This window comes from Mesorhizobium sp. B2-3-10, assembly GCF_006442275.1.
In the GTDB taxonomy this organism is placed as follows: domain Bacteria; phylum Pseudomonadota; class Alphaproteobacteria; order Rhizobiales; family Rhizobiaceae; genus Mesorhizobium; species Mesorhizobium australicum.
Window position 1 is genome coordinate 282,092 of record NZ_VFVT01000006.1, and the last position, 113,011, is coordinate 395,102.

108 protein-coding genes, 2 tRNA genes and 2 riboswitches (2 of these 112 cut by a window edge) are annotated in these 113,011 nt (G+C 63.9%); of the genes, 50 read left to right on the plus strand and 60 right to left on the minus strand.

Annotation, left to right across the window (positions count from 1 at the left end; genetic code table 11):
• The 3 genes from FJ943_RS19465 to FJ943_RS19475 all read left to right on the plus strand — a co-directional run.
• Positions 1-506 carry the final stretch of an ASKHA domain-containing protein gene (locus tag FJ943_RS19465; RefSeq protein WP_140661049.1) on the plus strand. It extends 1,624 nt beyond the left edge of the window, so 506 of the gene's 2,130 nt are visible here — the last part of the coding sequence; the start codon falls outside the window, past its left edge; its stop codon occupies positions 504-506.
• A gap of 177 nt (positions 507-683) precedes the next feature.
• Positions 684-869, plus strand: a complete 186-nt coding sequence (locus FJ943_RS30030) for a hypothetical protein (protein ID WP_015317418.1) — start codon at positions 684-686, stop codon at positions 867-869.
• A gap of 229 nt (positions 870-1,098) precedes the next feature.
• Positions 1,099-2,109, plus strand: a complete 1,011-nt coding sequence (locus FJ943_RS19475) for an alpha/beta hydrolase (RefSeq protein WP_015317417.1) — start codon at positions 1,099-1,101, stop codon at positions 2,107-2,109.
• Positions 2,110-2,130: 21 nt separating this feature from the next.
• Here FJ943_RS19475 and FJ943_RS19480 read toward each other — a convergent pair whose 3' ends face one another.
• Positions 2,131-3,030 (minus strand): LysR substrate-binding domain-containing protein, encoded by a 900-nt coding sequence (locus FJ943_RS19480; RefSeq protein ID WP_015317416.1) that lies wholly within the window; start codon positions 3,028-3,030, stop codon positions 2,131-2,133.
• 219 nt (positions 3,031-3,249) lie between these two features.
• Between FJ943_RS19480 and FJ943_RS19485 the strand changes: the two genes are divergently transcribed.
• The 3 genes from FJ943_RS19485 to FJ943_RS19500 all read left to right on the plus strand — a co-directional run bounded on the left by FJ943_RS19485 (position 3,250) and on the right by FJ943_RS19500 (position 5,364).
• Positions 3,250-3,435, plus strand: coding sequence for a hypothetical protein (locus tag FJ943_RS19485; RefSeq protein WP_140723913.1), 186 nt, complete (start codon positions 3,250-3,252; stop codon positions 3,433-3,435).
• A 452-nt stretch (positions 3,436-3,887) separates the two neighbouring features.
• Positions 3,888-4,022 (plus strand): hypothetical protein, encoded by a 135-nt coding sequence (locus tag FJ943_RS30175; RefSeq protein ID WP_013894968.1) that lies wholly within the window; start codon positions 3,888-3,890, stop codon positions 4,020-4,022.
• Positions 4,023-4,350: 328 nt separating this feature from the next.
• The gene (locus FJ943_RS19500; RefSeq protein ID WP_263484891.1) at positions 4,351-5,364 is read left to right on the plus strand and encodes a GlxA family transcriptional regulator; all 1,014 of its coding nucleotides are present in this window, start codon (positions 4,351-4,353) and stop codon (positions 5,362-5,364) included.
• A gap of 6 nt (positions 5,365-5,370) precedes the next feature.
• Here the strand turns inward: FJ943_RS19500 and FJ943_RS19505 are convergent, their stop codons facing one another.
• The 14 genes from FJ943_RS19505 to FJ943_RS19570 form a co-directional block, all read right to left on the minus strand.
• Positions 5,371-6,168: an ABC transporter ATP-binding protein gene (locus FJ943_RS19505; protein WP_140723916.1), complete on the minus strand. Its 798-nt coding sequence runs from the start codon at positions 6,166-6,168 to the stop codon at positions 5,371-5,373.
• Positions 6,165-6,938 (minus strand): ABC transporter permease, encoded by a 774-nt coding sequence (locus FJ943_RS19510; RefSeq protein ID WP_015317412.1) that lies wholly within the window; start codon positions 6,936-6,938, stop codon positions 6,165-6,167. Before FJ943_RS19510 ends, FJ943_RS19505 begins: the two co-directional genes overlap by 4 nt.
• Positions 6,939-7,006: 68 nt before the next feature.
• Complete coding sequence (locus tag FJ943_RS19515) at positions 7,007-7,957, minus strand: ABC transporter substrate-binding protein (protein ID WP_140723919.1); 951 nt, start codon at positions 7,955-7,957, stop codon at positions 7,007-7,009.
• A gap of 114 nt (positions 7,958-8,071) precedes the next feature.
• A complete protein-coding gene (locus tag FJ943_RS19520) occupies positions 8,072-8,920 on the minus strand; it encodes a DUF1194 domain-containing protein (RefSeq protein ID WP_140723922.1) in 849 nt (282 codons plus the stop codon).
• Between the two features lie 94 nt (positions 8,921-9,014).
• A complete protein-coding gene (locus FJ943_RS19525) occupies positions 9,015-11,576 on the minus strand; it encodes an FAD-dependent oxidoreductase (protein ID WP_140723925.1) in 2,562 nt (853 codons plus the stop codon).
• A gap of 152 nt (positions 11,577-11,728) precedes the next feature.
• Complete coding sequence (locus FJ943_RS19530; protein ID WP_015317408.1) at positions 11,729-12,487, minus strand: FkbM family methyltransferase; 759 nt, start codon at positions 12,485-12,487, stop codon at positions 11,729-11,731.
• Positions 12,484-13,713, minus strand: a complete 1,230-nt coding sequence (locus tag FJ943_RS19535) for a hypothetical protein (RefSeq protein WP_140723927.1) — start codon at positions 13,711-13,713, stop codon at positions 12,484-12,486. Before FJ943_RS19535 ends, FJ943_RS19530 begins: the two co-directional genes overlap by 4 nt.
• Positions 13,714-13,735: 22 nt before the next feature.
• On the minus strand, positions 13,736-15,199 hold the full coding sequence (locus FJ943_RS19540; RefSeq protein ID WP_181174591.1) for an aspartate aminotransferase family protein: 1,464 nt from the start codon (positions 15,197-15,199) through the stop codon (positions 13,736-13,738).
• 69 nt (positions 15,200-15,268) lie between these two features.
• Positions 15,269-16,276, minus strand: coding sequence for an NAD(P)-dependent oxidoreductase (locus tag FJ943_RS19545; RefSeq protein WP_140714820.1), 1,008 nt, complete (start codon positions 16,274-16,276; stop codon positions 15,269-15,271).
• A complete protein-coding gene (locus FJ943_RS19550; RefSeq protein ID WP_140723933.1) occupies positions 16,273-16,707 on the minus strand; it encodes an EamA family transporter in 435 nt (144 codons plus the stop codon). The genes FJ943_RS19545 and FJ943_RS19550 overlap by 4 nt, the downstream gene beginning before the upstream one ends.
• A 122-nt stretch (positions 16,708-16,829) precedes the next feature.
• A complete protein-coding gene (locus FJ943_RS19555) occupies positions 16,830-18,179 on the minus strand; it encodes an FAD-binding oxidoreductase (RefSeq protein ID WP_140723936.1) in 1,350 nt (449 codons plus the stop codon).
• A 2-nt stretch (positions 18,180-18,181) separates the two neighbouring features.
• Positions 18,182-19,615, minus strand: a complete 1,434-nt coding sequence (locus FJ943_RS19560; RefSeq protein WP_140723939.1) for a UbiA family prenyltransferase — start codon at positions 19,613-19,615, stop codon at positions 18,182-18,184.
• A gap of 223 nt (positions 19,616-19,838) precedes the next feature.
• Entirely contained in the window at positions 19,839-20,102 is a 264-nt protein-coding gene (locus FJ943_RS19565; RefSeq protein ID WP_015317401.1) for a hypothetical protein, read from the minus strand.
• Positions 20,103-20,248: 146 nt separating this feature from the next.
• Positions 20,249-22,738: a mechanosensitive ion channel family protein gene (locus FJ943_RS19570; RefSeq protein WP_140723941.1), complete on the minus strand. Its 2,490-nt coding sequence runs from the start codon at positions 22,736-22,738 to the stop codon at positions 20,249-20,251.
• Positions 22,739-22,934: 196 nt separating this feature from the next.
• Here FJ943_RS19570 and FJ943_RS19575 point away from each other — a divergent pair, with 196 nt between their 5' ends.
• From FJ943_RS19575 to FJ943_RS19595, 5 genes are all read left to right on the plus strand, one after another.
• Positions 22,935-24,194 carry a sarcosine oxidase subunit beta gene (locus FJ943_RS19575; RefSeq protein ID WP_140723944.1) on the plus strand — a complete coding sequence of 420 codons (1,260 nt, stop codon included), beginning with the start codon at positions 22,935-22,937 and terminating at the stop codon, positions 24,192-24,194.
• 24 nt (positions 24,195-24,218) lie between these two features.
• The gene (locus tag FJ943_RS19580) at positions 24,219-24,515 is read left to right on the plus strand and encodes a sarcosine oxidase subunit delta (protein WP_015317398.1); all 297 of its coding nucleotides are present in this window, start codon (positions 24,219-24,221) and stop codon (positions 24,513-24,515) included.
• Positions 24,512-27,505 (plus strand): sarcosine oxidase subunit alpha, encoded by a 2,994-nt coding sequence (locus tag FJ943_RS19585; RefSeq protein ID WP_140723947.1) that lies wholly within the window; start codon positions 24,512-24,514, stop codon positions 27,503-27,505. Before FJ943_RS19580 ends, FJ943_RS19585 begins: the two co-directional genes overlap by 4 nt.
• On the plus strand, positions 27,498-28,085 hold the full coding sequence (locus FJ943_RS19590) for a sarcosine oxidase subunit gamma (RefSeq protein WP_140615887.1): 588 nt from the start codon (positions 27,498-27,500) through the stop codon (positions 28,083-28,085). Before FJ943_RS19585 ends, FJ943_RS19590 begins: the two co-directional genes overlap by 8 nt.
• Before the next feature lie 160 nt (positions 28,086-28,245).
• Positions 28,246-29,688 (plus strand): MFS transporter, encoded by a 1,443-nt coding sequence (locus FJ943_RS19595; protein WP_140723950.1) that lies wholly within the window; start codon positions 28,246-28,248, stop codon positions 29,686-29,688.
• 22 nt (positions 29,689-29,710) lie between these two features.
• On the opposite strand, the gene FJ943_RS19600 is transcribed toward FJ943_RS19595, so the two are convergent.
• Positions 29,711-30,415 (minus strand): nitroreductase, encoded by a 705-nt coding sequence (locus FJ943_RS19600; protein ID WP_041163815.1) that lies wholly within the window; start codon positions 30,413-30,415, stop codon positions 29,711-29,713.
• A gap of 225 nt (positions 30,416-30,640) precedes the next feature.
• Here FJ943_RS19600 and FJ943_RS19605 point away from each other — a divergent pair, with 225 nt between their 5' ends.
• The 5 genes from FJ943_RS19605 (at position 30,641) to FJ943_RS19625 (ending at position 38,244) form a co-directional block, all read left to right on the plus strand.
• Entirely contained in the window at positions 30,641-31,183 is a 543-nt protein-coding gene (locus FJ943_RS19605; RefSeq protein ID WP_023769828.1) for an XRE family transcriptional regulator, read from the plus strand.
• Positions 31,184-31,252: 69 nt separating this feature from the next.
• Complete coding sequence (locus tag FJ943_RS19610; RefSeq protein WP_140723953.1) at positions 31,253-33,706, plus strand: FAD-dependent oxidoreductase; 2,454 nt, start codon at positions 31,253-31,255, stop codon at positions 33,704-33,706.
• A complete protein-coding gene (locus FJ943_RS19615; protein ID WP_140723956.1) occupies positions 33,703-34,608 on the plus strand; it encodes a homocysteine S-methyltransferase family protein in 906 nt (301 codons plus the stop codon). The genes FJ943_RS19610 and FJ943_RS19615 overlap by 4 nt, the downstream gene beginning before the upstream one ends.
• On the plus strand, positions 34,601-35,782 hold the full coding sequence (locus FJ943_RS19620; protein ID WP_015317390.1) for a pyridoxal phosphate-dependent aminotransferase: 1,182 nt from the start codon (positions 34,601-34,603) through the stop codon (positions 35,780-35,782). The genes FJ943_RS19615 and FJ943_RS19620 overlap by 8 nt, the downstream gene beginning before the upstream one ends.
• Complete coding sequence (locus FJ943_RS19625) at positions 35,779-38,244, plus strand: FAD-dependent oxidoreductase (RefSeq protein ID WP_140723958.1); 2,466 nt, start codon at positions 35,779-35,781, stop codon at positions 38,242-38,244. The genes FJ943_RS19620 and FJ943_RS19625 overlap by 4 nt, the downstream gene beginning before the upstream one ends.
• A gap of 47 nt (positions 38,245-38,291) precedes the next feature.
• Here FJ943_RS19625 and FJ943_RS19630 read toward each other — a convergent pair whose 3' ends face one another.
• The 7 genes from FJ943_RS19630 to FJ943_RS19660 are packed head-to-tail and all read right to left on the minus strand — an operon-like array spanning position 38,292 to position 44,843.
• A complete protein-coding gene (locus FJ943_RS19630) occupies positions 38,292-38,879 on the minus strand; it encodes an NAD(P)H-dependent oxidoreductase (protein ID WP_140723960.1) in 588 nt (195 codons plus the stop codon).
• Positions 38,879-39,460 (minus strand): NAD(P)H-dependent oxidoreductase, encoded by a 582-nt coding sequence (locus tag FJ943_RS19635; protein ID WP_140723963.1) that lies wholly within the window; start codon positions 39,458-39,460, stop codon positions 38,879-38,881. Before FJ943_RS19635 ends, FJ943_RS19630 begins: the two co-directional genes overlap by 1 nt.
• A complete protein-coding gene (locus tag FJ943_RS19640) occupies positions 39,460-40,863 on the minus strand; it encodes an FAD-binding oxidoreductase (protein ID WP_140724198.1) in 1,404 nt (467 codons plus the stop codon). Before FJ943_RS19640 ends, FJ943_RS19635 begins: the two co-directional genes overlap by 1 nt.
• On the minus strand, positions 40,863-42,164 hold the full coding sequence (locus FJ943_RS19645; protein ID WP_140723965.1) for a cytosine deaminase: 1,302 nt from the start codon (positions 42,162-42,164) through the stop codon (positions 40,863-40,865). The genes FJ943_RS19640 and FJ943_RS19645 overlap by 1 nt, the downstream gene beginning before the upstream one ends.
• A gap of 3 nt (positions 42,165-42,167) precedes the next feature.
• Positions 42,168-43,016: an ABC transporter permease gene (locus tag FJ943_RS19650; RefSeq protein ID WP_015317384.1), complete on the minus strand. Its 849-nt coding sequence runs from the start codon at positions 43,014-43,016 to the stop codon at positions 42,168-42,170.
• Positions 43,003-43,827: an ABC transporter ATP-binding protein gene (locus tag FJ943_RS19655; RefSeq protein ID WP_140723968.1), complete on the minus strand. Its 825-nt coding sequence runs from the start codon at positions 43,825-43,827 to the stop codon at positions 43,003-43,005. Before FJ943_RS19655 ends, FJ943_RS19650 begins: the two co-directional genes overlap by 14 nt.
• 11 nt (positions 43,828-43,838) lie before the next feature.
• Positions 43,839-44,843 (minus strand): ABC transporter substrate-binding protein, encoded by a 1,005-nt coding sequence (locus FJ943_RS19660; RefSeq protein WP_140723971.1) that lies wholly within the window; start codon positions 44,841-44,843, stop codon positions 43,839-43,841.
• A 267-nt stretch (positions 44,844-45,110) separates the two neighbouring features.
• Here FJ943_RS19660 and FJ943_RS19665 point away from each other — a divergent pair, with 267 nt between their 5' ends.
• Entirely contained in the window at positions 45,111-45,494 is a 384-nt protein-coding gene (locus FJ943_RS19665; protein ID WP_140615865.1) for a RidA family protein, read from the plus strand.
• A gap of 56 nt (positions 45,495-45,550) precedes the next feature.
• On the plus strand, positions 45,551-46,354 hold the full coding sequence (locus FJ943_RS19670; RefSeq protein WP_140661022.1) for a creatininase family protein: 804 nt from the start codon (positions 45,551-45,553) through the stop codon (positions 46,352-46,354).
• Here the strand turns inward: FJ943_RS19670 and FJ943_RS19675 are convergent, their stop codons facing one another.
• A complete protein-coding gene (locus tag FJ943_RS19675) occupies positions 46,355-46,864 on the minus strand; it encodes a tyrosine phosphatase family protein (protein ID WP_140723974.1) in 510 nt (169 codons plus the stop codon).
• On the minus strand, positions 46,861-47,907 hold the full coding sequence (cobD, locus tag FJ943_RS19680; RefSeq protein WP_140723977.1) for a threonine-phosphate decarboxylase CobD: 1,047 nt from the start codon (positions 47,905-47,907) through the stop codon (positions 46,861-46,863). Before cobD ends, FJ943_RS19675 begins: the two co-directional genes overlap by 4 nt.
• Between cobD and cbiB the strand changes: the two genes are divergently transcribed.
• Positions 47,906-48,880: an adenosylcobinamide-phosphate synthase CbiB gene (cbiB, locus tag FJ943_RS19685; protein ID WP_140723980.1), complete on the plus strand. Its 975-nt coding sequence runs from the start codon at positions 47,906-47,908 to the stop codon at positions 48,878-48,880. The genes cobD and cbiB overlap by 2 nt on opposite strands.
• Here cbiB and cobO read toward each other — a convergent pair.
• Genes cobO through FJ943_RS19705 form a run of 4 tightly spaced genes read right to left on the minus strand, consistent with a single transcriptional unit; the run spans position 48,877 to position 50,996 of the window.
• Positions 48,877-49,491 carry a cob(I)yrinic acid a,c-diamide adenosyltransferase gene (gene cobO, locus FJ943_RS19690; RefSeq protein ID WP_140723983.1) on the minus strand — a complete coding sequence of 205 codons (615 nt, stop codon included), beginning with the start codon at positions 49,489-49,491 and terminating at the stop codon, positions 48,877-48,879. The genes cbiB and cobO overlap by 4 nt on opposite strands.
• Position 49,492: 1 nt before the next feature.
• On the minus strand, positions 49,493-50,008 hold the full coding sequence (cobU, locus tag FJ943_RS19695) for a bifunctional adenosylcobinamide kinase/adenosylcobinamide-phosphate guanylyltransferase (protein ID WP_140723986.1): 516 nt from the start codon (positions 50,006-50,008) through the stop codon (positions 49,493-49,495).
• On the minus strand, positions 50,001-50,801 hold the full coding sequence (locus tag FJ943_RS19700) for a CbtA family protein (RefSeq protein WP_140723989.1): 801 nt from the start codon (positions 50,799-50,801) through the stop codon (positions 50,001-50,003). The genes cobU and FJ943_RS19700 overlap by 8 nt, the downstream gene beginning before the upstream one ends.
• A gap of 15 nt (positions 50,802-50,816) precedes the next feature.
• Entirely contained in the window at positions 50,817-50,996 is a 180-nt protein-coding gene (locus tag FJ943_RS19705; protein WP_015317373.1) for a CbtB domain-containing protein, read from the minus strand.
• A 35-nt stretch (positions 50,997-51,031) separates the two neighbouring features.
• A riboswitch (cobalamin riboswitch) is annotated at positions 51,032-51,231 on the minus strand.
• Between the two features lie 143 nt (positions 51,232-51,374).
• On the opposite strand from FJ943_RS19705, the gene FJ943_RS19710 reads away from it, so the two are divergent.
• Positions 51,375-52,550: an aromatic ring-hydroxylating dioxygenase subunit alpha gene (locus FJ943_RS19710; RefSeq protein ID WP_015317372.1), complete on the plus strand. Its 1,176-nt coding sequence runs from the start codon at positions 51,375-51,377 to the stop codon at positions 52,548-52,550.
• Positions 52,551-52,553: 3 nt separating this feature from the next.
• Here the strand turns inward: FJ943_RS19710 and FJ943_RS19715 are convergent, their stop codons facing one another.
• The gene (locus FJ943_RS19715; RefSeq protein WP_015317371.1) at positions 52,554-53,753 is read right to left on the minus strand and encodes an MFS transporter; all 1,200 of its coding nucleotides are present in this window, start codon (positions 53,751-53,753) and stop codon (positions 52,554-52,556) included.
• 236 nt (positions 53,754-53,989) lie between these two features.
• Here FJ943_RS19715 and FJ943_RS19720 point away from each other — a divergent pair, with 236 nt between their 5' ends.
• Together FJ943_RS19720 and FJ943_RS19725 are read left to right on the plus strand one after the other, a co-directional pair.
• Entirely contained in the window at positions 53,990-54,988 is a 999-nt protein-coding gene (locus FJ943_RS19720; protein ID WP_140723993.1) for a DUF1624 domain-containing protein, read from the plus strand.
• Positions 54,985-55,491: an isoprenylcysteine carboxylmethyltransferase family protein gene (locus tag FJ943_RS19725; RefSeq protein WP_140723996.1), complete on the plus strand. Its 507-nt coding sequence runs from the start codon at positions 54,985-54,987 to the stop codon at positions 55,489-55,491. Before FJ943_RS19720 ends, FJ943_RS19725 begins: the two co-directional genes overlap by 4 nt.
• A gap of 6 nt (positions 55,492-55,497) precedes the next feature.
• On the opposite strand, the gene FJ943_RS19730 is transcribed toward FJ943_RS19725, so the two are convergent.
• Complete coding sequence (locus FJ943_RS19730) at positions 55,498-55,884, minus strand: MerR family DNA-binding transcriptional regulator (protein WP_006203215.1); 387 nt, start codon at positions 55,882-55,884, stop codon at positions 55,498-55,500.
• A 139-nt stretch (positions 55,885-56,023) separates the two neighbouring features.
• Positions 56,024-57,442 carry a magnesium transporter gene (gene mgtE, locus FJ943_RS19735; protein ID WP_015317368.1) on the minus strand — a complete coding sequence of 473 codons (1,419 nt, stop codon included), beginning with the start codon at positions 57,440-57,442 and terminating at the stop codon, positions 56,024-56,026.
• 388 nt (positions 57,443-57,830) lie between these two features.
• Here mgtE and FJ943_RS19740 point away from each other — a divergent pair, with 388 nt between their 5' ends.
• From FJ943_RS19740 to lipB, 7 genes are all read left to right on the plus strand, one after another.
• On the plus strand, positions 57,831-58,499 hold the full coding sequence (locus FJ943_RS19740; RefSeq protein ID WP_140724201.1) for a response regulator transcription factor: 669 nt from the start codon (positions 57,831-57,833) through the stop codon (positions 58,497-58,499).
• A gap of 124 nt (positions 58,500-58,623) precedes the next feature.
• Positions 58,624-59,814: an aminotransferase class V-fold PLP-dependent enzyme gene (locus FJ943_RS19745; RefSeq protein ID WP_140723999.1), complete on the plus strand. Its 1,191-nt coding sequence runs from the start codon at positions 58,624-58,626 to the stop codon at positions 59,812-59,814.
• Positions 59,815-59,825: 11 nt separating this feature from the next.
• A complete protein-coding gene (locus tag FJ943_RS19750; protein WP_015317365.1) occupies positions 59,826-60,788 on the plus strand; it encodes a CoA ester lyase in 963 nt (320 codons plus the stop codon).
• 21 nt (positions 60,789-60,809) lie between these two features.
• Positions 60,810-61,994 (plus strand): malate--CoA ligase subunit beta, encoded by a 1,185-nt coding sequence (locus tag FJ943_RS19755; protein WP_140661011.1) that lies wholly within the window; start codon positions 60,810-60,812, stop codon positions 61,992-61,994.
• A gap of 14 nt (positions 61,995-62,008) precedes the next feature.
• Positions 62,009-62,908 carry a succinate--CoA ligase subunit alpha gene (gene sucD / locus FJ943_RS19760; RefSeq protein ID WP_140724002.1) on the plus strand — a complete coding sequence of 300 codons (900 nt, stop codon included), beginning with the start codon at positions 62,009-62,011 and terminating at the stop codon, positions 62,906-62,908.
• Positions 62,909-63,097: 189 nt separating this feature from the next.
• Positions 63,098-63,182 (plus strand) — tRNA-Leu (locus tag FJ943_RS19765).
• Positions 63,183-63,325: 143 nt separating this feature from the next.
• Positions 63,326-64,069, plus strand: a complete 744-nt coding sequence (gene lipB / locus FJ943_RS19770; protein WP_140724005.1) for a lipoyl(octanoyl) transferase LipB — start codon at positions 63,326-63,328, stop codon at positions 64,067-64,069.
• Positions 64,070-64,089: 20 nt separating this feature from the next.
• Here the strand turns inward: lipB and FJ943_RS19775 are convergent, their stop codons facing one another.
• The 6 genes from FJ943_RS19775 to mce all read right to left on the minus strand — a co-directional run bounded on the left by FJ943_RS19775 (position 64,090) and on the right by mce (position 70,618).
• Entirely contained in the window at positions 64,090-65,340 is a 1,251-nt protein-coding gene (locus FJ943_RS19775; protein WP_140724008.1) for a site-2 protease family protein, read from the minus strand.
• Positions 65,341-65,988: 648 nt separating this feature from the next.
• Entirely contained in the window at positions 65,989-66,717 is a 729-nt protein-coding gene (locus tag FJ943_RS19780) for an ABC transporter ATP-binding protein (protein ID WP_181166285.1), read from the minus strand.
• Positions 66,669-67,955, minus strand: a complete 1,287-nt coding sequence (locus FJ943_RS19785) for a lipoprotein-releasing ABC transporter permease subunit (RefSeq protein ID WP_140724011.1) — start codon at positions 67,953-67,955, stop codon at positions 66,669-66,671. Before FJ943_RS19785 ends, FJ943_RS19780 begins: the two co-directional genes overlap by 49 nt.
• A complete protein-coding gene (gene proS / locus FJ943_RS19790; protein WP_015317358.1) occupies positions 67,952-69,280 on the minus strand; it encodes a proline--tRNA ligase in 1,329 nt (442 codons plus the stop codon). Before proS ends, FJ943_RS19785 begins: the two co-directional genes overlap by 4 nt.
• 652 nt (positions 69,281-69,932) lie before the next feature.
• On the minus strand, positions 69,933-70,217 hold the full coding sequence (locus FJ943_RS19795) for a DUF1467 family protein (RefSeq protein ID WP_140724014.1): 285 nt from the start codon (positions 70,215-70,217) through the stop codon (positions 69,933-69,935).
• The gene (gene mce / locus FJ943_RS19800; RefSeq protein ID WP_015317355.1) at positions 70,214-70,618 is read right to left on the minus strand and encodes a methylmalonyl-CoA epimerase; all 405 of its coding nucleotides are present in this window, start codon (positions 70,616-70,618) and stop codon (positions 70,214-70,216) included. The genes FJ943_RS19795 and mce overlap by 4 nt, the downstream gene beginning before the upstream one ends.
• 126 nt (positions 70,619-70,744) lie before the next feature.
• Between mce and FJ943_RS19805 the strand changes: the two genes are divergently transcribed.
• Entirely contained in the window at positions 70,745-71,635 is an 891-nt protein-coding gene (locus FJ943_RS19805) for an MBL fold metallo-hydrolase (RefSeq protein ID WP_140724017.1), read from the plus strand.
• On the opposite strand, the gene FJ943_RS19810 is transcribed toward FJ943_RS19805, so the two are convergent.
• From FJ943_RS19810 to FJ943_RS19895, 18 genes are all read right to left on the minus strand, one after another.
• The gene (locus FJ943_RS19810; protein WP_140615832.1) at positions 71,625-73,295 is read right to left on the minus strand and encodes a ribonuclease J; all 1,671 of its coding nucleotides are present in this window, start codon (positions 73,293-73,295) and stop codon (positions 71,625-71,627) included. The two genes, FJ943_RS19805 and FJ943_RS19810, sit on opposite strands and share 11 nt — an antisense overlap.
• 90 nt (positions 73,296-73,385) lie before the next feature.
• The gene (locus FJ943_RS19815) at positions 73,386-74,207 is read right to left on the minus strand and encodes a biotin--[acetyl-CoA-carboxylase] ligase (RefSeq protein ID WP_140615830.1); all 822 of its coding nucleotides are present in this window, start codon (positions 74,205-74,207) and stop codon (positions 73,386-73,388) included.
• A gap of 4 nt (positions 74,208-74,211) precedes the next feature.
• Complete coding sequence (nuoN, locus tag FJ943_RS19820; RefSeq protein WP_015317351.1) at positions 74,212-75,648, minus strand: NADH-quinone oxidoreductase subunit NuoN; 1,437 nt, start codon at positions 75,646-75,648, stop codon at positions 74,212-74,214.
• Between the two features lie 19 nt (positions 75,649-75,667).
• A complete protein-coding gene (locus FJ943_RS19825) occupies positions 75,668-77,173 on the minus strand; it encodes an NADH-quinone oxidoreductase subunit M (protein ID WP_140615827.1) in 1,506 nt (501 codons plus the stop codon).
• Complete coding sequence (gene nuoL, locus FJ943_RS19830) at positions 77,173-79,146, minus strand: NADH-quinone oxidoreductase subunit L (RefSeq protein WP_140724020.1); 1,974 nt, start codon at positions 79,144-79,146, stop codon at positions 77,173-77,175. Before nuoL ends, FJ943_RS19825 begins: the two co-directional genes overlap by 1 nt.
• Positions 79,147-79,156: 10 nt before the next feature.
• Entirely contained in the window at positions 79,157-79,465 is a 309-nt protein-coding gene (nuoK, locus tag FJ943_RS19835) for an NADH-quinone oxidoreductase subunit NuoK (RefSeq protein ID WP_023798863.1), read from the minus strand.
• Position 79,466: 1 nt separating this feature from the next.
• The gene (locus FJ943_RS19840; protein WP_140724023.1) at positions 79,467-80,087 is read right to left on the minus strand and encodes an NADH-quinone oxidoreductase subunit J; all 621 of its coding nucleotides are present in this window, start codon (positions 80,085-80,087) and stop codon (positions 79,467-79,469) included.
• A 235-nt stretch (positions 80,088-80,322) separates the two neighbouring features.
• Positions 80,323-80,814, minus strand: coding sequence for an NADH-quinone oxidoreductase subunit NuoI (gene nuoI, locus FJ943_RS19845; protein ID WP_015317346.1), 492 nt, complete (start codon positions 80,812-80,814; stop codon positions 80,323-80,325).
• The gene (gene nuoH, locus FJ943_RS19850) at positions 80,814-81,857 is read right to left on the minus strand and encodes an NADH-quinone oxidoreductase subunit NuoH (RefSeq protein WP_015317345.1); all 1,044 of its coding nucleotides are present in this window, start codon (positions 81,855-81,857) and stop codon (positions 80,814-80,816) included. Before nuoH ends, nuoI begins: the two co-directional genes overlap by 1 nt.
• Before the next feature lie 2 nt (positions 81,858-81,859).
• Positions 81,860-83,941, minus strand: coding sequence for an NADH-quinone oxidoreductase subunit NuoG (gene nuoG / locus FJ943_RS19855; protein WP_140724026.1), 2,082 nt, complete (start codon positions 83,939-83,941; stop codon positions 81,860-81,862).
• A gap of 73 nt (positions 83,942-84,014) precedes the next feature.
• Positions 84,015-84,710, minus strand: coding sequence for an NADH-ubiquinone dehydrogenase (locus FJ943_RS19860; RefSeq protein WP_140615821.1), 696 nt, complete (start codon positions 84,708-84,710; stop codon positions 84,015-84,017).
• A 65-nt stretch (positions 84,711-84,775) separates the two neighbouring features.
• Complete coding sequence (gene nuoF, locus FJ943_RS19865) at positions 84,776-86,080, minus strand: NADH-quinone oxidoreductase subunit NuoF (RefSeq protein ID WP_140724029.1); 1,305 nt, start codon at positions 86,078-86,080, stop codon at positions 84,776-84,778.
• Positions 86,081-86,090: 10 nt separating this feature from the next.
• Positions 86,091-87,113 (minus strand): NADH-quinone oxidoreductase subunit NuoE, encoded by a 1,023-nt coding sequence (nuoE, locus tag FJ943_RS19870; RefSeq protein ID WP_140724032.1) that lies wholly within the window; start codon positions 87,111-87,113, stop codon positions 86,091-86,093.
• Positions 87,114-88,304: an NADH-quinone oxidoreductase subunit D gene (locus FJ943_RS19875; RefSeq protein ID WP_140724035.1), complete on the minus strand. Its 1,191-nt coding sequence runs from the start codon at positions 88,302-88,304 to the stop codon at positions 87,114-87,116.
• Between the two features lie 66 nt (positions 88,305-88,370).
• A complete protein-coding gene (locus FJ943_RS19880; RefSeq protein ID WP_140724037.1) occupies positions 88,371-88,748 on the minus strand; it encodes a four helix bundle protein in 378 nt (125 codons plus the stop codon).
• Positions 88,749-88,782: 34 nt separating this feature from the next.
• Positions 88,783-89,385 carry an NADH-quinone oxidoreductase subunit C gene (locus FJ943_RS19885; protein ID WP_015317339.1) on the minus strand — a complete coding sequence of 201 codons (603 nt, stop codon included), beginning with the start codon at positions 89,383-89,385 and terminating at the stop codon, positions 88,783-88,785.
• Between the two features lie 4 nt (positions 89,386-89,389).
• Positions 89,390-89,971, minus strand: coding sequence for an NADH-quinone oxidoreductase subunit B (locus FJ943_RS19890; protein ID WP_015317338.1), 582 nt, complete (start codon positions 89,969-89,971; stop codon positions 89,390-89,392).
• A complete protein-coding gene (locus tag FJ943_RS19895; RefSeq protein WP_010910112.1) occupies positions 89,962-90,327 on the minus strand; it encodes an NADH-quinone oxidoreductase subunit A in 366 nt (121 codons plus the stop codon). The genes FJ943_RS19890 and FJ943_RS19895 overlap by 10 nt, the downstream gene beginning before the upstream one ends.
• A gap of 335 nt (positions 90,328-90,662) precedes the next feature.
• On the opposite strand from FJ943_RS19895, the gene FJ943_RS19900 reads away from it, so the two are divergent.
• The 8 genes from FJ943_RS19900 (at position 90,663) to FJ943_RS19935 (ending at position 100,484) form a co-directional block, all read left to right on the plus strand.
• Entirely contained in the window at positions 90,663-91,862 is a 1,200-nt protein-coding gene (locus FJ943_RS19900) for a winged helix-turn-helix domain-containing protein (protein ID WP_140714745.1), read from the plus strand.
• Between the two features lie 29 nt (positions 91,863-91,891).
• Positions 91,892-92,099: riboswitch (cobalamin riboswitch) on the plus strand.
• A 37-nt stretch (positions 92,100-92,136) separates the two neighbouring features.
• Entirely contained in the window at positions 92,137-92,571 is a 435-nt protein-coding gene (locus tag FJ943_RS19905; RefSeq protein ID WP_140724204.1) for a DUF1636 family protein, read from the plus strand.
• Complete coding sequence (cobW, locus tag FJ943_RS19910; protein WP_140615809.1) at positions 92,568-93,605, plus strand: cobalamin biosynthesis protein CobW; 1,038 nt, start codon at positions 92,568-92,570, stop codon at positions 93,603-93,605. The genes FJ943_RS19905 and cobW overlap by 4 nt, the downstream gene beginning before the upstream one ends.
• 19 nt (positions 93,606-93,624) lie before the next feature.
• Positions 93,625-96,999 carry a cobaltochelatase subunit CobN gene (gene cobN, locus FJ943_RS19915; protein WP_140724040.1) on the plus strand — a complete coding sequence of 1,125 codons (3,375 nt, stop codon included), beginning with the start codon at positions 93,625-93,627 and terminating at the stop codon, positions 96,997-96,999.
• Positions 96,996-98,333, plus strand: a complete 1,338-nt coding sequence (gene cobG, locus FJ943_RS19920) for a precorrin-3B synthase (protein ID WP_140724043.1) — start codon at positions 96,996-96,998, stop codon at positions 98,331-98,333. The genes cobN and cobG overlap by 4 nt, the downstream gene beginning before the upstream one ends.
• Positions 98,334-98,335: 2 nt before the next feature.
• Complete coding sequence (locus FJ943_RS19925; protein WP_140615803.1) at positions 98,336-98,968, plus strand: precorrin-8X methylmutase; 633 nt, start codon at positions 98,336-98,338, stop codon at positions 98,966-98,968.
• On the plus strand, positions 98,965-99,723 hold the full coding sequence (locus FJ943_RS19930; RefSeq protein WP_140714737.1) for a precorrin-2 C(20)-methyltransferase: 759 nt from the start codon (positions 98,965-98,967) through the stop codon (positions 99,721-99,723). Before FJ943_RS19925 ends, FJ943_RS19930 begins: the two co-directional genes overlap by 4 nt.
• The gene (locus tag FJ943_RS19935) at positions 99,720-100,484 is read left to right on the plus strand and encodes a precorrin-3B C(17)-methyltransferase (RefSeq protein WP_140714735.1); all 765 of its coding nucleotides are present in this window, start codon (positions 99,720-99,722) and stop codon (positions 100,482-100,484) included. Before FJ943_RS19930 ends, FJ943_RS19935 begins: the two co-directional genes overlap by 4 nt.
• On the opposite strand, the gene FJ943_RS19940 is transcribed toward FJ943_RS19935, so the two are convergent.
• Positions 100,448-101,215 carry a cobalt-precorrin-6A reductase gene (locus FJ943_RS19940; RefSeq protein ID WP_140724046.1) on the minus strand — a complete coding sequence of 256 codons (768 nt, stop codon included), beginning with the start codon at positions 101,213-101,215 and terminating at the stop codon, positions 100,448-100,450. The two genes, FJ943_RS19935 and FJ943_RS19940, sit on opposite strands and share 37 nt — an antisense overlap.
• Before the next feature lies 1 nt (position 101,216).
• Between FJ943_RS19940 and cbiE the strand changes: the two genes are divergently transcribed.
• The 8 genes from cbiE (at position 101,217) to FJ943_RS19980 (ending at position 108,046) form a co-directional block, all read left to right on the plus strand.
• A complete protein-coding gene (cbiE, locus tag FJ943_RS19945) occupies positions 101,217-102,458 on the plus strand; it encodes a precorrin-6y C5,15-methyltransferase (decarboxylating) subunit CbiE (RefSeq protein WP_140724049.1) in 1,242 nt (413 codons plus the stop codon).
• A complete protein-coding gene (locus FJ943_RS19950; RefSeq protein WP_140724052.1) occupies positions 102,455-102,841 on the plus strand; it encodes a cobalamin biosynthesis protein in 387 nt (128 codons plus the stop codon). Before cbiE ends, FJ943_RS19950 begins: the two co-directional genes overlap by 4 nt.
• Positions 102,838-103,602: a precorrin-4 C(11)-methyltransferase gene (gene cobM, locus FJ943_RS19955; RefSeq protein ID WP_140724055.1), complete on the plus strand. Its 765-nt coding sequence runs from the start codon at positions 102,838-102,840 to the stop codon at positions 103,600-103,602. Before FJ943_RS19950 ends, cobM begins: the two co-directional genes overlap by 4 nt.
• Positions 103,599-104,417, plus strand: coding sequence for a uroporphyrinogen-III C-methyltransferase (gene cobA / locus FJ943_RS19960; protein WP_140724058.1), 819 nt, complete (start codon positions 103,599-103,601; stop codon positions 104,415-104,417). The genes cobM and cobA overlap by 4 nt, the downstream gene beginning before the upstream one ends.
• A complete protein-coding gene (locus FJ943_RS19965) occupies positions 104,414-105,727 on the plus strand; it encodes a cobyrinate a,c-diamide synthase (protein ID WP_140724061.1) in 1,314 nt (437 codons plus the stop codon). The genes cobA and FJ943_RS19965 overlap by 4 nt, the downstream gene beginning before the upstream one ends.
• A gap of 4 nt (positions 105,728-105,731) precedes the next feature.
• Positions 105,732-106,508 carry an adenosylcobinamide-GDP ribazoletransferase gene (cobS, locus tag FJ943_RS19970; protein ID WP_140724064.1) on the plus strand — a complete coding sequence of 259 codons (777 nt, stop codon included), beginning with the start codon at positions 105,732-105,734 and terminating at the stop codon, positions 106,506-106,508.
• 38 nt (positions 106,509-106,546) lie between these two features.
• Positions 106,547-107,557, plus strand: a complete 1,011-nt coding sequence (gene cobT / locus FJ943_RS19975; protein ID WP_140724067.1) for a nicotinate-nucleotide--dimethylbenzimidazole phosphoribosyltransferase — start codon at positions 106,547-106,549, stop codon at positions 107,555-107,557.
• A 90-nt stretch (positions 107,558-107,647) separates the two neighbouring features.
• Complete coding sequence (locus FJ943_RS19980; protein ID WP_140724070.1) at positions 107,648-108,046, plus strand: hypothetical protein; 399 nt, start codon at positions 107,648-107,650, stop codon at positions 108,044-108,046.
• A 73-nt stretch (positions 108,047-108,119) separates the two neighbouring features.
• On the opposite strand, the gene FJ943_RS19985 is transcribed toward FJ943_RS19980, so the two are convergent.
• A tRNA-Lys gene (locus FJ943_RS19985) sits at positions 108,120-108,195 on the minus strand.
• A 106-nt stretch (positions 108,196-108,301) separates the two neighbouring features.
• Positions 108,302-109,210, minus strand: coding sequence for a PhzF family phenazine biosynthesis protein (locus FJ943_RS19990; protein WP_140724073.1), 909 nt, complete (start codon positions 109,208-109,210; stop codon positions 108,302-108,304).
• Between the two features lie 101 nt (positions 109,211-109,311).
• Here FJ943_RS19990 and FJ943_RS19995 point away from each other — a divergent pair, with 101 nt between their 5' ends.
• The 4 genes from FJ943_RS19995 to FJ943_RS20010 all read left to right on the plus strand — a co-directional run bounded on the left by FJ943_RS19995 (position 109,312) and on the right by FJ943_RS20010 (position 112,896).
• Positions 109,312-110,598, plus strand: coding sequence for an efflux RND transporter periplasmic adaptor subunit (locus FJ943_RS19995; protein ID WP_140660983.1), 1,287 nt, complete (start codon positions 109,312-109,314; stop codon positions 110,596-110,598).
• Positions 110,599-110,602: 4 nt separating this feature from the next.
• Positions 110,603-111,310 carry an ABC transporter ATP-binding protein gene (locus tag FJ943_RS20000; RefSeq protein WP_140714721.1) on the plus strand — a complete coding sequence of 236 codons (708 nt, stop codon included), beginning with the start codon at positions 110,603-110,605 and terminating at the stop codon, positions 111,308-111,310.
• Positions 111,307-112,524 (plus strand): ABC transporter permease, encoded by a 1,218-nt coding sequence (locus FJ943_RS20005; protein WP_140714719.1) that lies wholly within the window; start codon positions 111,307-111,309, stop codon positions 112,522-112,524. Before FJ943_RS20000 ends, FJ943_RS20005 begins: the two co-directional genes overlap by 4 nt.
• Before the next feature lie 132 nt (positions 112,525-112,656).
• A complete protein-coding gene (locus tag FJ943_RS20010; protein ID WP_140615780.1) occupies positions 112,657-112,896 on the plus strand; it encodes a hypothetical protein in 240 nt (79 codons plus the stop codon).
• A 60-nt stretch (positions 112,897-112,956) separates the two neighbouring features.
• Here FJ943_RS20010 and FJ943_RS20015 read toward each other — a convergent pair whose 3' ends face one another.
• Positions 112,957-113,011, minus strand: the end of a protein-coding gene (locus FJ943_RS20015; RefSeq protein WP_140724075.1) for a type II toxin-antitoxin system VapC family toxin. It continues 371 nt past the right edge of the window; the window shows 55 of its 426 coding nt (coding positions 372-426); the start codon falls outside the window, past its right edge; its stop codon occupies positions 112,957-112,959.

Below are 113,011 nucleotides of genomic sequence, written 5' to 3' on the forward strand. Positions count from 1 at the left end.
CCAAGATCACCATCACCCAGACAGACGTGCGTGCCATTCAGTTGGCCAAGGCGGCGCTCTATGCCGGCACCAAGCTGCTGATGGAAAAACAGAACACCGAGCATGTCGACCGCATCCACTTCGCCGGTGCCTTCGGCTCCTTCATCGATCCGAAATACGCCATGGTGCTAGGTCTCATCCCCGATTGCGACCTCGACAAGGTTTCGGCCGTGGGCAACGCCGCCGGCGCGGGTGCTCGCATGGCGCTGCTCAATCGCGGCTATCGCCGCGAGATCGAGGAGACGGTGAGCCAGATCGAAAAGATCGAGACGGCGCTCGAGCCGAAATTCCAGGAGCACTTCGTCTACGCCATGGCGCTGCCCAACAAGGTCGACCCGTTCCCGAAACTGGCGGCGGCGGTGAAGCTGCCACCGCGCAAGACGGTGAGCGAGGATGGCATCGCCGGAGATGCAGCTCCGCGCCGGCGCTCCCGCGAAGGCCATGCTGCTCGGCGCAGCCGCGAATAGACGCGCCGGCCACTCCCTCGATTTATTTGTATGCAAATGTTTCCGGATCGTCCGATCCGGAAACCGAAACGCTGTTTTCGCGAAATCCAGCAGATACATGCACAGCGCATTTACCCGCACATCGAACGGCGGCTGAGGACAGTCCTTGGCCATCGCCGTTCTTCAGGGGAGATGACAATGACGATGTTCGAAAATTTCGGCCGCTTGGGTGTGGCCATCAGGCAAGCCCACGCCAGGAACAAATCGATCCGCGCGCTGAACAGCTTGCCGGCGCATGTCCAGAAGGACATCGGCTGGCCGGCATCGCCGCCGAACGATCCGCAGGCCACACTCGCCTCGCTGCTGCTAGGCTCCACGCGGTGACGACGTTCGCCGACAAATACAAATTGCTCGGCGTCCACCGGGGATCCCACACATCCCCGATGGCCACCAGCAACCGATTGCGCACGGCACTTTTGCCGCGGCGCCGACGACGCGCGGATCACACCAGCGTGTGGGCACGCCGTAAATCTTGACATTCTCGGCCAAGGCACGATCTTCGTTACAAGGGGGAGTTCTCTTAGTCGGCTGCAGCCGAAGTTCGTGTATTCGCATGCCAAGTTTGAAAAGCCACGTTGTGTCCTTCGTGCTCAGGCACAGCCGCAAGCAAGCCTTTTCCAGCCCGGAAAACCTGCAGCGCTGGATCGCCGCCGCGCGCAAGACGGAGGATCATCATCCGCCGGCCGCGCTGCATCAGCGTTTCGAAATCCAGACGCGCAGCGTGGACGGTTTTCCGGTCTACGAAATCGCCCCCAAGGCCGGAGAGCACAAGCGGATACTCTACCTGCATGGCGGCGCTTATGTCTTTGAGATCACGCCCTATCACTGGTATCTGATCGCCGACATGGCCGACCGGCTGGGCTACGGCATCACCGTGCCGATCTACCCTATCGCCCCGGAACACGATTTCCACGCCATGTTCGGCATGGTCGGCGCTGTCTACCGCCAGATGCTCGATGAGACAGAGGCGGAAGATATCGTCTTCATGGGCGATTCCGCCGGCGGCAACATGGCCGTGGTGCTGACCATGATGGCGGCGGACGAGGGTTTGCCGGTGCCGTCGCGCCATGTGCTGATTTCACCCGGCCTCGACGTCTCGCTCGCGAACCCCGAAGTGTTTGAGGCGGAGCGGAATGATCCATGGTTGGGCATCGCCGGCGGGCGTGAGGCAATCCGGCTCTATAGTGCCGGATTGGATCCGACAGACTGGCGTATCAGCCCGGTCTATGGCGATCTGTCGGTATTGCCGAAGACACTGCTCCTGACGGGCTCCCGCGATCTTCTCACGCCCGACAATCTCATCTTTGCACAAAAAGCCAGCGCCGCCGGTGTCGAGGTGGAGCTGATCTACGAGGAAGGCATGTTCCACGTCTGGCCGCTGATTGACATGCCGGAAGCGCGGCGCGCGCGTCAGCACATCGTCGCGTTTCTCACCGACGACGCCTACACTCGGGCTGAAAGGGAAACGGTCAAGTCGTCGACCAAGGCTTCATCCCAGCACACCAACCATTTCGGCCAGACGATCAATCGGCTCGGCGAACGTGACGAGATCGCCGAGCACTGAAACTCGGCCCCACGACATCGATCAGAACTTGCCGGTTTCCCTGAACACTTCGAAGGTCGCGCGGATGTGGTCGGCGACGGCCTTGACCGGCGCGCTGGCGTCCGGCGCCACCACCATGGCAAGATTGTAAGTGCCGATATCGGGCATTCCGTCCTTAGGGCAGAGTTCGACCATGTCGTTGCCCAGGAACGATCTCGGCAGCGGCGCGACCGCGAGGTCGGCCATGATCGCGGCGCGCTGGCCTGCGGTATGGGCACTCATATAAGCGACGCGATAGTTGCGGCCCTCGCGGCCCAATGCCTCGAGCGCGCCGGCCCGCCAGGCACAGCCCTCTTCCCAAAGCGAAACCGGCAGCGGTTCGCGCAGATGCGCGCAGCCGCCCTTGGCGCCGGCCCACACGATCGGCTCGGTCAACAGCACCTCGGCACCGAGCGCGCTGGTCTTGTACGAATTGGTCAACAGCGTGATGTCGAGCGCCCGGTCATCCATGCGCCGGCGCAGATTGCTGCTCTGGTCGATGGTGACGTCGACGGCGATCGAGGGATGCGACTGCGCGAAACGCTTCAACACATGCGGCAGCACGCGCTCGCCATAGTCGTCAGGTGAGCCGAGCCGCACCACCCCGACAATATCGGGGATGATGAACTTCGACACCACCTCGCGGTTGATCGACAAAAGCCGCCGGGCATAGCCGAGCAGCATTTCGCCGTCCGTGGTCAGCGTCACCGAACGCGCGTCGCGCGCGAACACCGAGCGGCCGAGAATATCCTCCAGCTTCTTGATCTGCATGGAGACGGCCGACGGCGTCCGAAACACCGCATTGGCCGCGGTGGTGAAGCTGCCGGTCTCGGCAATCGCCACGAAGGTGCGCAAAACGTCGAGGTCGAGCAGCGGCAGCGGGTGATTGAGTGGGGCGTTCATGACGATCGACCTTCAATTTTTCTGATACAAAACATCATTCCATTTCGTTTGATTGAACATCAGACCGGGAGCATAGTCAACTCCATCGAAGCAGCATGCTGCCAAAAGCGGCCACGAAACGACCACGGCGCAGACCTGCATTCGACGTGAAATGAAGCTGAAACAGACCTGACGTAACGCATTGCCGGCGCCTGCCGTGCCGTAGCAAAGGAGATCGAAATGTTTATCCTATCGTCCCTCGGCCGCATCGCGACCGAATTCAACGCGGCCCGCGCCCGCTACCAGACCGAACGCGCCATCCGTTCACTGCCGATCGAGCTGCAGAAGGATATCGGCTGGCCGGAAGCTTCCGACGCCAAGACCGGCATTCGCAGCGGCGTCGGATCCTGGGCTGGAGCAAAGTAAATCGTGTGTACCCCGTGCTGAAGGCCTGCCGCGCAGCCCGCCCGGCAGGCCTTCTCCTATTTTATTTGTATTCAAACGAATTCATGAGCCATGCCGCCGCTGCATGGCGCATATGAGCAAGCCGCATAGCAGCTCGATTTTTTGATTAACTTCCTGTAAATATTCATAAATCCTAGGCATATTGCTCGTAGCTTGCCAAAATATGTCGCATCCGGTGTCGCTTTTCATATCAAGCGCTTCGCTTTTGCGATTTAGTTCCTGCTCACACAAGCCTATATCACCGTCAGCAAACGAGCTGCCCCACTCCATCAAGCGAAGGCGACCCGTTTAGAGCGACGTGCGTCCTATTGGACGCACAAAGTACGCTCTAACACTTTGAGTCTGCGCATCGTGCTTTCCGAAAATCAATTCGATTTTCGGGCCAATGCGCGAGCAACCGATTGGAGATGATCATGAAGCTTTTTGCCCGCCTCTTCGCCCGCCGCGAAATGAACCTGACCACCGCTCTCGAGCGTCAGCGTCTTGCCAACACCATGCCCGGCCAGACCGGCGCCATGGCCGCGGCACGTCTCGGCTTCGTCGCCTGAACGAGCGCGGTTCCAGGAAAACCGTATTTTCCCGGCCGGAACTGCGTAGAAATCGAAAATACAAGACACCTCCAGAGCCGCGCCCCTGCCGCGGCTTCAGGGTTGACTGCCGCCGCCTCGGTCCGCCGAGGCGGCGTTTATTTTGTTGCGCTTCCATCGCCTTTCACAACCTGACGGTGGCCTGGTTCGAGCAGCACCGCGCGGCGATTGCCCATTTGCGACCCATGTCGCAAATTTAATCTTCCCAAAGCCGTCTAGACGATTGACAGGAATGGTTTTTCCTGATGACGCTATGCTATTCGCGACATCCTGTTCGCGTCATGGCCAGATGAGGTTCCCCGTGAACGCCGTCAAGCATCCGATCAAGCGATCGTTTGTGTTCTTCCTTATCCCCGATTTCACCATGATCGCTTTTGCGACAGCGCTCGACCCGCTGCGCTCGGCCAATCGGATGCTCGGCTACGAGGCCTATCGCTGGCGCCTCGCCAGCATCGACGGCAAGCCGGTGCGCGCCTCGAACGGCGTCGAGTGTGCGGTCAACACCTCGCTGGAGGAGGAACGCAAGAAGATGGCGGGGCCGGATCGCCCGAATATGGCCATCGTCTGCAGCGGCACCAATGTCGAGCGCTACCAGAACAAGTCCGCCTTTGCCTGGCTGCGCGAGGAATACAATCGCGGCGTCGCCGTCGGCGGCCTGTGCACCGGTGCACATATCCTCGCCGCCGCCGGGCTCCTGTCCAACAAGCGCTGTGCCATCCATTGGGAAAACCTGCCCGGTTTTTCCGAAGCGTTCCCGAAGGCCAATGTCTTTGCCGACCTGTTCGAGATCGACCAGAACATCTACACCTGCGCCGGCGGCACCGCCGCGCTTGACATGATGCTGAAGCTGATCGGCGACGATTTCGACGAGAACCTCGTCAACCGCGTGTGCGAGCAGGTGCTGACCGATCGTGTGCGCAGTCCGACCGACCGCCAGCGCCTGCCGCTGCGCGCCCGCCTCGGCGTGCAGAACTCGAAAGTGCTGACCATCATCGAGCTGATGGAGGCCAATCTGTCCGAGCCGCTGTCGCTGATCGAGATCGCCGACCATGTCGACCTGTCGCGTCGCCAGATCGAGCGCCTGTTCCGCACCGAGATGGGACGGTCGCCTGCCCGTTACTACCTCGAAATCCGCCTCGACCGCGCCCGGCATCTCTTGATCCAATCGTCGCTGCCGGTGGTCGAGGTGGCGGTCGCCTGCGGCTTCGTCTCGGCCTCGCATTTCTCGAAATGTTACCGCGAGCTCTACGCCCGCTCGCCGCAGCAGGAACGCGTCGACCGCAAGCAATTGCTGGCAGCCTGATCCCGATCAGGTCTCGGCCGACCGCACTTGCGCCGTCCGCATCGCCTCGACGCGGATGTCCTCGGTCAGCCGCGCCTTCAACGCCGAGAATTCGGGACTGGTCTTCAGCGTGTAGTGCCTGGGATGCGGCAGGTTGATGGAGACATCCGACTTGATGCGGCCGGGCCGCGCCGTCATCACGATCACGCGCGAGGCCATGAAGATCGCCTCCTCAATGTCGTGAGTGACGAACAGCACCGTTTTCTTGCGCCGTTCCCATATGCCGAGCAGCAATTCCTGCATCAGCCCGCGTGTCTGGTTGTCCAGCGCCCCGAACGGCTCGTCCAGCAACAGGATTTCGGGATCGTTGGCTAGCGCCCGGGCAATCGCCGTGCGCTGCTGCATGCCCCCTGAAAGCTGTTTCGGCCAATGCTTCTCGAACCCCTTCAGCCCGACGAGATCGACATAGGAAGCGACAATGTCGTCCCGCTCCTTTTCGGCCATCCCCCGTTCGCGCAGGCCGAAGCCGATGTTTTCGGCGACCGTCAGCCATGGAAACAGCGTGTAGGACTGGAAGACCATGCCGCGGTCCGGCCCGGGCCGCGTCACCGTCTTGCCGTCCAGCAGAACTCGGCCTTCGCTTGGCGCCTCCAAGCCGGCGACGATCCTCAACAGTGTCGACTTTCCGCAACCTGACGGTCCCAAAACGGTGATGAAGTCGTTGGCCGCCACCGCCAGGTCGATTGGCATCAGCGCCTTGACGGGTTCTCCACCCCGCACGCCGGCAAAGGTTCGCGAGACACCCTCGATAAGAAGCTTGCTCACGCCAGGCTCCATGGAAAGAGCCAGCGGTTGAACGCCTTGAACGCAAAATCGGACAACAGCCCGATCAGGCCGATGACGATGATGCCGAAGATGATCTGCCCGGTCGCCAGCCGCGACTGGCTGTTGATGATCATGTAACCGATGCCCGACGATGAGCCGATCAATTCGGCCACGATGACATAGGTCCATGCCCAGCCGAGCACCAGCCGTAGCGTCTCGGCGATCTCGGGCGCATTGGCCGGCATGATGACCCGCCTGACGATGCCATTGTTGGTCGAGCCCAGCGTATAAGCGGCCTCGACCAGGTCGCGCCGCGTGGCCCCAACCTTGACGGCAATGATCAGGATGATCTGGAACACCGAGCCGACGAAGATGACGAGCAGTTTTTCCAGCTCGCCAATGCCGGCCCAAAGGATGAGCAGCGGAATGAAGGCCGACGCCGGCAGATAGCGGGCGAAGGAGACGAAGGGCTCCAGAAACGCTTCCACCGGCTTCCAGGCGCCCATGGCGATGCCGAGCGGCACCGCGACGACCGAGGCCAGTACAAAGCCGCCGAAGACCCGCCAGATGGTGATCAGTATGTCGAGCCAGAAACGATCCTCGACCAGCAGCCGCCAGCCATCCCGCAGCATCGACAGCGGATCGGCGAGGAAGATGCGGTTGACGTGGCCGCCAAGCGTGATCCAGGCCCAGAAGGCCACGAACAGCACGAAGAAGGAGATACCGAGCACTGTTCGCAGGCTCGGAGAGACAGGATGCAAGGGGCGCATCTTCGTCCTTTGTCAGCGGCAAGGCGGCGGCGCTCTGCGCCACCGCACGGTGCCCAAGGGTTGAACCGTCAATTCGCCACGGCGCCGGTGTCGGCCAGAGTGGCGACGTCGGGTGCCTCCTTGATCAGCCCCATTTGCAGCAGCAGATCGCCGGCGGTCTTGGAAAAGTCCTGGAATTCCTTGGTGAAGAACTGCTTGTTCTCGGCCTTGTCGGCCCATTTCAGGTACTTTGCCGAATCCTCGAATTCCTTGGCCGACTGTTTCACGTCGGCGCCCATGATCTCGTAGGATTTCTGCGGCTCCTTCTTGATCATGTCGAGGGCGTCGAAATAGCTGTCGGCAAGCGCCTTGGCGGCGTCGGGATTGGCCTTGAGGAATTCGGGCGTGCAGCCGACCGTGTCGAGAACCATCGGATAGTCGAGCGTGGTCGCCAGGATATGCCCCTGGTCGGCCTTGTCGCGCACGGCCGAGATGAAGGGCTCGTAGGTGACGGCCGCATCGTTCTGGCCGGCGAGGAAGGCTTGCGCCGCCGCGTCGGGTTCGAGATTGACGACCGTGACATCCTTGGTCGACATGCCGTTCTTGTTCAGCACCCAGGCCAGCAGGAAGTAGGGCGACGTTCCAGGCGCCGAGGAAGCGACGGTCTTGCCCTTGAGATCGGCGACCGTCTTGATGTCGTTGCGCACCACAATGCCGTCGGCGCCATAGGATTTGTCGAGCTGGAAAATCTGCTTGGTGGTCACCCCGCTGGCGTTCCAGACCAGCCACGTCTCGACCGTGGTGGCGGCGCATTGCAGGTCGCCGCTGGCGATGGCGAGCGGACGGCTGGCCTGCGGCACCTTCTTCAAGGTCACATCGAGCCCATGCTTCTCGAACAGCCCTGCCTGCTTGGCGAGTGTCAGCGGCGCGAATCCGGTCCATCCGCTGATGCCGATGGTGAGCGATGTGGCGGCCATCGCCGGCGCGGACAAGCCTGTGGCAAGTGTCAATGTCGCGGCAAGGACGGTTATTCTGTTCATATCGGTTCCCCTTTTGTTTTTCTGCGGGAAATTGTTCACAGAGGCCGATGGGCTTGTCAATCAACAGGACCGTGTTTGCGCGCAAAGCAGCCGGCAATCCGGTTTGGGATAGCGCTATCTGGCGTCGGGCATCCAGTTGCGGTTGCGCCACATTTTCTCGCCGACCTGGCAGTCGGCGGCGGGTTTGTCCTGGGCCAGCACCACTGGCGGGTGATCCGCCTCCTCCGCCGCCCATTGCAGTGACGCCGGGCCGGCAAGCTCCAGCACCAGCTTGCGGCGGATGGCTTCGGGAAATTGCGTCCAGTCGTTAACCGGAATCATGAAGGCGCCGGGACCGCCGATGACGCAGTCGCTGTAGTAGCGATCGAGATCGTTGACGTCATAGACGCCGGAAAAGCCGCCTCGGGTCATCAGCGGCAGGCCGTTGATGACTATGCCTTGCCTGACCACCCCGTCGCGGGCGAGATTGACCGGCGCGCCCTGGTTGTTTGGCCCGTCGCCCGAAATGTCGATGACGCGCTTGGTTCCCTGGTAGCCGCTTTCGGCGAAAAGGTCGCTGCCGAACTCCAGCGCGCCGGAGATCGAGGTGCGCCGCGCGCTGTTGGGCGGCTGAGCCGACAATTGCGCCACCACCCGCTCCGCATCGGCCCGGGTCGCGATCGCTGTCCACGGCACGATGACGCTTTGCCAGTTGGTGCCGGCCCATTCGACGTAGGTGACGGCGATCTTGCCATAGGCGCCATCGGTAATCGCCTGCAGCACATTGTCGTGCGTCAGCGCCGCCGCGTAGCCATGACGCTGGATCTCGAGCTCGTCGGCCGACATCGACAGCGACACGTCCACCGCCAGCACCAGTTCGACATCGACCGGCTCGTCTGCGCGAGACATTGTCGTCGGCCAGAGCGTCAGCGCCAGCGCGACGACGCTCGAAAGCAGATGTCTTGCAGTGCCAAAACCAGACATGCCGCGAGGGTAAGCCAGAATCGACAGCTGAAAAAGAGAAAAGCCCGACCTGGGCCGGGCTCATCCGAACACGCGCGAAATTCTTGGCGAAGGCTCAGCTCCGCGGCTTGAGATTCTCCGGGTCGTAAAGCGGCTTGTAGCCGACGCTGGCGACCTCGACCGGATAGGTCTCGCCGAAATACTCGACCTTGAGCTTGCGGCCTTCCTGGGCATAGGCCCAGGGCAGATAGGCGAGCGCGATGTTCTTGCCGATCGTCGGGCCATAGGCGACCGATGTCGTGAAGGAGCGGCGGCCGAGTTCGTCGACCAGTGTTTCCCCGCTCTCGGGGTCCATCACCGGCATGATGCCGACGGGATAGCGGGCGACACCCCTGGAATCCTTGTTCTCGGTCATCACCAGCGTGCATAGCATCGCCGGCTGGTGCGCGCGCTCACGATACTCCAAGTGCTTGGCCTTGCCGCAGAAATCGTTCTCCTTGACCTTCGGGCGGGCGAGATCGGCTTCCAGCAGATTATACTCGGTCAAGAGGTCGGCGTTCTGCAGCCGCAGGCTCTTCTCCATGCGGCGCGTATTGGCGTAGGTCTCGACGCCGAATGGCATGACACCGGTCGAGCGCAGCGCGTCCCAGACGGCGAGACCATCCTCGTAGCGCATATGCAGTTCCCAGCCCTGCTCGCCGACATAGGAAATACGGAACGCCGTAACGTCCTTGCCGCCGATCCGGACCGGCTTGATCGCCGCGAACGGAAAATTCTCCGGCGAAAGCCCATCCGGGTTCTCGACCACCTTTTGCAACGTCGTGCGGGCATTCGGCCCCCAGATGCCGATGGTGACGTACTTCTCGGTCACGTCGGTGATGGTGACGTCGAACCCTTTGTCCTGAGCCGTGCGGCGCATGTACTGGTAGTCGCGCGGCCCAGCGTCGGCGCCGTCGATCAGCCTACAGCGGTCGGCCATGCGGATCACCGTGAAGTCGGCGCGCACCATGCCTTGCTCATCGAGGAAGTGGGTGTAGATGCCCTTGCCGATGTTGTTGTCGCCGCCGATCTTGGCCGCGCACAGCCATTCCAGCAGCGCGACATGGTCGGGTCCTTCGATGTCATACATCGAGAAATGCGAGAGGTTGACGATACCGCAATCCTCGCTCATCGCCAGATGCTCGGCGTTGGAGACGCGCCAGAAATGGCGGTTGTCCCATTCGTTCTCGCGCACCGGCACGCGGTTTCCATACTTCTCAAGCAGATGCTCGTTGGCGGCATAGCCATGCGCACGCTCCCAGCCGCCCAGCTCCATGAAATAACCGCCGAGTTCCTTTTCACGCTCCCAGAACGGCGAGCGCCTGATGTTGCGGGCCTTGGAGAAGGGTTCGCGCGGATGCACCGCCGGGTTGTAGACCTTCATCGCCGTCTCGGTGCAGCGATCCCAGATGAATTGTTCCTTGGTCTGGTGCGGATAGAAGCGCGCATAGTCGATGGCGTGGTGGTCGATCGCGGTGCGGCCATCCGTCATCCAGTCGGCGATCAGCTTGCCCATGCCAGGGCCGTCCTTGACCCATATGGCGACGGCGTACCACAGGCCCCTCACCTTCTGGCTCTCGCCCATGGACGGGCCGCCATCGGCCGTCACCTGCAGCAGCCCGTTGAAGGAATGGCTCTCGTTATAGCCGAGTTCGCCCAGGATCGGCGTCAGTTCCATGGCGCGCTCGAGCGGCGCCAGGATCTGCTCCATGTCGAGATCACGCTGCGACGGCGACAGCCGTGCCTGGTCCTTCTCCAGCAGGTCGCGCGGATGGCAGAGGCGCGGATTGGTCTCTTCGTAGTAACCCCATTCGATCTGGCCGCCCTCGGCGGTCTTGGGATCGCCGGTGTCGCGCATATAGGCCGAGTTGCCCTGGTCGCGCAGCAGTGGCCAACCGATCTCCTTGCCGGTGCCGGCAAACTCGGTATACGGGCCGAAGAAGGTCAGCGGATGGTCGATCGGCATGACCGGCAGGTCCTCGCCGACCATCTCGGCGATCAGCCGGCCCCAGATGCCGGCGCAGACGATGACATAGTCGGCCTCGATCGTGCCGCGGTCGGTCACCACGGCACTGATGCGGCCGTCCTTGACCACGAGCGACTTCGCCGGCGTGTTGGCGAACGATTTGAGCTTGCCGGAGGCTTCCGCCTGGTCGACCAGCTTGCCGGCAACGGTCTGCGAGCGCGGAATAACGAGGCCGGCATCCGGATCCCACAGGCCGCCCTGCACCAGATCCTGTTCGATCAACGGGAATTTTTTCTTGATCTCGACGGGGTCGATCAGGCGAGCGCGTGTGCCGAACGCCTTGGCCGAGGCGATCTTTCGCTTGATCTCATCCATGCGGCCGTCGTCGCCGACACGGGCGACCTCGAGGCCGCCGACGCGCGCGTAGTGACCCATCTTCTCGTAGAAATCGATGGAATAGAGCGTCGTCCAGCACGACAGGAAATCGTGGCTGGTGGTGTAGCAAAAGTCGGAAGCGTGCGCGGTCGAGCCGATATCGGTCGGGATGCCTGATTTGTCGATGCCGACAATGTCGTCCCAGCCGCGCTCGATCAGATGATGGGCGATCGATGCGCCGACAATGCCGCCGAGGCCAATGATGACGACCTTCGCCTTTTTCGGAAACTCTGCCATTGCCCGCGACTCCAGAATGCTGTTGCGGGCGGCGTCGGCGCCCGTCTGATCGGCGCACAATATGCAGGCGACGGGGACGGCGCTACCGCCTGTTTGCGACACGCCTCGGATGCCGCGCGACCCCTCCCCAAATCAGGAAAAACATCTACCCGTCAGGCGAAAGCCCAGACGTCCTCGGCCTGGAAGCCGACCTGATAGCCCGCCGTCTTCAGCTTGACCACGACCTGTCCGATCTCCGGCGCGGGCAGCGCACCAACCTCGACCTTGATCATGCCGGGACGATAGCGCTTGAGGTCGAGCTGCTCGAACACGATCCAGTCGGCGCCTTCACAATCGACGAGGAAGGCGTCGATATGGGTGATGCCGTTGCGGTCGAGCAATGTCTGCAAGGTCTCCGACGGCACCTCGATGTCTTTCAGATGCGGCGCGAACTTGTTGAAATTGGCGTCAGCCTCGCCCCAGGCATTCTTGCCCGACATCAGGTTGGTGTCGGTCACCGACGAGCAGCCGATAAACTCGATCGGCAGCGTGCCGGCTTCGAGTGCGGCAGCGTCAAAGGTGTGGACCGTGATCGTGCCTTTAGTTCTCGTTACCGCGACGGGTTCGATGACGAAGCGGTCCGTGTCAGGGTAATTGGCGCGCAGCCGTTTCTGGTTGTACGGGATCGGCTCGACCAGCATGGCGCGGGCCTTCGGAATGCGGTGCAGCCAAGGCGTCACGTCATCGAACAGCGCGCCATCGCAGGCGCCGACATTGACCATCTGGAATGGCCGGCCGCTATCACTGAAGCGTGCCTTCAGCGCCGCCTTGGCGAGGAACTTGGTGCCGCGCAGCGACGGCCCGCGATCGAGCAGGCCGGCGGGAAGCCCGAGCGACAGGGCAATGCGCGCCAGGTTGGAAACTGAACTCATGATTTGTCTCCTGGTATGACGTGCAGGGCGGCGCGGTGCTGGCCGGTGACCGCCGCCCACAACGCCATGAAGGGCGGTGCCAGCAGCAGGAATGGCGGGATCAGATGCGGGAAATAAATGCGCGTGTCGTGGATCGGGAAGACGCTGAATTTGGCGAGCGCACCGAGCACCAGCGCAGCAAACAGAATGCCCGCGCGGCGGCCGAGCCTGAAGCCGGAGCGGTTGGCCGCAAACCACCCGGCCAGCGCCAGAACCGAGACCCCGACCCAGCTGTTCAGGTTGACGGCGCGCAGCAGCGAGGCGGCAAACGCCCGGAGATAGGCGATGACGGAAAAAGCCGGCTCAAACCCGTCCATATTGTAGTGCTGCCCGATGCTGGAAAACCACAGATGCGGCCACCAGCCGGGATGATGGGCCCAGTGCGAAATGGCAAAATACGCGGCGAGCGAAGCGGCAAAGCCGACCAGCACGCCCCAGGCCTTCTGCCGGAACAGGACCAGCAGCACAGCGAAAACGGCGAGGAAAACTATGTTGTCCGGCCGCACCATGAAGGCGAGGAAGAGGAGGATCGCCGTCGCCACCTCGCGGCCTCGGACATAAGCGAAGAGACCGCCTAGCAGCAGTGCCGAGGTAAGCAGGTCCGGTGTCGAAGCGCGCGCGGCGTCGCCGAAATCGGCCATGATCAGCACCGCGCCGACCACCGGTGCCAACGCCAGTGCCTTTTCCCCGCGCAGCCAGAGCAGCGTGATCGCGCCGAACAGCAGGACCGAAAACACCTGCACCAGCCGCATCGCTTCGACTGGCGACATGACGGAACTCAGCGTCGACAGGATTTCGGCATAGAGGAACTTGATCCGGTACATGCCGAGCAACGAATGGAAATCGGCGGCGTTCTGCGCCATGTGGCTGCGGAAGCCGCCGCCATCGTCCGTCAGCGCCTTGTAGTCGGCCGCCGAGACACTCGATTTGACGGTGCTGTAGGCATAGTCATGCAGTGCCTGCGCATCGGGGTAGGTGCTCTCCTCCGACATGGCGAGATAGGGCAGCATGTCCCAGTTGGCGTCGGGCATTACCCAGGCCGTGAACGCCGTCAAAAGCATATAGAGGGCGAAGGCAGCCGCACCGATCGGAGCCGCCAGCCACGCGTAGGTCCCCTCGCCCCACGCCAGACCGGCCTCGGCGAGCCGGTCGAGTGGACTTTGCGGAGCGGGCGACTTGGTCAGCATGTCTTCTCGGCGAACGTTCGTCTCAACGGACTTGGCTTTTGACGAAATCCTTCACGATCGCCACGATGCCGCGCGACAAGAGACTGTCGAAGGCATCGACGAAGCGATCGACATGCTCGCGCTGGCAGATCAGCGGCGGCTCGAGCCGGATGACGTTGCGGTTGTATTCGGTGAAGGCGACGAGCACGTCGTAGTCGCGCAGCAGCAGCGCGCCGACGAAACCGGACAGCGAACCCTTCAGCTTCTCGTCGAGCACGCTAACGATGGGGCGCAGCACCATCGGCAAGGTCTGCGAGAAGTCGTGAAACTCCAGCCCGACCATGAAACCCTTGCCGCGCACGTCCTTGATGATCTTCGGGTATTTTTCCCTGAGTGCCTGCAGCCGCTGCAGCAGGTACTCGCCGGTGACGGCGGCGTTGTCGATCAGCCCCTCGTCGTAAAGCACGTTGATGCCCTCGATCGCCGTGGCACACGCCTCGCCCATGCCACCGAAAGTGGCCATGGCATGGATCATCGCCGTCTTCGGCGTGCCGTAGGCCTTCATGTAGATTTCGCGGCGCGCAATCATCGCGCCGACAGCGGCCTTGCCGGCACCCAGCGATTTGGCCAGTGCCGTCACATCGGGCACGACGCCATGATGCTCGAAGGCATAGAAGCGCCCCGAGCGGCCATAGCCGCACTGCACCTCGTCGGCGACCCAAAGCACACCATACTGGTCGCACAGCGCCCGCAGCTTCTGCCAGTATTCAGTCGGCGCCTGGATGATGCCACCGCCGCCCTGGATGGTTTCCAGCACGATGACGCCGATCTCCGGATCGGAGCGGAACAGGCGCTCGACGGCCTCGATATCGGCAAAGGGAATGCGGACGGTATTGTCGGCCATCCTGAAGTCGGCGCGGTAGAGCTGGCCGTCGGTGATGCCCAGCACACCCTTGGTCTTGCCGTGGAATGAATTCTCGGCATAGACGATTTTCGACCGCTTAGAGCCGGCGGCACGCTCGGCAAGCTTCACAGCCGCCTCCATCGCTTCCGAGCCCGACGAGCCCAAAAACACCATGTCGAGATCGCCAGGCGAACATTTGGCGATGTTGTGCGCCAACGCGGCGGCATATTGCGACATGAACGCGATGGCGATTTCCTGCCGCTTCTCCTCCTGGAATTTCTTGCGCACTTCCAGAATGCGCGGATGGTTGTGGCCGAAGGCCAGCGACCCGAAGCCGCCGAAGAAATCGAGGATCTTGCGGCCGTTCTGGTCGATGTAGAACATGCCCTCTGCACGTTCGATCTTGATCTTGTGGAAGCCGAGCAGCTTCATGAAATGCAGCTGGCCGGGGTTGAGATGCGCCTTGAACAGCTCGGTCATCCCCGCGACATCCATCGCCTTGGCCTGCTCGACGGCGATCAGGTCGGGCTTGGCGATGGTGGCGGGCGACAGTGTCGGCGCGCTGACCAGGGTGCGCGTATTCGTCTGTTCCGGCTTGGCCATGACGGTCATTTCAATCTCCTGTTCGCGCCCGCGACTGGCGTCGTGCGCAATAAACTGTTCGGCGCGCCCCTATTCGGCGGGCACATGTTTGGTGGCGACGGCTTGCCCGGCCTTCTTGGCGCGGTATTCGCTGTAGGCGGCGATCAGCATGTCCTCGTCGCGGTATTGCGGCACCCAGCCGAGCTGCCGCCCGGCCTTGGACACGTCGAGCACGCAGTCCTCGTCGGCGATCAGATATTGCTCCGGATCCATGATCGGCATGTTGAAGAGGTCGAGCAGGTCGAGCGTGCGCTTGACCGCCCAGCCGGGGGTAGGCAGCAGGATCGACTTCGAGCCGGCATGCCGGATCAGGTCGCCAAGCAATTTCTTCACCGGCGGCGGATTGAGCGACCCGAGATTATAAGCCTCGTTGGGCACACCGGCCTTCCACGCGGCGCGCGCCGCCTCCGCGCAGTCGAACACCGAGATGAACTGATAAGGGTTGCGGCCCGAACCGATCATCGGCACTGGAAAGTTCCAGTCGATCAGCTTGAACAGCTTTTCGAGGATGCCGAGGCGGCCGGGCCCGATGATCAGGCGCGGGCGAAACAGCGAGATCGACATGCCGCGCTTGCGCCATTCGCCGGCCAGTTCCTCGGTCTTCTGCTTCGACCAGCCATATTCGCCGAGCGGCGCGACCGGGTGCTCCTCGGTCATCGGCTGGGTGACGGTGTGACCATAGATCATGTCGGTCGTATAGTGGACGAGCCTGTGGGCACCAGCCTTGTCCATGGCCTCCAGGATGTGCTCGGTGCCGTGGAAATTGACCGGAAAGAAGAAGTCGTGCCGCTTCGCCCGCACCTGGATCGGCGACAGCATCTTGGCCGACAAATTGTAGACCATGTCGTCGGCCTTCAGCCCGACCGCGGCAACCGAGCCTTGGTCGGTGACGTCGCACTTGATGAAGCGGACAGTGCGGTAATGCGCAAGGTCGCTCCTGACGATGTCGGCGACGACAACCTCTTCACCGTCGGCCACAAGCTTCGGCGCTAGGTGACGGCCAACAAAGCCGTCACCCCCGAAAATCACATGTCTCATCGAACGATCTCGTTTGCTTGTATCTTGTCGGGCGTGATGGAAGCGCTCTGATCTTCATGCCCTCGCCCACTTTGCGCGATCAGCACCGTGCCGACGCAGATGCAGGCAATGCCGGCGATGCGCCAGCCATTCAGGTCTTCTCGGAAGACGAAATAGGCAAAGATCGCGACCGCGACGTAAGCCAGGCTCAGAAACGGATAGGCGAAGGAAAGCTCGACCTTGGAAAGCACGTAGAGGTGCGAGGCCATCGAAATGACGAAGGTGCACAGGCCAAGGAAGACCCAGGGGCTGAAGACGATCTGCAACAGCTTGATCAGCGGATTGGTGCCCTCGAATGAAAGCGGTCCGAGCGACATCATGCCTTGCTTCAGCATCAGCTGCGCAGCGGCATTTGTCATGACCGTAAACAAAATGAAGACGATATATTTCATGTAGCCCGCCACCCCGTGATATTAGGTAATACAAATCTGAAAAGATTTCGTGAACCCACAAGACATTTTTGGGTAAATCTGGATGTTAAACTTTCGTAAACCACGATTCATTCTAAGTTTACCTATTCGGCTGCCTCTGCATCGCGCCGCCGCAGGTCGACAATCCCGGCCGTGCGCGCCCAGAAGTCGGACATGAAGGCGGGATCGCGCAGCGCTTCCAGCCTCGGCCACTCTGGGAACGAAGCGACGAAGGTTGCCGCACTCATGCGCGCATCCTTGTAAGGATTGACCGCCCCCCCGGCCGCGATCGTCATGCGGTCGAGTTCGCCGAGCAGGGCAAGTGTCGCCGCTCCCCTGTTGGGGAAGTCCAGCGTCAGCGTGTAACCCGGACGAGGGAACGACAGCAGCGCCGGCGAGCGGATCGAACCGAAGCGCTTCAAGACGGTGAGGAACGACCCCTGCCCGGCCTGCCTGGCCGCCGTGAGCAGTGCCGGCACGATTGCGCGCGCGGCCTCTTCCGGGACCACGCTCTGATGCTGGAACAACCCCTTCGGTCCATAGAGCCGGTTCCAGTCGCGCACACCGTCGAGCGGGAAGAAGAAGCCCTGGTATTCGACCTTGCGCGGCGCCTTGGCCTGCCCCTTTTTCCACCTGTAGGCGGCGTTGAAAGCGGTCAGGAACGGCCGGCTGAGCACGTTGAAAGGCGGCTGGAGCGGAACGGACAATTTCGCGCTCGCACGCGCGGCCGCGTGCGACCCGTGCTCGGCGTGGTAGCCGGTAAACAGCAGCCCCCGTCCGCTGTTGCGGCCACCGGCGAGCTGGTCGATCCAGGCGACGGCATATTCATTGGCCTGGTCCGCCGCTTCGGCAAGGTCGAAATATTCGCGGAGGTCGCGAAACCGCGTCGTCTTTTCCACGATATCGAGCGACGGAATCCGCATCAGCCGGATCGAAGCCGAGAGGATCAGGCCGGTGAGCCCCATGCCGCCGATGGTCGCCCGAAACAGGCGCGGATTGTCGGTCGCAGAGCAGCGACAGCTGTGTCCATCCGACCGAAGCAGCGTGAAACTTTCCACATGGCAACCGAACGTACCGCGCCGGTGATGGTTCTTGCCATGGACATCGTTGGCAATGGCGCCGCCGAGCGTGACGAATTGTGTGCCGGGCACCACCGCCGGGAAGAAGCCATGAGGCGCGGCATGTGCAATGACATCCGCGAGCAGCACCCCGGCATCCGCTTCGAGCAGACCGCTCTCGGCGTTGAAGCCGCGAATGCGGTTCAGGGGCCGCATGTCGATGACGGTGCCGAGCTGGTTCTGGCAGGAATCGCCGTAGGATCGGCCGTTGCCATAGGCAAGCAGCGACGCTTGCCTGGCCTGGCCGCCCTTCAGCAGCGCAATGGCGTCATCGGCGTGCATCGCCCTTGCCGCTGGCGGCGTGGCAAGGCCAAAGCTCTGGAAGCGTTCCGCCATGCCTACCAGCCCCCGATGACCAGCAGCACCGCGCCGATCGCCACCACGATCTGGCTGCGCCAGTCGCGAATGATGAAGACGACCGGGTCATCGTGCATTTCGTCGCGGCGCGCCAGGATCCAGACACGCATGGTGAGATAAAGCACGATCGGCGCCAGCGGCCAGATCAGCCAGGGATGCGGATAGAGTTCGCGCACCGCGACGCTGTCCATGTAGAGCGCCAGCACCAGCGCCGAGGAGAACGCCGAAGCCATGCCGGCCTGGGCGACAATCTCCTGGTCTTCGGTGCGATAGCCGCGGCCGGCAATGCGTTCGCCGGGCGGAATGGCTGTGGTGCGCAATTCGACAAAGCGCTTCACCAGTGCCAGCGACAGGAAGAAGAAGATCGAGAAGGCGAGCAGCCAGAACGAGACGTCGACGCCCGTGGCGGCCGCGCCGGCCAGCACACGAATGGTGTAGAGGCCGGCAAGCGTCAGCACGTCGACCAGAAGCATGCGCTTGAACGACAGCGAATAGGCCGTGGTAACGACCATGTAGCCGCCGAGCACAGCCAGGAATTCAAGCGACAGGAACAGCCCGGTGCCGATGCCGATCGCCAGCAGCACCGCGATTGCGCCAAGGCCGAACGGAATAGACAGCGCACCGCTGGCGAACGGCCTGTTGCGCTTGGTCAGATGCTTGCGGTCGAGCGCAAGGTCGAAGAAATCATTGAGGATATAGATCGCCGACGCCACCGCACTGAACGAGATGAACGCCAGCAGGCATTCCCAGATCATGTTGGAATTGAAATATTCGTGCGACAGCATCATCGGCACGGCGATCAGCGAATTCTTCAGCCACTGGTGCACGCGCAGCATCTTGACGATGGTCCGCAACGTCGGCTTGGGCGCCGGCATCGTTTCGGCGCCATGCGCCGCCTGCCAGCGCGCGGCATGACGGTCCGGCGCCACCACGATCGCGCTGCGTGCCGCGTCGAAGACCTGGAGGTCGTGGCGGCTGTTGCCGGCATAGTCGAAACCGGCATCGCCATAGGCCGCAAGGAGCGAGGCTCGCTTCTTTCCCGAAGTGAGATTGTCGAGACCCTCGGTGGCCAGTACCCGGTCGAAAATGCCGAGATGGACAGCAATGGCGTCGGCGAACTTGCGCGGCGTGCCGGTGGCCAGCACGAGCTTGCGGCCCTCGGCGTGCTCGGTGCGGAGCCGGTCGAGCAGGGGTGCCCGATAGGGCAGCGAGGCGGGGTCGATGTCGATGCGTTGGGCGATCGCCTGCTTCAGCCGCGCCGGTCCGCCGGCCGCCCAGAAAGGCACCAGGAAGAAATAGAGTGGGTTCTTCTTGAGGAGGATGAACAATCCTTCCCACAAAAGGTCCGTCGCGATCAGCGTGCCGTCGAGATCGACCGCAAGCGGTATTGCGTTCCTGTCCGACCGCGCGTCCATGCCCGTCCTGCCCTGCCAGCGTCTGATCCGGAAACCCGAACCCGTTGAGCGCCGTATTTCGGCGTCTTGATGCTGGTATAGCGGGGATCGTCTAGCGAACATTAAAACGTACGGTTGCAAAGGGCTGCCGCCGCGGTATTTCCATCGTCATTGTTAAACAACAGCTACCGGAAACAATAAAAGGCCGAGCAAACGCCCGGCCTTTCCAATCATCACACCGAGATTACTTGATGCGGGCGACGCCGCCTGAAATCTCGACGGTTTCCGAACCGGTCAGGGCTTCAAGGTCGCCATTGGGCAAGGTGACAAAACAGCCGCTCTGGCAGAACTCGACGGTTTCACCGCCAGCCAGCGCAAGCTCGGTCTTGCTGCCGCCCTCGGTCACGACCAGCGTGCGCGTCTCGGCGTCCTTGTTGACCGCGCTAGCGGCATGGGCCGAGCCGCTCACGGCGAGCAAGGCCACGGCAGCGACGAGAGACTTCCACATTTGCAATATCGGTGTTCCCACCGCCTCTGTTGCATTTCCACAAGGCATTCTCGCCTTTGCATGGGAGCTTATATGAGATGGAAGCTGAACCGCAACTGAATGCCGCATTCATGCCGCAATTGGCATGCCGACATGCAATCTCCAATCTAATCCGGATCTGGCTTGCGTGTCTTGCGGCTTGATTTGGCCTGACGCTTTGCGTCCGCCTCGGCTTGCGCCTTGGCCTCTTCCCGTTCGGCGAAATCGGCCTCGATCTTGTCGTCGTCGGTCGGCCATGCCACGTGCTTCTTGGCCTCGACGACCGCGCGCGGCGTGGACGGGATTTCGATGTGCTGGTCGTCGAATCTTTCCAGCACGGTGAAGCGGACGTCGTTCTGCACGATGTTGCCGTTCATCACATCGGCCAGGAACACGCGGATCTCGAATTCGAGCGCGGCGGGTCCAAAATTGGAAAACAAGACGAAAGGCTCGGGGTTCTTCAGCACCAGCGGATGGCTGCGCGCAATATCCAGCAGCACCGCGTGGACCTGCTTGACGTCGCTGCCATAGGCGACGCCCACCTTGATGTCGATGCGGCCGAGCTTGTTGCGGTGTGTCCAGTTGCCGACGGCGTTGTTGATCAGGTTCGAATTGGGCAGGATCACCGACTGCCGCTGAAAAGTCTCGATCTCCGTGGCACGCACGCTGATCTTCTTGACCGTGCCGCTGACGTCGCCGGCCACGATCCAGTCGCCGACTTTGAACGGCCGCTCGGCCAGAAGGATCAGGCCGGAGACGAAATTCGACACCACATTCTGCAGGCCAAAGCCGATACCGAGGGAAAGCGCACCCGCGACCAGCGCCAGGCTGGAGAGGTCGATGCCGGCCGCAGAGATGCCGACCAGCGCGGCGAGCGCAACGCCGGCATAGCCGACCGCCAGCCGGATCGAGTTGCGCACTCCGGTGTCGACCTTGCCGCGCGCCATGACCGAGCCGTCGAGCCAGCCCTGGAACCAGCGCGTCAGGAAATAGCCGATAACGAAGACGACGATGCCCGACAGGATGCCAGTGACCGAAATGGTCACCGAACCGATATTGATTCCGGTTGCGAGCTTGTACGCCCACGCCTCGATATCGCCGAGCTGGAAGCCCCACATCAAAAGGATCAACGGCAGAAACACCAGCACGATCATCACGTTGATGGCGATGCTGACGACAAGGCCGAGCTGGTCGAGTGCGGTATCTTCATAGCTGGAATTGGCCGACAGCCAACGCCCGACCGAGGTGTTGGCGAAAGCGCCCTCCTCGCCGATCGCCTGCGCCGACAGGAAGCCGATATAGGCCGTTATCAGCGCGGTGCCGGTGACCACAACCTGCAGCGAGACGAACAGGGCAAGGCCGATATAACCGAGCAGCGCCGCGATGATGGTGAAAAGCCCCAGCCCGAGCGAGGTGTAGCGCAGCCAGGCCGGCCACGGGCGCCAGCTTCCGTCACGCGCCCTGAACGGCCTCAGCATCGCCATCAGGATCAGGATGACGCCGACGATGATGGTGGCCACGAAACTGCGCGCGATGGTCAGCGACAGCGGCGACCCCATCTTGTCGTTGACGACCGACAGGAAGGTGTTGAAGCTGATGACCACGGCCATGGCGGTGGTCAGGCGGACCAGCCAGCGCGCCGGCCCGGTTTCGACGGGGATGAGCCGCCAGTTGGGCAAACGCGGCTCGAGTGCCGCGTTGGTCAGCCGATTGACACAGAACACCACGCCGATGACGGTGGCCAACGCATTGAGGAAGAGGCCGATATCGCCGCGCAACACGTTGTAATAATTGAAAAAGAAGATCGTCGAGCCGAGAAAGGCGGCTACCGCCAGCGTCGGCAGCAAGGTCGACCAGAAGGCCACCGACAGGCGGCTGAGATAGGATGGGTCCTCATTGGTTGGATCGGCCTCGAACACCCGTCCGAACAGGCGCCTCCCGCCGACCAGCAGCACCAGCGCCAGGCCGAGCGCCACGAAGGTCGCCGCCAGGATAGCCTGGAACTTGAACTTGATGGCGAAGCTCAGCCAGGACGACACCGCCTTGTAGAAATTGCCGAACTCGTCGCGCGCATCGGAAAACACCTGCGGGCTCAACGCGTCCGAGAGCACGTAGCGCTTGGTGAGGAGATTGCGGAACAGCGCGCTGCGCATGTTGCCGATCTTGTCGATCAGCCCGCTGATGCGGATCGACAAGGATTGAGCTTGCGCGATGACCGCGTTGATCTCGGCCTTTTCGGACGTCAGCCCCTCGCGTTCGGCGCTGACGATGTCGGGCTCAGCCGGTTGGCCGGCGGCGGGCGGCGGCCCGAGCTGTTCGAGCCTGCTGTTGATTTCGCCCAGGCGTGTGCGGAACGCCAGCGCGCTGGTCAGCGATTGCCGTGACAATTCCTCGAGTTGCAGGCGGATGTCGACGAGGTTGCTGTCGTCCTCGCCATCCTGCTGTATCTGCTTCTCGAAATTGTCGGCCTTGGTCGTCAGGCCTTGAATGATCTTTTGCTGATCGGCGACCAATCCGGCGGGCGCCTGGCCAACGCCTTGCGCCGCCGCCTCGAACGACAGCGGCGCCGAAACGACAAGCGCCAGGACCAGGATAAGGCGAAGCAATCGAAAAAACATGATGGATTGGCGACTCGCGGACGGCAAAGGCATTCAAAAAGCCTGTCCTTGATAAAGACGGCCATATCATGGGGCAAGTCACCGCGACGGTCGCGCTCATCAAGCGTCGGCCAGTCGAAAGGCGATGGCGCAATATTGGCTTTGTATCAGCCCCCTGCTCTATAGTCTGCCGCATCGCCCGAACCGGATGACAATGATGGCAGAGTACTCGGCCTTTTCGCTGCTTGCGAACGCGCTCAAGGGAAACAAGGACTGGAAGCCGGCCTGGCGCAAGCCGGATCCGAAGGCATCCTACGACGTCATCATCATCGGCGGCGGCGGGCATGGGCTGGCGACCGCCTACTATCTAGCCAAGGAACACGGCATCACCAATGTCGCGGTGCTGGAGAAAGGCTGGCTGGGCTCCGGCAATGTCGGCCGCAACACCACGGCCGTTCGCTCAAATTACCTGCTGCCCGCCAACACCCGCTTCTACGAACATTCGATGAAGCTGTGGGAAAACCTGTCGCACGAGCTCAATTACAACGTCATGTTCTCGCAGCGCGGCTGCCTGAACCTGGCGCACACGCCGGCTCAGTTCGACGACTACGCAAGACGCGGCAACGCGATGCGCCATCTCGGCGTCGATGCGGAATTGATGACACCAGCCGAGATCAAGCGCTTGATCCCGGCGCTCGACATCTCCAACGGTGCACGCTTTCCCGTGGTCGGCGGCCTGATGCAGCGGCGGGCCGGCACCGCCCGGCACGACGCCGTCGCGTGGGGCTATGCGCGCGGCGCCGACCGGCGCGGCGTCGACATCATCGAGAATTGCGAGGTCACCGGCTTCCTGCGCGACGGCGACCGGGTTACCGGCGTTGCCACCTCGCGCGGCGATATCAGGGCCAAGAAGGTCGCGGTCGCGGTGGCTGGCAGCACCGGACGGGTCATGCAACTGGCCGGCGTCGAGACGATGCCAATCGAAAGCCATGTGCTGCAGGCCTTCGTGACCGAATCGCTGAAACCCTTCATCGACACGGTCGTGACCTTCGGCATGGGCCATTTCTACATGTCGCAGTCCGACAAGGGCGGCCTTGTCTATGGCGGCGACATCGACGGCTACAACAGCTACGCCCAGCGCGGCAACCTGCCCATCGTCGACGAGGTGATGAGCGAGATGCTGGCCCTTTTCCCGGGCCTTGCACGTGTGCGCATGCTGCGCTCCTGGGGCGGCGTCTGCGACATGTCGATGGACGGCTCGCCGATCATCACCATGGGCCCCCTGCCCGGCATGTATCTCAATTGCGGCTGGTGCTATGGCGGCTTCAAGGCGACGCCCGCTTCCGGCTGGTGCTTTGCCTGGACCATCGCCAAGGATCAGCCTCACGATTTCAACGCCCCCTTCACGCTGGACCGCTTTCATCGCGGGCTGGTGATCGACGACAAGGGCCAGGGTGCAAACCCGAGGCTCCACTAGACAAGGCTTCATTAGGAACATTCCGTGCTGATCACTTGCCCCTATTGCGGCCCGCGCGATGTCATTGAGTTCACCTATCAGGGTGACGGCAACCGCGAACGTCCCGACCCCGCCTCGCAGAATTTCGAGGCCTGGAATGCCTATGTCTACGACCGGCTGAACCCGGCCGGCGACCACAACGAGATCTGGCAGCATTCCGGCGGCTGCCGGGCTCACCTGAGGGTGGTGCGCAACACGCTGACGCACGAGATTTCCAGTGTCGCCTTCGCGCGCGGCGATCACAGCTCGGCCGCGCGCCGCAAGGCGGAGGACAAGCCATGAGCCCGCGCCGCACCGACACCGGCGGCCGCATAGACCGGCTGAAGACGATCCGCTTCACCTTCGACGGCGTTGCCTATGCCGGGCATGGCGGCGACACGCTGGCGTCCGCGCTGCTGGCCAATGGCGTCACCCTGTTCGGGCGTTCTTTCAAATACCATCGGCCGCGCGGCCTGCTGAGCGCCGGCGTCGAGGAGCCCAACGCGCTGGTCACGGTGCTGAAGGGCGAGGTGCGCGAACCCAACATCCCGGCGACCATGGTCGAGATCCATGACGGGCTGGTCGCCGTCAGCCAGAACCGTTTCCCCTCGCTTGCCTTCGACATCCATGCCGTCAACCAGTTCGGCGGAAAACTGCTGTCGGCCGGGTTTTACTACAAGACCTTCATGGGACCGGTTGTCGGCCCGCTGAAAGGCACGCGCTTCTGGATGTTCTGCGAGCATTTCATCCGCCGCGCCGCCGGCCTCGGCAGCGCCGGATCGGCGAAGGACCCGGCCCGCTACGAGCGCATGAACGCCTTTTGCGACGTGCTTGTGGTCGGCTCAGGACCGGCCGGCCTGATGGCCGCCAAGGCAGCCGCCGATCAGGGCGCCCGCGTCATCCTGGCCGATCTCGAGCCGCGCTTCGGCGGTTCGGCCAACTGGTCCGGCGAAACCATCGATGGCGCACCCGCCGCTGATTGGGTGCGGCGCACCGTGGCCCAGCTTGAGGCGCGAGACAATGTCCGGCTTCTGCCGCGCACCACCGTCTGGGGCTACTACGACAACAATACGCTTGCCGCGCTCGAGCGGGTCAGCGACCACAAGGCGCAGCCCGCCAAGGGGGAGCCGCGCCATCGCTACTGGGCGATCCGCACCGGATCCGTCGTGCTGGCCACCGGCGCCTTCGAAAGGCCGCTGGTGTTTCCCGGCAATGACCGGCCCGGCGTGATGCTGGCGCATGCGGCGGAGCGCTACGCCAACGAATTCGGCGTGCTGCCGGGGCAGCGGATCGTGCTGTTCACCAACAATGACAGCGCCTACCGCTCGGCGCTGGCGCTGAAGCAGGCCGGTGCGGCGGTCGTTGCCATCGTCGACGTGCGCCCGCAACCATCCGCCGAGATGGGCGCCCTGGCCGGCGAAGCCGAGGCGGAACTGCTTTCCGGCCATGCGGTGGTCGCCACGGAAGGCGGCAAGGCCTTGTCCGGCCTCAAGGTTCAGCGCTTCGACATGGTCGCGGGTACGCTGAGCGGTGATGCGCGCAGCATCCATGCCGATTGCCTGCTGATGTCCGGCGGCTGGTCGCCGACCATCCATCTGGCCAGCCAGGCCGGCGCCAAGGCTGAATGGAACGCGGCCCGGCAGGCCTTCCTGCCGCCCAAGCCGACGCAAAGCTGGATCGGCGCCGGCGCGTTCACCGGCAGCTTTTCGACGGGAGAGGCAATCGCTGAAGGGCGCGCCGCAGGCCTTGCCGCGAGTGGCGGCACCGCCACGCCGACGGCGCTGCCCACTGTCGAGGCAGCTCCCGGAGATCCAGATCCCGCGCCTGTGTTCGAAATCAAGGGCAGCGGCAAGAGCTTCGTCGACTTCCAGCACGACGTCACGGCGGAGGATGTCCGCCTGGCGCATCGCGAAGGCTTCGTCTCGGTCGAGCACCTGAAGCGCTACACCACACTCGGCATGGCCACCGACCAGGGCAAGAGCTCCAACGTTCCCGGCCTCGCCATCATGGCGGAAGCGCTGGGCAAGCCGATCCCGGAGGTCGGCACGACCCGCTTCCGGCCACCTTTCGCGCCGGTGTCGATCGGCTCGCTGGCAGCGGAGCGCTTCGGCGATCTCAAGCCCGAGCGGCTGACCCCGATGCATGACTGGCATGTCGACAATGGCGCGACCATGTACTCCGCCGGCCTCTGGTACCGGCCGATGATCTACGGGCTTTCGGGCGAAACCGTCGAACAGGCCTATGTGCGCGAAGCCAAGGCGACGCGCGAAAGCGCGGGCATCGTCGATGTCTCGACGCTGGGCAAGATCGCCGTGCAGGGTCCCGACGCCGCCGCATTCCTCGACCGTGTCTACACCAACATGTTCTCGACGCTCGCCGTCGGCAAGGCGCGCTACGGGCTGATGCTGCGCGAGGACGGCTTTGCCTTCGACGACGGCACCACATGGCGGCTGGGCGAACAGGATTTCCTGATGACCACCACCACGGCCAATGCCGGCAAGGTGATGCAGCATCTGGAATATTTCCTCGATGTGATCTGGCCGGAACTCAAGGTCCACGTCACCTCGGTGACCGACGAATGGGCGGGAGCCGCCATCGGCGGCCCGAAAGCGCGGCAGATTTTGGCAGCCTGCGTCACCGGCACTGCCGTGGACAACGCCACCTTGCCCTTCATGGGCATCGTGCACGGCGAGATCGCAGGCGTTCCGGTGATGATTTGCCGGCTTTCCTTCTCCGGCGAAATGGCCTTCGAAGTCTATTCCGGCGCCGGCCATGGCACCCATGTCTGGGAAGCACTGGTCGAGGCCGGTAAGCCGTTCGGGCTGGTTACCTACGGCCTCGAGGCGCTGGGCACGATGCGCATCGAGAAAGGCCATGTCACCGGCGCCGAGATTGATGGCCGCACCACGGCGCGCGACCTGCATCTCGACTGGATGCTGTCGAAGAAGAAGCCGTTCATCGGCTCCGCGATGATGGATCGGGAAGGTCTCGTCGCGTCCGAGCGGCTGGAACTGGTCGGCCTGATCGCGCTCGACAACCGGCCGCTCAATGGCGGCGCGCACATTGTCGAGGACGTCGACGAAGCCAATCCGCACGGCTCGATCGGGCACATCACCGCCTGCTGCTATTCGCCGGCGCTCGGCAAGCATATCGCGCTGGCGCTGGTCAAGGGCGGCAAGGCCAGGAACGGCACGCGTGCGCATGTCTCCGATCCCTTGCGCAACCGCTTCGGGCCCGTGGAGATCGTCTCCAACCACTTCTACGATCCGGAAGGGACCCGCATGCATGGCTGAGCGTCAATCGCCCCTCGAGCCGGAGTTCCATGTCGGCTCGCACGGCAATTTCGAACATGGCGTCGAGATCCTGCTCACCGAAACCAGGCTGGGCTCGATCGTGCAACTCGCGGCATGGCCAGGCGAGGAGAAGAAACTGATGGAGGCCATCCGCACCGTCACCGGGCTTGCTCTGCCCGATGGCGCCGGCGGCGGCTCGAGCGACGGCGTGAAAGCGGTATTCGGCTTCGCGCCGGGAAAATTCACGGTGACCGATGAAGCCGAAGGACTGGCCCTAGCATTGACCAAGGCGGTAACGCCGGCGATCGGCACGGTGACGGACCTGTCGCATGGCCGCACCGCGATCCGCATTGCCGGGCCGAAAGCCGAATGGGTGCTGTCGAAATTCTTCGCCATCGACTTCGCCCTGCCTGCCTTTCCGGTCGGCGCCGGCCGCTCGACAACGCATCACGATGTCTTCGCCCAGATCCAGCGCACCGGCACCGACCAGTTCGACATCTATGTCTTTCGCTCCTTCGCGCGCTCGTTCTGGAAGGCGCTCTGCCACGCCAGCGAGGAAGTCGGTTACGAGGTGCAGTAGGCATGCGGTCTTAGAGCCGCGGCCTCTGGCCTCAATGCCGGCTGGTTCTGCCGCTAGAGAATCCTGCCGAAGGCGCCCAAGGTGGAAAACGTGGTCGTCCAACCGGCCCGAGGGGTGAAAATCCCGGTTTAGAGTCGGCATATTTGGTTCGAACATCCCCATGACCGCTGAACTATCCACCGGCGCTACCGATCGCGCCGATGTGCCGGCCAGAGCCGTGCTCCTGCTGCCGCTGACGGTCGCCTGCGGCGTGTTCATGACCAGCCTCGACCAGAATGTCGTGGTGACGGCGCTGCCGGGCATCAGCGAAAGCCTTGGCCGTCCGCCAAGCCAGCTCGGCCTGCTGATCACCGTCTACGTCGCCAGCCTGATCATCTCGATGCCGCTCGGCGGCTGGGCGGCCGACCGTTTCGGCCTGCGCAACGTCTATTGCTTTGCCTTGCTGGTGTTTGCCGCTTCTTCGGCCATGTGCGGGCTCTCGAACGACCTCTGGATGCTGGTTAGCGCCCGCGCGCTGCAGGGCTTCGGCGGCGCGCTGATGGGAACGCTCGGCCAGGTCGTCATCCTGTCGACCTTCCCGCGCAGCCGGACCTTGAAGATCAACATGTACATCTCGCTGGCCGGCCAGTCCGGACCGCTGGTCGGTCCGCTCGTCGGCGGCGCGCTGACCACCTACATCTCCTGGCGCTGGATCTTCTTCATCAACGTGCCGTTCGCGCTCGCGGCCGCAATTCTTGCCGCCTCGCTGTTCCCGACAATGACCAAGCCGGTGCGCACGCGGTTCGATTTTCCAGGCTTTTTGCTGGTCGGCAGCGGCATGGTGCTGCTGGTCTTCGGCATGGACTCGCTGGCGGCGAAAGACGCCGCCGGCGGCATGATCGCGGCCGAGCTTGCGCTGGCGCTCATCATCCTGACGGCCGCCTCCTTCTACTGCCTTCGCGTGCGCAATCCGCTGCTCGATCTCAAGCTCCTGCGCATCCGCACCTTCCGCATCTCGTTTCTTACCGGCGGCGGCCTTGACACGATCGGTCTCAGCTCCGTCGTCTTCCTGCTGCCGCTGATGTTCCAGCTCGGCTTCGGCATGAGCGCGGTGCAGGCGGGATCGCTGACCTTCGTGGCGGCGGTCGGTTCGGTGGGTATGCGTATCTTCATGCCACGCCTCCTCAACCGTTTCGGTTTTCGCCGCGTGCTGGTCTTGAACACGCCCGTGGTTGCCGCCATGGTCGCGGGCTTCGCCTTGGTGCAGGCAACGACCCCGGTGTGGATCACGCTCACCTACATCTTCGTCTTCGGAGTCTTCCGCTCGGTGCAATGGGCCTCAACCGGCAACCTCGCCTATTCCGACATCGCGCCCGAACAGCTCGCCCGTTTCAGCGCGCTCTACTATATCCTGTGGCAACTGGCGGTCGCCATCAGCGTCGGCCTGGCGGCTGCGATGCTGTCGTTTCTCGCCGGCGGCGGGCCGGCCGTCGCCAGCGACTTCCGGATCCTGTTCGTGATCGAAGGCGTCATCACGCTCTGCGCGCTATCAGCCTATCTCAAGCTGACGCCGCAGGACGGCGCCCATGTCAGTGGCCACGGCGCGCACATGAATACGGAATAGCGGGCTTGCGCCGGACGGGAGCCTATTCGCTGAACGTCACCCATTCCTCGAGCGGCTCACGCTCGGTGCGGAAGGCGTTCTCGGGCTTGGAAGTGTCTTCATAGCCGAGCGCCATGCCGCAGACGACGATCTCCTCGTCGGGGATGCCGAGCACCGGCCGGATCTGCCGGTGATAGGGCGCGAAGGCCGCTTGCGGACAGGTATGCAGACCCCTGCCCCGCGCCGCGACCATGATGTTTTGCAGGAACATGCCGTAATCGATCCACGAACCCTGGTTGAGCCGGCGGTCGATGGTGAAGATCATGCCGACCGGAGCGTCGAAAAAAACGAAGTTGCGGTCGTGCTGGGCGCGCATCTTGTCGACTTCCCTACGGCCTATGCCGAGCGCGCCATAGAGGCCGAACCCGTTGGCCCGGCGGCGGGTGAGATAAGGCTCGAAGAACTGGGTGGGATAATAGCGATATTCGTCCCAGTCGGCTTTTTCCGCGCGGATTCCGGAATTCATGATGGCATCCGTGATCCGCTGCTTGCTCCCGCCCTTGGTAACGTAGACGCGCCACGGCTGCATGTTGGTGCCGGAAGGAGCGCGCGCAGCAACAGTCAGTATGTCACGGATCGTCTCGTCGTCGATCATGTCGGGCAGAAATGCGCGCACCGAACGGCGCGACATGATCGCATCGTCGACGATTTCGGCGTCAACCGCGATTCGAGCCTTCTTTTCCAGCATGGGCCGTCCCTTAGCCGTGTTCTCGATCGGACGTCCCCACTCGCCGCTCGCGGCGGAGGCTTTGCATGAACCGTCAAAATCCTGCAAGCAAATCTTGAGCATTGGTGAAAATCTACTTGATTTTTTCATGAGCTTCATTTCTCATGAAATTCGCCTGAAAATTTTCATGAAGTGAGCGATTTGGCCTCCCCTACCGCACGAACATTGCAGGGACCTGGCGAACGAGTGCTGGCCGGCGACATCAGGGCGCTGCGCCGGGTGCGCGGGCTTACGCTGGCCGAGATCGCGCTGAAACTCGGCCGTTCGGTCGGCTGGGTAAGCCAGGTCGAGCGCGGCCTGTCGACGCCGTCGCTCAGCGATCTCAGGGCCTTCGCCGAGTTGTTCGGCGTGCCGATCAGCCTCTTCTTCAGCCATGACGTGCCCGTGGAAAGCGAGCGCGGCGTCGTGGTACGCGCCGGCAAGCGCCGCACGCTTGGCACCAGCGAATCCGGCCTCGTGGAGGAGCTTCTGTCACCGGACCTCGGTGGTACCTTCGAGATGGTGCGGTCTGTCTTCGCGCCGGGCGCGGAGTTGAAGAACGAGGCCCGCCGGCCGACCGAGGAGGCCGGATACATCGCGTCCGGGCAGTTCGACATCGAGATTGCGGGCGTCTGGCACCGGCTTGGCGAAGGCGACTCCTTCCGCTTCGAAGGCAAGCCTTACCGCTGGCGCAATCCAGGCAGCGAACCGGCGGTTGTCATCTGGGTGGTATCGCCACCGGTCTATTGATGCATGTCGCCGACGACATGCATCCATAAAGCAAAAGAAGCGCGGCGCGCTTGAGATTGGGAGAAGAACATGGCGGGTTTGCCGAGCACGGCGCGCGTGGTGATCATCGGAGGTGGCGTTGTCGGTACCTCGTCGCTCTATCACCTGGCCAAGGCCGGCTGGACCGACTGCGTGCTCCTGGAAAAGAACGAGCTGACCTCCGGCTCGACCTGGCATGCGGCCGGCAATGTGCCCACCTTCTCCTCCTCCTGGTCGCTGATGAACATGCAGCGCTATTCGACCGAGCTCTATCGCGGCCTGGCCGACGCCGTCGACTATCCCATGAACTACCATGTCACCGGCTCGCTCAGGCTCGCCCACACAAAGGAACGCATCCAGGAATTCCAGCGCGCCAAGGGCATGGGCCGTTACCAAGGCATGGACATAGACGTGATCGGGCTCGACGAGATCAAGCGCCGCTACCCCTTCCTCGAAACGCATGACTTGAAGGGCGCGCTGTACGATCCGAGCGACGGCGACATCGACCCGGCACAGCTGACGCAGGCGCTGGCCAAGGGCGCGCGCGACATGGGTGCGAAAATCATCCGGTTCTGCCCCGTGACAGGCGTGCGCCGCGAAAAGGACGAGTGGGTGGTCGAGACACCGCAAGGCGAGATCCGCTGCGAGATCGTCGTCAATGCAGCCGGCTACCGTGCCGCCGAAGTCGGCAGGATGTTCGGCCGCGAAGTGCCGATGATGGTGATGAGCCACCAGTACATTTTGTTCGAGGAAATCCCCGAACTCGCCGCCTGGTCGAAGGAACAGGGCAAGAAGCTGCCGCTGCTGCGCGACGTCGATACCTCCTATTATCTGCGCCAGGAAAAGGCGGGCATGAATCTCGGCCCCTATGAGCGCAATTGCCGCGCGCACTGGGCCACCCACAACGATCCCATGCCGGACGATTTTTCCTTCCAGCTCTTCCCCGACGACCTCGACCGGCTGGAACATTACCTGGCCGACGCCGTCGCCCGTGTGCCGATCCTCGGCACCGCCGGCCTCTCCAAGGTCATCAACGGCCCCATCCCTTATGCGCCGGACGGCAATCCGCTGATCGGGCCGATGCCCGGCGTTCCCAACGCCTTCGAGGCTTGCGTCTTCACTTTCGGCATCGCCCAGGGCGGCGGTGCCGGCAAGGTGCTGGCCGAATGGGTTACGCAAGGCCGGACCGAATGGGACATGTGGTCGTGCGATCCGCGCCGCTTCACCTCCTTTGCCTCCGCGCCGGACTATTGCGTGGCCAAGGGCATGGAGATCTACGGCAACGAATACGCCATCCAGTTCCCGCGCCATGCCTGGCCGGAAGGACGTGACAGGAAACTGTCGCCGATCCACGATCGAATCAAGGCGCTGGGTGCCCGTTTCGACGCCTATAATGGCTGGGAACGCGCCACCTGGTACGCGCAAGACGGCGACGACGTCTCCGAGGAGGCCACGCTGACCTTCCGTCGCGACGGGCCCTGGCAGCAGCGCGTGCGCGAAGAGTGCCTGGCTGTCCGCGACGCCGCCGGCATCCTCGACCTGCCCGGCTTCTCGCGCTTCAATCTCGAAGGCCCTGGTGCCGCCGAATGGCTGAGCCGACAGGTGACCGGCCTGGTGCCGAAGCCCGGCCGCATCGGCCTGGTCTATTTCTCCGATGACAAGGGCCGCATCGTCACCGAAATGTCGGTGGTGCGCCATGGCGAGGAGTCCATGACGCTGATCACCGCGGCGGTGGCACAGTGGCATGACTTCGAATGGCTGAAATCCCACATGCCCGGGGATGCGGCGTTCAAGCTGATCGACCGGACGGAAGAATTCTCCACGCAGATCCTGGCCGGTCCCAACTCGCGAAAAATCCTTGCCGACGTCTGTGACGCCGACCTGACCTTGCCTTGGCTGACGCATCAGGAAACCAGGATTGCCGGGCGCTGGGCCAGGCTGGTCCGCGTCTCCTTCGCCGGCGAGCTCGGCTGGGAGATCCACACGAGGGTCGACGACACTGCCGCGATCTTCGATGCGATCTGCGCTGCCGGGCAGAATCATGGGCTGAAGCCGTTTGGCATGTACGCACTGGATTCGCTGCGGCTCGAAAAAGGCTACCGCACCTGGAAGGGCGATCTGTCGACCGACTATTCGATCCTGCAGGGCGGTCTGGAGCGCTTCGTCAAATGGGAAAAGCCCGATTTCCGCGGCAAGGCGGCCCTCCAGAACGAAAAACAGCAAGGCGTGAAGAAACGCTTCGTCACGCTGGTGGTCGAAGATCCCGGCGATTGCGACGCGCCTTACATGTCGACCCTTTGGCATGACGGCCAGATCGTCGGCGAGACGACGTCGGGGGGCTGGGGCCATCGCGTCGACAAGTCGATCGCGCTCGGCATGCTGCGCGCCGACCTGACCGAACCCGGCACATCAGTTGAGGTCGAGATCTTCGGCGATCGCTTCAAGGCGATCGTGCAACAGGACGAACCATTGTGGGATCCCAGGAACGAAAGACTGCGCGCATGAAGAACGTTATCCTCACCGATGGCGGCATGGGCCAGGAGTTGGTGCGGCGCAGCCAGTCCGAGCCGACGCCGCTGTGGTCGGCCAGGGTGCTGATCGACGAACCGGACCTTGTGCGCGGCCTGCATGCCGAATTCATCAACGCCGGCGCCCGCGTCATCACCATTAACACCTATTCGGCGACGCCCGAACGCCTGGCGCGCGAAGGTGCGGAAGACCTGTTCAAGCCATTGCAGAAGCGTGGCATCGAGCTCGCCAGGCAAGCGCGCGACGAGGCCGGCGACGCGGCGATCGCCGGCTGCCTGTCGCCGCTCTTCGGCAGCTACGCGCCGGCGCTGACGATCTCCTACCAGGAGACGCTCGACATCTACCGCCGCATCGTCGCCGAGCAGGCGGACGGTGTCGACCTGTTCCTTTGCGAGACCATGGCGTCGTCGGAGGAAGCGCGCGCGGCGGTCACCGCCGCATCGGAAAGCGGCAAGCCTGTCTGGGTGTCATGGACGCTGGCCGATCACGGCACGCCGCGCTTGCGCAGCGGCGAGACGATTGCGTCGGCGGCCGATGCGCTCGGAAATCTGCCGGTGGCGGCGCGGCTGCTCAACTGCTGCCGCCCGGAAGCGATCGCGGCGGCCTTGCCTGAACTGATCGAGCTTGGCGGCCCGGTCGGTGCCTATGCCAATGGCTTCACTTCCACCGAAGCGCTCAGGCATGGCGGCACGGTGGATGTACTGCATGCCCGCCACGACCTCGGTCCGGATGCCTACGCCGACCAGGCCGTCGGCTGGGTGGAAGCGGGTGCGGACATCGTCGGCGGTTGCTGCGAGGTCGGTCCTGCCCATATCGCCGCCTTGCGCGACCGGCTGCAACAGGACGGCTACGCGATCACGGGAGTCTCACATGCCTAAACCATCATCGCGCATCACCGGCATTGTTCCATCGGGCAAGGACGGCTGGGAAGTTCATTTCGCCGCCTGGGCCCGCAAGGAAGCCGGCGAGGACATTATCATGCTGTCGGTCGGCGACCACGATTTCGACACGCCGTCGGAGACGATCGAAGCCTGCGTTGCGGCGGTTCGCGGCAGCAACCATCACTACACGCCGCTGCCCGGCCTGCCGCGCCTGCGCAAGGCGATGGCGGCGGCCTCCAGCGCCTGCACCGGTGTCGAGACGACGCCGGAAGAGGTCATCGCCACGCCGGGCGGCCAAGCAGCACTTTACGCGGCCGTGCAGGCCGTTCTCGACCCGGGCGACCACGCCATCGTGGTTGCCCCCTACTATGCCACCTATCCCAACACCTTCAGTGCCGCCGGTGCCAGTTTCACCGTCGTCGAGACACCGGCCGAGGATGGGTTCCAACCGCGCGCGGACATGATCCGTGCCGCACTCAAGCCCAACACGCGCGCCATACTGATCAACACGCCGAACAACCCGACCGGTGCCGTCTATTCGCGTGAGCGGCTGGAACAGCTGGCCGAAATCTGCCGCGAGCACGATCTCTGGCTGCTGTCCGATGAGGTCTACTGGACGCTGGGCGGCGGCGAGCATGTCTCGCCGCGCTCGCTGCCCGGCATGGCCGAGCGCACGCTGGTGATCAATTCGATGTCCAAGAGCCACGGCATGACCGGCTGGCGCATGGGCTGGCTGACCGGGCCGGAAAAAATGATCACGCTGCTGATCAATCTCAATTTGGTGACGACCTACGGCCTGCCGGCCTTCATCTCCATCGCTTGCGCCGAGGCGCTGGAGCAGCACTATGGCGTCAAGGACATCGCCGAACGCTACGCGGCGCGCCGCACCGTCCTGCTCGATGCGGTGCGCGGCATGAACGATGTCACCGTGCGCGGTTCCGAAGGCGGCATGTATGTCATGCTCGACATATCTGATGTCGAACCCGACGACGAGAAATTCGCCTTCGCCTTCCTCGACAAGGAGAAGGTCGGCGTCATGCCGGGCTCGAGTTTCGGCGAAGCCGCGGCCGGCCATATCAGAATCAGCCTGTGCCAGCCCGAACCCGTGCTCAGGGAAGCAGCCGCCCGGCTGCGCCGTTTTGTTTCCAGCTACCGTCGTGAGGCCGCATGACCGCCAGGAGCCTTCCCACGAAAGCCATCCCCACCAAGGCAAGGGCCGTCATCATCGGCGGCGGCGTCTCCGGCTGCTCGGTCGCCTACCACCTGGCCAAGCTTGGCTGGACCGACATCGTGCTTCTGGAGCGCAAGCAACTGACCTCGGGCACGACATGGCACGCCGCCGGGCTGATCGGACAGTTGCGCGGCTCGCAGAACATGACCCGGCTGGCGAAATATTCGGCCGATCTCTACGTCAAGCTGGAAGCAGAGACCGAGGTCGGCACCGGCATGCGCCAGGTCGGCTCGATCACCGTGGCGCTGACCGAAGAGCGCAAGCACGAGATCTACCGGCAGGCGTCGCTCGCCCGCGCCTTCGACGTCGACGTGCGCGAGATTTCTCCCAATGAGGTCAAGGAGATGTACCCGCATCTCAATGTCTCGGACGTGGTCGGCGCCGTGCATCTGCCGCTCGACGGCCAGTGCGACCCGGCCAACATCGCCATGGCGCTGGCCAAGGGTGCGCGCCAACGCGGCGCCACAATCGCGGAGAATGTGAAGGTCACCAAGGTCCATACGAAAAATGGCCGCGTCTCCGGCGTGTCCTGGGCGCAAGGCGAAGGCCAGGGCACGATCGAGACCGATATCGTCATCAACTGCGCCGGCATGTGGGCGCGCGACCTCGGCGCCCAGAACGGCCTGAACATCCCACTGCACGCCTGCGAGCACTTTTATCTGGTCACCGAGCCGATCCCCGGCCTTGGCCGCCTGCCGGTGCTGCGCGTGCCGGACGAGTGCGCCTACTACAAGGAAGACGCCGGCAAGATGATGCTCGGTGCCTTCGAGCCGGTGGCCAAGCCATGGGGCATGGACGGCATCCGCGAGGATTTCTGCTTCGACCAGTTGCCGGAGGACATGGACCATTTCGAACCGATCCTCGAAATGGGCGTTAGCCGCATGCCGATGCTGGCGACCGCCGGCATCCACACTTTCTTCAACGGGCCAGAAAGTTTCACCCCTGACGACCGCTATTATCTCGGCGAAGCGCCGGAGTTGCGCGGCTACTGGATGGCGACCGGCTACAATTCGATCGGCATCGTCTCGTCGGGCGGCGCCGGCATGGCGCTGGCGCAGTGGATCAACGATGGCGAAGCCCCGTTCGACCTGTGGGAAGTCGACATCCGCCGCACTCAACCCTTCCAGAAGAACCGCCGCTATCTCAAGGAACGCGTCTCCGAAACGCTCGGCCTGCTTTATGCCGACCATTTCCCCTATCGCCAGATGGCAACCTCGCGTGGTGTGCGCCGCTCGCCCCTGCACGAGCATCTGAAGGCGCGCGGCGCCGTGTTCGGCGAAGTCGCCGGCTGGGAGCGTGCCAACTGGTTCGCCCGCGAAGGCCAGGAGCGCGAATATCGCTATTCCTGGAAGCGGCAGAACTGGTTTGATAACCAGCGCGAGGAGCATCTGGCGGTCCGCAACAAGGTCGGCCTGTTCGACATGACGTCGTTCGGCAAGATCCGCGTCGAGGGCCGCGACGCCTGCACCTTCCTGCAAAGACTCTGCGCCAACGACATGGACGTGGCGCCGGGCAAGATCGTCTACACGCAAATGCTTAACCAGCGCGGCGGCATAGAGAGCGACCTCACCGTGTCGCGGCTTTCGGATACGGCCTATTTCCTCGTCGTGCCGGGCGCCACGCTGCAGCGCGACCTCGCCTGGCTGCGGCGGCATGCCGGCGACCAGTTCGTCATCATCACGGACGTAACCGCCGCTGAAAGCGTGCTCTGCGTGATGGGCCCGGATGCGCGAAAACTGATCCAGAAGGTCAGCCCCAACGACTTCTCCAACGAGAACAATCCGTTCGGCACGTTCCAGGAGATCGAAATCGGCATGGGCCTCGCCCGGGCGCACCGCGTCACCTATGTCGGAGAGCTCGGCTGGGAGCTTTACATCTCGACCGAACAGGCCGCCCATGTCTTCGAGGCCATCGATGAGGCCGGCGCCGATGTCGGGCTAAAGCTCTGTGGACTGCACACGCTGGATTCCTGCCGCATAGAAAAGGCTTTCCGCCATTTCGGACACGACATCACCGATGAGGACAATGTGCTGGAGGCGGGCCTCGGCTTCGCGGTGAAGACGGCCAAGGGCGATTTCATCGGCCGCGATGCCGTGCTGAAGAAGAAGGAGGCCGGATTGGACCGCCGCCTGGTCCAGTTCCGCCTCAAGGACCCGCAGCCTCTGCTCTTCCACAACGAAGCGATCCTGCGCGATGGCAAGATCATCGGTCCGATCACTTCGGGCAATTACGGCCATCATCTCGGCGGAGCGATCGGGCTGGGCTATGTGCCGTGCCAAGGGCAGGGCGAGGCGGATGTGCTCGCCTCGACTTATGAAATCGAGATCGCCGGCGAACGGTTTGCGGCTGAGGCATCGCTGAAACCGATGTACGATCCGAAATCGGAACGGACGAAGATGTAGCGGCGCTTTTCCTTCTCCCTCGTTCACGGGGAGAAGGTGCTAATCTTTCAAAACCGCTCCAACTTCGCCCGCACCTTGACCAGAAACGCCGCTCGCGTCTTCGGCGTCGAGGCGTCCATCAAATAATGCGCCAGGAAGAACGTCTTGCAGCGCCTGGCGCACAGCGCCCGCATGCCGCGCAGCAAGGTCTTGCGCCCGGGCTGGCCGACGACGACGCTCCACCAGGTCGGTGCACCGCAAGTGGTGATGACGCCGACCTTGGTGACATGCGTCATCAGCGACTTGATCCCGCCCTTGCCCGCCGGCAGCTTGAAGGCGACATCGGTCGCCCACACCCGGTCTAGCCAGCCCTTCAGCATCGCCGGCAGCCCGTACCACCAGGTCGGGTAGACGAACAGGATCGCTTCGGCCCAGTTGAGCAGTTCGAAATGCGGTTTCAGCGCCGGGTCCTGCGGCGCCTGACTATTGTAGGTACGCCGCTCCTCGCAACTCATCACCGGATCGAACTTTTCGGCATAGAGATCGAGCAGCCGCACGTCCCAGCCTCGCCGCGTCAGCACATCCACGGCGGTGTCGCGAATGGCGGCGCAGAAGCTCTCCGGCACCGGATGGCAATAGACGACAAGGGCACGCATCAGAATGCATCCATGCTGGCCGCGACCTTCGCCGTGAAGGACTTTCGGGTTTCATCGGTCGACAGGTTCATCGAATAATGCGCGAGGTAGGTCACCGGAGCACCCGGCTTTACCGTGGCGCGCAGCATGCGCTTGATCAGTTTTCGCGGCGGGTCGCCCATCAGAAAGGCGCGGAACCGGCTGCCGCCATAGGTGGTGACCGCCGCGACCTTTCTTATGTTGTGCAGCGACGGCTCCACCTTGCCGTCGACCAGCTTGAACGACACGCCCGGCAGGAAGACGCGATCGAAAAACCCTTTCAGGATCGCCGGGAAACCGTAATTCCAGACCGGATAGGAAAGCACCAGCGCATCGGCCCGCAACAGGCGCTCGACGTATGGCGCCGCAGGATTCCCGGGACCGCGGAAATTGTGATAATCCAGCCTCTCCCTGCGCGTCAGACGCGGATCGAAATCCTCGCCATAGAGATCGCAGTCATCGATCGAATGGCCAGCCATCGTGAGCCGCTCGACGATCATCCGGTGCAGGCCGGCATTGAAGCTGGTCTCGACCGGATGGGCATAGAGGACGAGGATGTTCATTACCCAGCCTTTTGCAACCCCTTGAACAGGAACGTCCGGCCCGAACGGTAGTCATAGTCCGGGTTTTCCCAGGCGATCATCTTGCCGGGATTGAGCAGGCCTTGCGGGTCGGTCTCGCGCTTGAAGGCGAGTTGCACCGCGTCGGTCTGCTTCATGCCGCCCTCTTCCAGCGTGTAGCGGTGCGGGTTGAAGATCGGGCAGCCATTTTCCTCATGCAGGCGGATGATCTCGTTAAGCCGCGCCTCGGTGGTGAACTTGACCAGCGGCAGGCCGAAGCAGGTGATGTTGCCATCCAGCCGCACGAATTCGAGATGCGAGAACACTTCGCCGGGAAACATCGCATCCATTTTCTCTACCAGCGCCAGCTGGTTGGGAAAGGGATAGAGCGACTGCAGGTAGGTGACGGCGGGGTCGACGCGCAGCGCCCGGAGCGTCGTGTGGTTCCAGGCCAGCTCATAGGCCGGCGGCAGGCCCTTTTTCTCCTCCGGCGTCGCCGTGGTGGCGTTGTAGGTCACCTCACCCCCGGCGCGGCGCGTAAAGGCCAGAAAAGCATCCAGCCCATGTTGCGCCACCATGACGACGCAGATGCTTTGACCTTCCCTGAAGAATTTCTGGTGCCGCTTGAAATAAAGCTGCGGCACGGGTGCCGCGACCGGCGTGATCAGCTTGGTCAGGATGCCGTCCTGGCAGGCCAGCGCATTGCCATAGCGCGCCGCATCCATGAATTGGTCGAAGCCGACGATGACGTCGATCCAGTCATAGGCCGCCGTCAGCGGCATCTCGACTTCCGAGATGATGCCATTGGTGCCATAGGCGTGGGTCACCTTGTGCAGGTCTTCGCCGGTGAGTTCGAGCACCCTCGGCTCAGCCTCCATCGTCACCACGCGCAGGCGCAGCACATTGCCGAAATCACGCAATCCGCCGAAATTGATCGAGCCGACGCCGCCGGAACCGCCGGCGATGAAACCGCCGATCGAGGCGGTGTTGTAGGTGGAGGGCGACAGCCGCAGCTCCTGCCCGGAATGCGCGCGCGTCGCCTTGTCGATGTCGGACAGGACCGCGCCCGGTCCGGTCACCACGCGCCCCGGCGCGATCGACTTGATCTCGTTCATCTCGGCGAGATTGAGCACCACACCGCCCGAAAGCGGCATTGCCTGGCCATAATTGCCGGTGCCGCTGCCGCGCGGCGTCACCGGCACGCCATGGCGATGACAGGCGGCAAGCACGCGGATCAGTTCGGCCTCGTTCCTGGGCGTCACGATGAGGTCGCCGGTGACATGGTCGAGCTGTTGTTTCAGCACCGGACTGTACCAATAGAAGTCGCGGCTCTTCTGCTGGACGATGGCCGGATTGTCGTCGAGTTTTATCCCGTCGAGATCGCGTTTGAGCGCCGAAACATCCATCATTCCACCATCAGTCCGTCGAGTTCGGCATAGTCCGGCAATTGCCGGTCTATCGCTCGCCCCGCACGCACGACGATGCGATCCGATTCGGGGCGCGACAGCAATTCCGTCCAGCTTCGACCTTTGAACAGCACGAAGTCGGCATCGCCTCCGGCGGCGAGCGTGCCGAAGCCATCGAGCCGCATCGCATGGGCCGGCGTCGCGGTGACCGCCTGCGGCCAGTCGCCGACCGGATGATCGAAATGCAGGACGCGCGTCGCCATGCGGTAGACCTCCAGCATGTCGAGATCGCCATAGGCATGGAAGGGATCGCGCGTGTTGTCCGAAGCGACGGCCACGGGAATGCCCCTCGCCTTCATCTCGTGCAGCAGCGTCACGCCACGCCAGCGCGGTGTGGTTTGGTCAGCGCGACGGTCCTGCAAATAGAGATTGCACATCGGCAGCGACACGATTGCCAGCCCGGCCTTCGCCACCTTGTCCAGCGTGTCCAGCACCTCTAGATCGGGCTGGCGCGCCAGCGAGCAGCAATGGCCGACGAGGATGTTGCCCTCGAAGCCGTTCCACAGCGCTGCCTCGGCGATCTTCTTCAGCGAGATCGCGGCGATGTCGTCGGTCTCGTCGGCATGGAAATCAAGGTCGAGCCCGCGCTTGATTGCCTGCGCGAAAACGTGGTCGAGCAGCTCTTCCAGGTCCGGCACCATATAGGTGACGACGCCCAGCACGCCCTTGGCGGCGGCTACGCGTTTGGCCAGCCTGTCGAACCATTTCTTGTCGCGCACGCCCTCGATGCCGAGCAGGCAGGCACCCTGCAATTCGATGCGGCCACGCCATGCCTCGCGCATCGTCTCGAACACGGGCCAGGAGATTTCCTCCTGCGGCGCGACGCTGTCGATATGAGTTCTAAGCGCCCTGGTGCCATGCGCATAGGCCGAGCGCAGCGAGAAATCCATGCGACGCGCCACATCCTCGGCGCTCCAGCGCGCCACACGGTCGGCGCCCGTGGCGTTCAGAGCGCCCATGAAGCTGCCGTCTGGATTGGGCTTTCGTGGCCAGATATGGCCCTTGTCGATATGCGTGTGGCAGTCGACGAAACACGGCAGCACGATACGTCCGGCAAGGTCGATGACGCCCGCCGGTACCTTCGATGCGGCCTGCGCGGCGATGCTGGAAATCTTGCCGTCCGCGACGGTAATGTCGGCAAGGGCGAAACCGTCGCTGTCGAAGGTCGCAGCAAGACCAAGCGTGACAGATTGATGAACACGCACGTTGGCAAGGCGGTAGGAGCCAGAGGCTGGTATCAAGGTCTACCGCTCCTGCTTCAGCGCGCTTTCGTGCCAGCGCCGCAAAATGAGATGCGAAATCAGCGACAGCACGAGAAAGATCAGGATGCCTGTCAGCGATATCAGGAACAGCGCCGCGAACAGCCTTGGCGCGTTGAGCCGGTAACCCGCTTCGATGATGCGCGAGGCAAGCCCGGACGACTGGCCGGTGGCGCCGGCGACGAACTCGGCCACCACGGCGCCGATCAGCGACAGGCCGCCGGCGATCTTCAGCCCGCCGAGGAAATACGGCATAGCCGCCGGCAGCCTGAGATAGCGCAGCTGCTGCCAGCGCGTCGCGCCGTTGAGCTTGAACAGGTCGCGCAGGTTGCGGTCGACCGAGTTGAGGCCGAGCGTGGTGTTGGACAGGATCGGGAAGAAGGCGACGATCCAGGCGCAGAGCAGGAGCTTGGTCGTCTGATTGTCGACATAGATGTTGATCAGCGGAAAGATCGCCACGATCGGTGTCACCTGCAGCACGATGGCGAAGGGGAAGAACGACATCTCCACCCATTTCGACTGCGCGAACAAGACCGCCAGGCCGACGCCGCCGACAACCGCCAGCAGCAGGCTGAGGAAGGTGATGCGTAAGGTGACCAGCAGTGCGGAAAACAGCAGGCCGGCATCGTTGTAGAGCGTTGTCAGCACGACGCCGGGGCGCGGCAGGATGTATTGCGGGATCTCGTTCCACACGCAGATGCGGTCCCACAGCCAGATCGCCAGGATCATGATCGCCAGCGGCAGAACCCAGCGGCCGATCCGCTCAAACCGCTCCTGGCGCACGCGGCGCGCTTCCTCGGGGTCGAGTTTCAACGTGCCGTCAATGGCCGTCATGATGCGAGCCCGCTGTTGAATTGATGGCATTGACCAGCACATCCGAGGCTTGCCGGCAAAGGGCCGCATAGCCAGGCGAGGTGCGAAACGCCTCATCGCGCGGATAGGACGCCTCGATCGCGAGTTCGTCGAACACCCGCCCCGGCCGAGCCGCCATGACGACGACGCGGTTGGAGAGAAACACGCTTTCGAACACACTGTGGGTGACGAAGACGACGGTGAAGCGCTCGTCTTGCCACAGTTCCAGCAGGTCGTTGTTGAGCTTGAAGCGGGTGATCTCGTCGAGTGCCGCGAACGGCTCGTCCATCAACAGCACGCGTGGCTTGGTCACCATGGCGCGCGCGATCGAGACGCGCATCTTCATGCCGCCGGAGAGTTCGCGCGGCACGGCGTCCTCGAAGCCGGTGAGGTGCACCCGCGCCAGCATCTCCGTTATCGCCGGGGCGGCCTTGGCGCGGGAAATGCCTTTCAGCCTGAGCGGCAGCCAGACATTGTCGAAGACGCTGGCCCAGGGCAGCAGCGTCGGCTCCTGGAAGACGAAGCCGATATTGGCACGGTCGAGCGAGCCGCCGCCGCGCCAGTCGAGCACGCCGGATGTCGGCGTGGACAGGCCGGCAATCAGCCGCAGCGCCGTCGACTTGCCGCAGCCCGACGGTCCGAGCAGGCTGAGGAAATCGCCTTCCCGGATCGTCAGGTCGACATCGCTGAGCGCCGTCACGCCGTTGGAAAAGACCTTGCCGACGCCACGCAGCGCCAGCAAGGTCGGAGCCATGTCCGAGGCGGGCGTTTGCGCCACCTGTTCCCGCATCATGCCGGGCCGGCCTATTTCTTCAGCTCGAGCCCGACCCCCTTGTTGATGAAGGCCAGCGTGTAGGCTTTCGTGATGTCGATGCCTTCAGGCGTGACCTTGGCCTTGACCATCTTGTCGTAGAAGCTCTTGATCCGTTCTTCCTTCATGGCGCCGATGCCGAGCTTCTCGGTGTCGCCGGAATCGGCCAGGCCGAACTTCTTCATCTGCTCGATCGAGAAGGCGATCTGCTCGTCGCTCATGTCAGGATTGTCTTTCTTGATCATGTCGTTGGCGGCCTTGTTGTCGCCGTAGAGGTACTTGTACCAGCCCTTGGCCGAGCCATCGACGAAGCACTGGACCACCTCAGGCTTCTTGTCGATCGTCTCCTGCATCACCTCGATCGTGGTCGAATAGGTGTCCCAGCCGTAGTCGGCGAGCAGGAACTGGTTCGGCACGAAGCCGCCTTCCTTCTTGACCGCGAACGGCTCCGAGGTGACGTAGCCCTGCTGGATCGACTTCTTGTTGGCGAGGAAAGGGGCGGTGTTGTAGGTGTAGGGGACGCGCTTTGAAGCGTCGAAACCGAGCTCGATGACCATCCACTGGAAGAAGGTCTGCACGCCTTCGTCACCCAGAATGTACTGCTCGGCGTTCTTCAGGTCTTCCCATTTGTCGAGCCCCTCGCCGGGGTGGGACATGATGACCTGCGGGTCCTTCTGGAAGTCGGCTGCCACCACACGCATCGGAATGCCTTGCTGGACGGCGTCGAAGGCCGACAGCAGATTGCCGCCCATGTAGAAATCGATCTTGCCGGCGAGCAGCATCGGCCGGCCGCTGACCTGCGGGCCGCCCTGCATGATGGTGACGTCGAGACCGCAGGCGGCGTAGGTCCCATCGGCCACGGCCTGGTAGTAGCCGCCATGTTCCGGCTCGGCGAGCCAGTTGGTGCCGAAAGTGACTTTTTCATTCGCCGCCGCGCCCAGCGTGCTGGCCGCAAGCAGGGCCACCACCGTGGCCGAAATCTTCTGTTTCACGTACATTGACACCGCCCTTTATTTGCACCGGCGCGTTGCGCGCCGTGCTTGACACCAAAGATTCAAGAAGCAAGACACATGCCACCGGCGTCGCGCGCCGGGACCCGCCCGCCTGCACCACAGCCATCTGCGAAAGCCGGAAAGGTCGTGCTGCACCGAAGGGCATCGTGCCTATTTTTTGAACGCCTGTCCACAATCGCACCGGCGACATGCACCACCATCTTGATGGTGCAATGCATCCGGCCTTAGGCTGGCGATATCCAGGAGATTGCCATGTTCAAGTTCCTTACCCCGAAGTCGATCAAGCCACCCTTTGCCCGCTACAGCCACGGCGTCGAGGTGCCGGCCGGCAAGCGGCTGGTGCTGTGCTCGGGCCAGGTCGCCATCACGGCGGACGACCAGATACCGGAAGATGCCGGCGCACAGGCCGAACTCTGCTTCAGGAACATCGCGGCGGTTCTGGGCGAAGCCGGGCTGGGACTTGGCGACATCGTTCGCATCAACGCCTATGTCACCGACCGCGCGCATCTGCGGCCCTATATGGAGGTTCGCGACCGGCTGTTTTCGAGCCCGGCGCCGGCCTCGACGCTGATGATCGTTTCCGGCTTTGCCCGGCCCGAATTCAAGGTCGAGGTCGAGGCCATCGCGGCCGGGTGATCGACAGACCTGCCGCACCGCGCTAGGTCTGACCTGATCATTTGAAGAGGCGTGACATGACTGCTGGCAAGAAACGCGTATGGTGGGGCGACTACCGGACCACCGAATACGCCTCGATCGATCCCGAGGCGACAATCGCGGTGCTGCCGCTGGCGGCTATCGAGCAGCATGGACCGCATCTGCCTGTGTCGACCGACACTTCGATCATGAACGGCATGCTCGACACGGTGATTTCACGCTTGCCCGACGATCTCGACATCCGCATCCTGCCGGTCCAGGCGGTTGGCAAGTCGAACGAGCATCTGCACGCGCCGGGCACTCTCACCTTGCCGGCAACGACGCTGGTCGACGCCTGGACCGAGCTTGGCCTGTCGATCGCGCGCGCCGGCGTGCGCAAGCTTATCGTCGTCAATTCGCATGGCGGCAATGAGGAGATCATGGGCATCGTCACGCGCGAATTGCGCGTGCGCGAAAAGATGCTGGCGGTGAAGACCAGTTGGCAGCGCTTTGGCCGCCCGGCCGGCATGTACACCGAACTCGAGGATCGTCACGGCATTCATGGCGGCGATGTCGAGACGTCGCTGATGCTGCATTTCCGGCCAGATCTCGTCGACATGGGCAAGGCCGACAATTTCGTTTCCAACGTCGCCAAGGCCGAGAAGGAATTCTCGCTGTTGCGCCACACAGGCACCCACGCCTTCGCCTGGATTGCCGGGGATCTCAACCCGAACGGCGTGGTCGGCGACGCCAGCATCGCGACAGCCGAGAAAGGCCGGCTGACCGCGGAATATCAGGCTGACGGGTTCATCAACCTAGTGCGGGATGTGCGCAAGGCCAAGCTCGCGGAGTGGCTGAAATAGCTAACCGTCGATCTGGAGGGCGAACGGCGTGCCTTCAAAGGCGTCGGCGCCGCGCCCGATCGACTCGATCGCCTCGATCATGCGGCCGTTGCGCTCGAGCAGCGCGTCGGCCACCGCGATCAGCCGCGGATTGGGCGTCGCCGAAGGCGATAGCGCTCGCAGCGTCCGCGCCAGTTCCACCTCGTTGCGTTTCGGCGCCAAAGCCGCGGCGATGATATAGGCCGAGGCGGTCGAACGGCTGATGCCGGCATAGCAGTGCACCAGCATTGGTTTCGCCCGGTCCCAGCGGCGTGCGAAATCGAGCAGGTTACGGACATGCTCCTCGCCCGGCATGGTCATGCCGTCCTGCGCCACGGCGATGTCGTGCATGACCAGGTGCAGATGGTTTTCCCTTGGGATCGAGGCCGGTCGGATTACGTCCGTTCCGGCGGCGAGCAGCGACAGCATGCGGTCGGCGCCGGTCCTGGCCACCACTTCCTCGATCTTCGCCAGCGAGCAGACATGGATCATTGTTTGAAACCTTTCGACCGATCCTCGCGCCGCGACGCCCAATCGGCAAGGGCGGATTCGAGCCTGCGCCATTCCTCCTCGCTCCCCGGCAGGCCGGCGCGCAGGGCATGCGGCCGTTCGGAGAAATGCCGCAGCAGGATACCGCTCTGGCCAAGCCCGGAAAACAGGCCGCCGGCATCGGGCAGGCTGAGATAGCGGAACAGCGTGGTGCCGCCCGCGACGGGAACGCCGAAACGGCTAAACAGCGCGTCGAGCCGCACCGTCGCTTCCGCCAGCGAGGCCCGCATCGCATCCTGCCAGTCGAGATCGGCGAGCGCGCGGATGCCGTATTCCAGGGCCGGTCCTGCGACAGCCCACGGCCCGAACTGCATGTCCAGCCGTTCAGCCGTCGGCGCGTCGGCAAGCGCGAACCCGAGCCGCAGGCCGGCCAAACCAAAGAACTTGCCGAACGAACGCAGCACGACGATGCCGCCCTGGCCGACATCGCCGGCGAGGCTGTGCTCGCGTGGACCCACATCCATGAACGCCTCGTCGACGACCAGCAGCCCGCCCTTGGCGCGAAGTCCAGCGGCCAGCACCAGCAACCGGTCGCGCTCGATGATGCGCCCATCCGGATTGTTCGGATTGACGATGATGGCGAGGTCGGCTTCCGCCAGCGCCGCGAAATCGCTGACCTCGACCACGTCGTGCCCGGCAATCGCCGCCGCCCGGGCGTGTTCGGCATAGGTCGGCCCCAGCACCATTGCCTTGCCGGGCCTCACCAGCGAGGCGACGCGCGGCAACAGGATCTGTGTACCAGGGGCCGCCACCACGCTTGCTGGGGAAGGCGCGCCATAGGTGTTGGCCGCGATCTCTACCAGTTCGCGCCCACGCGCGGCCTCTGGCAATCGCCACAGCGAGGTGGCGGGCAGGTCGAAAAGCGGGTAGGAGTGCGGATTGATACCGGTCGAGAGGTCGACGAAAGGCAGCACGGCATTGGGGAAAAGCGCCCTTGCCCGGCCAAGACTTCCACCATGGTCCACCGCTCCTTCAAGAAGCTTCATGTCAGTCCTGATCGCTTTCCTGTCATTAATTGTCGAATTCGCCCTTGGTTATCCCGACTGGCTGTTTCGCGCCATCGGCCATCCGGTGACATGGTTCGGCAGGCTGATATCCTTTCTCGACTTGCGGCTCAACCGCGCCACTGATCCCGACGCGCTGCGTCGCCAACGTGGTGTCCAGGCGCTTCTGGTCATCGTGCTGGTGCCGGCGATAGCAGGCCTTTGCGTGCAGCTTGTTCTACTCTGGTTCGTCCCCCTGGGATGGATCATTGCCGTCTTTCTGGCGACATCGCTTCTGTCGCAGAAAAGCCTTTACGAGCATGTCGAAGCCGTCGCCGACGCGCTCGACAGCGGAGGCCTCGACATGGGCCGAGCCGCCGTTTCGCGGATCGTCGGCCGTGATCCCGAGACACTCGACCGCGCCGGCGTCTGCCGCGCGGCGATCGAGAGCCTAGCGGAAAATTTTTCCGACGGCATCGTCGCCCCCGCCTTCTGGACCGGGGTCGGAGGGCTCGCCGGCGGCGCGGCCTACAAGGCGGCCAACACCGCCGATTCGATGGTCGGCCACCGGACTCCGCGCCATGAGTCCTTCGGCTGGGCGGCGGCGCGCTTCGACGACTGGATCAACCTGCCTGCATCGCGGCTGACGGCGCTGCTGATCGTGCTCGCTTCCCTCCTGGTCGAGGGCGCCGACCCCCGCGGCGCCTGGCAGGCGGTACGGCGCGATGCGAAAAAACACCGCTCGCCCAATGCCGGCTGGCCGGAAGCGGCCATGGCCGGCGCGCTCGGGCTCGCGCTCGCCGGACCACGCAGATATGGCGGTGTCATGGTCGACGACATCTTCATGGGCGAAGGCGGCCGCCGCGATGTCGACAGCGGCGATATCAGGCGGGCGCTCAAGCTTTACCGGGTCGCCGACTACCTGCTGATCGGCTTGTTCGGCCTTGTCGCGCTGATCGCCGTTCTGGTTTTCTAGAACTCGATGCCTTGCTGCGCTTTCACGCCAGCCGAGAAATGGTGCTTTGTCACCCCCATCTCGGTGACCAGGTCTGCCGCCTCGACCAGTGCCGGCTTGGCGTTGCGGCCGGTGACGACGACATGCAGGCCTTCGCGGCGAGCCTTGAGCGCCGCAACCACCTTGTCGAGAGCGAGATAGTCGTAGCGCAAGGCAATGTTGAGCTCGTCGAGCACGACAAGGCTGATCGAAGGATCGCCGATCAATTCCAGAGCCTTGGCCCAGGCGGCCTCGGCGGCAGCGATGTCGCGCTTCAGGTCCTGCGTCTCCCAGGTGAAACCCTCGCCCATTGCGTGCCAGACGACACGGTCGCCAAAGACGGCAAAGGCGTCCTTCTCGCCGGTGTGCCACTTGCCCTTGATGAACTGGACGACGCCGACGCGCTTGCCGTAGCCGAGCACGCGCAGCGCGAGACCGAAGGCGGCCGTGGTCTTGCCCTTGCCGGGACCGGTGTTGACGATCAGCAACCCTTTCTCGATCGTCTTGCCCGCAACCTCGGCGTCCTGCACCGCCTTGCGCTTGGCCATCTTGGCGCGATGGCGTTCTTCATCCTTGTCGTCGATATCGGTCATTTCACTTCACCTTGAGCGGTAGCCCCGCCACCATGAGCAGCACCGTGTCGGCAATCGCGGCGACCCGCTGGTTGAGCCGGCCGGCATCGTCACGAAACCGACGCGCCAGCGCGTTGTCGGGCACGATGCCTTGCCCGACCTCGTTCGTTACCACGAACCACGGTCCGCGCGGCCGCGACAGCACGTCCGCCAGCCGCCGGCACGCGGCCTCGACGTCGTGATCGGCCACCATGTGATTGGTCAGCCACAGCGTCAGGCAGTCGACAAGCACCGGCTGCCCGTCTGGCAACGCCTCCAGCGCTTCGGCGAGGTCGAGTGGCGCATCGGTGGTCGACCAGCCCTCACCGCGCCGCGAGCGGTGCAGCGCGATGCGCTCGCGCATCTCGTCGTCATGGGGTTGCGCCGTGGCGATATAGGCCCATGGCGAGGGCAATGCCGTCACCAGGGTTTCGGCGTGCGCGCTCTTGCCGGAGCGCGCACCACCGATGATGAAGGTCAGCCTGCCGCGATCAGGCAAAGCTGTCGCGCAGACTGGTCGCCATGCCGGTGAAGCGCCTGCGCACCACGCCCACGATCGCGCCGAGCACCAGCCAGAACACCAGATTGGTCACCGTCACCGCCACCACGAACTGATGGTGCAGGCCTTCCGGGATCGGTGTTTCGAAACTGTCGGGCTGCGGCGCGCCGACGACATGCGGCGCGACGATCAGCAAGACGGCGAGGATGGTCAATGGCAGCGATCTGCGAAAGACGATCAGGCCTAGGCCGATCGCGGTCGCGGCCGCCGTCGCCGTCCACCAGATCTGGCGCGGCAGAAGATCGGCCGCCGGCATTGCCGGCAGTTCCGGCTGCAGTCCGAGACCCGGTGCCAGTGTGAACACGGCAAAGCCGGCCAAACCCCAGAACACACCCTGGCGCCAGTTGCCGACGCCGCCGAAGAACTCGGAAACCGCGACCAGGACCAGTGCGAAGCCGATGCCAGTGACGATATTGGCAACCACGCTAAAGGCGAAACGCTCGAAACCGTCGGCCGGCGCCCAGCCTTCGTCTTCCTCCGCCGGTGCCATGGCATCGGTGCCCGCAGGCGCGGCAGAGCTCATGGCATTGCCAGCGGGCGCCGTGCTCATGGCATCATTGGTCGCCGCTGGTGCGGCCGCGTGATCATGGTGGTGGCCGCCGCCGGCCTTTTCGTAGACTTCCGCCTTGAGGATCAGCGGCACGGTGGCATAGGCCTGCATGCAGGCGAGAACGACACCGGCCACGAGCCCCGCGATCGCCGCGACGAACACGACGTTGCGAAACAGATTCATGATGTCGGATCCTCGTTAGTGGCAGGGAAACGCCATCGAGTGGCGATAGTCGTGGGCAGCATTGTGGACCGCATCGATATGCGAGAAGCCGACAAAGCCGACGACGAAGATGCCGAGCAGCGCCGCGAGCGCGAGCTGCATGAAGCGCGACTGCGAGGAGACGGAGGCGCCGAGGGAGACGGAAGCGGTAGTCATGTCTTGTCCTTTCGCCCTCCACCCGAGGGCATCGAAGTCAGTTTCCTGTCGCCGGCAGGTCTCCTGGCTCGCGGATAAGCGCCCTTCCCCACCTTCCCGAAGAAAAATCTTCAGTGGCATATGGAGAGGACTACCGCACACAGTTGCGGGGGCAGCCACGGCATTGGGCAGGAATTCCTGCCCGCACCGCATTCCCTCTTGGCTCCAAAAAGGAACCGACGACATCGGGGACTATAGGGAAATTCGCCGCGCCCGGCAAACCAAATTCCGACAGCCGCCAGCGCAGGAGCGCCGTATCGGCGAAGCTGCCCTCATCCCGTCCCGATTGACAAACTTCATGGCCGGGTGTCGGCTGGCACCCCTCACGGGAAGCCAGCCATGCAGCCCAATGCCAGCGAGTGCGTGCCCTATAACGGCCTGACTCGAACCGAGCCGACGCTGCCCTCGTCGGCCTATTGGGACCAGGACAACTATCAGCGCGATCTCGACGCCATCTGGTACAGGAACTGGCTGCTCGTCTGCCGCGAGGCCGACCTTGCCCAGCCTTTGGCGTTCCGCACCTTCCGCGTCGGTACGCAGGAAATCCTCCTGCTGCGCGACGACACCGGCGAGTTGCATGCCTTCCACAACACCTGCCGGCATCGCGGCTCGCAGCTTTGCCAGGAAAGCCAGGGCCGGCTGAAGGCGCGGCTGATCACCTGCCCGTATCATGCCTGGTCCTATTCTCTGCGTGGCGATCTGGTGCGCGTGCCGTCGAAATCGCTGCCTGACGGCTTCGACAAGGCCGATCACCCGCTTTATCGCGTCGCGCACTCGGTGTGGCGGGGCTTCGTCTTCGTCAATCTTGCGGAAGATGCCGCCAGCTCGGCGCAATCCTCCTTCGACCCGGCCTCCGGCGACTTCGGCAACTGGCCGCTGGAAATGCTGGTATCAGGGCACGTGCTGCGCAAGGTGATGAACTGCAACTGGAAGATTTTTTGGGAAAACTTCAACGAGTGCCTGCACTGCCCGGGCGTCCACAAGGACCTGTCGCGGCTGGTGCCGATCTATGGCCGCGGCCTGATGAGCCGGCATGACGATCCCGAATGGCTCCGCCACGCCGACAATGACGCGCCAGAATTCTCCGGCGGCCTGCGCGCCGGGGCTGAGACATGGTCGCGTGATGGGCAGACGCACGGGCCGATCTTCCCGAGCTTGACGCCGGCGGAACGCAGCGCCGGTCAGACCTATGCCACCAGCCTGCCGTCGATGTTCATCGTCGGCCATGTCGACTATGTCAGGACCGTGCGGCTTACGCCGCTCGGTCCCGAACAGACCGAATTGACCGCGGAATGGCTGTTCGCGCCCGAGGCGCTCGCCGAGACCGACATCGACAACATCGTTGCCTTCGGCACACAGGTGCTGGAGGAGGACGCAGCAATCTGCGAGGTCAACCAGAAGGGCCTGCGCTCGATGCGTCATACAGCTGGCGTGCTGATGCCCGAGGAGTACGACCTGCACCGTTTCCACAACTGGGTGCGCGAACGGCACGCTGCGCGCTCACCCGAGGCCTGAAGATCACAGCGACTTCGGCAGATATCGCCAGGTCATGAAGCCGCAAAAGGCTGCCAGTAGCCCAAGCGTGACGAACACCGAGCCCAGGCCGAAGAAGGCCAGCACCACCGAATAGACCAGCGGCGGCGTCAGTTCGGAAAAATCGAGATAGGTGCGGTAGACCGCCGCCATCTGCGCGCGCTCATAAGAGCGCACCGAGCGCATGAAGGCGGTCGAACCCAGCGCGTCGAGCGCGATGGTGAAGAAGGCGCCGCACAGCAGGAAGGCGCCGGTGAGCAACGGCACGGTTTCGCCCACGGCACCGGCCGCCAGCAGCGTCGCCGACATGGCGAAATAGGCAAATGTCATGGTCCTGCGGCCGCCGAAGCGTTTCCCCGCCTTGCCCCAGAAGATCGCCATGAACAGCAGCGCGTTGCCGGCCGAGACCAGCAGGCCGCCGGCCAATTCGCCCTCGCCGGTGATGACCATGAACAGCGGTCCATAGACGAAGAAGGTCGTCCAGAAGCAGGAGCGGCCGAAGGCGATCAGCCAGGCCAATCTCAGCCTCGGCTGGGCGACGAAGCGGCCGATATTGGCGAGCGGATTGGCCGGTCGTGTCTTGCCCGGGCGGATCGACTGGTTGTCGCTCAGCCGATAGGTCCAGAACAGCGCCAGCAAAGCCATGGCGAACACCGCCACCGCGCCATGCGCGGCATAAATGCCGAAGCGCGTATAGAGAAAAATGCCGAGCGTCGGCCCGCAGGTCCAGGCAACCATCGACCACGCCATGCGCAGCGATTCGGCCTGCATGAAATCGGTCTTGCGGATGTGATCCATGATGTAGAGGTTGAGCGTGATCGACAGCGCGCTGGCGCCCATCACCCGGCACAGCATCCCGGCCAGTTGCCCGGCGAGCGTATGGGTGACGAAGAACAGCGAGCCGATAGCGAGCAGGCAGGCGCCCGCCGTGTAGACCCAGCGCCGCGCGAAGCGGCGGATCAGCATCGGCATGAACAAGGTCACCGACAGGCCGAGCAGGGACACGGCGGTGTAGAGTATCGAGACGATCTGCTCGTTGTGGAGAATCTCGTAGGCCTGGATCGGTATGACGCTCGACACCATGGCGCGGGCGAAGGATTCGACCGCGTAAAGCGAGGCGAAGGTGCGCGCATCCGCGGCCTTGAGGGCCGGAAGCCAGATCGGATGGCGAACATGGGTGGACATTGCTTCCCCAAAGCAGAATCGCGGCGTCGAATCTGCCGTGGACATTTCAGGCCCATTAAGAGGAAACCGACGCACATCCGGCAAAAAGCGAAGCCGGTCAAAGGCTTTTCCGCGCTGGCCCAACCCGGCGGCTGGCGCGGACCCCGCCGCGCGGTCCAGGCCAAGGCGACCGGTCTTCTTCTATCCGGTGCAACCGTGATAGTCGTCGTGGAGGGGCTGAATCAGATCGCGAGACCATGAGCATCCACACGCCGACCGTACCCGTCCCGCAGCCATCGAAGCGCATCGTCGCCATCGATATCTTGCGTGGCATCGCGCTGATCGCGATGGCGAGCTACCACTTCACCTGGGACCTGGAATTCTTCGGTTACACCGATCCCGGCCTCACCGCCTTCGGCTGGTGGAAGTTCTACGCCCGCTGCATTGCATCGACCTTCCTGTTCCTGGTTGGCGTCAGCCTCTATCTCGCCCATGGCCGACAGATCCGCTGGAACGGCTTCTGGAGACGGTTCGCCATGGTCGCCGGCGCGGCGGTCGCCATTTCGGTCGTCACCCGCGTCGCCACGCCCGACGGGTTCATCTTCTTCGGCATCCTGCACGAGATCGCGCTCGCCAGCCTGCTCGGCCTCGCGTTCCTGCGCCTGCCGGCGCTGCTGACGCTTGCCGTCGCCGCGCTCGTCATCGCGGCACCAGTCTACCTGCGCTTCGAGGCCCTCGATCATCCCTGGCTCTGGTGGATCGGCCTGTCGGCGATCAATCCGCGCTCCAACGACTACGTTCCGCTGTTCCCCTGGTTCGGCGCCGTGCTTACGGGCATTGCGGTGGCGAAATTCGCTTCCACCTCCGGCATAAGGGCACGCCTGGCGAACCTGGCGCCCGGACGCTGGTCGAACCCGCTGGACTTCATCGGCCGCCACAGCCTGGCTTTCTACCTGGTCCACCAGCCGCTGCTGATCGGCTGCGTCTGGCTGTTCTCGCAAGTGATGCCGGCGCAGGTCGAAACCCCGCAGGTCAATTTCCTGAAAACCTGCCAGCGATCGTGCGAGCAGATGCGCAACGCAACCTTCTGTTCGAGCTATTGCGGCTGCATGCTCGAAACGCTCGAAGGTGAAGCCTCTCTTGATCGGCTCTTCAACAACGACCAGACTGCGGACTTCAGGGCGCATCTGTCCGATCTTGCCGCAACGTGCACCGCCAAGACCGACGACAAGATGACGGAGGGAGGGACACAATGATCGGGCCAAAGCCTGGGATCGAACCGAAGCCTGGGACCGGGCCGAAACCTGGGCTGGTACCGTGGCCGCCGGTGATCTACGCCGCCGCCATCCTCATCAGTGTCGTGCTCGGCCTCTACATCCCGCTGCCCTGGATCGGCGATCTCCTTGGCGACATCCTGTTCGCCGCCGGCTGGGTGGCATTGTTCGCCGTGGCCGTACTCTGGTTCACAGCGATCCGCACCATGATACGGGCCAGGACCACGCTCAATCCCAACGCCGTGCCCGATCATCTCGTCACGACCGGCCCCTTCGGCGTCAGCCGCAATCCGATGTACCTGGCCAACACGCTGCTGTTGATCGGCGTCGCCTTCGTCTCGGGCATCGCCTGGTTCTTCCTGCTTGCCTTCGTGGCCGCCTTCGTCACCCAGAAGGTCGCGATCGAGGGCGAGGAAAAGATATTGGCGGCGAAATTCGGCAAGAAATACCGCGACTATGCAAAAAGAGTCCGGCGCTGGATTTGAGCAGGGCTACGTGTTGACGCCGAGCTCGACCAGCCGCTCGACGCAAGACTCCTCGGCCTGGTCGAGTTCGGCCAGTGTCTCCTCCAGGTCGCGACGTTTCTGCCTGAGGTCTTCGCGCTTTTCCTCGATGCGTTTGATCATCAGCTTGAGCTGCCCGACCTCGCCCGGCGGCTCCTTGTACATCTGGATGATTTCGCGGATCTCGTTGATCGAGAAGCCGAGGCGTTTTCCGCGCATGATCTGCCGGATGAGGTGGCGGTCGGAAGGGCGAAACAGGCGGGTGCGGCCGCGCCGCACCGGCTGCACCAATCCCTCGTCTTCATAGAAACGCAGCGTCCGCGTCGACACGTCGAATTCGCGGGTCAGCTCGGTGATCGAATAATATTCCCGCATTGTCACTCCCTGCCGGGATTCCAGGCGATCGCCATGCGGCGTCTCCCTTCTGTCCCGAACCAAACCCTTGTCCGCCGGAATCGACGCGACACCCCGCACAAGCCTCGCACGGCATTTACGTAAAAGTCAATTGAGACCGTTACCGGACGCCGAACCACCAGCTCGCGAGGCCGAGGAAGGCAAAGAATCCAACGACGTCGGTGACCGTGGTGACGAAAACCGCCGAAGCGACCGCGGGATCCACCTTGAACCTGTCGAGCAGCAGCGGGATCAGGATGCCGGCAAGGGCCGCCACGAACATGTTGATGATCATAGCCGCCGCGATGATGCCGCCGAGATTAGGGTCGTGGAACCAACTTGCGGCGACGATGCCGATCAGCACGGCGAAGACGATGCCGTTGATGAAGCCAACGCCCATCTCGCGGCGGATGATGCGGCCGGCGTTGTAGATGTCGAGATCCCTGGTCGCCAGCGCCCGCACGGTGACGGTCATGGTCTGCGAACCGGCATTGCCGCCCATGCCGGCCACGATCGGCATCAGCACGGCGAGTGCCACGATCCGCTCGATCGTGTGGTCGAACAGGCCGATCACCGATGCCGCCAGGAATGCCGTCAGCAGATTGACGAGCAGCCAGGGAACGCGCGAGCGCGAGGTCGCCAGAATGCTGTCGGAGAGCTCTTCGTCACCGACGCCGCCCATGCGCAGCAGGTCTTCCTCCGCCTCCTGCTGGATGACGTCGACGACATCGTCGATGGTCAGCACGCCGACCAGCCGTTCGTTTTCGTCGACGACCGCGGCCGACAAAAGGTCGTATTGTTCGAACTCCCGCGCCGCCTCTTCCTGGTCCATGGTGGCGGGAATGGCGTGCCGCGTCTCATGCATGACCTCCCCCACCTTGACCGCGCGCTTGGCGCGCAGGATCTGGTCGAGATCGATGGCCCCCAACAACTTGAAGGTCGGATCGATGACGAAGATCTGGCTGAAGCGGTCCGGAAGGTTCTTGTCCTCGCGCATGTAGTCGATGGTCTGGCCGATGGTCCAGAAAGGCGGCACAGCGACGAACTCGGTCTGCATGCGCCGCCCGGCGGTCTCTTCCGGGTAGTCGAGCGAGCGCCGCAGCCTGATCCGCTCGGTGAACGGCAGCTGCGACAGGATCTCGTCCTGGTCTTCCGGCTCGAGGTCTTCGAGAATGTAGACCGCGTCGTCGGAATCGAGTGCCTGCACGGCCTGCGCGATCTGCGCATTGGGCAGATTGTCGACGATATCCATGCGGATCGCCTCGTCGACTTCGGTCAGCGCGGAAAAATCGAAGTCGGCGCCCAGCAGTTCGACCAACGCGCGCCGCTGCTCGGGATGCAGCGCCTCGATGAGGTCGCCAAGTTCCGACTGATGCAGGTCGTCGACTTCGCGCTTGAGTGTCAGCGTGTCGCGGTCGGCGATCGCCGCACCGATCTGGGCAAGGAAGGACGAAAGAACCGCGCCGTCCTCGCCATAGATGTCGGCGTGGGCGTCGTCAGCCGCCTTGGCGGAGGTCGTCTGCTTGTCCTGGCCTTCCACCAGCGTCTCCAGCCATCAGAATCCCGGAAAGGTTGCCAGTCAGGTCTAGACCATGATTCCGAAAAGTGGAAATCGGTTTTGGGTCCGACCACAAACAAGAAATTTGGAGCGGCGGCATGATTCGATTTCGCAGCCCGTCGCTCCAACGCACGGGAATTCCAGCCGAAAAGTCCCGCTTGCGCAACGGCGTCGTTTTCCGCCGACGCGACATTGTCCGGCGTGCGCGACCTGGTCGATTCCGCCAAAAGCGGGTGTGCTTGTGGCCCGGCCACGCGACAGCGCATGTCGCTGGGGAAAGAGCACCCGTGCGCGATTGGGGCAGAATTGTCATGATGCAGGTCCAGGCATCGGCTGGACCCCCAAACCGCAACAAAAAAGCCGGAAGCCCTTGAAGATCAGGTCGCGGACAGAAAACAAGGCAATCGACGAGCGGCGCGTTCGCGTGGTCGTGGCCGAACGCAATCCGCTCGTCATATCGGCTCTGCGCGAAATGCTGGACTGCGACGGGCGCTTCGAACTTGTGGCCTCCGTACAAAGCGGCAGGCATTTCCTGGAGCTGGCAGCGGTCCAGGAGTTCGATGTCGCCGTGATCGGCTGGAAGCTGTCCGACATGGACGGCGCTGATGTCCTGGCCGAGGTCCAGACCCGCAAGCTCGACGTTCGCATCGCCGTCTTTTCAAACGACCATGACATCGGCATCCTGAAACAGTGCGTGCGCCTGGGGGCCCAGGGCTACTGCTTCCAGTTCGACGATCCCGCCATCATCTTCGACACGATCCTGGCTGTCGCGCACGGCCGCATCTGCATCCCCTATATCGACATCAACAAGGTCAACGATACGCCTCTATCCCGGCTTACCGTGCGCGAGCGTGAACTGCTGGCGGTATTGTCCGACGGCTGGACCAATTTGCAGATCGCCACCCGGACCGGCATCTCCGAAAACACCGTGAAGTACCATCTCAAGAATCTGTACGACAAGCTGGACGTCCGCAACCGCGCCATGGCGGTCGCGCTCTATTCACGAGAGAGGCGTAGCCAAAGGCAGCCTTTCGGGTAGGGCGACCGGGTAGGCCATACCCACCCGCATGCGGTGAGATCTTACCCGCCAAGGTGTTGTCGGCATCGGCCGTCGAAACGAAACTCCCCACCACCGCTTTGCTGGATCAGGAGGAGTTCGCATCATGGCCGGTTTCACCCATCTTTTCATTCCCGGGCCGACCAACATCCCCGAGCAGGTACGCCAAGCGATGAACCTGCCGATGGAGGACATGCGCGCGGCCACCTTCCCCGATCTCACCCTGCCGCTGTTCGAGGACATCAAACGGGTCTTCAAGAACGAGACCGGCCGCGTCTTCATCTACCCGTCCTCCGGCACCGGAGCCTGGGAAGCGGCGATGACCAATGTGCTCAGCCCAGGCGACCGCGTTTTGATGTCGCGTTTCGGCCAGTTCTCGCATCTGTGGGTCGACATGGCCGAACGGCTCGGTTTCGAGGTCGACGTCATCGACTGCGAATGGGGAACCGGCGTTCCGCTGGAACTCTATGCGGAGCGGCTGAAGGCGGACAAGACGCACCGCATCAAGGCGATTTTCTGCACACAGAACGAGACGGCGACAGGCGTCACCAGCGACGTCGCCGGCTGCCGCGCCGCGCTCGACGATGCGAACCACCCTGCCCTTCTTTTCGTCGACGGCGTCTCGTCGATCGGCTCGATCGACTTTCGCCAGGAAGAATGGGGCGTCGACTGCGCCGTCAGCGGCTCGCAGAAAGGCTTCATGCTGCCGGCCGGCCTTGGCTTCCTGTCGGTGAGCAGGAAGGCGCTCGTCGCTTCGAGAACCGCCACCCACCGGCGCTGTTTCTTCTCCTTCGAGGACATGATCCGCGCCAACGATGCCGGCTATTTCCCTTACACGCCGGCGACACAATTGCTGCGCGGCCTGCGCGCCTCGCTCGACCTGATCGCCGAGGAAGGGCTGGAGACCATCTTCTCCCGGCACCATCGCCTTGCCGAAGGCGTGCGCAAGGCGGTCGACGCGTGGGGGCTGAAGCTCTGCGCCAAGGCGCCAAAATGGCATTCGGACACGGTCAGCGCCATTCTCGTGCCGGATGGCATCGACAGCGGCGACGTCGTCAAGCGCGCCTACCAGGCCTACCAGACGTCGCTGGGCGGCGGCCTCAACAAGGTGTTCGGCAAGGTTTTCCGCATCGGCCATCTCGGCTGGCTGAACGAGGTGATGGTGCTGGCCTCGCTTTCGGCGGCGGAAATGGCGCTGCTCGATTGTGGCGTCCGGCTGGCGCCCGGCTCCGGCGTCGGCGCCGCCATCCAGCATTTCCGCGCTTCGGCCGCGCTGCCGGTCGCCGAAGCCGCCTGAGGGAGTCGACGATGAGCCACACCATTAACCACCTCAAGAAACTCAGGCTGCAGCGCAGCGAGCTGGCGGTTCCAGGCTCCAGCCCGGAGATGATCGACAAGGCGGCCAACAGCGCCGCCGACTTCGTCTTCCTCGACATTGAGGACGCCGTCGCGCCGCCCGACAAGGAACGCGCACGCAAGAACATCATCCAGGCCCTGAACGACATCGACTGGCGCGCCAAGGGCAAGACCGTCTCGGTGCGCATCAACGGGCTGGACACGCACTACATGTACCGCGACGTTGTCGACGTCATGGAGCAGGCCGGCGACCGGCTGGACACCATACTGGTGCCCAAGGTCGGCGTTCCGGCCGACCTCTACATGGTCGAGGCCATGGTCAACCAGATCGAGATGGCCAAGGGCTTCAAGACCCGTGTCGGCCTGGAAGCCCTGATCGAGACCGCGCTCGGCATGGCCAATGTCGAGGCTATCGCCGCCACCCCTGGACGGCTGGAAGCCATGCATTTCGGCGTTGCCGACTATGCGGCAAGCTGCAAGGCGCGGACCGTCAATATTGGCGGCCTCAACCCCGACTATCCCGGCGACCAGTGGCATTTCGCCCTGTCGCGGATGACCGTCGCCTGCCGCGCCTACGGCCTGCGCGCCATCGACGGACCGTTCGGCGATTTCTCCGACCCGGAAGGCTACAAGGCGGCCGCCAGACGCGCCGCCGCGCTCGGCATCGAAGGCAAATGGGCGATCCATCCCTCGCAGATTGCCTTGGCCAACGACGTCTTCTCGCCGCCGGAGAAGGAAGTCACGCGCGCCCGCCGCATTCTCGAAGTGCTGAAGGAGGCGGAGGCGCAGGGCAAGGGTGCCGCCGCGCTCGACGGCAAGATGATCGACGCCGCGTCGGAACGCATGGCGCGCAATGTTCTGGTGGTCAACGACGCCATCGAACGCGCCGGCCAACAGCACGTCGCGGCACTTTGACGATTTGGGGAGGAGAAAAGAATGGACATCCACGAATACCAGGCCAAGGAGCTGCTCGCCCGGCATGGGATCCACGTGCCGCGTGGCGGCCTGGCCTACAGCCCCGAACAGGCGACCTACCGGGCGCGCGAGATCGGCGGCGGCAAATGGGTGCTGAAGGCGCAGGTTCATTCCGGCGCGCGCGGCAAGGCCGGCGGCATCAAGCTCTGCGCCAATGACGAGGAAATTTCCAGCGCCGCCGAAGCCATGCTCGGGCGCAAGCTGGTGACCCACCAGACCGGCCCGCGTGGCAAGCTGATCTCGCGCCTCTATCTGGAGGAAGCCGTCGAGATCGCGCAGGAGCTCTATCTCGGCTTCGTGCTCGATCGCAAGGAAGAGCGCGTCATGATCGTGGCCTCGGCCGCCGGCGGCATGGAAATCGAGGAGATCGCCGAGAAGGCACCCGATTCGATCATCCGCGCCACCGTCGATCCGGGTGTCGGCATGCAGCGCTTCCAGGCGCGCGAGATCGCCTTCGGGCTCGGCCTGGAGGACAGCCTGATCGGCAAGGCGACCGAGACCATCTTCAGCTGTTACCAGGTGTTCCGCGACTACGACGCCTCGATGCTGGAGATCAATCCGCTGGTGGTGACCCGCGACGGCAGCCTGGTGGCACTCGACGCCAAGATGTCGTTCGATGAGAACGCGCTGTTCCGGCGGCCCGAAATCTCCGAATTGCGCGACAAGAGCCAGGAAGACCCGCGCGAAACCTTCGCCAGCGATCGCGGCCTCTCCTATGTCGGCCTCGACGGCAATATTGGCTGCATCATCAATGGCGCCGGGCTCGCCATGGCGACGATGGACATGATCAAGATCGCTGGCGGCGAGCCGGCCAACTTCCTCGACATCGGCGGCGGCGCTTCGCCCGAGCGGGTCGCGAAATCCTTCCGCGCCGTGCTCGGCGACAAGAATGTCGAGACCATCCTGGTCAACATCTTTGCCGGCATCAACCGTTGCGACTGGGTCGCCGAGGGCGTCATCAAGGCCATCCGCGAGGTCGGCGTCAACGTGCCGCTGGTGGTGCGGCTGTCCGGCACCAGGGCCGAGGAAGGGCGCAAGATCCTGGCCGATTCCGGCGAGGCGGTGATCGTCGCCGACACGCTCGCCGAAGCCGCCGAAAAAGCCGTCGCCGCCTGGCGCGTGGCCACCAACAAAAAAGCAGCCTGAGGGAGGACGGAAAAATGGCAATCCTGCTCAACCGCAGCACACGCGTCATCGTGCAAGGTTTCACCGGCAAGATCGGCAGCTTCCATGCCGAGGACATGAAGCGCTACGGCACCAAGCTCGTCGGTGGCGTCACCCCCGGCAAGGGCGGCCAGACGCATCTCGGCCTGCCCGTCTTCAACACGGTCAAGGGCGCTGTGCGCGAGACCCGTGCCGAAGCCAGCATCGTCTTCGTGCCGCCGCCCTTTGCAGCCGATTCGATCATGGAAGCGGCGGATGCGGGGATAAAGCTCTGCGTCTGCATCACCGACGGCATCCCCTCGCAGGACATGATGCAGGTCAAGCGCTACATGCGCCGCTACCGCTACGAGGACCGCATGCGGCTGGTCGGGCCGAATTGCGCCGGCATCATCACGCCGGGACAGGCGCTGATGGGCATCATGCCCGGCTCGATCTACCTGCCCGGCCGCATCGGCATCGTCGGCCGCTCAGGCACCCTTGGCTACGAGGCCGCCTCGCAGATGAAGGCGCTCGGCATCGGTGTGTCGACCAGCGTCGGCATTGGCGGCGATCCGATCAACGGCTCCTCCTTCAAGGACGTTCTGAAGCTGTTCGAGCAGGACGACGAGACCGACGCCGTGGTCATGATCGGCGAGATCGGCGGACCGCAGGAAGCCGAAGCCGCGATCTGGGCGCGCGACAATATGAGGAAGCCGCTGATCGCCTACATCGCCGGCCTGTCCGCCCCCAAAGGCCGCCGCATGGGTCATGCCGGCGCCATCATCTCGGCCTTCGGCGAGTCCGCGCAGGAAAAGGTCGAGATCCTGAAAGAGGCCGGCGTCATCATCGTGCCGACGCCGTCCTCGTTTGGCGAGGTGGTGGCGGACACGCTGGCGCGGAGGAAGCAGGCGGCGTAGCCGCAGGTTCGGGCGAAAGACGGACGCGGCGACGCAGTCTCCAAGACGCGCCGCCGCCTTCGTTTCCGGGCGCGCAAAGCGATTGATCCGTTATAGCCATTCCCAGCGATTAAATACTCGTGGCGCACTTGTTTCGCTGGAAACGATTTGCTACACGCCGCGAGCCGGTCGGTTCCGGCTCTACCACGTGCGGTCGTGGCGGAATTGGTAGACGCGCAGCGTTGAGGTCGCTGTGGGGCAACCCGTGGAAGTTCGAGTCTTCTCGACCGCACCAAATCATCCTGACGACACAGCTGCGAATTGAACCAGCAAGCACTCATTGTCTTGCCGGCGCGTCGGATGCTCGGCGCCCAAGCGCACGGCGAACTGGACGTTTCCGCCTGATATCGCCATATGGAAGGCGACAAGAGAGACGCCATGCCAGAACGCAGCCAGATTGCCACGTCGTTCCTGCCCTTGCCCGGTTCGGCCCCGGTGGAATGGCTGGTCGAGCCCGGCCTTGTCGCCTATCCCGATGCGCTTGCGTTCATGGAGGCGCGCGCCGAGGCGATCCGCGGCGGGGCTGCCGGCGAAATGGTCTGGCTGGTCGAACATCCGCCGCTCTACACCGCCGGCACCAGCGCCCGCATCGAGGACCTGATCGAACCCGATCGCTTTCCGGTCTTTGCGGCCGGACGCGGCGGCGAATACACTTATCATGGGCCAGGCCAGCGGGTGGCCTATGTCATGCTCGACCTGAAGCGCCGGCGCGAGGACGTGCGCGCCTTCGTCGCGGCGCTCGAACAGTGGATCATCGGCACGCTCGCCGCCTTCAACGTGCGCGGCGAACGCCGCGAGGACCGGGTTGGTGTCTGGGTGGCACGGCCAGATCGCCCTGCTTTGCCCGACGGCTCACCTGCCGAGGAAAAGATCGCGGCAATCGGCATAAGGCTGCGGCGGTGGGTGAGCTTCCATGGCATTGCGATCAATGTCGAGCCGGACCTTTCCCATTTCGGCGGCATCGTGCCCTGCGGCGTCCAGGATCACGGCGTCACCAGCCTTGTCGACCTCGGCCTGCCCCTCGGCATGGCCGATCTGGATCTGGCGCTGAAATCAGCCTTCGAGGATGTTTTTGGTCCCGTGGCGGCTTTGCCGGTCGAGGCTGCCCGCAAGACGGGTTGATCCTTTCGGACCCAACCAACTCAGAGCAACTGCCCTGACGCCCACAACACGCCGCAGCCGTGGATGGCGAACACCGCCAGCAAGGCCCCGGCGATGACCAAACGATCGACAGTGCCGATCGGCTCCAGTTCGTGGCGTGGCTTCACCCCGCTGCCGACGGTGAGCAGGCTGAGAATCGAAAATACCGCACCGGCCGCGAGCAGGAAGCCCAGGGAAAAACCGGCCCGCCAGCCAAGCGCCAGAAAGGCCGAGAGCAGCGAGAAGGATGCCAGCGCCAGGACGACCGGCCCCGGGCAGATCTGGCGCAGCACCTGGCCACCGTCGAATTTCCACACAGGCACCAGATTCGCGATATTGAACAGGGCAGCGCAGCCTGCGAGTGCGGCGAGTAGCGCGGCAGCCGCCTTGTGACCCTCACCGCCGGCAAGCACGCTGGCGGCGATGAGGATCGGCACCAGGAAGGCGGAGAACCCCGCCCCCATCAACGCCACGAAGGCCACTTCGAAACGGCTGTTATAGGGCCGGCCGCCAATGGCGATGCCGCCAAGCAGCGGGATGAAGATCATCCGCGCCCTGTGATGGCCCGTCAGCCGGAACGCCGCCATGTGGCCGAGTTCGTGCAGCGCCACCACCGACGTCAGGATCGCGGCCAGCGCCAGCCCGCCGAGGTGAAGCCCGAAGAACGGCCACAGCATCAATGCCGACAGCACGGCAAAGCCGACCTGGCTCAGCGGATGCTCGAACCAGCCACCCTTGCGATACTGCCCGGTCCTTGCCCAACGCTGCAGCTTGGAGAGCTCGCGGCGCATGGCGAAATAGCGAAACACCAGGAAAGCCACGCCGCGGTACCGGTCGGTCCGGCTGAGCGTCACGCGCGTGCCGCTTCCCTCCGAAACCAGTTCGGCGGTCTCGCCATAGTCCTTCCAGAACGAGCTATCGAGCGCGGTGTCCTCGATCACCCGCATCGAGAAGCGGTTGCCCTCGACGACATCTTCAAACCGCGCCCTGCGCTCTATCGGCTTGCCATCGCGGCCTTCCCAAGACAGCGTGATGCGGGCGACGCCCTCTTCGTCCAGCGGCTGCGCCGACAGGATCTCGCCGGACCAGCCGGCATCGCTGCCGAGCGGCCACAGCGCCTGCCACAGGCGCTGCCGGTCCATCGCCACGATGCGGCTCGACCGGACCGTGCGCAAACCAAGCGGCACGGTCATCAGGAGAAAGATCAGCCCGAGATTGCTGGCCACGAGAATGGCGGTGACGATGGGCGACACCTGGACGTTGCTCCCTGCCTTGGAGGCGCAATCTAACGTCGTGGCGGCAAGAAAAGCTTAACGGCGGGGCGGCATTGGCCATCGAGAAACAGCGACGGCCGACGCCGCCAAATCACATGGCTCCGATCCAGATCGCCATGGAGACAAGAAACGCGCTCATGCAAACCAGCGAGATGACATCCTGAACCAGATCGGTCATAACTCTCTCCTGTTGTTGATATGTTTCTAATTTGTTCTAATTTTGTTCCATTGTCAACCGCTGGGAGGTATGGCCATGGGCGGGGAACTGTGCACGGTTAGCGAAACGTTAATTGGTCGCTAAGGGAGGGAGTTGGAAGCTTGCCAGGGTAGGCTTCAGCCCGGGAAGAACAAATTAGCGAGCGCTTGTATTAAATTTTGGCTGAGCCGAAAATGCCTGGGCCTGAGGCATTGCTGAGCGATCGACATGGGGAAATACGGAGGCGCAAATCAAGGTGAACGCTGGCGAAAGCGTATGCGACAAGGTCGCCGGCGGCGCCTCTCTCGCAATCTCGTAATTTGGTTGGCCATCCTGGCGACGAGCGCGATATCGTCCACTCTGATCGCAATGAGCGCTCACTGGCGGTTCTAAGCTACCCCCGCGCGGTACACGTCGGGTGAGAATCGTCCTTAGAGCGGCACCACCTTGCCGTCGGCCAACGTGACGCGCCGGTCCATGCGCGATGCAAGCTCGTGATTGTGGGTGGCGATCAGCGCCGCGAGGCCCGATTGCCGCACCAGTGCCTCCAGCGCCTCGAACACGTAGGAGGCTGTGACCGGGTCGAGGTTGCCGGTGGGCTCGTCGGCGAGCAGCACCAGCGGCGCATTGGCGACCGCACGCGCGATGGCGACGCGCTGCTGCTCGCCGCCGGAAAGCTCCGACGGCCGGTGCGACGCCCGTTTGCCGATCTGCATGTAGTCGAGCAGTTGCGCCGCTCGCTCGGACGCTTCCTTGCGCGGCAGGCCCTTGATGAGCTGCGGCATCATGATGTTTTCCAGCGCGGAAAACTCCGGCAGCAAATGATGGAACTGATAGACGAAGCCGACATCGTTGCGGCGGATCGAGGTGCGCTCGTCGTCGGACAGCCGGCCACAGGCGCGTCCGGACAGGATCACGTCGCCGGCATCCGGCCGCTCCAACAGCCCGGCCGTATGCAGTAGCGTTGATTTGCCGGTGCCCGACGGGGCCACCAGCGCCACCATTTCACCGCGCCGCAGCGCGAAATCGGCGCCGTTCAGGATGGTGAGCTTGCGCGGCCCCTGGACGTAGTGCCGTTCGACGCTCTTCAGCTCGATAAGGACCTCGGCCACTACTCGTACCTCAAGGCTTCGACCGGATCGAGGCGGGCCGCCCGCCATGCCGGAAACACCGTTGCCAGGAAGGACAGCGCAAGCGCCATGATGATGACATAGGTCGTCTCGCGCGGATCCATCTTGGCCGGCAACTGGCTGAGGAAATAGAGCTCCGGGTTGAACAGCACCTTGCCGGTCATCCAGGAGAAGAACTGGCGGATCGATTCGATGTTGGTGCAGATCACGACGCCGAGCAGCACGCCGGCGAGCGTGCCCGTCACGCCGATCGCCGCCCCAGTCATCAGGAAGATGCGCAGGATGGCGCCGCGCGAGGCGCCCATGGTGCGCAGGATGGCGATGTCATGCCCCTTGTCCTTCACCAGCATGATCAGTCCGGAAATGATGTTGAGCGCCGCCACCAGCACGATCAGCGTCAGGATCATGAACATGACGTTGCGTTCGACCTGCAGAGCCGAAAAGAAGGTCTCGTTGCGCTGGCGCCAGTCGACCATGTCGATCGGCCGCTGCGCCGCCGCTTCCACCTTGGGTTTCAGCGCGTCGACATCGTCGGGATTGTCGACATAGATCTCGATCGTCTGCGCCCGGCCGTCCATGTTGAAGTAGAGCTGCGCTTCGGAGAACGGCATGTAGACTATCGACGTGTCATATTCGGACATGCCGACCTCGAAGATCGCCGCGATCTTGTAGCCCTTCATGCGCGGCGTGGTGCCGAGCGGCGTCACATCCCCGTCCGGCGAGATCAAGGTAATCGTATCGCCGAGCGTCAGGCCGAGATTCTCGGCCATGCGCTTGCCGATGGCGACACCCTCGCCGGTATCGAAATCGGCGAGCGTGCCTTGCTTGATGTTGCTGGCCACGATGGCGATCTTGCCGAGATCCTCACCCCGGATGCCGCGCACCAGCGCGCCGGTGCCGCCGCCGACATTGCCTTGCGCGAGCACCTGGCCGTCGATCAGCGGGATGGCGTATTTGACCCCGGGTACGCCGTTGATGCGCCTGGCGACCTGGGCATAGTCCTCAAGCGGCGAATCGAGCGGCTGCACGATCAGATGGCCGTTGACGCCGAGGATGCGCGTCAAAAGCTCGGCGCGGAATCCGTTCATCACCGCCATGACCACGATCAGCGTGGCGACGCCCAGCATGATGCCGAGAAAAGAGATCGAGGCGATCACCGAGATCACCGTCTCCTTGCGCCGCGAACGCAAATAGCGCCAGGCGACCGTGCGCTCGAAGATGGAAAAAGGGCCGGCGCCCGCCGATCGCGCTGCCGCCACCTCGCTCATGCGGCGGCACCGAAGTGTTTGGCCGCGTCGGCGATCGGCAGCGTCACGCGCTCGCCGGTCTTGCGATTCTTGATCTCGACCTCGCCGGCGGCGACACCGCGCGGCCCGACGATCACTTGCCAGGGCAGGCCGATCAGGTCGGCGGTGGCGAATTTGCCGCCCGGCCGCTGGTCGGTATCGTCGTAGAGCACATCCTTGCCGGCGGCGGTGAAGGCGGCGTTGAGTTCGTCGCAGACGCGATCGCAGTCGGCATCGCCCGCCTTCATGTTGATCAGGCCGATATCGAACGGCGCCACCGCTTCCGGCCAGATGATGCCGTTCTCGTCATGGCTGGCCTCGATGATCGCCGCGACCAGCCGCGACGGGCCGATACCGTAGGAGCCGCCCGAGGCGAAATGATCCTTGCCGTCGGGCCCCGTCACCTTGGCCCCCATCGGCTTGGAATATTTCTCGCCGAAGTGGAAGATATGGCCTACCTCGATGCCGCGCGCCGAGACCCGGTCGCCAGTCGGAACCTTCTCCCAGGCCGCCTCGTCATGCATCTCGTCGGTGGCGGCGTAAGGCGTCGTCCACGTCTTGACGATATCTGCTATCTCGCCGTCATTGGCGAAGTCGGTGTTCGCGCCGGGCACGGCAAGCGACAGGTAATCGCGATGGCAGAAGACCTGGCTTTCACCAGTGTCGGCCAGGATGATGAACTCGTGGCTGAGATCGCCGCCGATCGGACCGGTGTCGGCCCGCATCGGAATGGCCTGCAAGCCCATGCGCGTGAAGGTTCTGAGATAGGACACGAACATCCGGTTATAGGCCGCTCTCGCGCCTTCGAAGTCGAGATCGAAGGAATAGGCGTCCTTCATCAGGAATTCGCGCGAACGCATGACGCCGAAGCGCGGCCGCACCTCGTCACGGAACTTCCACTGTATGTGGTATAGGTTGAGCGGCAAGTCCTTGTAGGATTTGACGTAAGCGCGAAAAATCTCGGTGACCATTTCCTCGTTGGTCGGACCGTAGAGCATGTCGCGATCCTGCCGGTCCTTGATGCGCAGCATCTCCTTGCCGTAGTCGTTGTAACGGCCGCTCTCGCGCCACAGATCGGCCGACTGGATGGTCGGCATCAGGATCTCAAGCGCACCGGCGCGGTTCTGCTCCTCGCGGATGATCTTGCAGACCTTGTCCAGCACCCGTTTGCCCAGCGGCAGCCAGGAAAAACTGCCTTGCCCCTGCTGGCGGATCATGCCGGCGCGCAGCATCAGCCGATGCGAGACGATTTCGGCCTCGCGCGGGTTTTCTTTGAGGATAGGCAGGAAATAGCGCGACAAACGCATGGACAGGTCCGTGAATGAGAATGGCCACGCCAGAATCGGCGCGGCGCAGGCTTGCTTGCCCCGGCTTCATAGCGATTTCATGACCGAATGGAAACCCGGCCGTCCCACCACGTAGGTCCCTTCCGAGCCCGAATCCCTCGCTTCCGGATCGACCCGCGCCGACAATGGAACGCACCGAACCTCTTCGGGTTTGGCCGTCAATTCTTTGCGCGCGTCAATTGCGAACATGCCGCAAAGGCTCTGTCGACCCTGACTGGACGTTTCAAAAGCAAAGCCTGCCGCACTATTGTGCAGTGCAGCACGAGATTGCCCGTTTCAAGGCAAAATTCTTCGTGACATTTTCATTTCCGTTGGGCTAATGTGCCCCGATAACCGAGAGGGCAGAAAAAAATCTGCTCTCCTACGCGGTCAAAGTCTTGGGAGGATGCGATCTAGGCGCGGTTACTCGCTGCCGCCGGATACCGGAAACAGATCGGACGCGTTTAATTGCAAGGCCTTGTGCCTTGCATTTTTTTTGTGCAATCATCTGGTTAGCGCCGCGAATTGGCAGGCTACATGACCTTGCGTCAGCAGCCAGTAGCCGCCGTACAGGGCGGCATCTCAATCCCATCCGCAGCGCTCCGACCTTATCGGAGCACCCTTGCCGCCACGTCTATTTCCCTGGGGTCGGACTGAAATCCGGCACGATGTGCGGGATGTCGTTGAGGCTGTATCCCAGCCCGTGCGTCAGGCCGTAGAACATGCCCATCAGGACCGCCGTTGCGATGGTGGTGCGGATCACGGCACGCAGCATATGCGGCCCGCGCGGCGCGCTCGGCACCGTGCCCAGCGTCACGTCGTGATCGTCGTCCTGCGTTCTGACGCTGAACGGCAGGACGGCAAACAGCACCACCCACCAGGTCGCGAAAAACAGCGCGGTGAACGAGACCCAGCTCATGATTGCTCCAGTTCGATCAGCGTGCCGAAGAAATCCTTCGGATGCAGGAACAGCACCGGCTTGCCGTGCGCGCCTGGTTTGGGATTGCCGTCACCAAGCACCCGGGCGCCGGCGGCCTTGAGCTGGTCGCGCGCGGCCAGGATGTCGTCGACCTCGTAGCAGAGATGATGCATGCCGCCCGACGGGTTCTTCTCGAGGAATGCCGCGATTGGGGAGCCCTCGCCAAGCGGCTCCAGCAACTCGACCTTGGTGTTGCCGACATCGACGAACACCACGGTGACGCCATGCTCCGGCAACGCCTGCGGCTCGGTCACTTCGGCGCCGAGCGTGTTGCGGTAAGCTGCAACGGCGGCGGTCAAATCCGGCACTGCAAGCGCGACATGGTTCAGCCGTCCGAGCATGTCCGAGCTTTTTCTCCCAGGTCCAACGACTGGCGTCATACGTCAAATCAGCCGAGATCAACAGCCTTTCGCGAGGAGCGCACTGTCGCACCTGTTGCGACCGGCAGCCACAAAGTACAAAGGCCAATGTCCGGAATCAGCCCTGCCCGCCCCCGCGTTTTCACCTTCGATCTCGGGTCGTTCAAAATTGCCGCTCTGCTCGATGCCGTCGATGTCAGAGACGGGCTAGCATCGGCCTTCGCGGCCGGACAGCCGCCGGCGGCCGTGCTCGAACTCGCGGTTTCGAACTTCATCGACCAGGATCGCTACGAGCATTGCTTCATCCCGACGCTGATCGATACCGGTTCCGAAAAGATCCTGTTCGACACTGGCTGCGGAGATGAACACAGTTCACTCCTGGAGTGTTTGCAAGCCCTTGGGCTCGGCCCTGATGACATCGATGTGGTGGTCATCACCCACGGGCACCCGGACCACATTGGCGGGCTTGTCCGGAATGGCGCATCCGTTTTCAGCCGCGCACGCCTGGTATTCGGCGCAGCGGAATTCGCGTTCTGGACCGAAGGAAATGCGGTGCGTCCGGCCAGGTTGGCCAATCGTGATCTCTTCAGGCGCATTTGCACCGGCATGGCCGACCGCGCGACGTTCATAGCGCCTGGAGACGAAGTGGTGCCGGGCATCACTGCCATCGACGCGGCCGGTCACTCCGCCGGGCTTTTGGCCTTCCTTGTCGAAAGCGACGGACAGCAATTGCTGATCTGGTCGGACGCTTTCCTGCACTATGTCGTGGCGATCCAGCGTCCGCAATGGCATGCCGATTTCGACGACGACAAGGAAAAGGCGATCGAGACCCGCAAGCGGCTGCTCGGCATGGCTGCCGAGCGGCGCCTGCTCGTCGCCGGCCACCACATGCCGTTTCCGGGTCTGGGCTATGTCGAGCGGACAGACCATTCCTTTCGCTGGATTCCGGTCAGCTATCAGCTGAACATCCGAGCACCCGACGCCTCCGTCACCGGGTGACGAAAACCGTCACCAGCGGTTTCTTGCCCCACGCTTCGTTGGCCGCGCCGCGCACTGCGCGCCGCACCGCCTCCTGCACCAGGTCGAGGTCCTTGCGGCGCTGGCGGGGGATCGAATCGACCGCACCGACGGCCGCATCGATCATCAGGTCCTCGAGCATCTCGCCACGGGCGTCGGTTTCGGCGACGCCAATGGCGACCAGGTCGGGATCGCCGGCCAGCTCGTACTTGTCATCAAGCACGACATTGACCGCGACGTGACCGGCAAAGGACAGCTTGCGCCTGTCGCGAATACCCATCGCCTGATCGGTGCCGATCAGATTGCCGTCCTTGTAGACGCGGCCGAACGGCACCTGGTCGATGATCGTGGCGGGACCGGGAGCGAGCCGCAGCATGTCGCCGTCGCGCACCTGCGCCACCTGGCCGATGCCGGAGGTGGACATCAGCGAGCCCTGCGCCACCAGATGCGCCGCCTCGCCATGCACGGGAACGCCGATTTGCGGACGCACCCATTCATACATCTTGCGCAGTTCGCTGCGGCGGGGGTGGCCAGAGACATGCACCAGCGCATCGCCGTCCTCGATGATCTTGATGCCGAGATCGATGAGGCGGTTCTTGATCTCGAGGATCGCCTTCTCGTTGCCGGGAATGGTGCGCGAGGAAAACACCACCGTGTCGCCCGCCGTCAGCGACACCGACTTCATCTCGTCGCGCGACAGCTTGGCAAGTGCCGCCAACGGCTCGCCCTGGCTGCCGGTGCAGATGATGACCAGGTTCTCGCGCGGGATGAAGCCGAAATCCTCCTCGGCGATGAACTCCGGCAGGCCGTCCATGTAGCCAAGTTCGCCGGCCACATCGATGACGCGCTTCAACGAGCGGCCGAGCACAAGGCACTGGCGGCCGGCATCGCGCGCTGCCCTGGCGATGGAAACGATGCGTCCGACATTGGAGGAGAAGGTGGTGACGGCGACGCGGCCCTTGGCCGCCTGGATGACGCCTTTCAGGCCCTCGCCCACGGCCACTTCCGAAGGCGACTCGCCTTCGCGCAGCGCATTGGTCGAATCGCAGATCAGCGCCAGCACGCCCTTGTCGCCATAGGCGCGGAACCGCGCCTCGTCGGTCTTGGGACCGATCGTCGGCTCCGGATCGATCTTCCAGTCGCCGGTGTGGATGACGGTGCCGGCCGGCGAGGTGATCGCCAGCGACATGGGTTCGGGAATGGAGTGTGCCACCGGAATGGCTTCGATCTCGAAGGGACCGACCGTGAACTTTTCGCCCGCCCGGTAGATCGTCAGCGGGATCTTCGGCGCGCCCTGCTCGCCCTGACGCTTGGCTTCCAGCAGCCCGGCGCTGAACGGCGTCATCCAGACCGGCGCCTTCAGCTTCGGCCAGATGTCGAGCAGCGCGCCGTAATGGTCCTCATGTGCGTGGGTGATGATGATGCCGCGCAGATTGGCGAGGTTCTCCTCTATGAAGCGCGTGTCGGGCAGAATCAGGTCGACGCCCGGATGCGCCGCGTCGGGAAAGGTGACGCCGACATCGATGATGATCCATTCGCGCGCGCTCGGCGGGCCGTAGCCGTAGAGGGCGAAGTTCATGCCGATCTCGCCGACGCCGCCGAGCGGCACGAAGACGAGTTCGGCGTTGTCCGCTTTCGCCATGATTTTTTCCTTCCTGACCCTCGGGCCAAGCCGTTAAAGCATTCCAGCAAGTGCCTACCGGTTTTCCGTCCGGAATGGCTCAAAAACAAATTATATCCGCGCGGACGCCACCGCGCCGAAATGCACATCGCCGGCGGCGACCGTCAGAACAGACCCGTCATCGTCGCGGATCACGAAACGGCAGTCCTCGTCAATGGTCTCGAACACGCCACGCACCACATTACCGTCAATTCTGACAGCAACCTCGCCGCCAAGGCCCGCCGCGCGGGCCAGCCAACGCTTCCTGATGGCGGCAAGGCCACGTCCTTCGTCCCATAGGCGGGCATTCTCGCTCCAGGCATCCGACAGCGCCAGAAACAGCGTTTCGGCATCGCAAGCCGCGCCCAACGCGTGAAGCGATGTCGCGGGATAAGGCAAATCCCGCGGATGCGCCACCACATTGACGCCGATGCCCACCGCCACCGCGAAGCGGCTACCGTCAAGCATCGCCGACTCCAGCAGGATGCCGGCCAGCTTGGCGCCGGAGGCGAGCACATCGTTTGGCCATTTCAGCTCGAAACGGTTCTGTCCCTGGCTCGCTCCGTCGAGGCCTATCGCGATGCGGCCCTTCGGCACCACCGCGTCGAGCGCGTCGGCCAGCGCCAGCCCCGCGACGAAGCCGAGCGTCGCGGCAAGGCGCAATTCGCCGCCGGTGATGAGGAGCAGCGTCGCCGCCAGATTGCCTTCCGGCGTTGCCCAGGCACGGCCACGCCGGCCGCGCCCGCTTTCCTGCTTCTTGGAAACGACCCAGAGCTTGCCCGGATCGCCCGCCCGGGCATGGTCTAGCGCCAGCGCGTTGGTGGAGCCGACACTGTCATGCGCTTCGAGCCGGAACCCTTCCGACGCCGAGGTTGGAGCCAGCCGAAATGCCATCCCGTCAGAAAAATGTCTTGGCGGCGGCTTCGGCATAGGTCCCGATCGGCCCGCCGATCAGCACGTAGAACAGCACGAAGGCGCCACTGACGCCGAGCACGACACGCAACTCGCTGGCCATCGGCACAAAGCCGCCGACCGGCTCATCGAACCACATGATCTTGATGATGCGCAGGTAGTAGTAAGCGCCCACCACGGAAGCGAGCACGCCGATGATTGCCAGCGCATAAAGGTTGGCGTTGATGGCGGCGAGGAAGACGTACCACTTCCCCCAGAAGCCGGCGAGCGGCGGAATGCCGGCCAGCGAGAACATCAGGATGGTCAGGATCGTCGCCATGATGGGGTTGGTCGACGAGAGGCCGGCGAGATCGCTGATCTGCTCGACATTGCCTTCCTTGCGCCGCATGGCAAGGATGAAGGCGAACGTGCCGAGCGTCATCACCAGGTAGATCAGCATGTAGATGGCGACGCCGCGCACGCCGGCCTGGCTGTTGGCGGCAAGGCCGACCAGCGCGTAGCCCATATGGCCGATCGAGGAATAGGCCATCAGCCGCTTGATGTTGGTCTGGCCGATCGCGGCGAAGGAGCCAAGCGCCATCGAGGCGATCGAGATGAAGACGATGATCTGCTGCCAGTCGGAGGCGATCGGCTTGAACGCACCCATGGTGACGCGCACGATCAGCGCCATCGCCGCCATTTTCGGCGCTGCCGCCAGGAAGGCCGTCACCGGTGTCGGTGCGCCCTCATAGACGTCTGGCGTCCACATGTGGAACGGCACCGCCGATATCTTGAAGGCAAGCCCGGCCAGCACGAAGACGAGACCGACGACAAGGCCAAGCTGGCGCTCGCCGCCGCCCAGCGCCGTGGCGATCTCCTGGAAGCCGGTGTTCCCGGTATAGCCGTAGACCAGGCTGATGCCGTAGAGCAGCATGCCCGACGACAGCGCGCCGAGGACGAAATATTTCAGGCCGGCTTCTGTCGAACGCAAATTGTCGCGATTGATCGCCGCCAGCACATAGATCGCTAGCGACTGCAGTTCGAGGCCGAGATAGAGCCCGATCATGCCGTTGGCCGAGATCATCAGCATCATGCCGAGCGTGCAAAGCAGGATCAGCACCGGATATTCGAACTTGTCGAAACGTTCCGCCTTGGCAAAGCGCATCGACATGATCAGCGTCACCGCCGAGCCGATCAGCGCCAGCACCTTCATGAAGCGGGCGAAGGAATCCTGAATGAAGGCATTGCCATAGGCGCTGCCCTGCCCTGCGTGGAAGATCAGCCAGGCGCCTGCGATCACCAGCACGGCGACGGCAAGGCCGGTCACGGTATTGGCGGTGTTGGAACGCGAATAGGCCCCGACCATCAGCAGCGCGAGCGCGCCGATGGCAAGGATCAGCTCGGGCGTCGAGAGCGACAGGCTGGAGAGAAGGTCCGGCGTCATGGTTCGCAAAACCCCTGGGTCAGTTCGCCGCCGCGGTCTGCGCGGCGCCGATGGATGCGGTGACATTGGTAACGAGCGACTTGACCGACTGGGCCGTCGCGTCGAAGACGGGTGCGGGATAGACGCCGAAGAAGATGACCAGCACGACCAGCGGATAGATGATCGCCTTCTCACGGGTCGACAGGTCGAGCAGCCCCTTCAGGCTGTCCTTGGTCAGCGCGCCGAAGATCACCCGGCGGTAGAGCCAAAGCGCATAGGCCGCCGACAGAATGACGCCGGTGGCGGCGAAGAACGCCACCCAGGTGTTGACCCGGAACACGCCAAGCATGGTCAGGAACTCGCCGACGAAGCCTGACGTGCCCGGCAGGCCGACATTGGCCATGGTGAAGATCAGGAACACGGTCGCGTATTTCGGCATGTTGTTGACGAGACCGCCATAGGCGGCGATCTCGCGGGTGTGCATGCGGTCATAGATGACTCCGACGCACAGGAACAGCGCGCCCGACACCAGACCGTGGCTGAGCATCTGGAAGATAGCGCCCTGCACGCCTTCCTGGTTCATGGCAAAGATGCCCATGGTGACGAAGCCCATATGGGCGACCGACGAATAGGCGATCAGCTTCTTCATGTCCTCCTGCATCAGCGCCACCAGCGAGGTGTAGATGATGGCGACGACCGACAGCGTGAACACCAGCGGCGCGAACATTTCGGAGGCCAGCGGGAACATCGGCAAGGAGAAGCGCAGGAAGCCGTATCCGCCCATTTTCAGCAGGATGCCGGCCAGGATGACCGAGCCCGCCGTCGGTGCCTCGACGTGGGCGTCGGGCAGCCAGGTGTGCACCGGCCACATCGGCATCTTCACCGCGAAGGAGGCGAAGAAGGCAAGCCACAGCCAGGTCTGCATGTTGGCCGGGAAGCTGTGCGTCAGAAGCGTCGGGATGTCGGTGGTGCCGGACTGGAAGAACATCGCCATGATGGCGAGCAGCATCAGCACCGAGCCGGCCAGCGTATAGAGGAAGAACTTGAACGAGGCGTAGACGCGCCGCTTGCCGCCCCATACGCCGATGATGATGAACATCGGGATCAGGCCGGCTTCGAAGAAGACGTAGAACAGCACGATGTCCAGCGCGCAGAACACGCCGATCATCAGCGTTTCCAGAAGCAGGAAGGCGATCATGTAGGCCTTGACGCGCTTCTCGATCGCTTCCCACGACGCCAGGATGCAAAGCGGCATCAGGAAGGTCGTCAGGATGACGAACAGCATGGAAATGCCGTCGACGCCCATATGGTAGGAAATGCCGGAATCGAGCCAGGCGACCTTTTCGACAAACTGGAACCCGGCCTGCGAATTGTCAAAGCCGGTCCAGATCAACAGCGACACCAGGAAGGTGAATGCCGTGGTTATGAACGCGATGGCGCGGATGTTGCGCCGCGCGTTTTCGCTGTCATCGTTGATGAACAGGATCAGCAGCACACCAACCAGAGGCAGGAAGGTGACCAGCGAGAGGATTGGCCAGGCGGTCATCAGAGCATCATCCAGGTGACGAGTGCGGCAACGCCGATCAGCATGGCGAAGGCGTAGTGGTAGAGATAGCCGGTCTGCAGCTTGACGACGCGGTTGGTGACGTCGACGACGCGCGCCGAAATGCCGTCAGGCCCGAGCCCATCGATGATGGTCCCATCACCGGTCTTCCACAGGAAGTGACCGAGACGCTTGGCCGGGCGAACGAACAGGAAGTCGTAAAGCTCGTCGAAATACCACTTGTTGAGCAGGAAGGCGTACAGCCCGCGATGCTGGGCGGCCAGATTGACCGGCATCTCCGGCGAGCGGATGTAGAACTTCCAGGCCAGAGCGAAACCGATCAGCATGGCGATGAAGGGCGAGAGCTCCACCCACAGCGGCAATTCGTGGATCTCGTGCAGGATATGGTTGTCCGGCAGCGTGAACAGCGACGCCTTCCAGAACTCGGCATAGCCTTCGCCGATAAAGGAATTGTGGAAGATGACACCGGCAAACAGCGCCCCAGCCGCCAGCACGAACAGCGGCACCAGCATCACCGGCGGCGATTCATGGACGTGGTGCATCACCTCGTGGCTCGCCCGCGGCTTGCCATGGAAGGTCATGAAGATCAGCCGCCAGGAATAGAAGGAGGTGAAGCAGGCGGCGATGACCAGCAGGATGAAAGCCAGGCCGGCGACCGAATTGTGGCCAGCGAAGGAGGCCTCGATGATGGCGTCCTTGGAGAAGAAGCCGGCGGTGCCGATGACGGTCACCGGAATGCCGACGCCGGTCAGCGCCAGCGTGCCGATCACCATCATCCAGTAGGTGGTCGGGATCAGCGTCCTCAGGCCACCCATCTTGCGCATGTCCTGCTCGTCGGAGACCGCGTGGATGACCGAGCCGGAACCGAGGAACAGCAGCGCCTTGAAGAAGGCGTGCGTGAACAAATGGAAGATCGCCGCGCCATAGGCGCCGACGCCGAGCGCCACGAACATGTAGCCGAGCTGCGAGCAGGTCGAATAGGCGATGACGCGCTTGATGTCGTTCTGGACCAGGCCGACAGTCGCCGCGAAGAAGGCGGTGAAGGCGCCGATGAAGGTGACCACCGTCAGCGCCGAGTGCGACAATTCGAACAGCGGCGAAAGCCGCGCCAGCATGAACACGCCGGCCGTCACCATGGTGGCGGCATGGATCAGCGCCGACACCGGGGTCGGGCCCTCCATGGCGTCCGGCAGCCAGGTGTGCAGGGGCACCTGCGCCGACTTGCCCATGGCACCCATGAACAGCAGCAGGCAGACGACGGTCATTGCCGCCTGCTTGTCGAGCGCATGGCCGAGGAAGGTGAGTACGGCGGCACCCTGCGGCGCGCCTTCGACCGGGATGAACGTCGTCGCATTGGCAAAGATCGTGCCGAGATTGACCGAGCCGAACAGCACGAAGACGCCGAAAATGCCGAGCGCAAAACCGAAATCGCCGACGCGGTTGACGACGAAGGCCTTTATTGCCGCGGCATTGGCCGACGGCTTCTTGTACCAGAAGCCGATCAGCAGGTAGGACGCGAGGCCCACCCCTTCCCAGCCGAAGAACATCTGCACGAGGTTGTCAGCCGTGACCAGCATCAGCATGGCGAAGGTGAACAGCGACAGATAGGCGAAGAAGCGCGGCCGGTTCGGATCGTGGTGCATGTAGCCGATCGAATAGATGTGAACCAGCGCCGACACGGTGTTGACCACCACCAGCATCACCACCGTCAGCGTGTCGATCCTGAGCGCCCAGGAGACGTCCAGCCCGCCGGACTGGATCCAGTGCAGCACCGGCACTGTGAACACCTCGCCATGGCCGAAGCCGACGGAAAAGAAGGCGACCCACGACAGCACGGCCGCAATCACCAGCAAGCCGGAGGTGATGTATTCGGATGCCTTGGCACCGAGCGCATTGCCGAACAGGCCGACGATCAGGAAGCCGAGCAGCGGAAGGAAGACGATCGCTTGATACATAGTCGCCCCGTCAACCCTTCATCATGTTCACGTCTTCGACCGCGATCGAGCCGCGGTTGCGGAAGAAGACGACGAGAATGGCAAGCCCGATGGCGGCTTCAGCCGCCGCGACCGTCAGCACGAACAGCGCGAACACCTGGCCGACCAGATCGCCGAGCGCCGCCGAAAAGGCGACGAAATTGATGTTGACCGCCAGCAGGATCAGCTCGATCGACATTAGGATGACGATGATGTTGCGGCGGTTGAGGAAGATGCCGAACACGCCGAGCGTGAACAGGATCGCCGATACGGTCAGATAATGTGCGATGCCGACGACCATCTCAGACTCCTTCGCCCGACTTGACCTTGCGGACTTCCATGCCGGTCGCCGCGGTGCGGCCGACCTGGGCTGCGATCGACTGCCGCTTGACCCCTTCCTTGTGGCGCAGCGTCAAGACGATGGCGCCGATCATGGCGACCAGCAGGATGAGGCCCGAAATCTGGAAGTAGTAGAGGTAGTCGGTATAGAGGATGTCGCCGAGCGCCGCCGTGTTCGATCGCGCGGCGAGATCCGGGATGGGCTTTGCGACTGTCGAGGCGAGCTTCGGCGCGAAGGTGTAGCCGCCCAGCACCACGATCAGCTCCGCCGCCAGGATCAGCCCGACCAGCGCGCCGATCGGCGCGTATTGCAGGGCGCCGCTCTTCAATTCGGCGAAATCGACGTCGAGCATCATGACGACGAACAGGAACAGCACCAGGACCGCGCCGACATAGACGACGAGCAGGATCATCGCCAGGAACTCGGCGCCGGTCAGCATGAACAGGCCGGCGGCGTTGAAGAAGGTCAGGATCAGGAACAGCACCGAATGCACGGGGTTGCGCGACGAAATGACCATGAACGCCGACGCCACGGCGACAAAGGCGAAGAGGTAGAAGAAGGCCGCCTCTAGTCCACTCAGCATTGGGGATCCCCCGGGTTCCTGTCCAAACAGGACGCTCGTCCTGTTTGATGTTTGCGACCGCCTCCGGTCGGCAAGTTTCGTTGTGTCCTATCGCATGTTCCGATCGGGTTGAAATACCCGATCAAAAGAAACATGCGACACTTTTGTCTTCCGGAGGATGATCTTGTCCGAAAAGTCCGCAACTTTCGGGATCATCCCCTGGACGAGGCCCCTCGCCCCGTCCATGCGTCAGATGTCAGCGATAGGGCGAGTCCAGTGAGATGTTGCGCGCCAGTTCGCGCTCCCACCGGTCGCCATTCGCCAGCAGCCTGTCCTTGTCGTAGTAGAGTTCCTCGCGCGTTTCCGTCGCGAATTCGAAATTCGGCCCCTCGACGATGGCGTCGACCGGGCAGGCTTCCTGGCAGAAGCCGCAATAGATGCACTTCACCATGTCGATATCGTAACGCACCGTGCGGCGCGTGCCGTCATTGCGGCGAGGGCCGGCCTCGATGGTGATCGCCTGCGCCGGGCAGATCGCCTCGCACAATTTGCAGGCGATGCAGCGTTCCTCGCCATTGGGATAGCGGCGCAACGCATGCTCGCCGCGAAAGCGCGGGCTGATCGGGCCCTTCTCGTGCGGATAGTTGATCGTCTCCTTCGGCGCGAAGAACTGGCGCATCGACAGGAAGAAGGCGCTGACGAAATCCTGCAGCAGCAGCGATTTTGCGGCCTGGGACAAAGCGGACATCACGCAAACCCCGTGATCTTGAGGAAGGCGGCGGTGGCGACCACCATGAACAGCGAGATCGGCAGGAACACTTTCCAGCCCAGCCGCATCAGCTGGTCGTAGCGGTAGCGCGGCACAAAGGCCTTCACCATCGAGATGCCGAAGAACACGAAACAGACCTTCAGCACGAACCAGATGACGCCGGGCACCCAGGTGAAGGGCGCGAAGTCGAAGGGAGGCAGCCAGCCGCCGAGGAACAGGATGGTGGCCAGCGCGCACATCAGCACGATCGCGACATACTCGCCGAGGAAGAACAAAAGGAACGGCGTCGACGAATATTCGACCATGTGGCCGGCGACCAGCTCCGATTCGGCTTCGACCAGATCGAAGGGCGGACGGTTGGTCTCCGCCAACGCCGAGATGAAGAAGATGACGAACATCGGGAACAGCGCCAGCCAGTTCCAGTCGAGGAACGTGTTGGGCAGGCCGAGCCGCGTACCAAGCCCACCCTGCTGCGACAGCACGATATCGCTGAGGTTGAGCGAGCCGGCGGTGAGCAGCACGGTGACGATGACGAAGCCGATCGAAACTTCGTATGACACCATCTGCGCCGCCGAACGCAACGCGCCAAGGAAAGGATATTTCGAGTTGGACGCCCAGCCGCCCATGATCACGCCATAGACCTCGAGCGAGGAGATGGCGAAGACATAGAGGATGCCGACATTGACGTTGGCGATCGCCCAACCCTGGCTGACCGGTATGACGGCCCAGGCCGAGATCGCCAGCACGGCGGAGACAAGTGGCGCCAGCAGGAAGACGCCCTTGTTGGCGCCCGACGGGATGACCGGTTCCTTGAAGACGAATTTCAGCAGGTCGGCGAAGGCCTGCAGCGTGCCCCAGGGGCCGACGACATTCGGGCCACGGCGAAGCTGCACCGCCGCCCAGATCTTGCGGTCGGCATAAAGGATGTAGGCGACGAAGATCAGCAGCACCACGATCAGCACGACTGACTTCAAGAGGATCAGCAGCGCCGGCAGCACGTAGAAGGAGAAGAAGGTGTCCATGCTTATTCCGCCGCCTGCTTGAAGCCGCTCTTGGCCAGTGCCGAGCATTCAGCCATCACGGCCGATGCGCGCGCGATCGGGTTGGTCAGGTAGAAATCCTTGACCGGCGAGGTGAAGGTTCCCTTGTTCAACCGCCCGCCGAGCTTCGCCACGCCGGCGATATCCTCGGCGTTGCCGGCCGCGACCTGGTCGATGCGGGCCAGATGCGGGTATTCGCCATAGAGCTTTGCGCGCAGCTGCGGCAGCGAATCGAACGGCAGTTTCTTGCCCAGTACGTCGGACAGCGCCCGCAAGATCGCCCAATCCTCGCGCGCGTCGCCCGGCGCGAAGCCAGCGCGGTTGGTCTGCTGCACGCGCCCTTCGGTGTTGACGTAGGTGCCGGACTTTTCGGTATAGGCAGCCGCCGGCAGGATGACATTGGCGCGATGCGCGCCGGCGTCGCCGTGCGTGCCGACATAGACGACGAAGGCGCCGCCGGTCTTGCTCATATCGATCTCGTCGGCGCCGAGCAGGAACAGGACATCCGTCTCGCCCAGCATGCCGGCGACGTTCTTGCCGCCCTCGCCCGGCACGAAGCCGAGGTCCAGGCCGCCGACGCGCGCCGCTGCGGTGTGCAGCACGGCAAAGCCATTCCAGTCGGCGCGTGCGGCATTCACGGCGGCGGCGAGCCTGGCCGCTTGGCCGAGCACGGCCGCGCCATCGGCGCGCGCCAGAGCGCCCTGACCGACGATAATAAGGGGATGCGTCGCCTTCTTCAGCGTCTGGAAGAACTTGCCGTTGCCGTCCGCCAGATCCTTCAGCGAATCCGGCCCGGCGCCCAATTGTTCGTAGTCATAGCGCGTGTCGCCGACATCGCCGATGACACCGACCGGCAGATTGCCGAGGCGCCAGCGCTTGCGGATGCGGGCGTTGAGCACCGAGGCCTCGAAGCGCGGATTGGCCCCGATGATCACCACCGCGTCGGCCTGCTCGATGCCTTCGATGGTCGGGTTGAAGATATAGCTGGCGCGTCCGAGTGCCGGATCGAGCGTCGCGCCATCCTGGCGGCAGTCGGTGTTCTTCGAACCGAGCGAGGCCATCAGGAGCTTCAGCGCGTAGATTTCCTCAACCGCCGCGAGATCGCCCGCGATGGCGCCGATCTTGTCGGGGGCCGCCGCCGAAACCGCGCCCTTGATCGCCGCGAACGCTTCGGCCCAGCTCGCCGGAACCAGCCTGCCGTCCTTGCGCACATAGGGGCGATCGAGGCGCTGCGTGCGCAGGCCGTCCCAGATGAAGCGGGTCTTGTCGGAAATCCATTCCTCGTTCACGGCTTCGTTGACGCGCGGCAGGATGCGCATCACTTCGCGCCCACGGCTATCGACGCGGATCGCCGAGCCGACGGCATCCATCACGTCGATGGATTCGGTCTTGGTCAGCTCCCACGGCCGCGCCTGGAAGGCGAAGGGCTTGGAGGTCAGCGCGCCGACCGGGCAGAGATCGATCACGTTGCCCTGCAACTCCGAGGTCATTGCCTGTTCGAGATAGGTGGTGATCTCGGCATCCTCGCCGCGGCCGATCAGGCCGAGTTCGGAAATGCCGGCAACTTCGGTGGTGAAGCGGACGCAGCGCGTGCAGTGGATGCAGCGGTTCATCACTGTCTTGACCAGCGGGCCGATATACTTGTCTTCCACCGCGCGCTTGTTCTCGTGGTAGCGCGAGGAATCGACGCCGAAGGCCATCGCCTGGTCCTGCAGGTCGCACTCGCCGCCCTGGTCGCAGATCGGGCAGTCCAGCGGATGGTTGATCAGCAGGAATTCCATCACGCCTTCCCGGGCCTTCTTGACCATCGGCGTGTTGGTGAAGATTTCCGGCGGCTCGCCGTTCGGGCCGGGGCGCAGGTCGCGCACGCCCATGGCGCAGGAGGCCTGCGGCTTGGGCGGCCCGCCCTTCACCTCGATCAGGCACATGCGGCAATTGCCGGCGATCGACAGCCGCTCATGGAAGCAGAAGCGCGGCACTTCCGCGCCCGCGTCCTCGGCCGCCTGCAGCAGCGTGTAATGGTCGGGTACAGTGATTTCTTTCCCGTCGACCTTGAGCTTTGCCATTCGCCTCAAACCCCTGCGGATTTCCCGCAATCTCATTTTCCGGGCGCGACAGACGCAGCGCCCGAGATTTCATTCACTTCTTCGCGGCCAGCGCCGCCGCCTGGGCAGTCCAGTCGTCACGGCCGATGCGGCCCTTGAACGACAGATAATCGTCGACCCAGGCAATCTCTTGCGGCGACCATGCGGCGATCTGGGCAAACGTCCAGATACCGAGGCCGTTCAGCACCTTTTCCAGCTTCGGGCCGATGCCCGATATAGCCTTGAGGTCGGACGGCCTCGTCGGCTTCTCCATGGCCTTGGGCTGCCTGAAATCTTCCGGCAGCAGCACATCCGCCGCCTCGCTTGTTGCCGGAGCGGCATTGGCGGCCGGCGCGGTGGTGGCGGCTTCCCTGGCTGCGATATCGGTGACTTCCTGGGCGAAGGACTGCGCCTCGGCAATCATCGTCTTCGCGGTCGCCCGCGCCCTGATGGACGACGAGTTCGCATCCTCGAATTGCTCGACGCGTGCCTCGAAATCCTCGATCAGCGGCTGCATGAGGCGTTGTGATGCCTCGGCGGCCCCCGAAAGCGCGCCCATCCAGACGCCGAACGCATGATTGGCGAGCCCCATGCCAAGCGCCGACATCGCCGCCGCACCCGCGACAGGGTGCGCGAAAAGGTTGACGGCGCTGGCCATCTCCTTCGGCATCATCCTGGTCAGGTCCTGGTTCATCTTCTCGATCTGGTCCAAATTGGGCATCAATGGGTAGGGTGTCGAATACGGCGCCATAGAGTTCTCCTGGTCGTTTCTTCGTTCGCCCCGCCCCGTTTCTTCCCGCGTTCAAAAGTTTCTTGTTATTCCGCCGCCACCATCACCGGTTCGGCCCGGTGCGCGTTGCGCGAAAACTCGTCGATGCGCCGCTCCACCTCGCCGCGGAAATGCCGCATCAGGCCCTGGATCGGCCATGCCGCCGCATCGCCCAGCGCGCAGATCGTGTGGCCTTCGACCTGCTTGGTGACATCGAGCAGCATGTCGATCTCGCGCTTCTGAGCCTCGCCGCGCACCAGCCGCTCCATCACCCGCCACATCCAGCCGGTGCCCTCGCGGCACGGCGTGCACTGGCCGCAGCTTTCATGCTTGTAGAAGTAGGAAAGCCGCGCGATTGCCTTCACGACATCGGTCGACTTGTCCATGACGATGACGGCGGCCGTGCCGAGGCCGGACTTGAGATCGCGCAGCGCGTCGAAATCCATCGGCGTATCGATGATCTGCTCCGCCGGCACCAGCGGCACCGAGGCGCCGCCCGGAATGACGGCGAGCAGATTGTCCCAGCCGCCGCGGATGCCGCCGCAATGGGTTTCGATCAGCTCGCGGAACGGGATCGACATCGCCTCTTCGACGGTGCACGGATTGTTGACGTGGCCGGAAACGCAGAACAGCTTGGTGCCGAGATTGTTGGGCCGGCCGAAGGACGAGAACCAGGCAGCCCCCCGGCGCAGGATGGTCGGCGCCACCGCGATCGATTCGACATTGTTGACAGTGGTCGGGCAGCCATAGAGGCCGACATTGGCCGGGAATGGCGGCTTCAGCCGGGGCTGGCCCTTCTTGCCTTCGAGGCTTTCCAGCAGCGCCGTTTCCTCGCCGCAGATATAGGCGCCGGCGCCGTGATGCATGTAGATTTCAAAATCGTAGCCCGACGTGTTGTTCTTGCCGATCAGCTTGGCCTCGTAGGCCTCCTCGATCGCCCGCTGGAGCGCCTCGCGCTCGCGGATGAACTCGCCGCGCACATAGATGTAGGCGGCAATCGCGCCCATGGCGAAGCCGGCCAGGAACGCGCCCTCGACCAGCGTGTGCGGATCGTTGCGCAGGATGTCGCGGTCCTTGCAGGTGCCGGGCTCGGATTCGTCGGCGTTGATGACGAGATAGCTCGGCCGGCCGTCGCTCTGCTTGGGCATGAACGACCATTTCAGCCCGGTCGGGAAGCCGGCGCCGCCGCGTCCGCGCAGTCCCGACGCCTTCATCTCGTTGACGATCCACTCACGCCCCTTGGCGACGATGCCGGGCGTGTTGTCCCAGGCGCCGCGCGCCATGGCGCCGGCCAGCGACTTGTCGAAGAGGCCGTATATGTTGGTAAAGATGCGGTCTTTGTCCTGAAGCATTTTTCGTCCCTCAGACCGGCTTCTTGGTCGGCTTGGCGGCAGGCTGCTTGGTCTCCGGCGCCTTGAAGGCGCTGCCCGGTTCGGCCCGGTTCTTCGGCCCATTGCGTTGTTTTGGAGTCGCCTCGACTTCAGGAGCGGCCTTGTTGGCGTTGGCGGCCGAGTGAAGGGGTGGCGCAACGCTAGCCGCGTTCTCGGTGACCGGCGCGACCTTGGCCGGCGACGGCGTCTTCAACGTCGGGTTGGTCTCTGGCGCGGCGGTCTTCGGCCTGCTGGATTTCGACGGAGCAACCGGACCAGACGCAGCTGGGGCGGCCGGTGCGGCCGGTGCCGGCACCGGCGCAGCGATGATCGCGTCGGGCGCTGCCTTCGCGGCCTTGGCTGCTTCCCGGGCTTCGCGGTCGCGGGTCGACTTGAGGATCGCCTTTTCGCTCTTCAACGTGGTCAGGCCGGAGGCCGGCTCCGAGCCGGTGCGGCCGTTCTGCGGTCCCGGCTTCACCGAGGCGCCCTTGCCCACATCGTAGAGATCGATGATTTCAGCCAGCCGTTCCGGCGTCAGATCCTCGAACGTATCCTTGAACACCATGACCATCGGCGCGTTGACGCAGGCGCCGAGGCACTCGACCTCTTCCCACGACAACGTGCCCTTGTCGTTGGTGTGGAATTGGTCGTGATGGATCTTCGAGCGGCACACATCCATCAGCGCTTCCGAGCCGCGCAGCATGCAGGGCGTGGTGCCGCAGACCTGGATGTGCGCACGGGTGCCGACGGGGTTCAACTGGTACTGCGTATAGAAGGTCGCGACCTCGAGGCCGCGGATACGCGGCATGCCGAGCATATCGGAGATGGTCTCGATCGCCGCCTTGGTGACCCAGCCTTCCTGCTCCTGCGCTATCATCAGCAGGGGAATGATCGCCGACTGCTCGCGGCCCTTGGGATACTTCTTGATCCATTGCTTCGCCGCTGCCGCATTCGCCCGGTTGAAGGCGAAGGCGGCTGGCTGGACGCTGGCTTCTGCGAGACGGCGGACTGACATTTAGCGATCGACCTCACCAAACACGATGTCGAGGGAGCCGAGGACGGCTGTGACGTCGGCCAGCATGTGGCCGCGGCAGAGGAAATCCATGGCTTGCAGATGCGCGAAACCGGGGGCGCGCAGCTTGCAGCGGTAGGGCTTGTTGGTGCCGTCGGAGACCAGGTAGACGCCGAACTCGCCCTTTGGCGCCTCGACCGCCGCATAGACTTCGCCGGCCGGGACGCGGTAGCCCTCGGTATAGAGCTTGAAGTGATGGATGAGCGCTTCCATCGAGCGCTTCATCGCCTGGCGCTTGGGCGGCACCACCTTGCCGTCGAGGTTCGACACCGGCCCGGTGCTTTCCTTGCCGAGCAAGAGATCGATGCACTGGCGCATGATCCGTGCCGATTGGCGCATTTCTTCCATGCGCACGAGGTAGCGGTCGAAACAGTCGCCGTTCTTGCCGATAGGAATGTCGAAATCCATTTCCGAATAGCATTCATAGGGCTGCGACTTGCGCAGGTCCCACGGCGAGCCCGAGCCGCGCACCATGACGCCGGAAAAACCCCAGGCCCAGGCGTCGGCCAGCGAGACGATGCCGATGTCGACATTGCGCTGCTTGAAGATGCGGTTGCCGGTGAGCAGCCTGTCGAGATCGTCGAGCGATTTCAGGAACGGGTCGATCCACTTGCCGATGTCCTCGACCAGCTGGCGCGGCAGGTCCTGGTGGACGCCGCCGGGCCGGAAATAGGCCGCATGCATGCGCGAGCCCGAGGCTCGCTCATAGAACACCATCAGCTTTTCGCGCTCGACGAAGCCCCACAGCGGCGGCGTCAGCGCGCCGACATCCATGGCCTGCGTCGTCACATTGAGGATGTGCGACATGATGCGGCCGATTTCGCAGTAAAGGACGCGGATCAGCTGGCCGCGCCTCGGCACCTCGATGCCGAGCAGGCGCTCGGCGGCGAGCGCGAAGGCGTGCTCCTGGTTCATCGGCGCGCAATAGTCGAGCCGGTCGAGATAAGGCACCGCCTGCAGATAGGTTTTTGCCTCGATCAGCTTTTCGGTACCGCGATGCAAGAGCCCGATATGCGGATCGACGCGGTCGACGACCTCGCCGTCCAACTCCAGCACGAGGCGCAAAACGCCGTGCGCGGCAGGGTGTTGAGGTCCGAAGTTGATGTTAAAGTTGCGGACGGAGGTTTCAGCCATTCTGGCGCCTCTGGCGAAGAGTCAGTAGTGAGTAGTGAGTAGTGATCATCAATCTCAATGCCTGCTTCATTCCGCCTGCTTGGCCTGCACCGTTCGGATAAGAGATCTCATCATTTTTCCAATCTCTTCGCATCGCAGCAGCAGTTCAATCTCATTGTCTTTTCGCAGCAAGCCGACCCGGCATGCCAGTAGTATGTGCGTTTCCAGTTCCTTCAACGACCCTTGCGCCATGCGCAAAAATTGAACGAACGAACCTCTGTTTTCGCGACCGTATCCCTCCGCGACATTCGCTGCGATCGAAACCGCCGATCGGCGCATTTGAGAGGTCATGCCGTAGATCTCTTCTTTCGGGAAGACCTTAGTGTGGCGGTAACAGTCTTCAGCGAGCGTCATCGCTGATTGCCACACCTTCAAGTCGCGATAAGATTCGATCCGTCGCTCCAACTTTTCTCCTACTGACTACTCACTACTTCCCTACTCACTGTTTCGCTTTTTCGTCGCCGGGCAGGACATAGTCGGTTCCCTCCCAGGGGCTCAAAAAGTCAAAGTTCCTGAATTCCTGCTTCAGTTCCACCGGCTCGTAGATGACGCGCTTGGCTTCGTCGTCGTAACGCACTTCGACGAAACCGGTGAGCGGGAAATCCTTGCGCAGCGGATGGCCTTCGAAACCGTAGTCGGTCAGCAGGCGGCGCAGGTCCGGGTGGCCCGAAAACAGCACGCCATAGAGATCGTAGGTTTCGCGCTCGAACCAGTCGGCGCCGGGATAGACGCCGGTGATCGAAGGCACCATCGTCTCCTCGTCGGCCTGCACCTTGATGCGAATGCGCACATTCTGCTTCGGCGAAAGCAGGTGATAGACGACGTCGAAGCGCTTGGCCCGCGACGGATAGTCGGCACCGCAGACATCGATGATCGAGATGAACTGGCAGCGCGCATCGTCGCGCAGGAAGGTCATCACCTCGATCAGGTTTTGAGGCTCGACGTGAACGGTGAGCTCGCCATAGGCGAATACCGCATCGCCGAAGCGGCCAGGCAGCTTCTCGCCGAGATAGGTCGACAGTTCGCTTAAGGAGGCGGCCATGGATTTACCGTTCGATCGTGCCGGTGCGGCGGATCTTCTTCTGCAGCAGAAGAATGCCATAGAGCAGGGCTTCGGCGCTCGGCGGGCAGCCGGGCACATAGATGTCGACCGGCACGACGCGGTCGCAGCCGCGTACCACCGAATAGGAATAGTGATAGTAGCCGCCGCCATTGGCGCAGGAGCCCATCGAGATGACGTAGCGCGGCTCCGGCATCTGGTCGTAGACCTTGCGCAGCGCCGGCGCCATCTTGTTGGTCAGCGTGCCGGCGACGATCATGATGTCGGACTGGCGCGGAGACGCCCGCGGCGCGACACCGAACCGCTCCGAATCGTAGCGCGGCATCGAGGTGTGGATCATCTCGACCGCGCAGCAAGCCAGACCGAAGGTCATGAACATCAGCGAGCCGCTACGCGCCCAGGTGATCAGCGCCTCGGTCGAGGTGACCAGAAAACCCTTGTCGGCAAGCTCATTGTTGATTTCGAGGAAGAAGGGATCGTCCTCCCCTACCGGCCTACCGGTGTTGGGGTCGATAATACCTTTGGGCTTCGGCGCGACGAGGGTGCCTGAACTGTCGTTCAATCCCATTCCAGCGCTCCTTTTTTCCATTCATAGGCAAAGCCGATGGTCAGCACTGCCAAAAACACCATCATTGACCAGAAACCGAGCATGCCGATCTTCGAGAAGGACACTGCCCAGGGGAAGAGGAAGGCAACTTCCAGGTCGAATATAATGAACAGGATCGACACCAGGTAGAAGCGGATGTCGAATTTCATGCGGGCATCGTCGAAGGAGTTGAAACCGCACTCGTAGGCGGAAAGCTTTTCGGGATCGGGGTTGCGATACGCCACCAGGAACGGAGCCGCCAGCAGCGCCAGGCCGACGACCAGTGCCACGCCGATAAACAGGACGATGGGCAGGTACGAACTGAGAAGTGCGTTCATGCAGCGGCTTTCCGTTGGCGCCAATCCACTTTGACTACAGCACCGAACCTTAATGCGGAAGCGTGACAGATTAACCGCTGAACCGTTTTAAGGGGCCTATGCTGCAACGCGGCGAGGGTTAGCGCAGCACTTCCAGCGAAGCAAGTCAAACCTTGTTCAAAACACCGAGCTGGACGGCATTCCGGGAGAAACTGGTCCCATCCGCTCCTGTTTGATTTCCTTCGCTTTTAACTCCACTTTTGTCTCCTGACAGGGTTGCCGCCAAAACCCTGCTAGCATGGACGGGAATCACGCCGGGCAATGACGCCAGACAGGTCCATCAGAGACGCATACGCATGAAGGAAAAGATCTCGCTTGCCGCCGCGCGGCGCATCGCGCTCGCCGCCCAGGGATTTCTCGATCCCCGCCCCGCCGGCACGCCGGACCGCCGCCATTTCGCCCGCGTTCTGTCCCGCACCGGCCTGTTGCAGATCGATTCCGTCAGTGCGGTGGTGCGCGCTCATTACATGCCGCTCTATTCGCGTCTCGGCCCCTATCCCCTCGCTTTGCTCGACAACGCCGCCGTGACGCGCAAGCGCACCGTCTTCGAATATTGGGCGCATGAAGCCTCGTTCCTGCCGGTCGAGACCTACCCACTGATGCGCTGGCGCATGCAGCGCGCCGAGCAAGGCGATGAAATGTATCTGGGGCTGGCCAAGTGGGGCCGCGAGCACGCCGCCTATATAGAAGAGATCTACCGCGAGGTCGTCGCGCGCGGGCCGATCGCCGCTTCGGCGCTCGAAGGCCAGAAAGGCTCCGGTGGCTGGTGGGGTTGGAGCCATGCCAAGCACGCCTTCGAATGGCTGTTCTGGGCCGGGCGCATCACCACCGCGCACCGGCGCGGCTTCGAGCGCTTTTACGACCTGCCGGAGCGCGTGCTGCCGCAGGCGATCCTCGATCTGCCGGTACCGACGCCTGAGGACGCGCACCGCGAATTGCTGCGCATTTCCGCCCGTGCCCATGGCGTGGCGACATCAGGCGACCTGCGCGATTATTTTCGGCTCTCGCCGGCCGACATGAAAGGCCGGCTGGAGGAACTGGTCGAACTCGGCGACTTGCTGCCGGTCCGTGTCGAGGGCTGGGACAAGCCGGCTTACCTTCACAAGGACGCCCGTATCCCGCGCAAGATCGAGGCCCGCGCTCTGCTGGCGCCGTTCGATCCGGTCGTCTTCGAGCGTTCGCGCTCGGAGCGGCTGTTCGACTTCCATTACCGCATCGAAATCTACACGCCGGCCGACAAGCGCCAATACGGCTACTATGTCCTGCCTTTCCTGCTCGGCGACAGGATCGTGGCGCGCGTCGACCTCAAGGCTGACCGGCCGGCCAGTGTCCTGCGTGTCCATGCGGCCTATGCGCAGGCCAATGCACCGGCGGAGACTGCGGCTCAACTCTTCGAGGAATTGAAGCAGATGCAGGGCTGGCTTGGCCTCGAGCGGATGGAAATAACGCCTGCCGGCGATCTCGGCCCGGCGCTGTCCGACATCGCGGTGTCGTAAGCTCGCGTTGACACCACTGCCCGCAAGAGCCTAAATCCCATCCAGACGGTCTCCTCTCGGCAAAGGGAGGAGCCAAGAGGGAATGCGGTGCGGGATTGAAGATCCCAAATCCGCGGCTGTCCCCGCAACTGTGAGCGAAGAGCCAAGGCCGAAAGCCACTGGGATTGTCCCGGGAAGGCGGCTACCCAAGGCGATGACCCGCGAGCCAGGAGACCTGCCGTCTGGAATGCAAGAATCCGATCGCCTGGCGGGTTTTCCGGGCAAGGAGCCTGATGTGGATCGCGACAGCAGTTTTTCGGCTGAAACAACCGACATTTCGTCCGGCGGGGATCATCCCCTGGCCGGCATCACGGTCATTGTCTGCGCTTCCTGTCGCGACGAGACCGGCTCCGACGCCCATCCCCGGGCCGGCGAACTTTTGGCCGAAGATACGCGCCAAGCCGCCTCGGGCGAGAAGATTCGCATCCGCACGGTCGAATGCCTCGGCAATTGCAAGCGCCGCCTGAGCGCCGCGGTCCTGCGCGACGGCTGCTGGAGCTATGTGTTCGGCGATCTGACCACGACCAGCGGCGCCGATCTCGTCACCGGCGCGAAACTCTTCGCCACCTCGAACGACGGCCTCATTCCCTGGCGAGGCAGACCCGATAGCCTCAAGCGCGGCCTCGTTGCCCGCATCCCTCCCCTCGACATGCTGAAAGATCGATCATGACAACATCTCTGTCCCGCGTTCCCTGCACCGTCGTCACCGGCTTCCTCGGCGCCGGCAAGACGACGCTGGTCCGCCATCTCCTGGAAAACGCCGGCGGCAAGCGGATTGCCATCATCGTCAACGAGTTCGGCGACATCGGCATCGACGGCGAGATCCTCAAGGGATGCGGCATCGACACCTGCCCAGAGGAAAACATCGTCGAACTGGCCAATGGCTGTATCTGCTGCACCGTGGCCGACGATTTTGTGCCGGCGCTCGACAAGATCCTGTCGCTGACGCCGAAGGTCGACCATATCCTGATCGAAACCTCGGGCCTCGCTCTGCCCAAACCGCTGGTCCAGGCTTTCCAGTGGCCGACGGTGAAGAGCCGCGTGACCGTCGATGGCGTCATCGCCGTGGTCGACGGTCCCGCACTGGCGGAAGGCCGCGTCGCCAATGACATGGACGCCCTGCAGGCGCAGCGCGCGCAGGACGAGAGCCTCGACCATGACGATCCGGTCGAGGAAGTGTTCGAGGATCAGATCGCCTGCGCCGACCTGATCATCCTGTCGAAGAGCGACCTGATGGATGCCGCCGGTTCAGCCCGCGCCAACGCCATTATCAACGAACACTCCGCCCGCGCCGTGAAGATCGTGCCGACGTCTCATGGCAAGGTCGATCCCTCGGTGCTGCTCGGGCTCGGTCTCGCCGTCGAGGACGACATCGAGAACCGCAAGTCCCACCATGACGGCGCATTCGACCATGAGCATGACGACTTCGACACGTTCATCGTCGACATTCCCTCGATCGCCAATCCCGACGAGCTGGCAAAGCGCGTCGCCGCGGCCGCCGAACAGGAAAACGTGCTGCGCGTGAAAGGCTTTGTCGAGGTCGGCGGCAAGCCGATGCGGCTCCTGCTGCAGGCCGTCGGCCCGCGCGTCAATCATTACTACGACCGCGCCTGGACCGCCGGGGACGACCGCCGCTCGCGCCTCGTCGTCATTGGCCTCAAGGGGCTGAACCGCCCGGCGATCGAACGTATCCTCGCCGGCTGATTTTCAGGCCCGGGCCGCGATGCACATCCTCACCACGACCTCCGCCTCGCTCGACGACCTCGCCGAGCCTGTCGATCTCAGGCAGGCGCCGGCGGATATCGTGGCCCTGTCCTTCACCGACAGCGATCTCGCCGGACTGGCCGCGGCGTGGAAGGCCGATGCCGGTCGCCTGCCCTCGATGCGGCTGGCCGCACTGCGCGACCTGCGCCATCCCATGTCCGTCGACCTCTGGATAGACAGCGTCGCCCGCCACGCCAAAATCATCCTGGTGCGCATCCTCGGCGGCTACGACTGGTGGCGCTACGGCTGCGATCAGCTGGCGGTGATTGCCCGCGAACGCGGAATCAAACTGGCGCTGCTTCCCGGTGAAAGCCATGACGAGGATCTCAGGCTGATCGAAGCCTCGACGCTGCCCCGCGCCGAACTGGACGGCCTGCTCGGCTATTTCCGCGAGGGCGGCCCGGCCAATATGAGCGCGCTGGTGCGGATGCTGGCGAGATTGGCCGGACAGGATACGCCCGTCGCCAGCCCGGTCAGCGTGCCGAAGGCCGGTTACTATCAGGCTGGATTGGGGGTCGCGGAGGAGCCGGCCGGTTCCAATAGCGGCACTCCCATTATCCCGATTCTCTTCTACCGATCGATGCTGCTCGCCGCCGATGTCGCCCCGATCGATGCGCTGGCCGAGGCTTTGCGCTCCAGGGGATTGGCGCCAGTGCCGATCTTCGTTTCCAGTCTGAAGGATCCGGTGTCGCTGGCGTTCGTCGAAAATGCCATCGCATCGCTGAAACCCGCCGCGATCGTCACCGCGACCGCGTTCGCTTCCGGCGCCGAGCCCGGCGTCGAAACCCTGTTCGACCGCGCCGGCGCGCCCGTCTTCCAGGTCATCGTCGCCACCACGCGCCGCGACATCTGGGAAAACAACCAGCGCGGCCTGGCGCCCGCCGACCTTGCCATGCATGTCGTGCTGCCCGAACTTGACGGCCGCATCCTCGCCGGCGCCATTTCCTTTAAGGCCGAGAGCGATATCGATCCGGCGCTTGGCCATCGTGCGTTGGCGAACCGCCCGGAACTGGATCGGGTGGAGCAAGTGGCGGGTCGAGTCGCGGCTTTCATCCGGCTGCGGGAGACAAGACGGGAGGAGCGCAAGCTCGCGATCCTCATTCCCGATTATCCCAGTGCACCTGGCCGCACAGGCTATGCGGTCGGGCTGGACGTGCCGTCCAGCGTGCTGGCCATGCTGCACGACTTGAGCGAACAGGGCTATGCCGTTGAGGGGATTCCCCAAACGCCGCGTGAATTGCTGGATTTGCTGGAGCGGGGCGACGGTGGGCTGAGGCTGGAAGACTATGACTCCTTTTCGACGGAGTTACCGACGTCTGCAACTGCCGCTGTAGAGGCTGCTTGGGGCAGAGCGGAAAGCGAGACAGGTTTGCGCTCGCACACACCTTCGCTATCAGGCAAACACCACTTCCCCTTCCGCGCCGCGCATTTCGGCAATGTCACCGTGGCCCTCGCCCCCGACCGGGGCCGCTCGGCCGATCGCCGCGCCGACTATCACGACCCGACCCTCCCGCCGCGCCATGCCCTGATCGCCTTTGGCCTGTGGCTGCGCAAATCGCTCGGCGTCCACGCTCTCGTCCATGTCGGCGCCCACGGCACGCTGGAATGGCTGCCCGGCAAAACCGTCGCGCTGTCGCAAACCTGCTTTCCCGAGATCGTCACCGGCGCATTACCCGTCATCTATCCGTTCATCGTTTCCAACCCAGGCGAAGCAGCGCAGGCCAAACGGCGCATTGCCGCCGTCACGCTTGGCCATTTGCCGCCGCCGCTGGCAGGCGCCGGGCTGGACGAGGACCAGCACAAGCTCGAGCGGCTGGTCGACGAATACGCCCAGGCCGACGGGCTCGACCGCCGTCGCCGGGACCGGCTCGCCAGGCTGATTGTCGAAACCGCGCAAAAGACCGGCCTTGCCTCGGAAGCCGGCGTCGCCAAGACCGACGCGCCCGACGAAGCGCTGCGCCGCATCGACGCCTGGCTCTGCGACCTCAAGGATTTCGCCATCAAGGACGGGCTGCATATCTACGGCCGCGTCCCCAACAACGAACCAGGCTCCATGCGCCGGCAAAGCGCGTACGCCGAGAAGGCCTCCCTGCTCGCCGCGCTCGATGGCCGTCACGTCAAGGCGGGCCCGGCCGGCGCACCCGCGCGCGGGCGCTCCGATGTTTTGCCCACCGGCCGCAATCTGTTCACCTCGGATCCGCGAATCATGCCGACGCCGACCGCATATGATCTCGGCAAGGCGGCGGCCGAAGAAGTGGTGCGCGGCTACATGCAGTCGCATGGCGACTGGCCGCGTTCGCTGGTGATCGATCTCTGGGGCTCGGCTTCGCTGCGCACCGGCGGCGAGGAGATCGCGCAGGGCCTGGCCTTGATGGGCTGCCGACCGCAATGGGACACTGCCACCGGCCGCGTCACCGGCATCGAGGTACTGCCCCCGGCGGCGCTCGGCCGCCCGCGTGTCGACGTCACCTGGCGTATATCAGGTCTGTTCCGCGACATGTTCCCGACCCAGATCGCGCTGATCGACGCCGCCGCCAAGGCCGTTGCCGCGCGCGACGAGGACGATTCGGAAAACCCGCTCGCCGCCAAAACCCGCGCCGACGGCAAGGTCAGCCCACGGATCTTCGGCACTTCGCCCGGCACGTACGGCGCCGGCGTCGAAGACATGCTGTCGAGTGGCGACTGGACGGCGCGCGAAGAGATCGGCCGCGCCTATCTCGACGCGACCTCGCATGCCTATGGCGGTGCCGGCGGCGAAGGCGTCTCGGCACCTGGAGCGTTTGAAGGCCGCATCGCCGAGGCCGATCTTCTCGTCCACACCGGCGACGACCCCGGCCGCGACATTCTCGAAGGCTCCGCCGACGTCGCCTTCATCGGCGGCTTCTCGGCCGCCTTGGCCACACTTGGCAGGAACGCCGACGTCATCGTGCTCGACACCACGGATCCGCAGAGGCCGAAACCGCGATCGGTCGCCGAGGCGGTCTCGCGCGTGGTGCGCGCCCGTGCGGTCAATTCACGTTTCATATCGGGCCAGATGCGCCACGGTCCGCGCGGCGCCTCGGAATTCGCCGAAACCGTCGACCGGCTGGTCGGCTTCGCCGAGACCACCCATGCCATTTCAGGCGCGCTGATCGAGGCTGTGCACGATGCCTATCTTGGCGACGCGGACGTCCGCGCCTTCATCCTGCGCGAAAATCCCGCAGCCGCCAAAGTCATTGCCGAGCGCTTCTTGTCGGCGCGCCGGCGCGGCCTCTGGCATCCCTTGCGCAATTCCATCGACGACGATCTCGCCGCGCTGATCGCCGAGGCTAACGCGCTCGGGGTCGCGGCATGAACGCCTTCTCGCGCCGTGGCGCCTGCCCTGCTTTGTCGGCCCCGATGCTGACAGGCGACGGCCTGCTGGTGCGGCTCAACCCGGTCGCTGGAGGCCCATCTTCCGGAGGGTTGTCCCCGAAGCTCTTGATCGCCCTGGCTGAGTCCGCCTCGCGGCACGGCAACCGCATCATGGAAGTGACGGCCCGCGGCAGCCTGCAGATCCGCGGCCTGACAACGGAAAGCGCCGCGTTGCTGGCGGCGGAGGTCGATGCGCTGGGCATCGCGGTGCGCACCGGCGTACCGGTCGAGACCGGCCCGCTGGCGGGTATCGACCCACACGAGATTGCGGATCCCCGGGCGATGGCTGAGCGGATCATGGCGGCGATCGAAGATGCCGGACTGGCACCAAGGCTGGGGCCGAAGGTTTCGGTGGTCGTCGACGGCGGCGGGCAACTCACGCTGGATACCGTGACGGCCGATGTCAGGTTGAAGGCGGTTGGGGTCAGCGCTGGCACTCTTTGGGCTATATCAGTTGCCGGTGACAGCCAAAGTGAGAAGCGACTTGCGACGGCTGACGAAGATGCGGCGCGCGACATTGCTGTCGCGGCGCTTCGGATGGTCGCTGAGAAAGGTCAGGACGCACACACACGGGATTTGTCGGAGCGGCAGTTGGCCTCTCTCGCAGGTTGGCACTCTACGGCGCCCCCCTCAGAGGGGAGCGCCTCGCGCAAGCCTATCGGCCTTTTCTCCTTAGCCGGCGACATTTTCACCTTCGGCATCGGCCTCCCCTACGGCAGCATGCCGGCGGACAAGATCATCGGCCTCGCGCAAAAAGCTCTTGCTCTCGGCACGTCAGAGATCCGCCTCGCCCCCGGCCGCGCCTTGCTTTTCCTCGGCCAGCCGACGGAAGCCAATCAATCCCTTCAAGATACCGCCGCCACCCTCGGCTTCGTCACCTCTCCCACCGACCCGCGCACGCGCATCGCGGCTTGCCCCGGCGCCCCGGCCTGCGCCTCCGGCCGGATCGCGACCCGCGACATCGCCGAGGCGATCGCCACCGAAAACGCGGACATCCTGGATTTCACGCTGCACGTGTCGGGCTGCGCCAAGGGCTGCGCCAATCCCGCCCCGGCAGCGCTCACAATTGTCGGCGGCGAAAATGGAGCCGGACTTGTCGTGAACGCGACGGCAAAGGCCCTTCCTGACGGCTACAGGCCGGGTTATGACGCCGCGCGCGGCTTCAGCCGCGTCGCGGCGATGATCCGCGGCGCACGACATCAGGGCGAAACCGCCGCCGCTTGCCTGACAAGGCTTGGCACGGCAGCAATCGCCGAAATGTACCAACAGGAATGAGCATGGCCGCCTACGACTATATCCACGACGGCACGGCGATCTACGAGCGCTCCTTCGCCATCATCCGCGCCGAGGCCGATCTCTCGCGCTTTTCCGAGGCCGAGGCCGATGTCGCCATCCGCATGATCCATGCCTGCGGCCAGGTCGAGGCAGCAAGTCATTTCGTTTTCTCCCCCGACTTCGTCAGCGCCGCGCGCAAAGCCCTTGCCGCCGGCGCGCCGATCTTCTGCGACGCCGAAATGGTCTCGCATGGCGTCACCCGCGCCCGGCTGCCGGCCGGCAATGAGGTGATCTGCACCTTGCGCGACCCGCGCACGCACGACATCGCGAGGCAGATCGGCAATACCCGCTCGGCGGCCGCCATCGACCTCTGGGGCGAGCGCATCGCCGGTTCGGTGGTCGCCATCGGCAACGCACCGACCGCCCTCTTTTATCTCCTGGAGAAGTTGCGCGATGGCGCGCCGAAGCCGGCGGCCATTATCGGCATGCCGGTCGGCTTCGTCGGCGCTGCCGAATCCAAGGACGCACTGGCCGAGAATTCCTATGGCGTGCCCTATGCCATCGTGCGCGGCAGGCTTGGAGGCAGCGCCATGACCGCCGCCGCGCTCAATTCACTGGCGAGGCCGGGTCTGTGAACGCGCTCCCCAAAGGCCGTCTCGTTGGTGTCGGCACCGGTCCCGGCGACCCAGAATTGTTGACGCTGAAGGCCGCGCGGGTGCTGGCCGAGGCCGATGTCGTGGCGTATTTCGCCAAACGCGGCAACAACAGCAATGCGCGCGCCATCGTTGAGGCGCGCTTCCGGCCCGACATGCTGGAACTGCCGCTGCTCTATCCCGTGACCACCGAGATCGACAAAGATCACGACGATTATCGGTCGCAGATCACGGGTTTCTACGAGGGGTCGGCGGAACAGGTCGCCGAGCACCTCGACGCCGGCAGGATGGTTGCCGTGCTGTCCGAAGGCGATCCCCTGTTCTACGGCTCCTACATGCACCTGCATGTCCGCCTTGCCCATCGTTTCCCCACCGAGGTCATCCCCGGCATCACCGCCATGTCCGGCTGCTGGTCGCAGACCGGTGTGCCGATCGTCCAGGGCGACGACGTGCTGACCGTGCTGCCCGGCACGATGAGCGAGTTCGAGCTGACGCGCCGCCTCGCCGACACCGACGCCGCCGTCATCATGAAGGTCGGCCGCAACCTGCCCAAGATCAGGCGCGCGCTTGAGGCGACCGGCAGGCTGACGCGCGCCGTCTATGTCGAGCGCGGCACGATGGCCGGCAGCGTCTCGATGAAACTTGCCGACAAGCCGGACGACAAGGCGCCCTACTTCGCCATCGTGCTGGTTGCCGGCTGGTCCGGTCGACCGGGCGCGGCTGGAGCCCAGATATGAGCGGCCGTCTCACCGTCATCGGCCTTGGGCCCGGCAATGCCGACCAGGTCACGCCGCAAGCCAGCCGCGCTATCGTCGAGGCAAAATTCTTCTACGGCTACAAGCCATATCTCGACCGGCTCGACCTGCGCCCGGACCAGACCCGTGTCGCTTCCGACAACCGCGAGGAACTCGCCCGCTCCAAGGATGCCTTGACCAAGGCCGCCGAGGGTCACGACGTCGCCGTGGTGTCGGGCGGCGATCCCGGCGTCTTCGCCATGGCCGCAGCGGTCTGCGAGGCCATCGAGGCCGGCCCAGCCGAATGGCGCACGGTCGATGTCGCCGTCGTGCCCGGCGTCACCGCCATGCTCGCGGTCGCCGCCCGCATCGGCGCGCCGCTTGGCCACGACTTCTGCGCTATCTCGCTGTCCGACAATCTAAAGCCTTGGGATCTGATCGAACTGCGTCTTCTGGCGGCGGCCGGCGCCGGCTTCGTCATCGCGCTCTACAATCCGATCAGCAAGGCGCGTCCCTGGCAGCTTGGCCGCGCCTTCGAATGCCTGGCCGCCATCCTGCCCGGCACGACGCCGGTGATCTTCGGCCGCGCCGCCGGCCGGCCGGACGAACGCATCGAGGTCTATCTGCTGGCCGATGTCGACGCCGAAAAGGCCGACATGGCGACCTGCATCATCATCGGCTCGCCGGAGACCCGGATCATCAAGCGCGGCGAAAAGCCGGCGCTGGTCTACACGCCGCGCTCGGCATCGGGCTCGACGAAATGACGGACCATCGCGGCCAGCGCTTCGACGGTCTCAGCCGAGGGCACATCCGGCAGGACGGGCCTGCGCACCATGATCACCTCGATGCCGAGCGTTCGCGCCGCGGCAATCTTCCCGTATGTCGCCGTGCCGCCGCTGTTCTTCGACACCACGACATCGATGCGATGCTTTTCGAGCAGCACGCGCTCGTCGGTCTCGTCAAATGGCCCCCGCGCGAGCAGATAGTCGGCATCGGGCATAACCAGCTTCGGCTCGACCGGATCGACGCTGCGGATGAGGTAGTGGTGCTGGGGCGCAGCCTCGAAGGCGGCGACCTCCTGCCGGCCAAGCGCCAGAAACACGCGGCGCGGCACATCGCCAAGCGCCCGTGCCGCCCCGGCAACGCTGTCCACCTCAAGCCAGCGGTCGCCCTGGACGACATCCCAGCCCGGACGCCGCAAGGCAAGGATCGGCACGCCAGTGGCGCGTGCCGCTTGCGCGGCATTGACGGAGATACGCGCCGCGTAGGGATGCGTGGCGTCGATCAGCAGACCAGTGCCTTTCTCCCTGAGGTAAGCGGCCACACCGTCGGCACCCCCGAACCCTCCACTTCGCACGGGTACGCCCTGCGCGACGGGGTTTTCCGTACGGCCGGCCAGCGACAGCGTGACCGAGCAATCGGCGCGCGCCGCCAGTTTTCCGGCCAGTTGCCGGGCTTCGGTGGTGCCGCCGAGGATCAGAATGCGGTGGGTCATCATGCCTGCTGAGGGTCCCCGCGCCGCCAAGCCCAACCCGAGATGGCTCACAATCGTCGGCATCGGTGAGGACGGTTTAGCGGGTCTCGGCGACGAGGCCAAGCGGCGGATCGCCGAGGCGGAGTTCATCTTCGGCGGCAAGCGGCACTTGGCGCTCGTCGCTTCCTTCGCCAAGGGCAAGCCGCGTCCCTGGCCGGTTCCTTTCGATGCCGGGATGGCCGACGTCCTGGCGCTTGCCGGTAGGAACGTCTGCGTGCTCGCCTCCGGCGACCCGTTCTTCCACGGGGTCGGCGCCACCCTCGCCCGCAAGGTCAAGCCGCGCGAGATGCACGTCATACCAGCACCGTCGGCGTTGTCGCTGGCCGCGGCGCGGCTTGGCTGGGCGCTACAGGATATCGAGACCGTCTCACTGCACGGCCACCCGATCGACCTGATCCGCCCACTGCTGCAGCCCAACGCCCGCATCCTAGCGCTGACATCCGATGGCTTCGCTCCGGCGGCGGTTGCCCGCCTGCTCGCCGAACTCGACTTCGGCACTTCGCGGCTGACGGTGCTGGAAGCGTTGGGCGGGCCGAAGGAGACGTTGCGCTCGGCTTGCGCCGATGCCTTCGACCTCGAAAACATCAATCCGCTCAATGTCCTGGCCATCGAAATTGATTCGGCCCCGCAGGCGCGCGTGCTGTCGCTCACGGCAGGCCTCGCCGACCATCTGTTCGAGCATGACGGCCAGATCACCAAGCGCGAAATCCGCGCTATCACCCTGTCGGCGCTGGCGCCGAGGCGGGGCGAATTGCTGTGGGATGTCGGCGCCGGCTCGGGCTCGATCGGCATCGAATGGATGCTCGCCCACCCTTCGCTGCGCGCCATCGCCATCGAGGCCGACCCGGCTCGCGCCGCCCGCATCGGCCACAACGCCGTTGCCTGCGGCGTTCCCGGCCTTGTCATTGTGGAAGGCAGCGCGCCCAAGGCCCTGGCCAGACTGGAGACACCTGATGCCATCTTCATCGGCGGCGGCGGCAGCGACGCCGGCGTCATGAATGCCGCCATCAGAGCCTTGCGCGCCGGCGGCCGTCTTGTCGCCAACGCGGTGACGTTGGAAATGGAAGCCCTGCTCCTCGCCCAGCACACAAAGCGCGGCGGCGACCTCACCCGCATCGGCATCTCCCGCGCTTCGCCGGTCGGCTCCATGCAGGCATGGCGGCCGGCCATGCCCGTCACGCAATGGAGCTGGGTGAAGCCATGATGGTCGCGGGCATCGGCAGCCGAAGGGGCGTCGCCGTCGAGGACGTGCTCGCGGCCATAGAAACCGCGCTCGAAGCGCATGGCCTGGCGATGACTGCTCTTTCGGCACTGGCGACCGCGGCGCTCAAGAAGGATGAAGACGCCATCGCCGCCGCCGGTCGCAAGCTGAACCTTCCCGTCATTATCGTCGACGACGCAGCCCTTCAGGCCGCCTCGCCGGGGGCGCTCAGCAGCTCCAGTCTCTCGCGGGAGCTGGCGGGCACGCCATCGGTCTCGGAAGCCTCCGCCCTTGCCGTCGCCGGCAGAGGCGCGACGCTGCTTGGGCCCCGCACCGTGCTCGGTCCGGTCACCTGCGCCATCGCCATCAGCGGAGACGCGCCATGACCGTCCATTTCATCGGCGCCGGCCCAGGTGCGGCCGACCTCATCACGCTGCGTGGCGCAAGGCTCCTGGCGAGTTGCCCGGTCTGCCTCCACGCCGGCTCCATCGTCGCGCCGGAACTGCTGCAGCATTGCGCGCCGGGAACGAAGCTGATCGACACCGCGCCGATGTCGCTCGACGAGATCGAGGCTGAATATGTGGCCGCCCACATGGCCGGTCATGATGTTGCCCGCCTGCATTCCGGCGACCTGTCGGTGTGGAGTGCCGTCGCCGAGCAGATCCGCCGGTTGGAAAAGCATAACATCCCCTACACGCTGACGCCGGGTGTCCCTTCCTTCGCGGCCGCCGCCGCCGCACTTCGCCGCGAGCTGACCATCCCCGAAGTCGCGCAAAGCCTGGTGCTGACCCGCGTTTCCGGACGTGCGTCGAAAATGCCGCCGGGCGAAACCCTGGCCGGCTTCGGCCGCACCGGCGCCACGCTGGCCATCCACCTTGCCATCCACGCCATCGACCGCGTCGTCGCCGAGCTGACGCCGCACTATGGCGGCGATTGCCCGGTGGCGATCGTCTTCCGCGCCTCCTGGCCGGACCAGCGCGTGATGACCGGCACGCTGGAATCCATCGAGGCACAACTGGCCGCCGATCCGATGGAGCGTACAGCGCTCATTTTCGTCGGCCGCTCGCTGGCGGCACAAGATTTCGGCGAGAGTTCATTGTACGACGCCCATTACCAGCGGCGTTTTCGCGGACGGGACGGATTGTGAGCGCCAGCACTGGAAATAACCGCGAAAACGCCACACTCGAACAGGCGCTCGCGCGGCTGAACTTCAAGCCGCGTTCGCTTGAGCCGGGGCATGTCTGGCTGGCCGGCGCCGGTCCCGGCGATCCCGGCTGCCTGACGCTGGAGGTGCTGGCGGCATTGGCCGAGGCGGATGCGCTGGTCTACGACGCGCTGGTATCGCCCGATGTGGTTGCTGTTGCCGGAAGTGCCGAGCTTTTCTTTGCGGGAAAACGCGGCGGCAAGCCCTCGATGAAGCAGGACGACATCACAGCCCTGCTGGTTCGACTGGCGCGCGAAGGCCGCCGCGTCATCAGGCTGAAGGGCGGCGATCCCTATATTTTCGGCCGTGGCGGCGAAGAGGCGCTGGCGCTGGCGCGTCAAAACATCCCTTTCCGGGTGCTGCCCGGCCTGACCTCGGGTCTCAGCGCGCTCGCCGCCACCGGCATTCCCGCCACCATGCGCGGCATCAACAAGGCTGTCATTCTGGCGACCGGCCACGCCGCCGGCACCGATGACGATCTCGACTGGGCGGCGATCGCCCGCACCGGCCAGCCGGTCGTCGTCTACATGGGCATGGCCAATCTGCCTCTCATAGCAGCCGCCCTGCTCGACGGCGGACTGGCGCCATCGACACCGGCGGCCGTGATCGTCGCCGCGACGACGCCGCGGGAAAGGACCATCGTCGCCACGCTCGCCACCATTGCCGAGGCAGCGGCGGCGGCCGGGCTCGCCTCGCCGGCATTGATCGTCGTCGGCGGCATCGTCGCCATGCGCGCGGCACTGGCGGGCGGGGCATGACGGCCCGGGCGATCATCATCGGCGCGCCGCGCTCTGGTTCGGGCAAGACCAGCGTCACCATCGGCATCCTGCGCGCACTCACCCGGCGTGGCCTGAAAGTGCGCGGCGCCAAGTCCGGCCCCGATTATATCGATCCTGGCTTCCACACCGCCGCCACCGGCCTGTCCGGCGTCAATCTCGACAGCTGGGCGATGTCACCGTCGCTGCTCAATGCGCTCGCCGCGCAAGCGGCCGACGACACCGATTTCGTCATCCTCGAAAGCGCCATGGGCCTGTTCGACGGCATCCCGGCCTCGCCTGGCCGCACCGGTTCGGCTGCCGATCTGGCCCGGCTCTACGGTCTGCCGGTGCTGCTGGTGCTCGACGTGTCAGGCCAGTCGACGACGGCGGCGGCCGTCGCCAAGGGTTTTGCCACGTACGACCCGGATGTGCGCATGGCCGGCGTCGTGCTCAACCGGCTGGGCAGTGAGCGCCATCGGAAGCTGTCCGGCGACGCCATCGAGGCGATCGGCCTGCCCGTCGTCGGCGCTATTTTGCGCGACCCCTCGCTCAATTTGCCCGAGCGCCATCTCGGCCTCGTCCAGGCCGGCGAATATGACGACCTGATGGCGCATCTCGACCGGCTCGCCGACACGGCGGAGAAGTCGCTCGACCTCGACGCGGTCATGGCCCTGGCAACGCCCTTCGCCCCGGCAGCAGGTTCCTTCGCCGACGCGCTGCGGCCGCCCGGCCAACGCATCGCGCTTGCCGAGGATGCCGCCTTCACCTTCCTCTACCCGCATGTCGCCGCCTATTGGCGCAACGCCGGCGCGGAAATCGTCCCGTTCTCGCCGCTCGCCGACGAAACGCCGGACGAGGATTGCGACGTCTGCTGGCTGCCCGGCGGCTATCCCGAGCTTCATGCCGGCAAACTCGCGGCCGCCGTGAATTTCCATGCGGGGATGGCACGTTTCGCCACGACAAAGCCGATCCATGGCGAATGCGGTGGCTTCATGGTGCTTGGTGAAGCGCTGGAGGATGCATCAGGCGAAACGCATCGCATGCTCGGCCTGCTCGGTCATTCCACCAGCTTCGCCAGGCGCAAGATGAATCTTGGCTACCGCGAGGCGCGGCTGCGTGCCGATTGCCCGCTGGGCGCACAGGGCGCGCTGATCCGGGGTCACGAATTCCACTATGCGCATATGACGGCCACCGGCAATGACGAGCCGCTGGCTGACCTTGCCGATGGCCAGGGTAATCCGCTCGGCGCCTCAGGCTACCGGCGCGGCCATGTCAGCGGCACCTTCTTTCATGCGATTGCGAGGAGCTAGGGCCATGAAGCTCCCGAAAATCACGCTGTCGCCCCGGCAAGTCCTCGACGACATCGCGCTTTGCCTGGTCTTCTTCACCCGCCTGCCGCTGCCCGTGTTTGATTTTCGCGGCCGCAACCTCGCCGCCGCGATCTGGGCCGCCCCCATTGCAGGCCTTGTCGTCGGCCTGATCGGCGCCATCGTTTTTGCCACGGCGGAACGCTTTGGCCTTGCCATTGGGCCGGCGGCTGCCCTTGCCCTTGTTGCAACCGTGGCTACCACGGGCTGCCTGCACGAGGATGGATTGTCGGACGTTGCCGACGGCTTCGGTGGCGGCAAGTCGCGCGGCCGCAAGCTCGAGATCATGCGCGACAGCCGCATCGGCGCTTATGGCGCCATGGCGCTGGCGCTGGCGCTGCTGATCCGCTGGAGCGCGCTGTCGCAAGTGGTGGAACCCACACAGGCTCTGTTTGCGCTCGTGGCGGCGCACGCAGCCTCGCGTGGCGTGCTCGGCGCCTTCATGCATCTCTTGCCACCGGCGCGGTCCGACGGCCTGTCGGCTGGCGCCGGCACCGTTTCGCTCGAAACGGCAATAGCCGGAGCCGTGCTCGGCGCGATACCACTGCTCCTGCTCGGGCTTGGCGGCGCCATTGCCGCGCTCATCCTGCTCGGCCTGTTCTTTGCCGCCTTCCACGCCCTTTGCCTCAACCAGATCGAGGGCCAGACCGGCGACACGGTTGGCGCCTTGCAGCAGTTGAGCGAAATCGCGGTGCTTCTCGTCGCTTCCGTCGCCCTTTCCTGACCCCCTTGACCTGATTCCCTTCCGGAGACATTGCCCCCATGCCCTTCAAATCCCTCGATGAACTGCGCGCCGCCTGCCTCGACCTGCCTGCCGGCAGCGAAGTGGCCGCCAGTGCCGTCGCTCGCCGCCAGGACACGCTGACCAAGCCGCAAGGCAGCCTCGGCAAACTCGAAGCGATCGCCGCCTGGCTGGCGCGCTGGCAAGGCCGCGACATGCCAAGGCTCGACCGCGTGAAAGTCTTCGTCTTCGCCGGCAACCACGGCGTCACCGCGCAGGGCGTGTCGGCCTACCCCTCCGAAGTCACCGTGCAGATGGTGGCGAATTTTGCCGGCGGCGGTGCCGCCATCAACCAGCTCGCCCGCATCGCCGGCGCGGAACTCGACGTCATCCCGCTTGATCTCGACCATCCCACCGGTGACTTCACGCAAGTGCCGGCAATGGATGAGAAGGCCTTCCTCGCCGCTGTCTCGGCGGGCTATGACGCCGTGACGAAAGACCTCGACCTGGTCTGCTTTGGCGAAATGGGCATCGGCAACACGACGCCCGCCGCTGCCATTTCGGCTGCCTTGTTCGGCGGCGGCGCCGAAAAGTGGACCGGGCGCGGCACTGGCGTCGACGATGCCGGCCTGAAGCGCAAGGTGGTCGCCATCGAAGCCGGCCTGAAGCGCCACGCCGCGGCCCTTGCCGACCCGTTGAGCGTCGCTGCCAGCCTCGGCGGGCGCGAACTCGCCGCCATCTTCGGCGCCACGCTCGCCGCCCGTCATCTCGGCATACCCGTGCTGCTCGACGGCTTCGTCTGCACCGCCGCCGCCGCGCCGCTGGCGAAGCTGCACCCGACCGGCCTTGCGCACACGATCGCCGCCCACGTCTCAGCCGAATCGGGTCACCGCGGCCTCCTCGAAGCGCTCGCCCTGCCGCCGCTGCTCGATCTCGGCATGCGGCTCGGCGAAGGCTCCGGCGCGTGCCTCGCCGTCAACATCGTCCGCTCGGCGCTGGAGTGCCATGCGACGATGGCAAGCTTTGCCGAGGCTGGGGTTTCGGAGAAATAATCCGTCAAACTTTTAACGTGATTGAGCCAAAATAATAACGTCGTTTTGATTGTTACGTGAGATCAGTAGATCTCATGTGGAGATCAGGCGATGTATTTGAAGGCGATACCTGTCATTGCACTGCTTTTCGGCACTGCTGCGCCAGCTTTTTCGCAGTATGTCGATGAGAACGGCCGCTTCCGGCACGCGGGCGACGATGGGCTGGCCAAGGTCCAGTCCAGCCTGACCATGACCCTTCCGGTCAAGGACGAAGAGGATGTCGCCACACAGCAGCAAACCGCGCTGCGTTCGTTCTACAAGGTCGCTGCCGCCAGTTGCGCCATGGTGCTCGATACCGTCGCCGACACGTGCGAGGTAACCAGCGTGACCACGAACGTCAACGCCAGGGATCGCAGCATGGGAGGCGCTGCGGGATCGCAGATGACGGTGACCGGGCAGATCGCCATGAAGGTCAAGTTCAAGGCCAGTATTGGCAAAGCGGCGCAGTGAACGGCCATTGCGGTGCGAGACGCGCCAAACGCCTCTTGCCTTCAGGGTCTTTCCACCAAGTCTTCTAGGAATTTGGTGGGTGCGCACAGGATTGAACTGTGGACCCGCTGATTAAGAGTCAGCTGCTCTACCAACTGAGCTACGCACCCACTCGGCCGGCAAAAACCGGCGTTGGCGGGCATATAGCCGCCGATACCGGTCCTGTCCAGCCCTGCTGGAATCATTTCCCGACAAATCGACCGGGGCTCTCTCCAATCAGGCGAAAAGCTTGCCTTCCGCCACCTTGATCGCATGCCCGCCAATGCGCGCGGACGCCAGTTTTCCGCCTTGCACGGTCAGTTCGAGGCGGATGCGCGACGGCCGGCCCATCTCCAGTCCCTGTTCGATCCATAGCTGCGAAACCCCGTCCGTCGGACCGTCGAAATGCATGATGGCGCCGGCGAAGGCCGCCGCTGCCGAACCGGTCGCCGGGTCCTCATAGGAAGGCGTGCCGGGAACGATCATGCGGACATGGAAAGCGCTTTCGTGATTCACCGTCTCGCGGCAATAGACGTACGGGCTGGCGAAGGCCCATTCGCTCTTGCGCGGCGCCAGTTCCGACCATGCCTGGTTGTCCAGCCGGATGCGGCCCGCCGCTTCGAGATTGGCGACAGGAATGGTCACATAGGGCACGCCGGCCGACCAGAAGGCGATGCGGTGATTCTCGAAGCCGATCTCGTGCGGCGCCAGGCCAAGGGCGGCGCCGATCGCCTCCGGATCGGTCTCCAGCTTCAGCGGCTCCGGCAATTTTGCCAGGTCGAACTCGGCGAAGGTGGCGCCATCATGCGTGCTGACCGCGCAACGCACCGGGCCGATGTTCTCTTCAAGCACGAAGATGCCGGCGCCGCCCTCGCCCGCCAGTTCGGCCAACGCGATGGCCGAGCCCACCGTCGGATGGCCGGCGAATGGCATTTCATAATCGGGCGTGAAGATGCGGATGCGGTTGCGGTGCTTGGGATTGTCCGGCGGCAACACGAAAACCGATTCGGACAGGTTGAACTCGCGCGCGATGGCCTGCATCGCGGTCGTGTCCAGACCTTTGCAATCCAACACCACCGCCAGCGGGTTGCCAGCCAGTCGCTCGGTCGTAAACACATCGTAAAGCAAGTAATTCCGGGTTTGCATCCCTGCCTCAATCCCAACATGGGCGAAATTTAATTTGATATTCGAACCGGTAAGCCTGATCTGTGCACAGACAGGGACATTACGCATCATAGGGGTCCGACGTGGACCAGATTGTCAATCTGCCAAAGACGGAATCGGATTCCGCCATCGAGACGGCGCTTGGGCTCGACCAGACCGGTCGGCGCAGGACGCGCCGGCGTGGCTGGCTCTATGCGTTGCTGACCCTCATCGTGCTTGCCGCCGGCCTTGGCCTCTATCAATGGTATGCGGGCACGCCGACCAGGATTGACTACACCACGGTGCCGGCCGCCAAGGCCGACCTCACCGTCCAGGTGTCGGCGACAGGCACGCTGCAGCCGCTCACCCAGGTCGACATATCAAGCCAGCTCTCAGGCATCATACGCTCGGTCGCGGTCAACGAGAACCAGCAGGTGAAGAAGGGCGACGTGCTGGCGGCCCTCGACACCGCCAAGCTGCAGGTCCAGATCGAACGCGCCGAAGCGTCCGCCAAGGGAGCGGCCGCCAATGTGGAGGACGCCAGGGTGACGCTCGCCGAGAACGAGAGCGCGCTTGTCCGCGCCGCGGCCCTGACCAAGCGTGGCATGGCAACCGACCAGTCGCTCGAGGCGGCGACCGCGACGCGCGACCGTTCCAAGGCGGCGCTCGATAGCGCCGAGGCCAATCTCGCCATCGCCAATGCCGATCTCAAGTCGCAGCAGACCGACCTTGCCAACAGCACCATCTACGCGCCGATCGACGGCATCGTGCTGACGCGTTCGGTCGACCCCGGCCAGACGGTCGCTTCCTCGCTGCAGGCGCCGGTGCTGTTCATCATCGCCGCCGATTTGAGGAACATGGAACTGGTGGCGGCGGTCGACGAAGCCGATATCGGCGCGGTCAAGTCGGGCCAGCATGCCCGTTTCACCGTCGACGCTTTCCCGGAGCGGCCGTTCGATGCCAAAATCCGCGACATCTCCTATGCCTCGGTCACGACGGACGGCGTCGTCACCTACAATGCGCGGCTCGAAGTCGACAACAACGAGTTGCTGCTGCGGCCCGGCATGACCGCCACCGTTTCTGTGGTCACGAGGGAAGCCAAGGGCGTGCTCACCGTGCCCTCGTCCGCTTTCCGCTATCGCCCGGCGCAGCAAGCGGCGCGCGGCTGGAGCCTGAGCGACCTGTTCACCGGCCGCATGGGCCGCGGCAATCGCCAGCGCCCGGTGGCGAAGGCCCCGACCGATGGTTCCCGCACGCTCTATGTGCTGGAGAACGGCCGCCCGCATCCGGTCAACGTCAAGATCGGTTCGACCGATGGCGAACTGACCGAGATCACCTCCGGCCTGGAGGAAGGCGCGCAGATCATCACCGCTTCGCAGTCGCGGAGCTGAGGCAGTGGCCGCGGGCGCCCCCCTCATCACCTTCGACAAGGTCTGGAAGAGCTACGGCCAGGGCGAAGCCAAGGTGCATGCGCTGGCCGGAGTCGACCTTGCCATCCGGCGCGGTGAATTCGTCGCCATCATGGGCCCATCGGGCTCCGGCAAGTCGACGGCGATGAACATCATCGGTTGCCTCGACACGCCGACGGCCGGAACCTATTCCTTCATGGGCGTCGATGCCGGCCGGCTCGACCGCAACCGCCGCGCCATGCTGCGCAACCTTTATGTCGGCTTCGTCTTCCAGGGCTACAATCTCTTGGCCCGCACCACCGCGGCCGAAAATGTGGAACTGCCGCTGATCTATCGTGGTGTCGCCGCCCGCGAGCGCCGCGACCTTGCCATGCAGGCGCTGGCCGAGGTCGGCCTTGTCGGCCGCGAGCATCACACGCCGGCCGAACTCTCCGGCGGCCAGCAGCAGCGCGTGGCGATCGCACGCGCCATCGTCACCAGGCCGACGCTGCTCGTCGCCGACGAGCCGACCGGCAATCTCGACACCGCACGCACGCATGAGATCATGGAGCTGCTGACGCGTCTGAACAAAGAGCTTGGCCTGACCGTCACCATGGTCACCCACGAAGCCGATGTCGCCGAATATGCCGAGCGTACCATCCGCTTCCTCGACGGCCATGTCGCCTCCGACACCATGAATATGGAGGTGGCATGATCTGGGAAACCGTCCGCCTCTCGCTGCGCTCGATCCGCCGCAACGTGCTGCGCTCGTTCCTGACCTTGCTCGGCATCGTCATCGGCGTTGCCGCCGTCATTGCCATGCTGACCATCGGCTCCGGCACTACGCAAAAGGTCAAGTCCGACATTTCCAAGCTCGGCAGCAATCTTCTGGTCGTCCGAGCCGGGCGCCCGGCCGGCCCCGGCGGTCCGGGCGGGCTCGACCAGGCGGTGCGGCCGCTGGCGGAAAAGGATCTGGCGGCGCTGGTTGCGCATCTCACCGGTGCGCGCGCCATCTCGCCGGCGGCGCAGAAGCAGGTACGCGTCATCTTCGGCACCGAGAGCCTGACCTCTGGCGTCACCGGCACCGACAGCGCCTATCTCGACGCACGCGACTGGAAGCTGGTGTCCGGCCGACCGTTCAGCGATTCCGAAACCCGCTCCGGCACCGGTGTGTGCCTGATCGGCGAGACGGTGCGCCAGCAATTCTTCGGCGCCGGCGATCCCGAGGGCGAGATCATCCGCGTCAACCGCACCTCCTGCAGGATCGTTGGGCTGCTCGAGCCGAAAGGCTACACCGGCTTCGGCCAGGACCAGGACAATGTCGTGCTGATGCCCCTCGCCGCCTATCAACGCCGCATCGCCGGCAACCGCGACATCGACAACATCTACATCGCCGCCGACGACCGCACGCCGACCAGCGAATTGCAGCCGCGCGTCGAGGACATTTTGCGCGATGCGCGCCGCATCACGCCCGACCGCGAGAGCGATTTCGCCATCCGCGACATGACCCAGATCGCCGACGCCATGGCCAGCGCCACCACGACGATGACCGGCATGCTGGGCGCGGTCGCCGGTGTCAGCCTGCTGGTCGGCGGCATCGGCATCATGAACATCATGCTGGTGTCGGTCACCGAACGCACGCGCGAGATCGGCATCAGGCTCGCCATCGGCGCGCATGAAAAGCACATCCTCATCCAGTTCCTGGTCGAGGCGACCGTGCTGTCGCTGCTTGGCGGCATCATCGGCATCCTGATTGGGCTGGCGCTGGCCGGCCTTGCCTCGGTGACGCTGACCATACCTTTCGCGCCTAGCCCGGCCGTCATTCTGCTTGCCGTCGGCTTCTCCGCGCTGATCGGCATGGTGTTCGGCTTCTTCCCGGCGCTGCGCGGCGCCAGGCTCGATCCGATCGACGCCTTGCGTCACGAGTAAAAGGGCAAGCTGCGAGGGCGCCCGGCACTCCGGGCCGGTTTTACACAACCTTCGACGTTTCCGCCTTGCCCAACCCTGTCGTCACTGGGTTGGCGATGTTATGCCAAGGCATATCTGGTCGAGGAGCAGCAGATGAGCAAGAAGGCGCGCGTGATCCTGGTGATGATCATCATCGAGGCCGCCCTTGCAGGCATCTGGTGGTATCTCGCCCGCTACGGCATGACCAATCCCGATCGCGTCACCGCCGATTTCCAGGCGGTCGTTGGCCAGACGATGGGAATGGCCATGGGTGGGTTGCTGGGTATCGGCTTCATCCTGTTCTTCGTCGCCGCGCGCAACGACCGCAAGGCACTCACAAGCAAGACATCATAGGGCCTGGCCGCTCCACGACATGATCGCGGCACCGACGTACGGTTTCAGTGGCAGGCGGGGCTACGACGCGCTTTCCCACGGATTGACGGTGTTCAAGCCCGCGGCCGCGAATGGA

What these genes read in the sequence shown, in the direction of transcription:
- FJ943_RS19725 (WP_140723996.1), top strand. Translation starts at nt 54,985, where the DNA reads ATGATCGGGCCAAAGCCTGGGATCGAACCGAAGCCTGGGACCGGGCCG.
- FJ943_RS19515 (WP_140723919.1), bottom strand. Translation starts at nt 7,957, where the DNA reads ATGAACAGAATAACCGTCCTTGCCGCGACATTGACACTTGCCACAGGC.
- FJ943_RS19780 (WP_181166285.1), bottom strand. Translation starts at nt 66,717, where the DNA reads ATGGCGGGCGGCCCGCCTCGATCCGGTCGAAGCCTTGAGGTACGAGTA.
- cbiB (WP_140723980.1), top strand. Translation starts at nt 47,906, where the DNA reads ATGTCAGTCCTGATCGCTTTCCTGTCATTAATTGTCGAATTCGCCCTT.
- FJ943_RS19635 (WP_140723963.1), bottom strand. Translation starts at nt 39,460, where the DNA reads ATGAACATCCTCGTCCTCTATGCCCATCCGGTCGAGACCAGCTTCAAT.
- FJ943_RS19950 (WP_140724052.1), top strand. Translation starts at nt 102,455, where the DNA reads ATGATGGTCGCGGGCATCGGCAGCCGAAGGGGCGTCGCCGTCGAGGAC.
- FJ943_RS19730 (WP_006203215.1), bottom strand. Translation starts at nt 55,884, where the DNA reads ATGCGGGAATATTATTCGATCACCGAGCTGACCCGCGAATTCGACGTG.
- FJ943_RS19825 (WP_140615827.1), bottom strand. Translation starts at nt 77,173, where the DNA reads ATGACCGCCTGGCCAATCCTCTCGCTGGTCACCTTCCTGCCTCTGGTT.
- cobW (WP_140615809.1), top strand. Translation starts at nt 92,568, where the DNA reads ATGACAACATCTCTGTCCCGCGTTCCCTGCACCGTCGTCACCGGCTTC.
- sucD (WP_140724002.1), top strand. Translation starts at nt 62,009, where the DNA reads ATGGCAATCCTGCTCAACCGCAGCACACGCGTCATCGTGCAAGGTTTC.
- cobD (WP_140723977.1), bottom strand. Translation starts at nt 47,907, where the DNA reads ATGAAGCTTCTTGAAGGAGCGGTGGACCATGGTGGAAGTCTTGGCCGG.
- nuoG (WP_140724026.1), bottom strand. Translation starts at nt 83,941, where the DNA reads ATGGCAAAGCTCAAGGTCGACGGGAAAGAAATCACTGTACCCGACCAT.
- FJ943_RS19555 (WP_140723936.1), bottom strand. Translation starts at nt 18,179, where the DNA reads ATGGCGGAACGCTTCCAGAGCTTTGGCCTTGCCACGCCGCCAGCGGCA.
- FJ943_RS19890 (WP_015317338.1), bottom strand. Translation starts at nt 89,971, where the DNA reads ATGGGATTGAACGACAGTTCAGGCACCCTCGTCGCGCCGAAGCCCAAA.
- FJ943_RS19650 (WP_015317384.1), bottom strand. Translation starts at nt 43,016, where the DNA reads ATGACGGCCATTGACGGCACGTTGAAACTCGACCCCGAGGAAGCGCGC.
- FJ943_RS19550 (WP_140723933.1), bottom strand. Translation starts at nt 16,707, where the DNA reads ATGAAATATATCGTCTTCATTTTGTTTACGGTCATGACAAATGCCGCT.
- FJ943_RS19615 (WP_140723956.1), top strand. Translation starts at nt 33,703, where the DNA reads ATGAAGAACGTTATCCTCACCGATGGCGGCATGGGCCAGGAGTTGGTG.
- mce (WP_015317355.1), bottom strand. Translation starts at nt 70,618, where the DNA reads ATGCTCGGACGGCTGAACCATGTCGCGCTTGCAGTGCCGGATTTGACC.
- nuoK (WP_023798863.1), bottom strand. Translation starts at nt 79,465, where the DNA reads ATGGTCGTCGGCATCGCACATTATCTGACCGTATCGGCGATCCTGTTC.
- FJ943_RS19610 (WP_140723953.1), top strand. Translation starts at nt 31,253, where the DNA reads ATGGCGGGTTTGCCGAGCACGGCGCGCGTGGTGATCATCGGAGGTGGC.
- FJ943_RS19720 (WP_140723993.1), top strand. Translation starts at nt 53,990, where the DNA reads ATGAGCATCCACACGCCGACCGTACCCGTCCCGCAGCCATCGAAGCGC.
- FJ943_RS19675 (WP_140723974.1), bottom strand. Translation starts at nt 46,864, where the DNA reads ATGATCCATGTCTGCTCGCTGGCGAAGATCGAGGAAGTGGTGGCCAGG.
- lipB (WP_140724005.1), top strand. Translation starts at nt 63,326, where the DNA reads ATGCCAGAACGCAGCCAGATTGCCACGTCGTTCCTGCCCTTGCCCGGT.
- FJ943_RS19900 (WP_140714745.1), top strand. Translation starts at nt 90,663, where the DNA reads ATGAAGGAAAAGATCTCGCTTGCCGCCGCGCGGCGCATCGCGCTCGCC.
- proS (WP_015317358.1), bottom strand. Translation starts at nt 69,280, where the DNA reads ATGCGTTTGTCGCGCTATTTCCTGCCTATCCTCAAAGAAAACCCGCGC.
- nuoL (WP_140724020.1), bottom strand. Translation starts at nt 79,146, where the DNA reads ATGTATCAAGCGATCGTCTTCCTTCCGCTGCTCGGCTTCCTGATCGTC.
- FJ943_RS19640 (WP_140724198.1), bottom strand. Translation starts at nt 40,863, where the DNA reads ATGGATGTTTCGGCGCTCAAACGCGATCTCGACGGGATAAAACTCGAC.
- FJ943_RS19485 (WP_140723913.1), top strand. Translation starts at nt 3,250, where the DNA reads ATGTTTATCCTATCGTCCCTCGGCCGCATCGCGACCGAATTCAACGCG.
- FJ943_RS19785 (WP_140724011.1), bottom strand. Translation starts at nt 67,955, where the DNA reads ATGAGCGAGGTGGCGGCAGCGCGATCGGCGGGCGCCGGCCCTTTTTCC.
- FJ943_RS19935 (WP_140714735.1), top strand. Translation starts at nt 99,720, where the DNA reads ATGAGCGGCCGTCTCACCGTCATCGGCCTTGGGCCCGGCAATGCCGAC.
- FJ943_RS19885 (WP_015317339.1), bottom strand. Translation starts at nt 89,385, where the DNA reads ATGGCCGCCTCCTTAAGCGAACTGTCGACCTATCTCGGCGAGAAGCTG.
- FJ943_RS19545 (WP_140714820.1), bottom strand. Translation starts at nt 16,276, where the DNA reads ATGAGACATGTGATTTTCGGGGGTGACGGCTTTGTTGGCCGTCACCTA.
- FJ943_RS19565 (WP_015317401.1), bottom strand. Translation starts at nt 20,102, where the DNA reads ATGTGGAAGTCTCTCGTCGCTGCCGTGGCCTTGCTCGCCGTGAGCGGC.
- FJ943_RS19660 (WP_140723971.1), bottom strand. Translation starts at nt 44,843, where the DNA reads ATGTACGTGAAACAGAAGATTTCGGCCACGGTGGTGGCCCTGCTTGCG.
- FJ943_RS19815 (WP_140615830.1), bottom strand. Translation starts at nt 74,207, where the DNA reads ATGGCATTTCGGCTGGCTCCAACCTCGGCGTCGGAAGGGTTCCGGCTC.
- cbiE (WP_140724049.1), top strand. Translation starts at nt 101,217, where the DNA reads ATGCCTGCTGAGGGTCCCCGCGCCGCCAAGCCCAACCCGAGATGGCTC.
- FJ943_RS19540 (WP_181174591.1), bottom strand. Translation starts at nt 15,199, where the DNA reads ATGGCCAAGCCGGAACAGACGAATACGCGCACCCTGGTCAGCGCGCCG.
- FJ943_RS19670 (WP_140661022.1), top strand. Translation starts at nt 45,551, where the DNA reads ATGACTGCTGGCAAGAAACGCGTATGGTGGGGCGACTACCGGACCACC.
- FJ943_RS19940 (WP_140724046.1), bottom strand. Translation starts at nt 101,215, where the DNA reads ATGACCCACCGCATTCTGATCCTCGGCGGCACCACCGAAGCCCGGCAA.
- FJ943_RS19750 (WP_015317365.1), top strand. Translation starts at nt 59,826, where the DNA reads ATGAGCCACACCATTAACCACCTCAAGAAACTCAGGCTGCAGCGCAGC.
- FJ943_RS19710 (WP_015317372.1), top strand. Translation starts at nt 51,375, where the DNA reads ATGCAGCCCAATGCCAGCGAGTGCGTGCCCTATAACGGCCTGACTCGA.
- FJ943_RS19755 (WP_140661011.1), top strand. Translation starts at nt 60,810, where the DNA reads ATGGACATCCACGAATACCAGGCCAAGGAGCTGCTCGCCCGGCATGGG.
- FJ943_RS19925 (WP_140615803.1), top strand. Translation starts at nt 98,336, where the DNA reads ATGGCCGCCTACGACTATATCCACGACGGCACGGCGATCTACGAGCGC.
- cobT (WP_140724067.1), top strand. Translation starts at nt 106,547, where the DNA reads ATGCCCTTCAAATCCCTCGATGAACTGCGCGCCGCCTGCCTCGACCTG.
- cobS (WP_140724064.1), top strand. Translation starts at nt 105,732, where the DNA reads ATGAAGCTCCCGAAAATCACGCTGTCGCCCCGGCAAGTCCTCGACGAC.
- FJ943_RS19700 (WP_140723989.1), bottom strand. Translation starts at nt 50,801, where the DNA reads ATGAATCTGTTTCGCAACGTCGTGTTCGTCGCGGCGATCGCGGGGCTC.
- FJ943_RS19535 (WP_140723927.1), bottom strand. Translation starts at nt 13,713, where the DNA reads ATGCTGACCAAGTCGCCCGCTCCGCAAAGTCCACTCGACCGGCTCGCC.
- FJ943_RS19595 (WP_140723950.1), top strand. Translation starts at nt 28,246, where the DNA reads ATGACCGCTGAACTATCCACCGGCGCTACCGATCGCGCCGATGTGCCG.
- FJ943_RS19860 (WP_140615821.1), bottom strand. Translation starts at nt 84,710, where the DNA reads ATGGCGCCGTATTCGACACCCTACCCATTGATGCCCAATTTGGACCAG.
- cobN (WP_140724040.1), top strand. Translation starts at nt 93,625, where the DNA reads ATGCACATCCTCACCACGACCTCCGCCTCGCTCGACGACCTCGCCGAG.
- FJ943_RS20005 (WP_140714719.1), top strand. Translation starts at nt 111,307, where the DNA reads ATGATCTGGGAAACCGTCCGCCTCTCGCTGCGCTCGATCCGCCGCAAC.
- FJ943_RS19600 (WP_041163815.1), bottom strand. Translation starts at nt 30,415, where the DNA reads ATGCTGGAAAAGAAGGCTCGAATCGCGGTTGACGCCGAAATCGTCGAC.
- FJ943_RS19560 (WP_140723939.1), bottom strand. Translation starts at nt 19,615, where the DNA reads ATGGACGCGCGGTCGGACAGGAACGCAATACCGCTTGCGGTCGATCTC.
- FJ943_RS19625 (WP_140723958.1), top strand. Translation starts at nt 35,779, where the DNA reads ATGACCGCCAGGAGCCTTCCCACGAAAGCCATCCCCACCAAGGCAAGG.
- FJ943_RS19590 (WP_140615887.1), top strand. Translation starts at nt 27,498, where the DNA reads ATGGCTGAGCGTCAATCGCCCCTCGAGCCGGAGTTCCATGTCGGCTCG.
- FJ943_RS19745 (WP_140723999.1), top strand. Translation starts at nt 58,624, where the DNA reads ATGGCCGGTTTCACCCATCTTTTCATTCCCGGGCCGACCAACATCCCC.
- FJ943_RS19655 (WP_140723968.1), bottom strand. Translation starts at nt 43,827, where the DNA reads ATGATGCGGGAACAGGTGGCGCAAACGCCCGCCTCGGACATGGCTCCG.
- FJ943_RS19715 (WP_015317371.1), bottom strand. Translation starts at nt 53,753, where the DNA reads ATGTCCACCCATGTTCGCCATCCGATCTGGCTTCCGGCCCTCAAGGCC.
- FJ943_RS30175 (WP_013894968.1), top strand. Translation starts at nt 3,888, where the DNA reads ATGAAGCTTTTTGCCCGCCTCTTCGCCCGCCGCGAAATGAACCTGACC.
- FJ943_RS19575 (WP_140723944.1), top strand. Translation starts at nt 22,935, where the DNA reads ATGGCAGAGTACTCGGCCTTTTCGCTGCTTGCGAACGCGCTCAAGGGA.
- FJ943_RS19585 (WP_140723947.1), top strand. Translation starts at nt 24,512, where the DNA reads ATGAGCCCGCGCCGCACCGACACCGGCGGCCGCATAGACCGGCTGAAG.
- FJ943_RS19990 (WP_140724073.1), bottom strand. Translation starts at nt 109,210, where the DNA reads ATGCAAACCCGGAATTACTTGCTTTACGATGTGTTTACGACCGAGCGA.
- nuoH (WP_015317345.1), bottom strand. Translation starts at nt 81,857, where the DNA reads ATGGACACCTTCTTCTCCTTCTACGTGCTGCCGGCGCTGCTGATCCTC.
- FJ943_RS19525 (WP_140723925.1), bottom strand. Translation starts at nt 11,576, where the DNA reads ATGGCAGAGTTTCCGAAAAAGGCGAAGGTCGTCATCATTGGCCTCGGC.
- FJ943_RS19520 (WP_140723922.1), bottom strand. Translation starts at nt 8,920, where the DNA reads ATGTCTGGTTTTGGCACTGCAAGACATCTGCTTTCGAGCGTCGTCGCG.
- FJ943_RS19810 (WP_140615832.1), bottom strand. Translation starts at nt 73,295, where the DNA reads ATGGCGAAAGCGGACAACGCCGAACTCGTCTTCGTGCCGCTCGGCGGC.
- FJ943_RS19480 (WP_015317416.1), bottom strand. Translation starts at nt 3,030, where the DNA reads ATGAACGCCCCACTCAATCACCCGCTGCCGCTGCTCGACCTCGACGTT.
- cobM (WP_140724055.1), top strand. Translation starts at nt 102,838, where the DNA reads ATGACCGTCCATTTCATCGGCGCCGGCCCAGGTGCGGCCGACCTCATC.
- nuoF (WP_140724029.1), bottom strand. Translation starts at nt 86,080, where the DNA reads ATGCTTCAGGACAAAGACCGCATCTTTACCAACATATACGGCCTCTTC.
- nuoE (WP_140724032.1), bottom strand. Translation starts at nt 87,113, where the DNA reads ATGTCAGTCCGCCGTCTCGCAGAAGCCAGCGTCCAGCCAGCCGCCTTC.
- nuoI (WP_015317346.1), bottom strand. Translation starts at nt 80,814, where the DNA reads ATGTCCGCTTTGTCCCAGGCCGCAAAATCGCTGCTGCTGCAGGATTTC.
- cobO (WP_140723983.1), bottom strand. Translation starts at nt 49,491, where the DNA reads ATGACCGATATCGACGACAAGGATGAAGAACGCCATCGCGCCAAGATG.
- FJ943_RS19620 (WP_015317390.1), top strand. Translation starts at nt 34,601, where the DNA reads ATGCCTAAACCATCATCGCGCATCACCGGCATTGTTCCATCGGGCAAG.
- FJ943_RS19965 (WP_140724061.1), top strand. Translation starts at nt 104,414, where the DNA reads ATGACGGCCCGGGCGATCATCATCGGCGCGCCGCGCTCTGGTTCGGGC.
- nuoN (WP_015317351.1), bottom strand. Translation starts at nt 75,648, where the DNA reads ATGACGCCGGACCTTCTCTCCAGCCTGTCGCTCTCGACGCCCGAGCTG.
- FJ943_RS19705 (WP_015317373.1), bottom strand. Translation starts at nt 50,996, where the DNA reads ATGACTACCGCTTCCGTCTCCCTCGGCGCCTCCGTCTCCTCGCAGTCG.
- FJ943_RS19570 (WP_140723941.1), bottom strand. Translation starts at nt 22,738, where the DNA reads ATGTTTTTTCGATTGCTTCGCCTTATCCTGGTCCTGGCGCTTGTCGTT.
- FJ943_RS19875 (WP_140724035.1), bottom strand. Translation starts at nt 88,304, where the DNA reads ATGGCTGAAACCTCCGTCCGCAACTTTAACATCAACTTCGGACCTCAA.
- FJ943_RS19895 (WP_010910112.1), bottom strand. Translation starts at nt 90,327, where the DNA reads ATGAACGCACTTCTCAGTTCGTACCTGCCCATCGTCCTGTTTATCGGC.
- FJ943_RS19840 (WP_140724023.1), bottom strand. Translation starts at nt 80,087, where the DNA reads ATGCTGAGTGGACTAGAGGCGGCCTTCTTCTACCTCTTCGCCTTTGTC.
- FJ943_RS19530 (WP_015317408.1), bottom strand. Translation starts at nt 12,487, where the DNA reads ATGAGTTCAGTTTCCAACCTGGCGCGCATTGCCCTGTCGCTCGGGCTT.
- FJ943_RS19475 (WP_015317417.1), top strand. Translation starts at nt 1,099, where the DNA reads ATGCCAAGTTTGAAAAGCCACGTTGTGTCCTTCGTGCTCAGGCACAGC.
- FJ943_RS19510 (WP_015317412.1), bottom strand. Translation starts at nt 6,938, where the DNA reads ATGCGCCCCTTGCATCCTGTCTCTCCGAGCCTGCGAACAGTGCTCGGT.
- FJ943_RS19500 (WP_263484891.1), top strand. Translation starts at nt 4,351, where the DNA reads ATGAGGTTCCCCGTGAACGCCGTCAAGCATCCGATCAAGCGATCGTTT.
- FJ943_RS19805 (WP_140724017.1), top strand. Translation starts at nt 70,745, where the DNA reads ATGTCCGGAATCAGCCCTGCCCGCCCCCGCGTTTTCACCTTCGATCTC.
- FJ943_RS19980 (WP_140724070.1), top strand. Translation starts at nt 107,648, where the DNA reads ATGTATTTGAAGGCGATACCTGTCATTGCACTGCTTTTCGGCACTGCT.
- FJ943_RS19630 (WP_140723960.1), bottom strand. Translation starts at nt 38,879, where the DNA reads ATGCGTGCCCTTGTCGTCTATTGCCATCCGGTGCCGGAGAGCTTCTGC.
- FJ943_RS19795 (WP_140724014.1), bottom strand. Translation starts at nt 70,217, where the DNA reads ATGAGCTGGGTCTCGTTCACCGCGCTGTTTTTCGCGACCTGGTGGGTG.
- FJ943_RS30030 (WP_015317418.1), top strand. Translation starts at nt 684, where the DNA reads ATGACGATGTTCGAAAATTTCGGCCGCTTGGGTGTGGCCATCAGGCAA.
- FJ943_RS19665 (WP_140615865.1), top strand. Translation starts at nt 45,111, where the DNA reads ATGTTCAAGTTCCTTACCCCGAAGTCGATCAAGCCACCCTTTGCCCGC.
- FJ943_RS20010 (WP_140615780.1), top strand. Translation starts at nt 112,657, where the DNA reads ATGAGCAAGAAGGCGCGCGTGATCCTGGTGATGATCATCATCGAGGCC.
- cobG (WP_140724043.1), top strand. Translation starts at nt 96,996, where the DNA reads ATGAACGCCTTCTCGCGCCGTGGCGCCTGCCCTGCTTTGTCGGCCCCG.